We start from the raw sequence: 115,343 nt of genomic DNA, 5'->3' as shown, positions 1-115,343 counted from the left end.
GGCGCCACCGTGCCAGCCCGGTGAGAGTCCCATCGTGCACACGGACGATGGGAAAGTCGGTGTAGTAGCACGTCCAGGCGGTGTCCGCGTCGACGTTGAGCGCATAGCAGTCGCTGATCACGCCTAACGGGTTGTTCACGTGGTCAGGGAACCGCCAGTCGACCTCCAGATTCGGGGAGAAGCGTGCGAGCCCGCAGGTGTTGGAGGGAAGATATGGCGGGCGCGTACGCACCCCACGTACGTCCGATCAATGAGATGGTCCACGCCTTGCGCGACCAGGACTGGATGCCGCACGTCGCCCCTGGCATGGGGCAGTGGAGGCATGTGCCCTGTCGATCCTGAGGGAGCCGAGGCCCCAAGCCACGGAGGTGTCGGCTCCGGATTTCTGTGCGGGGAGCACGACGATCCGACAGCGGAGTTTCAGGTCCAGCTCTTCAAGGGGCGGGGATCGCGCCGGGAGATGTTATCCCCTGGAAAGCCTACCCCTGGTGCGTCAACCACTCGCCGGAGGCGGCCGAGCTTCAGGCCGACGTCGAGGTCCTGCAGCAACTGCTGGCTTGATGCCGAAGGTTGAGGTCGTGCTAATCCAAGTCAGCGAAGCCCAGGACAGGTAGCGCGCCGCCTGCTCAAGACGCACCCCGAATTTGTCCGTGAACGGAGTCTAAGGTGGTCAGCACTTACCACCAGGGACGATAGGCTCTCTTCGTGCGAGGCCCGGATGAGCGCGCCGCGCACAGCACAGAATTGACTCTTGCCAGACCGTCGGTGATGTGCTCCATGGAGTGAGCGAGCAGCTGTAGAACTCAGCCGTGCTAATCGGGCAAGGAGTCTAGGCGAAGGCCTACGATCATCGCCACGCCGCCAAGAACCCCGAGGATAAGCGCCATCTGCCAGTGTGTCGTCCTACCTCTTAGCCACGCTGGACCGGGCCCTAATCCCCTGGACACCGACACCGTCATGCCGCAGAACGGTATACCCGGCTGTCGTTGCTCAACTCCAGACGATGAAACCTTCAGGATCTGGCCTGACCTCGTGGCTGCCGGTGACATGATTCCTTCGTGGCCAACTCAGACGGTTCCGCACCCTTCCGGTTCAACGTCACTAAGACCTACCCGGCCCGGGGGCCATTGCAGCAGTACCGGGTGGACACCACGACCGCGTTCACTTGCTGCCGGTGCGGACAGGTCAAGAAGTCGAAACTGATCACGACGACCGGTGGAACCTGGGATCGGCTGCTGTGCAACGGCTGCTACGGACGGCTGCTGTCGATTTGGGAGATCAAATCTGGGTCTCTGGACGACACCGAGCGGTACGACGAGCTCCACCGGCTCCTGACGAGCCTGGTCGCCGAAGCGGAGATCGCACAGGCAGCGTCGCTCATCCGGGCACGCGATCAGCGCGCCGAGCAACTGTCCCGAGAAGCAATGGTCGTGCTGTCGACGGCGGAAGCGGTCGCCTCGAGCCTGGTGGCGGCTGCCACCGAACTCGACTGGTCGGCGGCCATCATTGGCCTGTGCAAGGCGGTGGAGATTGAAGCACTCAGACTCCTGGTTGTGCCGTTAAAGGCATCAGTCACTCAACTCGACCTGAGAAGCGACCTGTCCCACCGGGACATGCAAAGGGTCGCCCGGTTCTGCACCGGTCGAGGCACCCCGCCCGAACTGGGAACCCTCGCCCACTTCCTCACCGCCGCGAGCGACCCGCGGCGTGGTCTCGCCTCCAGTACGCTCCTCGCCTCGTTCCGTCTCCTCGTACGATCCTGGCCAGCTTCGGACTGGCTGTTTGCCCCAGACGGCTTCCCGGGATCGGTCACTGGCCTGACCCGGACCTTCCGCAACCCCGCCGCGCATACAGAACTGCTGGATCAGACCGCGTACCAGGAATGCAGCACCCTAGTCCAGGGTGAGGACGGAATCTTGTGGAAACTTCTCGTCGCCACCACCGGCTGATCGCTTGCCCATCCAATGGGGATTCGCCAAGGTGACCGTTGGCCATAAGGGCCGCGTGGAGCGCTACAGGAGTCGGAGCGTGGGTCGGATGTCGGGCATTCCGGGAGGAGTTCGCGAACATGATTGGGGTGTCAGTAGAGTTCGTGAGCGAGTTTGCGGATGGTGAGGCCGGTCTCTTGTTCGGCAAACTCGTGTGCCTGTCGGAGCATCACTGGCTGCTCTCCGGGAGGGTGAGCGACGGGCTCGGTAGCCAATCCTGGTTGGCGTCGGAGACGCGGAGGCGTTGGTAAGCGCAGCTGGTGGTGGCGGATCAAACCAAACTCTCTGCGATCGATGAGCTCGACGGTCACGGTCACGGTCACGGTCACGGTCGCGACGGACCGGCGCCGAGGCCCTTGGCCGTACGGGTGGCGCGCGGTCGATCGTGAAAGGATGGTTTGATCGCTGACTATGGGGCCTCGTGTGGTGGCAGTGGACATCGGATCGGTGAAGTCGCCTTCGAAGTTCGCATGGGCGGCGTTCGACGTTCCGATCCAGGACACGATCGCCGAAGGCAAAGACCCCAACAGTGTCGACGACGCGTGAGTACTGGCTCTGGCACACATTCCGTGAGGGGGCTGATCCGGTAGGTCACGGTCCGGGGGTTCTGGCCGGTAGCCGCCGTTGTGATCGCGGGCACCGCCGGTGTGTCGATCAAGGAACTGGTGACCGTGTTGTTTCCTCACCTGGCCCGCGTGTGCGTGGACCGAGTGATCCACTGCCGTGCCTCGGTGCGGATCATCGCTCGGACCATGACGCGCGAGGCCGTATGCCCCGGGTGTGGAACGAGGTCGAAGCGCAGGCACAGCCACTATGAGCGGCGGCTTGCCGACACCGCGGTCGGGCGGCAGGAAGTGCTGATTCATCTGCGGGTTCACCGGTTCCGGTGCGGCAATGGCACCTGCGGCAGTCAGACCTTCGCCGAGCAGGTTCCAGGCCTGACGGTCCGCTACGGCCGCCACAGCACCGGGGCCGGTGAAGCCATGCAGGCGATCGCACTGGCGCTGGGAGGCCGGGCCGGGGGCGCGCCTGGCCGGACGGCTGGCGGGCACGGTGAGCCGCATGACGCTGACCAGGGCGATCCGCAACCTGCCAGAACCCGCCACGGGAACACCCCGCGTCCTTGGTGTGGACGACTTCGCGCTGCGCCGCGGACGCGTCTACGGCTCGATTCTCATCGACATCACCACCGGTCGGCCGGTCGAGGTCCTGACCGACCGCACCGCCGACACGCTGGCGGCCTGGCTGCGGGCCCACCCTGGTGTCGAGATCGTCTGCCGGGACCGGGCCGGAGCCTATGCCGAAGGCATTGCCCGCGGTGCACCGGAGGCGATCCAGGTCGCCGACCGCTGGCATCTGTGGCGAAACCTCGGTGACGCCGTCGAACGGGCGGTGGCTCGGCATCGCCGTCACCTGCACGTTCTTAATGAGAAAGCACAGGTGTCCGAGGCATCGCCCGCCCGGCGGACGTCCCGGTTCCCCGAAGGCAGAAACGACCGGGTCGCTGTCCGCACCCGGCAGCGGCACACCGCCGTGCACGCCTTGCTGACTCAGGGCCGCACCATCATGCAGATCGCCGACGAGCTGCAGCTGAGCCGCAACACCATCCGCCGGTTCGCCCGGGCCGCCGATCCCGACCTGCTCCTGGTCCACGGCGGCACCGGCAAGCGCACCAAAGACCTCCAGGCCTACGACGCCTACCTGCGCACACGCTGGGATCAGGGCTGCACTAACGCCCAACGACTTCACGCAGAGCTACGTGAACGCGGATACAGCGGCGCCCTCATCACGGTCCGGCAATACCTCCAGCCCTGGCGGACCCGCCGGCCCGCACCGCAGGGTCCGCGTCCGCCGACGGTCCGCCAGGCCACCGCCTGGTTCCTGAGCAACCCCGCCCACCTGGACCCCGGCGACCAGCGCCGCCTCGACATCCTCTGCAACGCCAGCCCGCAGCTCGCGGTCCTGCGCGACCGCGTCCGCGAGTTCGCCGAGATGATGGTCCACCGCCAATGACAGCGGCTCGAGACATGGATGACCGACGTTGCCGGTGACGACCTGCCCGAACTGCGCTCCTTCGTGACCGGGCTGCGCCGGGACCAGGACGCCGTCGCCGCCGGGTTCACCCTGTCCTACAGCTCCGGCCCCGTCGAAGGCCACGTCAACCGCATCAAAATGATCAAGAGACAGATGTACGGCCACGCCAACCCCGACCTCCTGCGCAAACGCGTCCTCCTTGCCGACTGACACACTCCGCTTCACGGAATGTGTGCCAGAGCCAGTTTTCACGTGTCGCCGACACTCGGCGGCGGTCGAACACTGGCGACGATCGCGGGGCGTTTGGAGGAGGTTGTTGTGAGCCTGATGGAGATGAACGGCAGCGGTCTCCGGGGCACAGCCGACCTCTTCGGCGATCTCGGCGCGACGTCTGCCCTCGACGCGGCCGCAATGCGCAACTCGCGCGACAACATCGACACCGAGGCGCGCTGAGTGTTAATGACCAGCTCGGCGAGGAACTCAGCGCGCGCACTCATCGAAACCGTCCCCTCGTAGGCGGCGGCCTGTGCGCCGCCGGACGCGGGGCTGGAGCGTCCACCAGGCCCTGAGCGCCGGCCCGAGCCCGGGCTGTCAACTCGGGACCAACCTGCGGGTCGTGCAGGTGGCAACAGCGAGGCCGCCTCGTTGATCTCAGCCAGCCCATTCGGCAATTCTCTTTCGGCAACAGCGTGGGCGGGTAGGTCCGCAGCATGAGGAAGTCAACGAAGTCAGATCAGACCGCGAAGAGCCGGATGATGTCGAGGGCCGCCAAGGACCCCGGTAGCAAGACCGCCAAGACCGGCGCCGCCCAACGGGTGCAGTCGGCTGCCGACAAGAACGCCGCCACGGGGAGCAAGTTCGCCCGGAAGTGACGGGGGCTCTTTCGGCACGTGCTCTTGGTGGACGTCGACAGGCCCCGGTTGGCTAGGAGTGGCCGCCGGCCAGGAAGCCGTCAAAGTCTTGGCCGGCCGCACAGGACACGGTTTCGCGTATGTCGATCGCGGTCCCGCCGAGGCACTCCGGATCGGCCTCGCGGTGGGGCGTGCGCCGGGACGCATCTCTTCCGGCGCTCGACGGCGTGCCGGACCCTGTCCCAGGGAACAACGCCGACAGGCGGCCGACGACCCGGCCTGGCAAGCTGACTATCGCCGCTGGAGGCCACCGGTCGAACACGCCGTCGCCTGGCTCGTCCACCACGGCACCCGCCGCCTCCGCCACCGAGGCACCATCAAAGCCGACGCCTGGCTCCACACCCGAGCCGCCGCCCTCAACCTCCGCCGACTCATCAACCTCGGACTCACCCGAACCAACCACACCTGGCACCTTCCCAGCCAGCACATAACTGCGAGGGTTGTCCGGCCCACGGCTGGACAACCCTCACAAGATCTTCAGCAGTCTTCTAGGCAAGTTCTCAATGGGCCGGGGCGGCTTTCGCCGCCGCACTCCGCCCGCCCAGGACGACGCAATCACGATCATCGGCGTCTGTCTGAGCGCTTCGGGAATCTGCGAAGCGTACGGTGGCTCCCGAAACTGGCTCCCGAGACTACGAAGCGCTCATTGGAACACACGAGATCGCGCCGTGGGCGACGCTGTGACCTGCGGAAACTTGGGGTGGGCGATACTGGGTTCGAACCAGTGGCCTCTTCGGTGTGAACACAATCGATCAAGCCCGAGGAAAGCCGCCTCTCGATAAAGCCGCAGGTCAGACAGCATCCTTCGCTTCACCACAGCGCACTTCAGGGAAGATCAAGGACGTTGCGATCTCCCACAATTAACACCCCCGCTTGTCACGACCGCACTCACCCACGGTAGCTGAAGGGCCATGTACGTTCGATCAGGGCACCGGTCGGCCTGTTCGCTTCGCAACTCATCTGGGCGATTTCGGGGGGCTCTGGCCTGCGGCCCGCTCCGGCGCGCCACTCCCTGCATGCGCTCGCCACCTTCGACGAGGGCTCATCACGTCGCCTGCCAGGTGCCCAGGCTTGGTAGCTCGGCTTTGGCTACCCGGCCGACACCGATCTGAGCGACCAAAGGGTCAGTAGGAGTAGCCCGCGAACCTCCCCGGTATGCGTTTGCCATCCATGGCGGCCTTCGGACAGACGGCGCGCCAGGACTGCTCCACCCGATCAAGCTCTGCGGAGTTGAGCCCGGCCCAACGGCTGGTGAGCTGCCGGCCCCCCATCCGCAGCCGCAGGGTCGCGGTTCCCGCTCCCGGGCCGAGCAGCGACGGGTGGTCGGGATCGTGGTCGTGGCCCCGGTGGGTGATGTGCACCGTGTTCACCATGCGGGGATCGTGGTCGGTGGTCCGCCCGCTGACGCGGTGAACGCGGATACGGCGCAGGCCGTCGCCGACGACGGCCACCCGGACAAAACGACGCCGGTCCCGCAGCCAGTAGGCCGTGACCCAGGCCGCGTAGACCGATGCTCCGCAAAACGCCGCGACGGAGACGAACCATTCGTCGCCCAGCCAGAGCAGGCCACCGAAGCCAGCGAGGGCGGCCGCCGCCGCGACATGGCGGAGCCACCGCAGGCCCCAGCCGTTCCGCTCAGCGGCCTTCCACAGCAGATCATCCTCAAAACGCACAAGACCATCATCCGTCCGGACCCGGGCTTGGCGCTAGAGAGCTTCAATAGCTGGAGTTACTGATTTGCAGGTGGGTGTGGGCGAGGAGGCTGTTGCGTAGTGCGGGCCGGTGCTGGATGCGTTTCAGGCGGGTCTTGATCAGCTGCATGAGCTGGTCGATGGTGTGCTTGGTGAGGTTGGCCAGGGACCGTTTCAGGTGTGACCACACACCCTCGACGGGGTGTCGACGGTCAGCTTCACATCCGGGTCCAGGACCTGCAGGAGCGCTTCGAAGTCGCCGCTGAGGGCGGCGGCGCGGAACGCCTGGACGACCTCTTGGTGCTCGCGGCCCGGGCCCGCCGGACGGTCCGTGGCCTGGACCTTGCGGCGGGCGCGGCTGGCGATCATCTTGGTGGCGTCGGCGGGGCGAGGCCGACCGGATCGGCCAGCACGGCCTGCTCGTCCGGCGCGGGGTCGTCCGCGGGCGTCACCACGAGGTCCGCGTACTGCTGCCCGTAGGCGGCTTCGGGGTGGGCTTGGCGCGATCTCAGGACGTCCAAGCTGATGCGGCCGACCACGGTGGTCAGCCACCCCGCCAGGTTGGCGATCGTCGACTCGTCCTGGCGGACGAGACGCATCCAGGCTTCCTGAACCACGTCCTCGGCGTCGGCGTGGGAGCCCAGCACGCGGTACGCGACGGCGTGCAGCCGATCGCGCTGGGCTTCGAACGCCTCCGTCACGGGTCGGACGGGTGGGCGGTCACGGCAAAGGTAACAGGACCGGCCTGCCGGAGCGGTGGAGTTGCTCGGCAGTACGCGGCCGACGACGAGGGTGTGCGTCTCACCAGCGGTCGGCTTCCCAACACACGGCGTCGTCCCATCAAGGCACAGCCAACGCCCGACCGCTGCGGCCGTTGCCGCTCCCGATCACCGATGCAGGCGAGGTCGCCCGCTTGGGTGTCCGTCGACCCCCGGCACCGTGGTCAGAAAAGACCAGGGCTTGACCCTCTCTATACCCACGGCAAATCGGTTGCACCGAAGACTGGTCTGACCAGTCAGCAGCCTGCGCTCCATGGTGGCGGACCTCAGAGTCGCCTGAATACAGCTAGCCGAAACGTCTAACTGATGGAGAATGAGAAGAAAGAGCAGAAATCCGCCTGGTTCAGAGACCAGCGGGACTTCTGGTGGAATGATGACTTCATAGATCTCCTTGCCCAAAGATGGCGACTCGCTGATGCCGAGTCCCTGGCGGATATCGGCTGCGGCCTCGGGCATTGGTCACGGCTCCTCTTCCCGCACCTGAGATCTGGCGCTCGACTGCTTGGGGTCGATCGACAGGGAGAATGGTTACGGTGCGCCCGGGAGATCTTCAATGACGCCTACCCCGCTTCTGTGGCGGCAGGGCGAGTAGAGTTCCAACAGAGCGACGCCACCGCGCTCGCGGTTTGCAGCGACGCCTTCGACGTGGTCACTTGCCAAACCCTCCTGATGCATCTCGCCGAACCATTCGAGGGGTTGAACGAGATGATCAGAATCACCAGACCACGAGGTCTGGTCATCTGCGTTGAGCCCAGCAATCTATTCAACATGTTGTCTTTTGACTCATTCACCTCAGAAAACGACACGGAGACACTGGTCCAGGACTACGAGTTCTGGCTGCGTTTTCAGCGAGGCCGCATCGCGTTGGGCAAGGGGGACATCTCCCTTGGAGAGCTCCTACCAGGGATGTTCGCCCAGTCCGGCTTGACCGATATCCGCGTCCACCTGAGAGACAAAGCGTTCCCGCTCTATCCACCATACGCGGGCGCAGAGCAGAGTGCGACGTTGGAGCCAATACACGAGTGGGAAAAGAGCGAGACCGGGCCTTGGGATTACGATCAGGTCCGCCGATACTTTCTGGCCGGCGGGGGCGATGAGGCCACGCTGGCGGCCCAATTCTCAAGAATGCGTGAAGAAGCACAGCGCCAAAGCAGAGCCATCTCCGATGGCCGATATCATTCAGCGGGTGGAGCAACTGTATACATCGTGTCCGGGAGAAAACCTTGAGCTCGAAGTTGCCGTTGCTCTGATCGATCGCACGACCAGGCAGACCGGACATGACCTTCTTTAACTGATTTGTGGTCGAATGCCCTTCATCGCCCATCAGTGCGGCCAGTTCCGGAGGCCGTCAAGTGACCTGGGAGCAGCGCTTACCGCAGCCTCCACGACCGTCGCACTATCAGCGGCATTGACAACCTTGTCGAGCAAGAGTTCAGGACAGGCATGAGTGATATGGTAGAAGCATGAGTTCAGCTGCGGCGATCAATGGCACGTGGAAGATCAGTGTTGCGTCAGGAGTCGACCAAGTCCAGTTGACCCTTCGCGGAATGTTGTCCGGTGACCGCAGTTTCTCCAGCTCGTTGAACCTGCCTCTGGTCACGCTCCCAGGCCTGTCTCGGGAGGCGCTCACCTCGGAAGGCACGCAAATTGATTTCGAGCTCCCTCGTGACGCTGGAGTACTGGCGTTCAAGGGACAGGTAGGCCAGGGCCGGGGTGACGGCAGCTTTGCGTTGGAAGCCAGCGTGGAGTTCCTGGGAGGCATGCAAAGCCTGGGCTACGAGAATCTCACCGGCGAAAATCTCCTCACGATGGCAAGCCATGACGTCAACCTCGCCTTCGTGAAGGAACTCAGCGCGCTGGGCTATGAGCGGATCCCTGTCGCCCAGCTCGTGGAGATGCGAATCCACGGAGTCACCAGCGAGTTCGTCCGGGAACTGCAGGCACTCGGCTATGAGCGCCGACCCCTCGACCAGCTGATCGCCATGCATATCCACGGCGCGGGCCCAGACTTCATCCGCCAGTTCCGGGACCTGGGCTACGAGCAGATCCCCGCCACCCAGCTCCTGGAGATGCGAATCCACGGAGTCACCAGCGAGTTCGTCCGGGAACTGCAGGCGCCCGGCTATGAGCGCCGACCCCTCGACCAGCTGATCGCCATGCGCGTCCACGGCGCGGGCCCAGATCCCATCCCCGCACAGCGGCTCTGACCCGGGGAGACACTTGCTCCTTCCGTGATAGGCCGCGATAAGTATGTCCGACGAATCGACCAAGGACCATCCGAGCGCCAGCATCCAGATCTCGCTGCGGCGCGCAACGTTGGATATTGCGAAGGTGCTCCAGGAAAACGCTCGTGTCACCCGTGACGGGAGCATGTACTGGTGTCACCCAGGCCAACCCAGCCCATCCCTCCAGCCAGTTCTCGTCGGACCACACCTCTATGCCGGCACTACAGGGATCGCTTTGTTCTTCGCGGCCATGTGGAGCGTCTATGGCGACGACGGCTCACGTGATATCTCCCTTCGAACGATCGCTCCACTGCGAGACGACATCCACGAGATATCGACGGACGAAGATCGGGCACGACGGCTTCACCAGCCGATAGGCGGACTTACAGGCCTCGGTTCGATCATCTATGCGCTCGTCCGGATCGGCGACTTGTTGAGGGATGCGACAATTGTGGACGACGCGCAACTCGTGACCCCGCTGCTCACCCCAGACCGTATCGGGGCAGACGACAAACTCGACGTCATGGTGGGGAGCGCTGGGGCCGTGCTCGCGCTCCTTGCCCTCGACGACAAGCGACCGGGGAAGATCCTCCAAGGAGAGCCACCCATAGAACTCGCCTTGCGCTGCGCACGTCATCTTCTGCGGAACTCCGGATGGATGACCTCAGAAAGTCGAGGCGCGGAGGGGTTCTGCCACGGTAGGGCCGGGATCTACTCAGCTCTGGCGAAGCTCCACGAAAGGACTGGCCGACAAGAGCTTTGCACGGTTCTGCAGCGATACCTCTCCGTCGACCGTTCTCTCTGGGCTCCACTCGACGAGTGCCCGCGAGCACCACTCCTGGACAACCGTTCTCTACACTCTTGGTGCAAGGGAGGAGCTGGGATCGCACTCGGGCACATGGCGCTGAGCAAAATACAGCCCGACTCCCCTCGAATAAGCGAGGCCACCTCCTTGCTCGAAACCACGGCCGCGGCACCTCTATCCGAAACTGACGACCTCTGTTGCGGGAATTTCGGGCGCGTCGATGTCCTCATTCATGCCGCGAGTGTGCTCCAGGAGCCGACCTACCTGGATAAGGCCGTCAACCTCGCGAGAAGAGTGCTGGAGCGAGCACAGCGTCAGGGACGTTACTCACTGATACTCGGGCAACAGGCAGGCGTCGACCTGAGACTCTTTCCAGGCATCGCTGGGATCGGGTACTCGTTGGTTCGTCTCCAGGCGAGCAACAACATTCCGTGTGTAGTGGGAATGGAGTAGATTTATCGGGGCTGCTGGATAGAGCCGGCGTCGATGGCTCTTCTTTACGGGACTGTCCGGCCCTGCCTCGCCCTTTCCTTGAACCAGTGGGCTGTCAACGAAGCGCGACCTCTGTGCTCTGGCACACATTTCGGATGCTGTCCGCGGTCTTCGCCGGGTCATGGCGAATGCTCGATTCCCGTCTGCCGGCGTAGCTGCTGGAACGGTACGTTGTGAACCGTCGGGGATGACCCCAGTGGTGAACACTCGGCGAGGTGGGTGTTGTTGGTGCCGACGGTGGTCAGGACGTGTTGGCCTCGCCTCCGTCGCGGATGACGTGGCAAGCCCACCATCGCGAGGGCAGCTGCTCAAGCCTGGCCCGGTCTGGACCTGTCGGAGGGGGCGCGGAAGCGAGGCGATGCCGCAGCCCTTGCCGGTGCCGACCAGTCGCTCGGCGCAGTGGCGGCAGTTTGTGCGGGAGGGCATCCCCTGGAATTCGTCAAGGGTTGGGCGGAGTGTTCATTCGTCGGATCCCGGTCCGCCGCCGACGTCGACACCCCGAACAGCGGGGCGAGCTGCCGCATCGTCAGGTTAGTGCGCCAGTACGCCGCGACCAGCAGTGCCCGGTCCTCCAGCGGAAGGCTCCACGGCCGGGCCTTGCGGACGGCGTCCGCACCCTCGTGCCGCAGCACCGTCACCAGTTCGCCGAGCTGCCGCGGGCTCAGGCCGGCAAACGGGGCTGTCCAGGACGGCTCCGACGCCGCGATCACACCAGCATACGGAGATCATCTCCTGTGGCCCGGGAGCTCCGCGTGATGCCGCACAGAAATTGATGGTGCGGCACGGCTCTGGCATCAAGAATCACCGGATGCATGAAGTGAAGCTGTCCGACGGGATCATCACCCTGTCCCCCCTGCGCCTGGACGATGCGGAGGCGCACCTCGCGGGGGAGGACGAGCTACTCGTTCGCTGGCTCAACGGCGGCCCAGGCACGCGACAGGGCATCGAGGCGTACTTCCGGCACTGCCGGGAGCAGTGGGACACCGCCGGACCACTCCGCGCGTTCGGCATCCGGATGGGTCCCGACGAGGTGCTCGCGGGCACGATTGACTTGCGATTCGCAGGAGAAGGTCTGGCGCCCGGCCAGGTGAATATCGCCTACGGCCTCTATCCGTCCTGGCGGGGGCGTGGCCTGGCTACCCGCGCAGTCCTGTTGGCGTCCCAGTACGCGGCGAGTGAGGGCGGGGCGGAGGCGGTAATCCAAGTGGAGCCGCGGAATCCCGCATCTGCCGCAGTCGCGCAGCGGGCAGGGTTCACCCCCGGCAAGCCGGCACACAGCAGCGACGGCACACGCTTCGACTGGTACATCCGGAACCTGCACGCCGCCACCCGTTGACAACCAACAGGTACGGGACAGCCCTTAGGGGATGACGCCCTCCATGCCTAACCGGGGCGTGCGCGAGCAGCCGGTGTCAACGACGGCCGAATTCTGACCCCCTGGCGACGGGCGGGTTCCAGGGTGGTTTCGCATGATCGTCGCAACAGCGGTGGTTCATGATTGCAGACGTTCGGTGAACACAGCCGCCGGAGTGCGCCAGCCGAGGATCCGCCGTGGCCGGTGGTTGAGAAGGTGCTCGACGCGGGCCAGGTCGGCGACGGTGAAGCGACGCAGGTCGATGCCCTTGGGGAAGTACTGGCGCAGCAGGCCGTTGGTGTTCTCGTTGGTGCCGCGCAACCAGGGACTGGCCGGTCGGGCGAAGTAGACGCCGTCGCTGAAGTGCGGGGCGAGCAGGTCATGCCGGGCCATCTCCGAACCCTGGTCCCAGGTCAGGCTCAGCCGGGCCGACTCGGGCAGGGTGGCCAGCACTGGGGCAACGGCGTCGACGAAGGCCTCAGCGGCGTGGCCGGCCGGCAAGTGGACCAGGCGTACGAACCGGCTGGTGCGGTCGACCAACGTGCCGGTCGCCGACTGGCTCATCCGGCCAACGATCAAGTCGCCTTCCCAGTCCCCGATCCGGTGGCGCAGCTCGATCACCGGTGGGCGGGCGTCGATCGGCGCCGCGGGCGCGATGAAGCGAATCTGGCGCTGGTTGATGCGCCGTCGGCGCTTGCGCAGCGGGCGCCCGGTGCGCAACCGCTTGGTGGGCGTCCTGCTCAGGCCACCCTTCCCGCCGTAGTAGAGGGCCTGATAGATGGTCTCGTGGCACACGTGCCACCCTGGCTTGCCCGGGTGCTCGACCCGCAGCCAGGCGACGATCTGCTGCGGGCTCCAGTCCAGCTCCAGCTTCTGCTGCACCAGGGCGCGTAGCGCGTCATCGCCGACGAGCTTGCCGGCGCGTTCACGACGCGCTTTGGCTCGCGCGCGGGCATGTGCCAGGTCGGCGTCGTAGATGCCCTGGTCGTGCGGGCACATGTTGCGCTTCAGCTCCCGCGAGATCGTCGAGGGCGCCCGGTCCAGCCGCCGGGCGATCTCACGCACGCCAAGGCCACGTTCGTGCAGGGTGGCGATGCGCTGCCGCTCCAGCAGCGACAGGTACCGGGACGACCGGGACTCCTCGGCCACCCGCGCGGGCGGGATGCCACCCCGTTCGGCCCGCCACCGGTATCCGGTCTTACGACCGATGCCCACCTGGCGGCACGCCTCGACCGTCCCGACACCGGCGAGGACCAGTTTCCAGTACTCGTCCTCAAGCTCCAGTTGCCGCTTGCGGCCCCGTCTCCCCAACTCCACACCCCTTCACATACCAGGAGTGTTGCGACAAGTACTGGAACCCGCCCGTCGCCTGGGGGTCAGTATTCACGCGTCGTCGACAGCCGGAAGTAGCCAGGTCGAAAAGGATCGGATACATCCATAGGTGGGCACGACATAGACTACTGAGCACAATCCGTAGGTCTCAGCAGCCCATCGCGAATCAACCGCCGAACCAGGGTGAGCTTACTGTCCGAGCTTGCTGAGCCCGGCAGATCGCAGATGCGGAAGTGCTTGTGATCGCGTATGAACTCCAGGGCCGAAGAGATCACCTTCGGACCTTGAACGCGTTTCGGTCCAAAAATGATGGCGGAGGTTTCGCCCGAATTCTCTACCAGGCAGGCGAGACCCCGCCTCCTCTCGACCATCGAATTCGGCCCGATCTCCTGCATACCGGCCAGCACGGAAAAATGCCCGTCCGGTGGATACGTCCGTGCGCCGACGTGCTCTTCGACCAACGACCGAAGGGCTACATCGAAGGACAGACTCTCATTGAGCCGACCCAGCAGGCGCGCGAATATGGGCGCCATACTCTGCTGCGCCTCCCGGTCACCGATGAAACCGGGGGGAAGGTCTTGGCGAAGTTCCAAGTCCTCCAACGCAGCCAACTCCAGCGCTCGACTGAAGAAATCCACCCACGTGAGCGGATGGAAGGAAAGTGTCAGGTGCAACGAGAACTCATCTCCCGCAACGGCTTTGTGAAAGAAGCCGCGCGGGAGGTAGATGACATCGCCGGCCTGGAGAAGAGGCTTGTCGCGAAGCTCCAGTTCTTCCTCTGTCCATTTCATCTTCGTGACGTGCTGGAACGAACGTGGCGAATCCAGGGGCCGCTCGTAGATCGGCTCCCAGATGTGCCATTGCTTGGAACCCGCCACCTGAACGATCAGCGAGTCCAGCATATCTACGTGGGCCGTGAAACCCTGTGATCCAGGAGGCGTCAGGAAGAGGTTGAACCCGATTTCCATGTCAAGGGCTTCTTGCAGGCTGGCCGCAAGGAGCCCGAGCGGAGGCCAAACCTTCTCGACTCCGATCAACCGGATGGTGTCGCCGGACAGGTAGGCCTCGTAGAGGCGATCCTTGGAGAGTTCGGCGACCGAGGCCAGCGTCGCGCTACGTCCGCTACCAGGCGGTGGGATGATGTGAAGGATCTTTGAGGCTCGGTTTGCCGCCGTCATCAGGCAGGCGTCCAGGTCGGCGAGCGAGAACAGATCGCGAAAGTAGTCATGATCGTGCCGACGCAGGACCAGAGTCGACTTTCCCCAGTACTGGTCTATGAACTCCCGTCGTGTGACGGGGTAGATCAGGCTCTCGAGTCATCGACTTTTCGTTGCCCCATGATGGCCATGTCCTTTCTTAGGGCTCCAGGTGCCTGGGTCAGCCGCGGCGGTCTGGTTTGCAACGGGTGGAGCCATCCGACACGGTTCTCCCAGGATCAGGACCGACGGAATCCGAACGGGTTCGGCCAGGCGCAAGAGTCCATAGCCAATCCCGGCAAGCCCATCCATCATGCCGGGGGTCTCCACGTCCAGCGGCGTGCCGCAACGCCAGCCATGCTCTTCAATGGCGGCAAGAGACTTCGAGAGGCGTTCGGATAGTTGTGTTTCCCCTACCGTCGCCGGGAAGCACAGGCTGGCTTGCAGGATGAAATCGAGGGATCCCAGATCGCCATGGCAGAGGGAGTGATTCTTCCCGAACCCCTCTCTGCACGTCGTTTGCAGGGCGATCTCTAGATCCTCCCTCAGGACCTCGTTTCCGAGATGGGTCTGCATCCGCAGGCGGCTCATGCCAATCCCGCACGCGCCGTGGCACCAAGCAGTCATACCCTGAGAATTCGCCGCTCGGGAGGAACGCCTGAGATCTGCCCAGTTCCCCGAGGAGGATGAAAAGTGGCCACGCTCGAAAGCCACCGCTTGAAGCGCGGTCTGAGCATAGGCCTCGTCACCCGTGATCGCGAAGAGCTCCGTCAACGCCCAGGCGAACCCAGACGCGCCGTGCGAAAATCCGGTCAGCGGTCGAACAGGGAACAATTTTCCAAGCCAGCCAACGCCTCCGCCACACGGCTGTGCCCGGCTGACGAGGCGGTCACCGAGCTTTCGAGCGACATCGAGCGGCCGCCCGGCGCCCGTCATCTTGTGCAGAGTCAGAAGCGGAACGATCGCTCCTGCCGTCCCCTGGACGACATCCATGTGATCGTCGAGGTTCGCGAGTTCCTCCACGCGGGAAACCATGGCACCAGTCTCCGCTAACAGATGCTCACTCCCCCAAAGGTGAGAAAGATGTGTCCACAAGTAGATGAGCCCGCCCCAGCCATCAAATCCACCGACGGACTCCAACCTGGCGTGCCGATGTTTCATCTGGTTCCGGAGGGTCGCCAGTGCGCCCCTTGCGGTGGCTCCGTACTCGTCTCGGCCGGTCAACTCCTCCGCGTATGAGAGAAACAAGATAATTCCTGGCAATCCGCTGTACAGGTCCGTCTGCAGCGGATTCAATTGCCAGCCGCGACTCTCCCCGAACGTGAGCCCGATCCATGAAGCGCAGTCATGCCTCCATCGAGCAAGCTCGATGATGCGTTCGGCTACCGCAGATGCCTGGTCCAGAAGCAGCTTGCGATCGACCGGTCGAATACCGACAGGAGCCCTGTAGCTTCTGAAGACGGTCTCGTTATTGAGCGCCAGCGTGCTCATGGAGGCTTGGATGTACCACAGCTGTCGGTGAAGGTTCTCTTCGCCGAAGTGCGCCAGCCGATCACGGATCATGTCCCAACCCGAGCGGGTGAAGAACTGGTTGAGGCAGCGGCCATCGCTCGTCCGGAGATCCTGTGAGTCAACGCGGGTGGTGAAGTACGGAACCTCGCCGCGCCAAAGATCCTGGCGTTCGCCAGGCAACAGGCGGTGTGCGATGTGAGGGAACGCCGTTCGATCGATTCCGAACCAGAGGCGATCCAACAGGCGGTCACGGTCGAGGGCGTCGCTCAGGTAGTCGGGATGGTAACTCTGCTGCAGAATCTTGTTATAGAACTGGGTAGCCCGGAATACGACGCGCACCTCATCGTTGCGCATGGCGGACAGCGGCCCCTCAGGGGACAGGAGCTCCGTGCGATTCGCCTCGATGAGGCGGTACATGGACGTGAAGCCGGCTTCAATGTCCGCAACGAACTCGAAGGCGTTCAGAGGAGCCCCATCGAGTTGAGGTAGGTTCTGTCTCGCCGTCACCTCGCGCCGCTGGAAGGACAGCGCCACTTGATCCGTGCCGAGATGTTCCCACCGCGGAAGAAGCTCGATCGATAACTGCCCTTCTCTCGCGCCGAGGCCGCTGCGGTCGATCGTATGGCCGTCCTCGCCTTCCCGAAGAAATGGCAAAAGCATCGTGTTGACCACGGAGTTCTTCAGTTCGAACTCCGAGTAGGAGTCGTAAGAACTCTCCTGGGCTTGCCCGAAATCCGGACCGCAGAGGGTTTCGAGATCGATCGGAACCGGGTGCCCGCCCGCAGCGATCAGATTCTCGTGGTGGAAGTCATTGGCATTCAGCAGGTAGAGGACTGCCAGCAGTGACCCCTGACGCATGTAGAACTGGCAGACTTCTTCCCGGTTGCGGCAAGGAGCTTGGGAAACGAACTCGGACCAACCGTATACACCGCGGTCCAATATCCTAGGAGTTCGCAGCGCCGGCGCCCCTCTCTCATGGAGCCAGCTCAGCAACAGTGCGAAGTGCCGGTCGATCCGAAGCGACCGCGGCTTGTAGAGCAACCGCCCGGCCGAACCGAAGTACAAGACACATACTTCCCGGCCTCTACGGTGCAGGTCACCCAGCCCCGTTTCGATTCTGGTCAGTGGCCCGAGATCGCGGTTCGGCCAGAATGTTGCATGGATCCGTTCCCAGTCGGTGCACAGTCGTTCCAGCAGTTCAGTGGCGGCCTCTGTCCAGTCATCAACGGAATCGATCAGCATCCTCGCGAGCACCGGATACTGCCGCAGGAAGAGCAGTGCCTCGCCGGGGTCGCGTAGACACTCCAGGAAGCCCCGGAAACGCTCATGTGGATCTCTGCCCGTCAGGGTCCCTTGAAGTGTGGCGACACGCATATCGAGCACCACCGCCCGGCTGATCCGTTCATCGAGCCGAGAGGTCATCGCAGAAACCAGCTGCTCGATGATGGATCCCCACTGGATCTCCACGCCCGGCCACGCGTGCGAGAGCTCTTCGGCCTTGGCGTTCAACACGGTGTGCGCTCGAGCGATCAAGGAACCGACGACTGGCGGACCCTTGGAGAAGTCTCCTGGTGACTGGAAGGCACGTTCGATGTGGGTGAGCCAGGAAGGCACCTCTGGCAGGCGATGCTGGAGCGAAGCCATGGATTCACCTAGCAGTGCGGAGAAGGAGGCTTCATCCAGGTCATCGAGTGCAAGACGCTTAAGGAAGTAGTCTTCGCAACAGAAGGGAGACTGGGACTTCCATTGCCTTAAACGGCGTTGCGCCGTCACATGTCCTTCGGGGGTCGGGGATTCCGCCAACCGTGGGTCACGGCGGTTCCAACGCTCACCCAGCGTCAAAGCACGCCACCACGCTGCATCGAGCGATAAGGAATCCATGGACATGCGGCGCCCTAAGTATGAACCCGTGTGCCAACGTGGTCCTGTCGGTCGGTTCGGTCAGAGTGCCGGGGTGCCCCGACAGTCCTGGCCTCCATCCGATCCGGCTGACGATGCGTGGGCGCAGGTGGCGCCGTTGTCGCCACCTGCGGCTGTCTATGAGAAAGTGCTCCGGATGGGCCACGATCGCCATGGACCGCGGTCATCTGGGGCACTTTCTCCGTAGATGATCAGCAGGTGCAGATGACCATCAGGTGGGTCCTCTCCTCGGTGGCGTCGGTACCCGTGTACAGCATCTGCGTGCCGCCCTCCAGTCCGCTGCTGACGGACTCGAGGCTCTCGTCGCTGATGTCGCCGGCCCCGATCCCTCCGGTGACCACTACGGCCTGCTGGTCCGCGGGCTGGAGCGACTGGAAGTAGTCCTTGTCTTTGAGCGCTCGTGCGATTTCGAGCTGATCGAGCATGATCGGTCTCCTCTGTAGTGTTCACGACACCTGCTGCGCGATCCTGTCCAGGAATCCCAGGCGAGCCGCTAATGCGAACGAATCCAGCGTAGCACCGAAGCGGTTCCGGGAACAAAGGTCGGGATGACGTTCAGGTATTAGTTTTCCGATAAGTTGAATTGGATCTCCACTTCTTTCAAGTTTGATATTGCAGAACTTTAATCTCCCCGTGTTGCGCCCATGGCCATACCATCGTCCTGGCAGTATTTCCGTCCCGTCGTCGCTGTCGTGCGAGAGCGCGACTATTAGTCAGCGGCTGATCGAGGGGTACGGACTTACCGGTATTTACCAATTCTGGGTCTTCAGGGTCATTGGTATGGGTCTGGTGCAGAAAGTTTGAAGCGCCCCGGGTCGGGTGAAGGGCCGATGCGTTCTCATATCGCGAGACCGAGTAGCTGAAGGGCGTGGTCGGGGCGGTCCCGGTAGTGGTCGCAGGCTGCGGCGTGGTTGGTCCATCCGATGGCTTGCTGGAGGGCGATGACCAGGTTGCGGACGCTGGCCATCACGCGGGGTGCGGTGCCGGTGCGGACGCGAGAGGCGTCCTCGGCGAAAGTGACGTCGCGGACGTGGTGCAGGGCCTCCAGCCGCCAGTGGCCGCGGATGTGCGCGGCGGGCCGGGCGCGTTCGGCGGTCAGGCTGGTGACGGCGTACACGGTGGTGATCGTGGTCTTGCCGGTCACCTGATCGGTGCGGCGCCGCTTGACCTGGACCGCCTGGGCGGCGTGCGGGAACAGCAGCCCATCGACGGTGCAGACCTTCAGGCGGCGGATCTCGTCGCGGCCGTGGGCGTTGTCGCGGGTCGCATCGCCCAGCGGCACCTGGGACCAGGGCAGGCGTTTGAGCTGGCGGTGCAGGTACTTCTGGTTCCCCTTGACGATCATGATGTAGTCGGCGTTCTTGGTGGTGACCAGCCAGTCGGCGTGCTCGCGGACGGTGTGCAGCGCGTCGGCGGTGACGACGGCGCCGTGCAGGTTCAGCGGTTCCAGCAGGTCGGTGAAGCAGGTGGTCTCGCCGCTCTTGGCAGCGACCTGCCGCTGGCCGAGCACGATCCCGTCGTGCGTGGCGGCGGCCACCAGGTGCGGACGGCTGCCGTCGGTCCGGCGGGCCCCACGCACGGTCTTGCCGTCCACCGCCAGCCCTGGAGCCGGGCCCCGGCACTGGCCGGCACCGGCTGCATCGCCGCCGGTCAGTGCGGCCAGGTAGCTGCCCAGCGCGTCATCGAGCGCGTCGCCGTTCACCCCGGCCAGGACCCGGCCCAGTGTGGTGGCCACCGGCAGTACGGCTTCACCGTCACCGGTGAGCAGGAAGCCCGCGGTGGCCCACACCTGCGGATCCACCGCACGAGCGCGGCGGCAGATCTGCGCCAGCGACCGCGCCCCACCCAGCACCGCGACCACGCACAACACCAGCACCGGGCCGAGCCGGTAGCGGCGCCCCCGGCGATCGCGCTGGTCAGGCACCCGATCCAGCACCACCGCCAGAGCCGGCAGATCAAGCGCCTCCGGCGTATCGGCCCTGGGCACGTCCTGGCAGTGGCGCATGAGCGCGTCGAGCAGAGAAGATGGCATGAGAGCGCGGCTCCGTCGTGATCAACAGGTCTAGGCAACCTTGATCATCTGGAGTCGCGCTCGTTCGTTACGGCCTTCCCGCCCCACGCCACGCTCGCGAGCGCTGCAGGTCACCCACCGATCATCTCGCCATCCGAGAACGCATCAGCCCTGGTCCCCGCCCCCCAGACAGCCGCCAAATTCGCCACCCTCGTCCAAGACCCCGCGTAGGCGCCGTCGCCACCCACGGCATCGAACTACTCCGCGAACTGTTCGGCGGCGCCCGCACTCCCGGTGTCGACCTTGCCGTCGAAGCTCACGTCGGCGACATCCCTGAGAACACGGTCCGCACCGTGGCCCCCCCTACGTCAACCGCTTCATCGCAGAGCTGCCAAAGCTCTGAACCTGACCTCGACCGGTGCGGGTGGCGACATGTTCGTCGCAGTCGTTGGCATTGCGGGCCGTCACTGTGCTGACTGCCGAGCCTCGCGTGCAACTTCCCGGTTCCGTAGCGCCTCGTCCTGCCGGTCCTCATCGTGCATTTGCTCGAAGATGGTGGCGGCGTCGGTGTGGGCGGTGATGGCCTCCTCAAACCGCCGCACCTCCCCCAGCGCGACCCCCAAACTGTTCAACGCCACGCCTTCGCCGTACCGGTCGTCGAGGTCGTGGTAGATGGTGGCGGCGTGGTTGTGGGCGGTGATGGCCTCCTCGAATCCTGGGTGACGCCAAGGATCGTGGTCTGCTGCCGGTCAACGTCGCTGAAAAGCGCAAGGGACGTGGACGTAAGCGCGCCCGGAGGGCACACGGTGCCCGGGGCCCGGGGCCCGGAGAAGAAGTGGGCGTCGCCGCTCCAGGTGCTGCTCCTCGCGGAGCGATGCGGTCTGCTCTCGGGGCGGGAGGACGACTTCATCTTGATCGTCCTGACCGCTTACACCGGAATGCGGTGGGGTGAGGCGATGGGGCTGCAGCGCCCGTACTGTCGACTCGACCACATCCAGGTCGACTGGCAGCTAACGGGAGTACTCGGGCAAGCTGGAGATGGCACCGCCCAAAGACGACTCCTACAGGGCCATCGATCTGCCGCCATTCCTCGCAGGCTTCGTCTCACGGCAGGCTCAAAGGGCCGGCCGCTGCGCCTGCGCAGGACGACGCCCGGACTGCGGGGGCGCGGGTGAGTTCCTCTTCCTCGGTTCCGACGCGGGCCATCATCGGCGCAGCAACTACGCCCGGCGGGTGTTCCAACCCGCAGCACAGGGACGCTTCCCAGGGCAGCGCCAAGGGCCCGGCCAACCGGTCCTGGTGGACGCCACCTCCTGGCCGGAAACACCGCTGCCTCCGTGGCCGACGGCCCGAGCAGGCCAGCCGTTCCTTCCACCCCGAGGGCGCGGGATCAAGCCGATCCCACCCGAGATTCCGGTCGCGTCCTGGCTGCCGCTTCTGAAAGGGCTCACACCGCACGGTCTGCGGCATGGCCACAAGACCTGGATGGCAGAGGACGGCGTTCCCGAAGTCCTGCAGGCCGATCGGCTGGGCCACATCGTTCCGGGGATCCGAGGCGTCTACACGCACGTCTCCGACACCATGCGCGACGACCTGAAGGCCAATCTCCAACGGCGCTGGGAAACCGCCCTCGACGACCGAAAGGAGCTGGCACCAAGCTCGTCGCTGCCCATCCTGTCCGATCTTCCCGCTGCAAGGATGAAGAAGCAGGGAAGCGTGGTCTCTCTGAGAAGCGCCTGAGCCCAGAGGCACCTCGTGGCGCGGTGGTCCGCCGAGCGGGCCACCGCGTCTTGCGTTATGGAGAGTGACCGGCGAGGCCTTGGGTGAGTGAACACAGTTGGGGGTGGGGCAAGGTCACGCCCCAGATTTGCCCCAGTGCAGCAAGAAGGCCCTGCCGCGAGTGTGCGGGAGGGCCTGTGTCATGGGGGTGGGCGATACTGGTTCGAACCAGTGGCCTCTTCGGTGTGAAGCAAAGCAGGAAAGTCGATCTAGGTCGATCCGAGTCGAACGGGGAGCCTCTCACCTGCACAAACGCCCTGACTACGTCGCGCTGAGTCGATGGGAGCCTGACTGCGGTGGCTCCCGAAACTGGCTCCCGTGGGCTACCTGATTGCAGAAGAGGAACCCTGGTTCTTCCGCAAGCCGATCGTCCCTGGATGTCGCCCGACCCCTGCTGCCTGAACACCTCGAAACCGGCCGATCATGCCCTCCCGCGATCACCCCCGGCGATTGCGCAACACCGAGGACAGCAGCCAGATTGTGAAGCTTGCTGGGCAGCGCCCTCGAAGTCCACAGGATGGCGCGGGCGGAGAGACTGAAGTTCGACGCGGCGAATCGGTGGTGACCTGGACCCGATCTTGATGGGTTCGCAGGTGAAATCTCGATGAACGGCACGAGGCCCCGTGGTGGACGGTGGCGGGCCACCTCATTCTGTGTGGTCGGCGTCACAAGGCGCCCGTCGGAGAATCGAGGCGGTAAGGATCCGCAAAGCCCGGGGCCGTCTCACGCGCACGCCTCCGCTCAAGCCGCTCCCTCCTCGCCTCGCCTCGCCTCGCCTGAGAGCGAGCTTGCGCGTTCCGCCGCCTGCGCAGGAGTCCTGATTCCCATTGAACGGGAATCGCCCAAAGTGCTGCGTGCGACGTGGTCGCGCGTGATCCGGACCTGGGGTGGCGACAGCCCCCTGCCCGGCAATCGGGCAACCCCAGAGCCCGGACCATGAGCCCTTGACCCCCACACCGATGTGATCCTCAACGGTCCTTGGAAGAACAGCCTCACAGAATTCCTTCCATCCATTCTCGATAGACATTGGCCCACCCTATATTTTTGTTGTACTTTGCCACCAAAGTCCCGCCCGAAAAGGCATTTCCGCCCACATTTTCAATGGACGCGAGAGCTTTCACCTTGCCAAATCATTTCACGGTCGAATCGACCATCATCCATCGCAGCCTGCGCGGGATCAAGGTTGCCTTCACAGTCATGTTCGCATTCAAGCCACTGGAAGACCAGATCGATCGCTGTCGAACTAGTCTAGTTTCGCCATACCATCGGGATATGACCCGGCCGAACTCGTGGGCCCGTCGGAAACCGAAGGTGGGGATGATGCCCCGCTGCCGAAGCAGGAAGCGGTCGCGTTGATGGACGGCGCGGAGGCGATCGCCGACCGGGATCCGAGGATGCAATAACTCCTCACCAACCACGACGAGACCACCCACAAACATCAAAGTCAGCGGCCTGGCGTGGCCTCTTGGGCGACCGACCGTCGCGACTGGTCGTGAGTCTGTCGCCCGATCGTCCGTCGATGAATCACCCATCCCGCCCGTGGTCGCCGAGTGGCAGACGGGTTCGGCGGGCTTCTCAGCCGTCGTGGCCGGTCTCTGGGGTGAGCGCAGTGAGGAGGTCGGTGAGGGACCGGATCACGATGTCCGGTGGGCTGCCGTCCGGTTCGAACGCACCGCCTGAGCGGTCAATCCAGGCCGCGCGGAGCCCGGCCGACTCTGCGCCGATGATGTCGAAGGAGTTGCACGACACCAGGCGCACCCGCGATGGTGTCCGGTTGAGACGTATGGCCGCATGATGGTACGGGCGCGGGGACGGTTTGAACGCACGGACCTCGTCAACGCTGATGACCTCGGCGAAGTACCGTCGCAGTCCGGTGGCGTCTAGGATCGCGTCGAGCATCGCCGGCGCGCCGTTCGACAGGATGGCCAGGACGCGTCCCCGGTCGAGCAGCGCTTGCAGTGCCGGGGCGGCGTCAGGAAACGGTTCAAGGTCGTTATAGCGCGCGATCAGCGATTCCTTGTCATTGTTCTCCACCTTCTTGTCCAGCACGGCGAGGGCGTGGTCCAGCGCTTTGCGCGTGCACCAGCCGAAGTCCTCGTACCGGCCCATGGCGGTAAGACGGAAACTGATGTCGAGTTGCTTCTGGCGCCAGATCCTGGCGACTTCGGCCGCGTCGGCGGGTGGCATCCGTTCTTCCAAGTCCCTCGCGACCCCGATGGGATCGACAAGGGTTCCGTACACGTCGAAGACGAGCGCTTCAGAGCTCGGCAACTTGGTTCCCTTCTGTCAGTGTGCCGTGTCTCGGGCCAATGGCGACCACTTGTCTTCGCTGTGGAAGACCGCAAAGTTCTCCACCGGCTCGCGGGTCGTGCGCTGGGTGCATAGCACGTGCTCGGGATCGGCATATCCGAGCGCGAGGCCACACACGATGGTCTGGTCATCGGGGATCGACAGCCGGTCGCGTAGAACGGGATGGAAATGGAGCAGCGATGCCTGAGGGCATGTGTCCAGCCCGGCCCCGCGAGCGGCAAGCATCAGGGCTTGCAGGAACAGTCCTGCGTCAATGAGCGCACCGGCGAGTAGGTGCCGGCTGACCGTGACGACCAAGCCCACCGGAGCTCCGAAGAAGGTGTAGTTGCGGGCGTGGTAGGCGCCTCGCATTACCTTGTCGGCCCGACTGATCCCCAGAAGGTCTCCGTACAGCCATTCTCCGAAGCTATGCCGTCGCGTGCGGAAGGGCTCCGGCCAGGCATCGGGGGCGGGCTGGTACGGGTATTCCAGATCGGCTTCCGGAAGCCGCCGACCATTTTCGAATGCTTCGAGCAGCGCGCTTGTCAACCTGTGCTTGGCCGCCCCCATCAGAATGTGGACTCGCCAGGGCTGGCTGTTGGAGTTGCTCGCTGACATCGATGCGAGTGCGAGCAGCCGTTCGACCTCCTCCCGAGACACCGGAACCTGGCGGAAGGCCCGCACGGACCGGCGCGTGCGAAGCGCCTCTTCAACGGTTACCGCGGCTCGCGGTCGGGTGGGGGCGAGCGGTCTGGGCATCACGGGATCGTCGTTCCGTCCGGAACCGTTCTCATGCATCTGCGGGCGGGGTGATGTCGTAGGAGATGCGTCCTGCCGGCAGGTAGAAGAGCGCGATCAGGGCGCCGCCCTTCACCTCGGGATAGTGGTGACTGCCCGGGGCCGGTGCGGTCCACCCCGCGCCCGACCAGCCGAGCGGACCCGCCAGGCGGGCGCCGGCGTCGAGGGGTACTACGAGGTTGAGTTCTCCGTAGGGGTGCTGGTGGTACTGGCCGCGATAGGGCGGGACGCTGTTCATGTAGACGGCGGTGATGCTGAAGTAGTGGAGTTCCTCACTCGGCTCGGCGATCCGGCTGCGCCGGTAGTCGGGGCCGTCAACTTCGATGTTCGCCGCCCAGCCGGCCGCTACGCCGTCGGTCACCATTCCGGCCAGGTCGTCCCACAGGGGAGAACCCGGGCCGTAGGTCGTGTTGAGCCAGGATTCCAGGTCAGGGCCCGCAGTGCGGTTCCTGACCTCGGAGAGAAAGGGGATGCTGCGCTCAACCAGGGTGCTGGGACTCGATGTCATGACGTGTCCTTCTTACTTGGTGACGGGTAGGGAGCAGGCCCTTGGGCGGGCTGGTTTTCGTACGAGTGGTTCCCGCCCCTCAGACCGGTGCGGCGCCCTTTGACGCCTTGGACGTGCGCTCGGCCAGGTCGATGAGGCCGGCGAGCAACTCCCGCAGAAGGCCCTCGGTGATCTCGTCTCCGGTCATGGCGCCCCCGACGTCGAAACGCTCATGGGATCGGAAGAGCGTCACCTCAGGGTGGGCGACGACGGGAGCCTGGATGCGGTGGAGGATCTGGCGCAGGACGAGCTGAGCGCGGGCGGTGCCGAACTGTGACGGGGAGGCCCCGAGCACAGCGACGGGTTTGCCGCGCAGCGACGGGTCGTGGGCTGGGCGGGAGAGCCAGTCGAGGGCGTTCATCAGGGCGCCTGGGATCGAGGAGTTGTATTCGGGTGTGGCGATGACGACCCCGTCCGCTCGCCGCACGCGCCGGCACAGGTCCGCGATGGGTGCGGGTGCAGGGCCGTCCTCCAGGTCCTGGTCGAAGTGGGGTAGGGATCCCAGAGACTCGACGATGTCGAGGGTGACACCAGGCGGGGCCAGTTCCCGGAGAGCCCGGAGCAGGCCGGTGTTGTGCGATCGGCGCCGGAGGCTTCCGGAGATCGCGACGAAGGTCAGGTCAGGCATGCTCGTGTGCCCTTCGCTGTCGATGTGGGTGACGAAACGGTGCTCATAGTGTCCGATTGCCGCACAAGTGTTCGCGCGCTACGGTTGGGGTCTGACTACGGGACGGAATGGCACGATGGGACGCTTGGCGGAACGCGACAGTGAGGCACGACGGCAGCGGCGGATCGCCAACGCACCCAATGCGGCGGACTTCTCCGAGGCGTTGGCGCGCGGGCTGGCGGTGCTGTCGGCCTTCTCCGCCGAGAATCGGCGGCTGACCCAGGCCGACCTGGCCCGCGAGCTGGGCCTCTCCCGTGCGACGGTGCGGCGGGCCGTTCTCACCCTCGAGCACCTGGGCTATCTGGCGGCCGACGGCCGAGCCTACGAGCTCACACCCCGAATCCTGCGGCTCGCGTCCGGCTACCTGACGTCCAACATGACCAGCGCCGTCATGCAGCCCGTCTGCGACCGCATCTGTGCTCGGCTGCAGGAGGCGTGCTCGGTCGCGGTCCTCGACGAGGCGGACGCGGTGATGGTCGCCCGTTCCGTACCCAACCGCCTGATCCAGGTGGGAAGCGGGATCGGCTACCGGACGCCTGCGGCAGTCTCCTCGCTGGGCAAGGTTCTTCTTGCCTTCCTGCCTCCGGACGAAAGCGCGCGCGGACGAGCGGCGATCGAGGCGGCGGGTGGCTCGGTGGACGAGGAGACGCTCGACCGAATCCGCGAGGACGGCTACTGCTACGTGGCCAACGACGTCGATGCGGGCGCGCACTCCATCGCCGTCCCACTGCGCCGCTGGGACGACCGCGTCATCGCGGCCATCCACGTCGGCTGCAACATCGAGCGGTTCTCCGCGGAGGTCATGCGCGGCGAGGTCCTGTCGCTCCTGCGGGACGCCGCTGACGAACTGCACGCTCAGCTCCTCTGAACCGGGGCGGTGTGGATCGCCGCCGGTCGGGTCGCGGCGTCGTAGGCGGCCTGCGCGCCCCAGGCGCCCATACCGCTGTCCCTCGCCGGCTCGAAGAGCCGCCCGGGGCCGCCGCCCTGCCATTCGTTCACCCAGAGCAACCCGGCGGGGATCGTGCGGGCCGCGGTCACGTGGTCGGGGTTCCCGGTGTACACGGTCGCGGCAAGGCCGAAGCGTGAGCGCGAGGCGAGCTCCACCCCCTCTTTGAAGGAGTCGACGACCCGCACCGGGGCGACCGGGCCGAACGTCTCCTCGGTCATGACCGCCATCGAGTCGTCCACACCGGTCAGGACCGTGGCCGGGTAGAAGAAGCCCGGCCCGGCCGGCACCTCCCCGCCGATGCGGATCCTCGCCCCCTTGGCGGCGGCGTCGAGGACGTGCCCGTGGACCAGATCGCGCTGGCGCCGGTCGACCAGCGGCCCGAGGACCGTCGACGCGTCGCGCCCGTCGCCGTAGGTGTACCCGCGCGCGGCGTCCACCAGCGCGTCGACGAACCGGTCGGCGATGGCGCGGTGGACGTAGACGCGTTCCATCGAGGTGCAGATCTGGCCCGAATTGACGAAGGCGCCGTGCGCGACCGCCGCGGCCGCGCCGATCGGATCGGCGTCCGAGTCGATGATCACGGGGTCCTTGCCGCCGAGTTCCAGGATCGCGCGGTGCAGCCGGCGGCCGGCACCGGCGCCGACCGCCCGGCCCGCCGGGACGGATCCGGTGAAATGGACGAGGCCTATCCCGGGATGCTCGGCCAGGGGTGCACCCGCCCGCGCGTCTCCGAGAACGAGGTTCACGACTCCGTCCGGGAGCGAGAGCAGTTCGCACAGGCGGGCCGCCGACAGCGGCGAGCGCTCTGAGGGTTTGACGACCACGGTGTTGCCCGCGGCCAGCAGCGGTCCGATGATCGACAGCAGGGTGGCGACGGGGAAGTTCCAGGGCGTGATGACCGCCGCCACCCCCAGCGGATGCCGGACGATCTCGGTCGCGCCCCCGTCATGGGCGACTGAGGTCGCAAACGGGTAGTCCAGGGCGGCTTCGGCGTCGTTTCGCAGTGCCGCCGCGCCAGCCTCGACGAAGGAGCGGCCGAGTACGACCGGCTGCCCCATCTCCTGGCACTGGAGCCGCGCCAGTTCGTCCGCGTGGGCGCCGACGTCGTCGGCGTACGCGCCGATCCGCCGCACCCGTTCGGCGACGCCCAGCGCCCGCCACCCGGGTTGCGCCTTGGCCGCCGCGGCGACGGCGCGGTCCACGTCGTGCGGAGAGCCGCCAGGGAGGCAGGCGACGGTCTCTTCGGTGGCGGGGTCCACCAGGTCGAGAAGTGAGGGGTCGGCGGACGGGTTCCAGGCTCCACCGACCAGGTTGCGCAGTGTACGCATGGTCGTTCCCTTCTCGTCAGCCGATCCGGTCCGCCATCAGTTCGCCCGCCATGATCGCCACGAGGTTGGTGTTGGCGCGCGGCACGGTCGGCAGGATCGAGGCGTCCACGACGCGGAGCCCGTCCAGCCCGAGGACGCGACAGTCCGGGTCGACCACCGTGGCCGGGGCCGACGGGTCGCCCATGGCGCAGGTGCTGGTCGCGTGCTGGGCGTCGTAGGCGGTGGCGAGCAGGTAGCCGTCCAGTGCCGTGTCGTCATCGATGACCTTGAGCAGGTCTTCGTTGAGCCGGTCCGGAGAGTGGGCGGTGATCGGCGCGACGTCGTCACTGCGGGCCAGGTCGACGACGTGCCGTATGCCGGCTCGCAGCCGGGCGAGGTCGCGGGGGTCGGCGAGCATCCGCTCGTGCACTTCGGGTTGGACGGTCGGGTCGGGTGAGGCCAGCCGTACCGTCCCCCGGGAGTAGACCTGGTTGACCCAGACCCCGAAGGCGCCGGCGCCGAAACGCAGGTCGGCGAACTCCATCGCCAGCACGTTCTGGTTGCCGGATGAGAGCAGCATGTCGTTCGGCTGCCCCTCCGGATCGCCGCTGGAATACCGGACGCACACGTTGGTATGCCGGTCGTCGGGCGTGCGCACCGCCGACTCGGCGTTCAGCGGGATGCCGAAGAAGACCACAGGGTGGTCCTGGAGCCCCTGGCCGACCGGCAGGTCACGCAGCACCTCGATGCCTAGCGCTCGCAGGTCACCGGCCGGGCCTATGCCCGACCGCATCAGGATCGCCGGGCTGTGGACCGCTCCGGCGCTCAGCACGACGAGATCCGCGTATTCGCTGGTCGCGGTGCCGCCGGTGACGACGCGGACACCGACAGCCCGGCCGTCGGCGACGAGGATGCGATCCACGAGGGAGTCCCCCCGGACGGTCAGTCCAGTCCCTCTCCGGGCTGGTTCGAGGTAGGCGTCGTTCGTGGTGACCCGGCGCCCGCCGCGAGAGTTGATCGGGTAGGGCGAGAGCCCCGTCGCGCCGGGCGCGTTGACGTCCGGCGCCCAAGGGTGGCCCGCCGCGGTGGCCGCGCGGTGCAGCGCGGCGTCGACCGCGCCCCATTGGTCCTGGGGCGTCCGGTGGATGGGGATGGGGCCGCCGCGCCCGTGGTACCGCTCGTCGCCGAACTGCTCGTCGTCCTCCAGCCTGGCGAAGTAGGGCAGCACATCCCGCGGGGACCAGCCGGTACATCCGGCGCCGGCCCAGTCATCGAAGTCCTCCATCGGCGGCCGGATCGCGATCTGCCCGTTGACCGCAGAGCTGCCGCCGACACCGCGGCCCCGCCAGAAGGGCGCCGGGGCCTGCCGGTCGGTCCTGGTCGCATCGAGGCCCTGCCAGATGAGGAGTTCGGAGGCGGTGGGATCGAGGAGAGCACGCATCGGGTTCGGCGACCGCCACACCTCCGGCATCTCGGCAGCGGTGTAGTCCGGGCCGGCCTCCAGGAGCAGTACCCGCGCGCCCTTCTCGGCTGCCCGGGCGGCGAGCGGGGCCCCCGCCGAACCCGCCCCCACGACGATCAGATCCCAGCCGTTCCCGCTCACAGCACCCTCCATGTTCGATTAACGCACAGATGTTCGTCTTTCGTTCGAGCTCAACGCTACGACGTCCGGGCGGTCGACGCAACGCCCTGACGTGGCGGTTCCGCCGAAATCAACCATTGCCAGCACGCCTAGGTCGCTTTACGATGCCTCCACTAGCGAACATACGTGCGTTAATCGAACTTTGGAGTCGTGTCGATGCCCACACCGGACGTGCTGCGATCCCTCTCCGAGGCCATGCCGGATCTGGAGGCCGTCTATCGGGATCTGCATGCGCATCCCGAGCTCGCCTACGCCGAACACCGGACGGCGGCCATCGTTGCCGCCCGGCTTCAGATGGACGGGTTCGCGGTGACCGATGGGATCGGCGCCACCGGCGTGGTCGGCGTTCTACGCAACGGCGAAGGCCCCGCCGTCATGCTCCGCGCGGACATGGACGCTCTGCCGGTCAAGGAGCAGACGGGACTCGACTACGCGAGCACGGCGACCGCGACGGAAGATACGGGCGAGACCGTCCCGCTCATGCACGCATGCGGCCACGACGTCCACGTGACCTGCCTGCTGGGTGCAGCGCGGCTGCTGGCGGCGTCGGCCGGCCTCTGGTCCGGCACGCTCATCGCGGTGTTCCAACCCGCTGAGGAAGGGCGCGGCGGCGCCCAGCGCATGCTCACCGACGGTCTCTTCGAGATCACTGGGAAGCCCGACGTCGTGCTGGGCCAGCACGTCTTCCCCCACCCCGCCGGGACCGTGGGATATCGGAGCGGGCCGTTCCTGGCGGCCTCCGACGGCTTCGACGTGCGGTTGTACGGCAGGGGCGCGCATGGCTCCCGGCCGCAGTCCGGGGTGGACCCGGTGGTTCTGGCGGCCTCGACGGTGATGCGGCTCCAGACCATCGTCTCGCGTGAGGTGGCCGCAGACGAGCAGGCGGTGCTGACCGTCGGCGCTCTGCGCGCCGGGGCCAAGGCCAACATCATCGCCGACCACGCCGACCTCAGCCTCAGCATCCGCAGCTTCGACCGGGAGGTCAGCGCGCGCATGGTGTCCTCAGTGCGGCGCATCATCGAGGCCGAGTGCGCCGCTTCGGGCTCACCCCGGCCACCGCGGTTCGACGAGTTGGCCCGGTTCTCCCCCACGGTGAACGACCCGGTGGCGACCGAGCGGGTCGCCGGCGCCCTGCGGGCGCTGCTGGGAGACGACGCGGCCACCGAGATCGCGCCCATCATGGGCAGCGAGGACTTCGGCGAGTTCGGCGAGGCCGCCAGTGCCCCCTCGGTGTTCTGGTCGCTGGGCGGCACCGATCCCGAGGCATACGCCACCGCGTTGAAGGCGGGCACGGTGGACGAGGACATCCCGTCCAATCATTCCCCGCTCTTCGCGCCGATTGTGCAGCCCACGCTCACCACCGGGGTGAGCGCGCTGGTCGCCGCCGCCATGGAATGGCTGGGGACCTCCCATGGCTGACAGGCGGCCCCCGCCGCCACGGCGGGGCTTCACCAGCGACAACGCGTCCGGCGTGCATCCCGAGGTGCTGGCGAGGGTGGCAGAGGCCAACGTCGGCCACGCACCGAGCTACGGCGCGGACTCCTGGACCGCGTGCGCGCAAGACCTGCTCTCCGCGGAGTTCGGGGCTGGCAGCCAGACGTTCCTGGTTTTCAACGGTACGGGCGCAAACGTGTCCGCGCTCGCCGCGGCGCTGCGGCCCTACCAGGCGGTGATGTGCTCAGCCGACGCGCACCTGCACACCGACGAGTGCGGGGCACCGGCCCGCCTCACCGGAAGCACCGTGATCCCCGTGCCCGCAGAGCGCGGTCTGCTCACCCCCGAGCGGCTGGAAGCAGCCATGCCGCCCGTCGGCCGCGGCGAGCATCAGGTCGTCCCCGCGGTCCTGTCGCTCACCAACGCCTCCGAACTCGGCACGGTGTACCGGCCGGCCCAGGTGGCAGAGCTGGCTGCCTGGGCCCGCGAGCGGGGCCTGCTGGTGCACATGGACGGCGCCCGGCTGGCCAACGCGGCCGTGTCGGTGGGAAGCTCGCTCGCCGAGGTCAGCACAGCGGCGGGCGTCGACATCCTCTCGTTCGGTGGCACCAAGAACGGGCTGCTTTTCGGGGAGGCCGTCGTCTTCGCGGGGAGCGCCGGAGGAGTCGCCGCCGCGCAGCACTACTTGCACACCCGCAAGCAGGTGACGCAGTTGGCCTCGAAGATGCGCTTCCTGAGCGCGCAGTTCGTGGCCCTGCTCACCGACGGGCTGTGGCGTCGCAACGCCATGGCGGCCAATTCCGCCGCCTCCTACCTCGCCTTGAGCCTCAGCACCGTCCCGGGCGTCGAGGTCCTCCATCCGGTTCAGGCGAACGCGGTGTTCGCGAGGATGCCGCCGACCATGACGGCACGCCTAGCGGACGAATTCTCCTTCCACACCTGGGACGCGGCGGCCGGCACCGTTCGGTTCGTCTGTTCCTTCGACACCGAGACCACCGATATCGACCACTTCATCACCACGGCACGGACCTTGATGACCGCCTAGAGAAGGGCGCCACCATGACCACAACGAATGCGGACCCGGCGAGACCGGCAACGATCGCGGGCCAGCCGCGAGGACTGGTGACGCTAGTGGGAATCGGCCTCTGGGAGCGATTCTCCTTCTACGGCATGCAGGTCGTCCTTCTGTACTACCTGTTCTTCCCGGTGTCGGAAGGCGGGCTGGGCCTGTCCAAGGCAGAGGCCACGTCGGTCATCGGCGCGTACGGCGGCCTGGTCTACCTCTGCACGGTGATCGGCGGCTGGGTCGCCGACCGGCTCTTGGGCTCGGAGCGGACGCTCTTCTGCAGCGTCACGCTCATCATGCTCGGTCACGTCGCACTCGCCATCGTTCCGGGATTCGCCGGCGTCTGGATCGGGCTCGCCCTGCTCGTGGTGGGAAGCGGTGGCCAGATCGGCAACCTGACCTCCTCGCTCGGGCACCTGTACGGCGAAGGGGACCGGCGCCGCGACAACGGATTCCTGCTCTTCTACATGGGCCTCAACATCGGAGCCCTGGCGGGCCCCCTTCTGACCGGGCTCGCACGCACCCGCCTGGGATTCCACTACGGCTTCGGGATCGCGGCGATCGGCATGGCCATCGGCCTGGTCCTGCTCTACGGAGGACGTCGGCACCTGGCCCCACGCGGGCGTACCGTGCCGGACCAGCTGCCCCGGTCCGCGATGGTGAAGGCGGCCGCCGCAGCGGCCGGCGTCCTACTCCTCCTCGTGCTGGCAGCCGCGGTGGGTGCGCTGTCGATCCGTCATCTGGCGACCGCGATCACCGTCGTCGTGGTGGCGGTCATCGTCGGCTATTTCACGACCATGCTGTGCAGCGCGAAGGTATCGGCCGCGGAACGGCGCCGCGTGTACGGGCTCATCCCGATGTTCCTCATCAACTGCGTCTTCTGGGCGCTCTACCAGCAGCAGTTCACGGTCGTGCAGGTCTACGCGGCAACCCGCCTCGACCTCCACGTCCTCGGCTTTGCCATGCCGCCGGAGTTCTTCAGCTCAGCAGTGCCATTCTTCGTCATCCTCCTCACCCCGATTCTCGTGTCGCTGTGGGCCCGCGCCGGGTCCCACGAGCCGTCCACGCCGACGAAGTTCCTCGTCGGAGTCGTCCTGATCGGCCTGTCGTTCCTGCTCTTTCTCCCCATGGCCGGAAACGACGGCGCGGTCAACCCGCCGCTCGCGCTGGCCGGGATCCTCCTGGTCTTCACGCTGGCGGAACTCTTCGTGTCCCCCGTGCAATTGGCGCTGTCGACCCAACTCGCACCGAAGGCGTTCCAGACCCAGACAGTCGCCCTGCTGTTCTTGTCCACAGCGGCGGGATCGGCCGCCTCGGGCATGCTGGCAGGCTTCTATTCCCCCGCACGCGAGGGCGCCTACTTCTCCGTCCTCGGCCTCGCCTCGCTCGGGGCGGCCGCACTCTTCGCGATGACCATCCCCTGGATCAAATCCATGCTGAACGGCTCCCGGTGAATCGGCGAGCGCAGGCTCCGCAAGGCACAGAAGGAAGGAAACCAATGATCAAGCGTTACGACTCGCTGCCTATCGGCGGCGACTGGGTGGCCCCGACAACCCGTATGACGATCCGCGTCGTGTCACCGAACACCGAGGAGCCGATCGGCGAGGTGCCGGCCGCCGGGCCGGCCGACGCCGACGCCGCCGTGGCCGCCGCCCGCGCCGCGTTCCCCGCATGGCGGGACCTCAACCCCGCCGGGCGGGCCGCAACGCTGCGCCGCTTCGCCGACCTGATCGAAGCCCGCAAGGACCGGTTCGCCGAGCTCGTCTCTTCCCAGAACGGGATGCCGGTGGCGGTCGCATCCCAGTTGGAAGCCCTCTACCCGGCCCTCCTGCTGCGCTACTACGCCGATCTCGCCGAAGCGCAGCAGGAGGAGAACCGCCCAGGCATACTGGGCGGGAGCATCAAGGTACTCAGAGAACCCGTAGGGGTCGTCGCGGCGATCGTGCCGTGGAACTTCCCGCAGACGCTCGGCTTCATGAAGATCGCCCCCGCGCTGGCCGCTGGCTGCACCGTCGTCGTCAAGCCGTCCCCCGAGACCGTCTTGGACGCCTTCCTCCTGGCCCGAACAGCGATCGACGCCGGCCTGCCACCGGGCGTCCTCACCATCGTCCCCGGCGGCCGTGACCTCGGCGCCCATCTCGTCGCCCACCCGGGCGTCGACAAGGTCGCCTTCACCGGGTCCACCGCCGCCGGCCGAGAGATCGCCCAGACCTGCGGGCGGCTGCTGCGCCCGGTCACACTGGAGCTGGGCGGCAAATCGGCCGCGATCGTCCTGGACGATGCCGACCTGGATCTGGGCACCATCAGCGCCGACCTTTTCGTCGCCACCCTGGCAAACAATGGCCAGACCTGCTTCCTCGGAACCCGGGTGCTTGCGCCGCGGCACCGGTACACCGAGGTCGTGGACGTCTTCACCGAGTTCGCCCGCTCGATGAGCGTCGGCGACTCACTCGATCCAGGCACACAGATTGGGCCGATGGCCACAGCCCGCCAACGGGACCGCGTGGAATCCTGCATCGCCAAGGGCCGGGCCGAGGGCGGCCGCGTCACGACGGGCGGCGGCCGCCCCGCCGACCACGACCGCGGCTGGTTCGTCGACCCGACCGTGTTCGCCGACGTCGACAACGATGCCGCAATCAGCCGGGAGGAGATCTTCGGGCCGGTCCTCACCGTCATCCCCTACCGCGATGACGAGGATGCCGTGCGAATCGCCAACGACTCCGACTACGGCCTGGGCGGCACCGTCTGGTCTACCGACACCGACCGGGCACTGCGCCTGGCCCGCAGGGTCCGCACGGGAACGATCGGCATCAACAGGTACATGCCCGACCCGGCCGCGCCCTTCGGCGGCGTTAAGGCCAGCGGTATCGGCCGCGAACTCGGCCCTGAGGGCATGGCCGGCTACCAGCAACTCAAGTCCGTCTACTGCTGACAGAGTGACCGCCGCCCCGACCGGGCGAACACCGGCCAGACGACTACCGCGGCAGGAAGCTCGACACGGGACCGTCAGGTGCAGCACTGCCTGGCGGTCCTGGCGCCGTGCCAAGCGAACGCGATGGCAGCAGAACGCAGAAGGAGTTCACGCGGCCCGGTCAACCGCCTTGAATGAGTCCCGCCTGTGCTCCAGTGGGATCGGCGATGACGACGACGCGGCCCACCGGGCCCTCCATCGGCGGTGCCTCGACGGTACCTCCCAACTCGACGGCCCGGTCCGCAGAGGTATCGCAGTCGGTGACCGCGAAGTAAGGAGCCCAGGCGGGCGCGTCCCCGTATTGGAGGCGGTCTGCCTGGGACATGCCCGCGACATAGCGGTCACCGAGGCGGCACAAGGTGTATGCGCCGGAGCCGTGGTCCTCGGTGGTGAACGTCCAGCCGAACACGTCCGCGTAGAAGCGCTTCGCCGCTTCGACGTCCGGGCAGAGCAACTCGATCCACGCAAGCGTCCCGTGCTCTCCGCTCTTCAACGCGCCGCGCCAGATGTACGCCTGCCAGAGGCCGAACCCGGCGCCCAGCGGATCCGCGCACAGCGCCGCCCGGCCGAGATGGGCGTTGTCGTACGGGTCCGAGTAGGCACGCCCGCCCGCCCCCTCGACCGTACCGACGGCCGCATCGGTGTCGGTGACGCTGAAGAAACAGGTCCAGCCAGGTGCCTCAGTGTCGTCCTGGAGCTTCGTCATCCCCGCTGTCTCGACAGGGTCCGGCCCCATGGTGAAAGTGGTGCAGTCGCCGAGCCGTTCATAGGAGATCGTGTACGAATTCCAATTGAACAAACCTTCATAGAAGGCCGTCGACACCTCGTTATTCGGACTGTACAAGCCAGCCCAACAGGGCTCTCCTACCTCGTATGCCACTACCTCGTTCACGAGACCCCCCATACAAGAGACCTCCAGGCTATCGCCCAGGTAGTAATCGCCTTGTACATAGAAGGACTCCCCTTGACTAATTAGTGGCTGTTCCGTCCTGCGGTTTCTGCCTGGTTCGGGCAGGTGCCGCGCCAGGTGGGGGTGCTCTCGCCGGTGAGCGGCGGGTCATGAGTTCGGTCATCGCGATGTGGACCACGGCGGCATGCCCAGGTAGGTACGGATGACGTTGACGATGATCTGTCGCCGGGCAGAATTGTCCTGGTTGAGGCGTTCCAGGCGTACATGCCAGCCAGCCTTAGGGGTGCCTCGTCGCTGCCGAACGGGTCGGCGGCGTGGGGGCCGTAAACCTGGTCGAGGTGGTGGACGGTGTCGTGCACCGTCATGGCGTGCGTATACAACGAGATGACCATGTCCTCCAGGCCACCCGAAATCCGCCCCGCGCTGGGCACCGGCACCGGCACCGGCTGGAAACGAGCCCGCCTCGTCACGGGGCATCGCCAGCGGCACCGGCCCGACCCCGGTCTGCACCGCCTTGGCGATCTTGCCGTTGGATGAGTTGCCGGTGCCGTAGCCGTCGGTGTGGTGCTTGTCGTAGCCGAGATGGGCGGTCAGCTCGGCCTCGAAGCGTGCTCGAGCATGGCTTTGACCAGGTCGCCGAACAGGGACCCTTCAGCGGTCAGCCGCAGCCCTCAGGTCCGGTCACGGAACCGGGCCTGCAATTCGTCCAGCAGCCGGTCACCTCCCGGCTCCCGGATCGGATGACGCGCGGCTTCCTCCTCCGGCTCGTCCACCTCCGCCTGAGCTTCTCCCGGATCCACGGACAAGCTCCGCGCTACGGGGGAACCTCACGCCACGGTAGCCGGAAGATCGCTTATGGTAGTCGAGGTGGTGCCGTCGACATGGTCAATCACGGATATGACGAGTATTTTTCCGCCGAAGAAGTGGGTGTTCACCCACAGATCACTCGCTCCCCAGCAAGATCATTCTTTACCTGGGAGAGGCATCTCCAGGGGAACTGGGAGTGTTGAGCTGGGCTCTTGTGTGCGGCAGGTTGTGGTCATGCGTCGGCCTGCCTGGTCAGGTGGTGGGACACTCCAGTGCGGGAGGGGATCATAGGATTCGGTTTTCGTGTCGGTGTGCCCGGAATGAGTGTGCGAGTCTCGACCCGCGGGGTGCGCACTTCGGTCGGTCCCCGGGCCGCGCGGGTCAGTATGGGATCCGGTGGAACACACCTATCCAGTGGCATGGGCCCGTTCTACGCATCCACTTCCCTTAACGGCGGGCGGAAGCGAACAACGACGACACGGCGCGCACCGGCCCGCCGCTCCACAGCCCCGTCCGCGGCCCAGCTAGAGCGAGCCCGGCGCCAAGCCGAACGCGCTCAGCAGGCGGCAGAGCGGGACGCCGCGATCGCCCAACTGCAGGAACTGCGGCGCCAATCCACCAGCGTCCACCTGCAGGACTTTCCCAAGGCCGCACCTCCGGTCGTCCCCCTCCCCCGCAGCTCGGACTCGCGTGGGCGCGCGCGGAGGCGCTGGCGTTCCATCTGCAGGGCATCGGCTGGCTCGCGCGGACCGCACGCGCGGCCGCCAAACAAGCCACCGAGCAGGACGCCGCCGCCTACCTAGGCGCCGAGCAGGCCCGCCTGCAGCAACTGCACCAGCAACTGGCAGCCGAGGCGGCGCAATGGTGGAAGGCGCTGCTCTGCAACGATGAAGACATCGTGTGCGAGGCGGTGAACACCGCGTTCGCCGACAACCCCGCCGCCGGCTGCGCCGTCGGCGTCCAGGACGGGATCCTGTCGGTGGTGATACGCCAGCAGGACCTGGACTCCCTGCCCGACCAGACCCCCGGTATGACGTCCGCCGGCCGGCCCACATTGAAGAAGCTGACCCAGCGCGACCGGATGCTGTGGTGGCTGACCACCCTCGGCTCCAACATCATCGCCACCCTCAAAGAGGCCTTCGCCACCGCACCCGCCATCACCGCCATCGACCTGGCCGCCCTCACCCGCATCCCCGACACCCAGCGGCTCGGCATAATCGCCTACGGACGCTGGACCCGCCAGGCCGTGGAGAGCACCCCCTGGCGCCAGCCGCAAGACGCGCTGCACTTCCTGGACATCGGGCAGGAAGTGGCCTGCTCGATCACCACAACCGCGTCCGGCAATCTGTCCACCAAGGTCAAGCCCCTGGACACCGACAAGGTCGCAGGACTTCGCACCTTGTTGGCAAGCCTCCAGGACGACGCCGAACCCGCCACCGCGTCACTGGCGCGCATCGAGACCGGCATGGCCAACGCTCCCGTGCCGCCGCAACCGCCTGCAGCCGACCACTATCAGCTCACGCCCTTCGCGCAGGTGGAAGCAACAGACGGCACCATCACCGCCCCAGACGCGGCCCCCGATGCCGGCCGCACCGACCCCCCTGCCGCCTCTCCCGCAACCGCAGCCTTCAGTAACGCGCCCGTCCGTGTCGCAGCCGCTCGAGCCGCTTCCGCCGACGGCGCTGGTGCCGGGGCAGACGGTGGTGCTGCCAGAGACCGCTCACCAAGGGCTCCTGATCACCTTCGGCTTCACCGGTCCGGACGCCGACCTGACCCTACTGCTCATCGGCGAGAACGACCTCGTCGCCAGCGACGAGGACTTCGTGTTCTACAACCAGCCCACAGCCGCGGGCGGAGCCGCCCGCCTGCTCGGCAAAGACGCCACCGGCCCACAGGCCGTTGAACGAGCCGCGCTGCACCTGGCGGCCCTTCCATCCCACGTCCACCGCGTGGTGGTCTCGGTCAACATGGACGTCGACACCGGCCTCCCTGCGAAGCTCTAATTAACGCCTACCTCGAGACCAGTTGCGTCACCGGCGCCGCGTGGCACTTTCCCGTGAGAGCCGACCCGCACATCAAGGCCATGGTCATGGCCGAGTTCTACCGGCACACCGCCAATGGGGCCACTGTGTGGAAGCTCCGTGCCGTAGGCCAGGGATGGTCCGACGGTCTGGACGGATTGGCCCGCGCCTACGGCGTCCACGCACGCCACCAATCAGTCCCCTCTGCCACACAGCCAAGCGGTCGAGCGCCCGCTGGCGACGGTACCGCGGCAGCCCGAGAACGGTGGACAGGAGGCCGGTGCAGTTGCGGGCGTACCGCGCTGCGACCAGAACGTGAGCGTGCTTAGCGAGCCGGGGATCACGGGGTCTGGAAGGTTCGGGAAGCGCCGCGCCGGGCGCCATGGTGCGCCCCCGCCACCGATCGGCCGCCCATCGAGCCCAACGTCGCCACGATCGGGACAATAAGAGCCGACACGATGTTCAGGCTCGTGGTCTACCGGACCCCGATGACCTGGCCTCACCGCAGACCTTGACCAGCCCGAGATGACGCACTCAGGTTGATCGACCGTCTGTGTGAGCGCTTCGGGAAACTGCGAAGCGTACGGTGGCTCCCGAAACTGGCTCCCGAGACTACGAAGCGCTCATTGGAACACACGAGATCACGTCGTTGGCAACGCTCTGACCTGCGGAAACTTGGGGTGGGCGATACTGGGTTCGAACCAGTGGCCTCTTCGGTGTGAACACGATCAATCAAGCCCATGGAAGCCGCCTCTCAACAACACCGCAGCTCAGACAGCATCCTTTGCTCCTTCACAGCGCACCTCAGGGAAGATCAGGTCCGTTGCGATCTCCCACAATTAACACCCCATGCCAACGACCGCACTGACCCAAAGTAGCCGGAACGCCGCGCGGGTTCGATCAGTGCACCGGTCGGGTTGTTCGCCCAGCGCGGCGTTCTCCTCGGTGCGCTGCTTGCGGTGAGCCACCACCAGACTCACCAGGCCACCCAGCCCGGCCACGACCACGAAAGACAGCTCGCCAGATCGAACAGCACCGATGAGGTGATCCGCTTCTCACCTCTGAGGCCGTGCAGGTCTAGCAGCCCTACCCCGGCGTCGTCCCAGCAACGGCCACGGCTGAGGTGCAGGTGCAGCACATGATGAGCGTCGCCTTCGTCGTCGGGTTACTTGCAGTAGGCGGCGAGAGCGGCGGCTCGCTGTCCCCACCCGCGGTCAACTCGGGGCCGCCGGACATGGCCTGCAGGTTCGACCATTAGCGGTCGGGATCGGCCAGGGCGAAGGCCTGGTCGCCAAGTTCGCCGTCAAGGCGGCCGCGCCGTAGGGGTAGCTCCTGGAGGAGCCAATGCAGGCTCTCGCTCGAGGCGCCGATGAAGCTCATCGTCAGGTCGGCCACGCTGGCTGCAACCGGAGACCCGCCCTGGTGGCGATGGCGATCTGGGGTAATGGCCACGCTGGAATCGGCAGCGAAGAAGTCACACTTCCTGATCGCGTCCGTCTCACGGCTCGTTGCACCCTCGAGTGAATATGTCAAGACCGCTTCGCAGCGAGCTCCCAGAACTGGGCGATGGTCTCATCGCTAGAGTCACGGTCGCGCAGAGCTTCGACCGACGCCAGGAACTTGACCCGGAGGATCTGGGGACCGGAGGCGGGCAACGTCATCAGTTCCGCGACCCCCGACTGCTGGAGGATACGAATGAAGTCCGCCCATACGGCGTCACCGTATTCGTGCGGCCAGCGAATGTTGGTGGTGGCGGACTGGTAGCCGTGCTTCAAGACGAAGACAGTGTCGGCCCTCTGTGCGATCTTGTCCAGGAAATACGACGCCGCCTCTTCAAGTCGGCTCTCGGTCGCCGCGTCCTCCCTCAGCGGGACGGGAACGCCCAGCTTGTGCAGCTCACGTGCGACCTCGCTCGGCTTTTCGAGCAGCGCGTCCCGGTAAATCATCTGAGACACGACGCTGCCATCGAAGCTCTTCACCCCATCCAGCGATGCCTGGCCCTTGACCCACAACGTCTCAATGTAACACCTGTCTAGTCGCATGGCCCAGGTGCCCTGGGGCGGAAGGACCAGGGTCCCGAACTCGCACTCCACGAAACGGATGGAGTCGAGCTCGACTTCGGTCAGGTCGAGTCTTTCGAACGTCGCATTTCCGATCAGTGGTATGCCCAGTCGGCCGGTCCGCTGGACCAACCGCATCCACAGTTCTCCGATATTGGAGCGAAGCAGAGCAAGTTGCTCTGCCTGAACCGACGCCGAATTCACCTCGTCGGCCCTGATGATCAGGATCGCGGTCTGTTCCGCGGCGAGACGGACGATTCGCGCGACCGTGGCGACGCGCAGTTGGGCGCGGCGCAGCGTGCCCAACACCTGCTCGAACTGGCCCCGCCGCAGATACTGGAGGATCGCGTCGGCCAGGAAAAAGTCGTAGAACAGTTCATGCTGGAAGGAGAAGCGCCGGTCCGCCGCGGAGCCGCCGGTGACGGCGATCCCGCACAGGACTGAGAGCCGGTCGGTAAGGCCGCGCCGACTCTCGATGTCGGTGCTGCCAAGGCCCATCTCGACCGCGAACTGCAGGTCGTCCAAAGTAACCTCGCGTTCGCCCTTATCCGCCATCAGTTCGGCCAGATTCTCAAAGGCGATCCGGAGTTCTCCGGCGTCCAGCAGAGGGCGTTCCTGATCCCCCGGGGCGATGAGCTTCGCGGCCTCGCGAGCGAGGTACTGCTCGATGATCAGGTCCGGGAGCGGCCGGTCCCGGGGTGTGTCCTGCTGCGTCGCCTGCACAAAGACCCTGGCGAAGAATGGCAAACCTAGAAGCGACTGGTCCTCGTCACCGAGTGCGTCCCGTTCACTGGCTCCCAGCCCGTGTTGCTCAAGGAACTGGACGACTTGGGAGTCGGTCCAGCGCTGGATGAGCGCCACCCGGTGCTCCACGGCCAGGTTACGGTTGCTCTGCGTCTGCTGCAGGCTCGTTCGGTACTGCTGTAGGTAGTACGAGGAGCGGGCGGAGACGACGATGACACCGCGGCCCCCCATAGCTTCAATCCAGGTCCGCAGCGAGCCCAGCGCGTCACCATACCCGAGGCCGCCGAGTAGCTCGTCAAATCCGTCGATGAAAAGGGTGATGAGCCCGTTGCGGCACAGCGTGCGCACAGCGTCCTCATTGAGGTTGCGCGTCTCGCTAACGGCCGCCCCCACGACGGTCTGCAGGCTGCTGGATGCCTGGCCCGTCGACCTCACATAGAGGAACAGGGGAAGTCGATCCTGTGAATCCGTCCCGGCGTTCTCGGCCTCGACCTGCTTCGCTCGCCTCAATGCGGTGCTTAGCAGCGCGCGAGTCTTTCCGATCCCTGCCTCACCTGTCACGAAATAGATGCGGGTCCTGGAACCTCGCACCGCTGGACGCTCGTCCATTTCCTCCAGCAGGGCTCTAAAAGGAAGTGGTGGCCGCGCATCATGCGACAGTTGCAGGTCAGTTAGACGGATCATCGGCTCGATGAGGACCGGCGACGACCTGCGCGCCCATCCCAGCGTCGCCTGCTCTTCCTCGAGCAGGCGCTCTTCGAGGCTTTGCAATTGTTGCCGTATCCTCGTTGCGACGACCGGCCAGTTGGCCATGGCACGCAGGAAGTCAGGATAAGGAATCCAGCGCCCCGACTCCTCCTCCCATTCGCGCTGCTCACCGTACCCAATGCGGAAATTGTCGGATCGTTCCTCGGTTCCGGTGCCGGTCGCCCGCACCCAGATGATATTGACGATACCGCCTCGCTCATCGTGGTGCAGTTCATGATCTCTGTCCCGGAAGCCGTTGAGATCTGCCCGCAGATCTCCGATGAAATCCGGAAGGGTTCTGTCTTCTAGTTTTGGAACCATTGATTCATAGAGGGCGTACATAAGTTTTTCACCGCGGCCGTCCACTCGTACGCTCTGCTGGCCTCGGCGCACATAGACGGGCAACCGCCCGGTGAAATTCGAGAATATGCACCAGTTCCCCAACTTGTCGGCGCACACGAACGGCCACAGGTGCAGTCTGCTGTCAGTCCACTGTAGTTCGACGCGGTCCAGCCCGGCCTCACCCGCAGAGATCACGGTGGTGGCGTTACTCAGGAACTCCATGATGGCACGGGACGTCTCCGCCACAGCGGTACGAGCGCGCACGGTCCATGCCTCTCCGTTGGGGCCATCCGGGATGGCACCCCCATGGAAGACATGGTTCCGCAGCTGTTCGAGACCAGGCACTCCTGCCTCTCCGCTGCCATCTAGCACCACGTGCAGCGCGGATTCGATCAACCGGACGACTCGTTCGACTCCGGCACGGTCGGACCGATCGGGTATTTGCAGGATGGACAGCGCGGTCCTCAGATAGGAGACGTAAGCGCCGTAGCCGGGCGACCGCCCGAGCCTCACCTGATCAGGATCCCTGTTGCGAAGCGCAGCGGCCGTGCACATCGTGACGAAGCGAAGGTGGAAGTCCGACGCCGCGAGACACTCGTGAACCGTGTAGACGCCGTCCGCGCCGGACCGCAGGTAACTGCGCTCCAGCTGGGCGAACTGCTCGGCCGCTAATGTCCCTGTCACGAGCCCCCCTTAGCTCCAGCATTGGTCGCCGATCCGGGCGCCTGACGGCACACAGTCCCCAACCGTCTGTGCTCACATAGAGCACCGCACCACCCCAGGCGGTTAGGAAGAATGACTATATCGCGATATAGCCGATATGAGGGCTACTGTCTGCGGCACAGCCACCAAAGAGCTCAAGGGACACCCGAGCATCCGCTTGCGGGAGCCTCAACCACTCCAGCCGCACTTGGAGATCTCGGTCTGATCGAGGCCGGGACGTGAGACGGCCACCGCTGTGATCGTGTGGGTGTGTGTGAACCAGGGACTTCCACCCTGATCGTGGACACCGGTTGCTATGCGGCAGCGGTCAGCGTAGTTGATCGCTTCTCGTACTCTGTCGGGCTGAGATAGCCGAGAGCCGAGTGGCGGCGGTGGGTGTTGTAGAAGGCCAGCCAGCCAAAGACCGCCAGGCGGGCCTGGGTGATGGTGGACCAGCCGCCGGCGGGCAGAATCTCGCGTTTGAGGCTGGCGAAGAACGCCTCGGCCAGGGCGTTGTCGGCGCTGGAACCGACCGCGCCCATCGACTGGCGTATCCCGGCCGCCGCGCACGCGCCGGCGAACGCGGCTGATGCGTACTGCCCGCCGTGATCGGAGTTGAAGATCACGCCCGGGACCTCGCCGCCGCGGGTCCGCACCGCCGCGTTCAAAGCATCGACGACCAGTTCGGCGCGCATGTGCTCGGCCATCGAGTAGCCCACCACCCGGCGGGTGCCGATGTCGATCACAGTGGCCAGGAACATCCACCGGCCGGCGACCGGCAGATAGGTCACATCCCCGCACCAGCGCTCATCGGCCCGGCCGATGCTGAAGTCGCGGCGCAGCAGGTCCGGCACCGCCGCGGCAGCCCGAGCGGGCACCGTGGTGCGGTAGCGGCGTCGTTGGTGACGGCCGACGATGCCGTGTTCGCGCATCACCCGCTCCACCCGCTTGCGGTTGACCATCGTGCCCGCCTCCGCAGTTCGGCATGCACCCGCGGCGACCCGTAGACGCCGCCCGAAGCGGCATGCACGCCGCGGATCCGTCCGGCCAGCCGCGCATCGCCGGCGACCCGCGCAGCCCGCCCCGGAGCCGAGCCGCACCAGCGGTAATAGCCCGAACGTGACAGGCCCAGCACCCGGCACAGCCGCTGGACGCCGAACGCGCCGCGATGATCCACGGGCGAAGCCGAAGCGGCTCACCAGCTCGTCTCCTTGGCGAAATAGGCGGCCGCCTTGCGCAGGATCTCCCGTTCCAGCTTCAGCTCGGCGACCTCCTTGCGCAGCCGCGCCAGCTCGGCGTCCTTGGCCGTCTCGACCGCCGCGCCGGGCCGCTCGGCCTCCTCGGGGTCTTCATCATCGGTTCGCTCGGCTTAATCTTCCACGAGCGAAAATGGGAGAACACTCACGGAACGCGTATCGCGCAGCCGGTGATGATCGCTCTAGGGCTGGCGGTCGCCATGGCCATACCGTTGCTGCTGCTGCTCATCTGGGTCAAGTACGTATCCCAGCACGAATGAAATACCTGGTCAGGTGGACACTCCGGAGAAATCGATCGGTCGCCGCGAGTGCGCGATGAAGCCTCTGTCTCGTCCTGCCACACGGGGACGACTTTTTAGAATTACCGCGGTCGGCGATACGTCTCAGCGATACGCCACCCGTTGCCTTCCAAGCGGCGAGTCGCCTGCTCGGGCCGGATCGAGGGGTTAAGCCGAGTGCTCAGGTAAGGCGGGTCCCCCGAATCGCAGGGGGCCACAGTCTTCAGGGAAGTACTGTGAAGGGTCATCAGATCTGCCGCTGCCGTACCGCGAACGCTATTCAACTCTCTCACCTTATCCTTGCACTTGCCCTCCTCGCAGGCGGTAAAGCTGACCTGGTCTGATTTCAGCCAGGCGCGCAGGACCGGATCGCGGCCGTAGATCCCGTCGCCGGTCACCCAGTCCGGGAGCCGGCCCTCGGCGTGCAGGTCGGCCAGAATCTGCTGGCCCAGCTCGGGCTTGGTCGCGAACGCGATCTCCTCGGCGACCCCAGCTCGGGCCTCGGTCGGGGTCGGTGGCCCATTCGCGTGGAAGGTAGGGGCGGGCACCGACCAGCGCATGCCCCGCCTGGGTGGCGAAACTGCAGTACACGATGTTGATGGCGTTGGAGACCCGGCCCCGCGCAGCCAACGTACTGCCGCTTGGTCCCGAACGTCGCGGTGCTCTTCTTCTCCTGACCGGACTCGTCCAGAATCGCGACCGTGTCACCATCGTCCCGGCGCTCGCGGACGAAACCACGGACCGCCGCCATCGCGGCCATCGGGTCCCACTTCGCGCGTTCCAGCAGATGTTGCATCCTGCCCGGCGTCGCATCCCCCGCATGCTCAGCGATCGTTCAGCAGTTCTTGCGCGGCAGGTCGCTCACCAGCGCCACCACGTCTTCCTTGGCTGGACCCACGGCTCCCACCTGAAGATCAACGGACTGCTGTCCTACGTTACGGCCGGTGCTTGCCTGCTCAGATCACGTTCTACGACTGCCGTACTACGTCAGCGGGCCACCGAAGCGCCCCCGAGACCACTCAGCATCTGTCGGGCGTTGCGTATCGAGCTGCTGATGGCGTAACCATCGGGCAGTTGAGGGAACCTTGCCCGGCATTTGCCACGGAGATGCCGTCAAAACGGGGCTTCTTGAGAAAAAGAACGTCGGCTTGAACATCTCATGCCCGCGTCTTGATACCCCCTGTCACAAGGGATGCTGATTCACAGGAAGAAATCGCCACAATTCGCGTTCCTTGCACGGACGCAGATGCGCTTTGTCGGAGGGTGCCGCTCATAGTTGGGTCACGGTCTTGATCCGGTGAGGGCCGGATCGTCCCAGGCAGGGGGCCGTTCAGAGCTGGGGGCAACCATGGCAGACCCGACAATCATCAAGATCAGCGACATACTCGAGATGGGGCGGGCGGGGAAATTCGATGTCGTGTCGTTCGGCCGGGCCTTCGAGAAGGGCCCAGAGTGGGTGGCTGAGCTGCTCGACTCGATCGCACGGGGGCTCCCCGTCAGCGGGATGGTGTGGTCCAAGCCGCAGGACAACGCCTGGCCGGACATCGGCCGCTACCACGCGACCACGGAAGCAATGACCTACATCCTGGACGGGCAGCAGCGTTCGACCGCGACTTGTGCTGCGGCTGGTATCCGGCCCGGCTGCTTCCCCGAGTGGATCTGGGAGGCGCTCGGCGGGCCGGCTCTGCAGGCAGGGGTGGTGCTGGAGTCCACCCGGCGGCTGCCCATCCGCCCGTTGAGGAAGCGCCGGCATCCGCAGGTGGCACTCCGCGACCTGCTCGCCGACGATGCCGACATTCCGGAGCTGGTCATCGAGGCCGGGGTGAAGGAAGGCAGCCGGGAAGCCGCTGAATACGCCGCCAAGTTGGGGGACATGCGGCGCCAGATTCTGAACGCCGGCCTGCCGGTCAGCTGGCATTACGGTGATCTGGCCAGCGCCGCCGAGACCTACCGGCGGCTCAACAAGGACAACGGCCTGGCGGACTGGGAATTCCAGACGGTCGCACTGGAACTGGTGGTGCCAGGAGCCCGGCGCGACGTGCTGGACCCGCTGCGCTGGAAGGCGGCGAGCCGCGGCTTTTCCGCGGTGGTGACCGGCAAACTCCTCAACGAACTCATCCAGCGGCAGCTGCCCGCGCGGACCCGGCGCCTGAAGGTCGACAAGGCCGACCCCGCTGAGGTCGTCGCCGCGGTGACCCGCGCCCGGCATGCAGTCGAGGGTGTCATGGACCGCGCCGAGCGTTACGGGCTGGTCGACGCTTCGCTGATCTACATGCCCGCCGGGCTGCAACTGCTGATGCATCTGGCGGCCCGCTTCCCTGAGGCGCTGCAGGACGGGTTCGCGCGCCGGTGGCTGGTGCACGCTCTGGTCACCGACCGGTATCGCACCATCCAGGGGCTGGCTGAACAGGACCTGCGGGTGGTGCTGTCGGCCGCTAGCTACCAGGACGCCTGCCAGGCGCTGGCGGTGCGGATGGCCGCTGACCCCTGGCCGGGAGTGGCGGACGAGCGGCTTCAGTCGCGCGTGCGGGGCCGGTTCGGCACCGTGGCCACGCTGTATGCGCTCGCCTGCGGATGCCCGGCGGGATTGGGGGTGCAGGATCTATTGGAGCCGGAGGCGGTGTTCCCCTCGACTCCGATGACGCTGGTGCCGTTGTGGCGGGGCGAGCTCGAGCACTCTCTCGGCAACTATGTGCTGGCCACGGCGGCGACCGCTGAGGTGTTGCGTGAGCACGGCGGGTGGACGCCGGCCGCCTATGAGCAGCTACGGTGCGGCAACGACGCTCTAGACGCCCAGTGCCTGCCGGTCCCGGCCCGCGGGACGGCCGCGGCCGTTCCGGAGATCGTGGTCAAGGAACGCGAACGTGACCTGCTGCGCCGGCTGGAGGTGTTCATCCAGCAGATGACCCCGCTGCTCCCCCACGCCCACGGCCAGGAGGAGCAGGCATGACCACGACGCAGACGCGCGCTCCGCGAGTGCTGCTGAACGGCGGGGGCACCTCGGTCGCCCGGCAACTGGATGAGTGGTTGGAGCTGGGCGCTGGACACCTGCCCGGCGGAATCACGTTCGTCACCAGCTTCCTGACCTTTCGCGGGCTGATGCTGCTCACCCGCCGGATCCGGGCCCTGATCGAGCGCGGTCACCGGGTGCAGATCCTAATGGGCGTGGCGCCCGATGAATTCGTCTCGCTGTACCGGCTGGCCCGCATCGACGCCACCGGCCCGGAACCGGCCCAGGTCGCAGCGCTGAGCAGCCGAGTCGAGGACACGCTGCGGGCCGAGCTCGACCACATCCCGCTGGGCAAGGACCAGCTGCTGCGACTGCAGGACCTAGCCCGGCTGCTGGACGGCCCGCGGCTGCACTGCCGCCGCTACCAGCGCGGCTACCTGCACGCCAAGGCCGTCATCATCGACCACGACCGCGATCACAGCCACGACGTCCAGGCGATCGTGGGGTCTTCCAACTTCACCCGCGCAGGCTTCACCACCAACCGCGAGATCAACAGTGTCGTCGCCGCTCAGGACGCGCGCGCCATCGCCGCCACGGTGGCGCAGTGGTGGCAGCAGGCCGAGCCCTACGACCTGGCGCAACTGGTGTGGGACCGGTTCTTGGCCTACCCGCCAGCATTGGTATTCCTGCGGATGCTCCACGAGGTCCACGGCGATGAGGTCAATGCACCCCCCAGCCACCTGGGACTGCTGGACTACCAGCGCGACGGCGTGGCGAAGGTCAGAACGATCCTGCGCCGCTATCGCGGAGCGCTGATCGGCGACGCGGTCGGACTCGGCAAGACCTTCATCGCCGGAGAAGTGGCCCGGCTGGCCATCCAGAGCGGGGAGGGCCCGGTCAAGATCGTGGTTCCGACATCCCTGGTGGCCACCTGGCAGGACCGCCTCACCACCTGGGGCGTGAACTGCGAGTTGATTAGCTACCGCAGGCTGGTCAACCAGTACAAGAAGGTGGAGGACGAGGGGCACACCTGGCCGCCGTGCGGGCTGCTGATCGTGGACGAGGCGCACGCGCTCCGCAATCCGCTGACCAAGGGAATGCTCGCGGCTCGGTCCCTGCTGGAAGCCAACCCGCACGCACAGATCGTTCTGATCAGCGCGACCCCGGTCAACAACCACGAGGGCGACCTGATGGAGTTGCTGCTGCTCGCCGACCCGGAGCTGGAGCCGAATTGGATCCCGGAGGAGACCGACGGGGTGCGGCGCACCCACCGCAGCCTCGAAGGGCAACGCCTGTGGAAAGTTCTGCGCGAGGTGTCCCGCGGCAACGCCTCCCAGGCCGATCGAGGTTGGTTTTACGACGTCCTCGAACGCCGCATCCTGCGCCGGGATCGCATCTTCATCCGCCACGCCTATCCCGACAGCGACCTGTCGTTTCCCACGCTGGACCCCCAGCCTGTCTACTACCGCCTCACCGACCACGGCCGACGACTGCTGACCGAGGTCCTGGACTCCGTCGGCCCGGTGGGGCTGTCCGCAGAGCAGGCCGAAGAACTCGCTGAGCTGCGTGGCGAAGCCAAGCCGGGCCCGCAACTCACCTTCGCGGTCTACCAGCGGACGCGGTACCTGCTGGCCGACGACTCCCCCGCCCTGGACGGAGCGGCCACGGCATTGAGCCCGTTGCTGATCCGCTGGATCCGCCTCATGCTGTGCAAACGCCTGGAGTCCTCGGCAGCTGCCCTCTCCCACACCGTCGACTACGTCAAGGCCAAGACCCAGCAGGCATTGGCGGACCTAGACCAGGGCGTCGTCCGCCTTCCCTGCAAACCCGGTCTGCCGCGGCGCCGTAAAGACGTCATCTGGGCCCTCGGCGACGGCGACGCCATCGCCGACTTGATGCTGGAGCCCGGCAAGCCGGAGGACTACCAGGAACTGCCCGCCCACCTCTTCGACATCCCGACGATGCGCGCCGACCTCGACCATGACCTACGGTTGCTGACCCGGCTGGCCGACCTGGCGCACCGCGCCCGCCAAGAGGATCCCAAACGGTCCGCAGTCGCCAAACTGATCCTGCGTGCGCTGGCCGACCCACGCGGACCCAAAGTCGTGATCTTCGCCAGTGCCCGCGCCTCCACCCACGACCTGGGCATGTGGCTGGAGGCCCTGGTCGAAAAGGACGACCGGTTCGCCAAGCTACGCGGCCGCATCGTCAACACCGGTGTCTTCCCGCCACCCGACGACCCTGGGCGGACCGACGCGATGGCACGGTTCGCCCCCGACACCGCGCAAGCACCATCCCGCGACGGGACCATTCCGCCCAAGAGCGACGACTACGACGTACTGATCTGCACCGACATGCTCGCTGAGGGCGTGAATCTGCAGCAGGCTGCCTTCTGCATCAACTACGACCTGACCTGGAATCCCCAGCGGCTCGGGCAACGTATCGGCCGGCTGAGCCGTATCAACAGCGCCCACTCCAAGGTGACCTGCTGGACCATCCTGCCCGACACCGGGCTGGACCTGGTGCTGAGCCTCATGGACCGGCTGATCATGAAAGCCGAAACCGCCAAGGAGACCGTCGGGGTGCCCGACCCGCTGTTCCCCGACTGTCCCACCGGCAGCTACACCAGCCTGGGACGGTGGGCCAGGAACCCTGAGGAATTCCCCGATCTGCTGGACGGCCTGGTCGACGACGACCCGCTCCGCGACCACGGCTGGAACCTTGCCTGGCTGGGCAACGCCCAACGCCTATCAGCGGTCAGACAGGCCATCACCGGCCTGCCCCGAGGCGCCGGCGCCGTCCACCCGGACACCTTCACCAATCCAGGGGTGGTGTACTGCTTCTCGATCACCGACGCTTCCGGCAGACGTGCGGGCGCGGCGTTTGCGCACGTGTACGCCGGCGCACGACACGGCGCAACCGTCCTGGACACCGCCCACTGCCTGCGCCACGCCCGCCTAGACCCGACCGACTGGATCACTTCCGTCGATGCTGCTGGCAAGCCACCAGCGCACACCGACTACCCGCCGATGCCCGACACCCACCTGGCGCTTGTCGGTGACCTACTCGACCATGCCCGCGCTGCCATCGCAGACGCACGCGGCATCCCGGCCGCGCTCGCTGCCGAGCGAATCCAGCTCATCACCTGGATGGTCTTGCCGGCCGCCCGTCCCGCCCGGACGCGCCGGTGACCGGCCACAGCCCGTGGGATCCTCGCCAGCGGTCTGTCGGGCTGCCGTCGCGCTACCAACCACAAACTCGGCCCACACCCACCAAGGCGCAGACCGCGGGGCTGTGTCGAGTCCTCCACATCCACCTAGGCCGGCTCGCCCGCCGTCACCGCGGCACCGACGCAGGGCGCCTTGCTGAGGCATTGATCGCACCGGGAGGACTCCTCGACCGGCTCCACGCCGCCACCTCGAACGCTGCCATCGCCCCGCACGGGCTCGAACAAGCCTGGGGCCTGGTGGCCGCCACCCTGACGGTGGAAGCCGAGACCCTGGCCCGCTTGTGGCCCGATGGTCCCGAGCACGACCTCACCCCGATGACACGAACCTCACCGGCGCAGGAATAGCACATCGCCGCAGATCACGGACTGACTGGGATGCGCGCGCATGGCCCACGAAGTAGCAGAAATCAGTGATGTAGGTGGTTCTCGCCACGGGCCAGGCGACGGTTGCGCCTACATCGGTTCTGACGTCGATCAGGGACTAAGCCCCCGACAGAGGAAATCTTTAGTAGAGCTCTGCCGGCGCGCTGGCCTGGGAACAGCCCGACCCCGAGGTGTCCCACCGCGGCCACACGCCCCCGCCAACTCCCGACAGGATGACGTCTGCGGCACCACCGACTTTTACGGAGAGTGACCTATCGACGGTGGGATCTGGTGACCTCATTCGGGCGGGAGAGAGATGATCTCCCAGATTCCTCCCAGTTGAACGCACTGGGCCTCCTGTCAGGCCGTGGAGCGCCCGTGGTGCAGGGGGTTGGCGCCAACAGCGGCTTTGCCCTGACTTCCAAGTTCCGGGGTAAGAGATGTCCACGCGCAGCGGGTGAGCAATACACGGACGCCCCCGTTATCAGCCCAGGTCAAGCTGGTGGCAAGCTCCTGGGCGTCTGCGGGCATGGCGGGCCGGGTGGCCGGCAGAGCGCATGTCTCGCCAGCACGACGAGTGACCAGCCTCTAGCCGAACCAACTGACCACATTCGAACCGGGGCATGATCCGTACCCCAGATCTGCCCCATGAGTCTCATCACGCGCGGCCCGAATCACTGGCGGACGGCTGACCTGCGGTGATGCCTCGATGAACGTGTGACCACTTCGGCAGACCCGAACAGCAACAAGAGGCCTGCTCTCTTCGAGAGCAAGCCTCTGAGCTGGGGAAACGTGGGCGATACTGGGTTCGAACCAGTGGCCTCTTCGGTGTGAACGAAGCGCTCTCCCACTGAGCTAATCGCCCCTGCGGAACGCGTGTTCCGACGTCGGAAACTCTAGCGCATCTGCGGGGGTGGTCGCGCGCCGGTTTGCGGGGGGCGGGGCTTGGGTCAGCTCCAGAAGGTGGGGTCTTCGATGTTCCAGGGGAGGGTGGCGCCGTAGACGGCCAGGTAGGCGGTCAGGGCGGCTGCCAGGGCGGCGGCGGCGAGGGCGCCGAGGATGGTGTTGCGGCGGCGGGCGCGGGGGTCGAGGGCCTTCTTCTTGGCTCGGTCGGCGGCGGTCCTGGCGCGGTGGAGGGCGCGCTGGGCCCAGGCGAACTCGGTGGCGAGGATGGCGAGGCCGATGACGATGCCGAGGAGGCCGGGGCCGGGGGTCACCATCATGATCAGGCCGCCGGCGAGGACGGCGGCGCCGGTGAGGAAGACGCCGGCGCGCCAGGCGGTGTTGAGGAGCGGGTTGCGCCGGATGCGGGCGCGGAAGCGGTGGGAGAGGCGCGGTTCCGAGGGCGGGGCGTCCTTTTCATGATTTATTGCCACGGTTTTACTCTAAGCCAGCGGATGGGCGCTCGGGAGGCCGCGAGGGTGGGCGGATCGGGCCGCGGGGCAGGCGGGGCGGCACGAAGGAATCTTGCGAATGATCCGCTTTTGCCCAGGTCAGACGCGGGTTTTGCTATGGTGAGATGGATCACAAACGCCGGGGACGCCGGAATGTTCGGCCGAGTTCAGGCAGTTAGGCGTCATAGATCGCGGGGATGTCGGTGGGAAGGAGTACCGCCACCGAGGCACCCCGTGAGCCAGCGGGACCGACGTAAGAGGGAATGGCCATGAACAGCAGTACCACCGTCTCAGCAGAGCTGGGCCTTCGTCTCGTCGTCCCCGACCGCACGACCGTCCCTCTGCTGGCCGGGCTGGAGTACGCGGCCGACGACCCGTACGCGATCCGGATGGCCTTCTACGTGGGCGACGACGAGCCGGTCGAGTGGATCTTCGCTCGGGAGCTGCTCACCGTCGGCATCGTGCGCAAGGTCGGGAACGGGGACGTGGAGGTCTGGCCCGGCGAGGACGACGGCACGCTCAACATCGCGCTGTCCTCCCCGTTCGGGGACGCGCTGTTCGAGGTGCCGCTCTCCCCTCTCGCCGACTTCCTCCACCGGACGTACCAGGCGGTGCCCGCCGGCGAGGAGAGCGAGTTCATCGACATCGACGCCGAGCTGGAGAACCTGCTCTGGCCGTCCTAGGCCGTGTTTTGTGGATCGTGGTTGAGCCAGCGGATGAGGCTGGCGATGGTGACGACGGCGCGGTAGTGGGCGGCGAGCTTGTCGTAGCGGGTGGCCAGGCCGCGGAAGCGTTTGAGCTGGTTGAAGCAGCGTTCGACGACGTTGCGGCGGCGGTAGCGGTCCGGGTCGAAGCCGCAGCGGCGGTGCCCGCGCCGGGCGCGGGCGGCGAGCTGGTCGCTGCGTTCGGGAATGGTGTGCGGGATGCGCCGCTGCCGCAGATAGTCGCGGATGATGCCGGTGGAGTAGCCCTTGTCGGCGATCAGGTGCCCGGGCCGGGTGCGCGGACGGCCCGGCCCGGTCCGGCTGATCGCGATCGCTTCGACGACCTCGATCAGCCGGGTGCAGTCGTTGACGTTGTCGGCGGTCACGGTGAACGCCAGCGGCAGGCCGCGCCCGTCGCAGGCCAGGTGGATCTTGGTGGTCAGTCCGCCGCAACGGCTCAATCCCCGCCCAGGCCGCATCGGTCAACTCATGTCGCCGCACCATGGCCATCATCAAGCCACAAACCAAAGATCCAGATCCGCAAAACAGGCCCTAGCCGGACAGGCGGGCGATGTGGCGCATCTTGTTCATGGCGTCCAGGGCGGCGACCTTGTAGGACTCGGCCAGGGTGGGGTAGTTGAAGACGGCGTTGACCAGGTAGTCGATCGTGCCGCCGCAGCCCATGACCGTCTGGCCGATGTGGACGAGCTCGGTGGCGCCGGTGCCGAAGACGTGGACGCCGAGGAGGCGCCGGTCCTCCGGTGAGACGAGGAGTTTCAGCATCCCGTAGGAGTCCCCGATGATCTGGCCGCGGGCCAGTTCGCGGTAGCGGGACACGCCCACCTCGAAGGGGACCTTGGCCTCGGTCAGGGCGTCCTCGGTGAGGCCGACGAAGCTGATCTCGGGGATGGTGTAGATGCCGATGGGCTGGGTCTCGTGGATCTGCGAGACGGGCTCGTCGCAGGCGTGGTGGGCGGCGAGGCGGCCCTGCTCCATCGAGGTGGCCGCGAGGGACGGGAACCCGATCACGTCCCCGACGGCGTAGATGTGCGGGACCTCGGTGCGGTAGTGCTCGTCGACCTTGATCCGGCCGCGGTGGTCGGCGGTGAGGCCCGCGGCCTCCAGGCACAGGTCGCCGGTCATGCCGTGGCGTCCGGCGGAGTACATGACGGTGTCGGCGGGGATCCGCTTGCCGCTCTCCAGGACGGTGATCGCGCCGTGCGCCATCCGCTCGACGGACGCGACGCTCTCGCGGAACCGGAAGGTGACGGCCAGGTCGCGCAGGTGGTACTTGAGCGCCTCAACGATCTCCAGGTCGCAGAACTCCAGCATGCGCTCGCGGCGCTCGACGACGGTGACCTTGGTTCCGAGCGCGGCGAACATGGAGGCGTACTCGATGCCGATCACGCCGGCGCCGACGACGACCATGGTCTCGGGGATGCGGTCCATGTGGATGATGCCGTCGGAGTCGATGATCGTCCGGTCGTCGAAGTCGACGGTCTCGGGCCGGGCGGGACGGGTGCCCGTCGCGATCACGATGCGGTCGGCGGTGAGCTTCTGCTCGCGGTCGCCGGCCGCGCTGACGGCGATCGTGTCGGGTTCCAGGAAGCGGCCGGTGCCGGGCAGCACGGTGACGCGGTTGCGGGCGAGCTGGCTGCGGACGACGTCGGTCTCGCGGCCGATGACGTGCTGGGTGCGCATCCCGAGGTCGGCGACGGTGATCTCGTCCTTGACCCGGTAGCTCTGCCCGTACAGCTCGCGCTGGTTGAGGCCGGTCAGGTAGAGGACGGCCTCGCGGAGCGTCTTGGATGGGATCGTTCCGGTGTTGATGCAGACGCCGCCCATCATGTCGCGGCGGTCGACGATGCCGACCTTGCGGCCGAGCTTGGCGGCGGCGATGGCCGCGCGCTGCCCGCCGGGTCCCGAGCCGAGGACGAGGAGATCGAAGTCGCTCACTCCGCCAGTGTGACGCCTGGCGGTCCGCCCGATAAGGGCTTCAGGGAACGATTCCCCCGGCCCGTACGGCTTCACCCCGGGTTCAGACCGCTGAGGCGTTCGCACGCCGACCACACCGCCTGCTGCCCCCGCGCGTCGGACGGCCAGGCCGCGCGGCGCGCCCTGGCGTCGACATACGCACTGGTGACGCCCTCCATCCCCGGGCTGGACGCCAGGTGGACGCTGGAGCAGGGGCCCCAGCAGCCTGATCAGCGGGGCGGCGGGCCGGTAGAGGTAGGGGAACGCGCGCAGGGGCGTGGCCCGGTTCCCCGGGGTGTAGGCGTGGCCGGGGTAGGCCACGTTGACGGTCACCTCCCCGTCCAGGTGGGAGGCGAACCGGTGGCTCATCGCCATGAGGGCCGTCTTGGCGTGGTTGGAGTGCGCGAACTTCCACCCGAGGTACTTCTTCTCCCCTTGCAGGTTGCCGGGATCGATCGTCCCGCCGGTCAGGTTGACCACGCGCGCCGCGCCCGCCGCGCGCAGCATAGGCAGGAGCAGGCAGGTGAGGGCGTACGGCGCGAGGACGTTGACGGCGAACGTGGCCTCGACGCCGTCCCGCGTGAGCCACCGCTCGGCGTTCATGCCCCCGGCGTTGTTGACCAGGACGTCGAGGCGGTCGTAGCGCTCGGCGACGTGCTCGGCGAAACGCGACGAGCTGCGCGATCGGATCAGCGCCGCGCTGAGGGAAGGACCCGGCGGCCCCCTCGACGCCTTCGCCGCCGACCTGCTCACCGCCGCCGCGCTGGACGCGGCCGCCCGCGAGTGGCTGCGCTCTGACGGCTCCGCCGACCGCGCCGCCCTCATCGGCCAGGCGTCCACCCTGCTGGCGCCCCGTCTCTGAGATGGCCGCCTCTTGGCCCCGTCACGCCGTCGGTGGGCGCGGTCGGGCTTCGCCCTCACGGTTCCCGGCGCCCTCGTCCGGACGGCGGCGAAGGATCATCGCTCCCGGGGTGCGGTGAGGTCTTCGGCGAGCGTGTCCAGGCCCGCCTTGATGCGGTCGAGGGGCATGCCGCGCGTCCGGCGCTGGTAGAGGAACAGGTTCGCGGCGAGGGGGGCGAGGAGGGCGTCGGCCAGGTAGGCGGCGTCGGCGCCGGGGCGGATCTCGCGGAGCAGCATCGCCAGATGCCGGTGGTAGAGCATGTAGGAGCCCTCGCGGAAGCGGGCCTCGGGCGGGTCGGCCTCGGCCATCAGCAGCAGGTCCGCCTGGGCCTCGGTGCGGTCGGCCAGGGCGTGCAGGAAGGCGCGGACGCGCTCGGCGGGGGCCGCGCCCGGGCCGAGCGGCGGGGGCCCCTGGATGAACGCGGCCTGGAAGTCGCGCTCGAGGTCGTCGATCACGGCGTAGACGAGCCGGGCCCGGTCTCCGAACCGGCGGTACACGGTGCCGACGCCGACCCCGGCGGCCCGCGCGACCTCGTCCATGGAGACGGCCTCGGGCCCGCGGGTCGCGATCATCTCCGCGGCCGCGCGCAGGATGCGGCGGCGGTTGTGCGTCGCGTCCGCGCGCTCGGAGGGCGGCCGCCCCACCACGGGCAGCTCCCGCATCCAGCCCCCTCTCGGCACGGCACACCAGCCTAACGGGTTTGTATCCGGAATATTCTCCGGTTAAGCTCCACTAAGTGGAAGTTTCTCCGGTTAGGGAGTTGAGATGACGGTGGAGCTGACGGGACGGGCCGCGCTGGTGACGGGCGGCGGGCGCGGCATCGGGGCGGCGATCGCGCGGCGGCTGGCGCGGGACGGCGCCGACGTCGCGGTGACCTACGTGCGGGCCCCGGAACGGGCCCGCGCCGTCGTCCGCGACATCGAGGCGGCGGGCGGGCGCGGGCTGGCGATCGCCGCCGACGCGGCCGACCCCGCGGCCGTCGTCGCGGCGGTCGACCGGGCGGCGGCGGAACTGGGCAGGCTCGACATCCTGGTCAACAACGCCGGGATCGCCCCCTACGGGCCGCTGGAGGACGTGTCGGCCGACGAGCTCGACCGGACCCTGGCGATCCACGTCCGGGCGGCCTTCGTCGCGGCGCAGGCGGCGTCCCGGCATCTCGGGCCGGGCGGGCGGGTCATCAACATCGGCAGCAGCCTCGCCGAGCGCGTCCCCTACGCCGGGTGGACGCTGTACGCCATGAGCAAGTCGGCGCTCACGGGCCTCACCCGGGGCCTGGCCCGCGATCTCGGGCCGCGCGGGATCACCGCGAACGTGGTGCAGCCGGGCTCGACCGACACGGAGATGAACCCCGCCGACTCACCCGACGCCGAGTTCGAGCGCGGGTTCACGGCCCTCGGGCGGTACGGGCGCGCCGAGGAGATCGCCGCGATGGTCGCGCATCTGGCGGGCCCGGGCGGGGACTATGTCACGGGTGCGGCGATCGCCGTGGACGGGGGGTATGCAGCCTGATGGCCTGGGTTTTCCTGCTGATCGCGGGGTTGACGGAGCTGGTGTGGGCGACGGCGCTGAAGCAGTCGGACGGCCTGACTAAGCTCTGGCCGACCGTCATCGGCCTGTCGGTCGCGCTGCTCAGCGTCGTGGTGCTGTCGTTGTCGCTGCGAACCCTGCCGGTCGGGACGGCGTACGCGGTGTTCGTCGGGCTGGGGGCGCTCGGCGTCGCGGTGGTCGGCATGATCGCGTTCGGGGAGAGCGCGTCGCCGGCCCGGCTGGCGTTCCTCGGCCTGATCGTCGTCGGCGTGGTCGGTCTGCAGGTGCTGGAGAGCTCTTAGCGGCGCGGAGATCGGGCAGAGTGGGGGCATGGCGAGGGAGATGCTGGGGATCGACATCGGCGGGTCGGGGATCAAGGGCGCGCCGGTCGACCTGTCGGACGGGACGTTCACCCGGGAGCGGTTCCGGGTGGACACGCCGCAGCCGTCGAAGCCCAAGGCGGTCGCGAAGGTGCTCGCGCAGGTCGTGGAGCATTTCGGGTGGGACGGCCCGGTCGGGGTCACCTATCCCGGCGTGGTGGTCGACGGCGTGACGATGTCGGCGGCGAACGTGTCCGGGCGGTGGATCGGGCTGGAGGCGCGAGCGCTGATCGCGGACGCGACCGGGCGGGAGGTCACGCTGCTCAACGACGCGGACGCGGCGGGGATCGCCGAGATGCGGCTCGGCGCGGGCCGCGGGCGGCGCGGGACGGTCGTCGTGCTCACGCTGGGGACGGGGATCGGCAGCGCGCTGTTCACCGACGGCGTCCTCGTCCCGAACACCGAGTTCGGCCACCTCCAGATCGACGGCGAGGACGCCGAGGTCCGCGCGGCGGCGAAGGCGCGGGAGGAGGAGGACCTCAGCTGGAAGAAGTGGGCGAAGCGGCTGAGCGTGTACATGGCCCACCTGGAGGCGCTGATCTCCCCCTCGCTGATCATCGTGGGGGGCGGGGTGAGCAAGAAGTCCGAGCACTTCCTTCCGCTGATCAAGGGGGTCCGGGCGGAGATCGTCCCGGCGCGGCTGGTGAACAACGCGGGCATCGTGGGGGCGGCCATGGCGGCCGAGGCCGCTCATGACGCAGCGGCCGAGGCCGCTCATGACACTGCGACGGAGTCGGCGCGGGCTCTGGAGGCCGCGCGTTAGGGCGTCCGGAAACGGACGGTCGCGATCTCCCAGGGGCGCAGTGCCAGCGTGGTCGTCCCGTCGTGCACGTCGAGCGGGATGCCGGGGCGTCCGCGCAGGTCGACGCGGGTCGCCTCGGTGAAGTCGCCCCGCAGGACGGCCGTGGTGGGCCGCGCGGACTGGGCGACCATCCGGGTCTCGGTCCAGCCGTCGCGGAGGCGGAGGGAGGTCATCGCCACGCCGTCGCCCGTGATCGAGAGGCCCTCCCGGGAGGCCGGGAGGGGCGTGGCCGCCCGTCCGTAACCGGCGGCGGTGAGCAGGTCATGGCGGTATGCCTCCGCGGCCTGCAGGACATCGGTTCCGGGCGCCGCACCGGAGTACGGCATGATCGCGAAGCCGACCGCGCGCTCGCCCCGGCACTGGGCCTGCGGTGTGGGAAGCTGCGGCCCGGCGGGCTGGTCGCGGTAGGCGTTGCGGTCCCGCGACAGGTAGCCGATCGAGCGCAGCAGGGTGAGCGCCAGCTCCCGTCCGCCGAGCACCTCGTACTCGGTGACGTGCTCCAGCAGGACGGCGAGGCCGCCCGCGGCGACGAACCCGGACGCGGGGAAGGTCGGCACCGGCCGCTCTCCGAAGCCGCCCTCCGCCGAGGGCCCGCGCTCGACGATCGCGAACTGCCCCTCGGCGAAGGACGAGCCGGCCTGGCGCGGCAGCGACATGTGCAGCCGGACGCGGTGGTCGTCGCACCGGTTGTCGAACGCGACGCGCAGCCGCAGGAAGGGCTCGCCGGCGCGCAGTTCCGCGCGGGTGGTGACGGTCACGTCCTCTTCGGCGTCGGACCGGGCGTCGCGGGTGAGGTCTCCGGAGGCGGGCCACCGGTAGCTCCGGACGATGTCGAGCGCGGCGACGAGCGGCCCGTCCCAGACGGGCCGGACGTCCACCGCCAGGGGGTCGCCGACGATGCGGTCCTCGGAGGGCGGCGCGTGGTTGTAGGAGTCGCCGAGGTCGCCGCCGTCCACGACGCGGCCGACCCCTTCGACGACGTGGCCGGACGGGGTGCGCAGCTGGAGCGTGCCGTCCTCCCGGACCTCGGCGCGCAGCAGCCCGTTGTCCAGGACGTTCCCCTCGGCCCTCACCGGGCCTTCCGCGGCGTCGCCCGGCGCGGCGGGCCGGACGGCGGTGAGCCCCAGGGCGGGCACGTCGACCAGCGCGGCGACCGTGCGGCGCGGATCGGCCAGGATCCGGACGCGCCAGTCCCCGTCGGCGTCGCGCAGGGCGTCCCGCACCTCGCCGATGTCGAACCGGACGTCGGCGCGGGAGGTCACGTGGAAGGTGAGCGTGCGGTCCTCCCTGGACACCGTCCAGTCGCGGATCTCCTGCCCGAACAGGACCCGCCCGTACACCCGCTCCAGAAGTATCGGCAGTTCGGAGGCCGGGTGGACGGCGTCGTCCAGGACGGTGGGCGCGACGTCGAGCGTCTGGACGGGGACGGGCCGCCCGTCCCCCGTCTCCAGCCCGGGTTCCCCTTCGCAGGGGATGTCCAGGGTGACGAGGCCGGTTCGCGGGGCGGGGGTCGGGTTGAACACCAGGTGCGAGCCGAGCGGCACCGTCGCGGCGCGTTCGGCGGTGACCAGGTCGCAGACCGCGCGGCCGAGCTGCTCGGCCTCCGCCATGCGGGCCGCGACCTGCTCGGCGGTCTCGTCGCTGCCGCATCCTGTGACCGAGTCGTGGCAGCTCACCTCGATGAGGCGGCGCCACGCCAGGTCGAGGAACCGCTGGGCGTCGCCGGTGTACCAGAGGGCCGTCAGCGGTTCGGCGTACCGCTCCACGAGCCGCTCGGCGCGTCCCATCAGCTGCTTGAGCCGGACGCGGGCCGACAGCACGCCCGGCAGGATGTTGGCGCGGGCGTGCGACCGCAGCTCCCCCCGGACGTGGGGCAGGCCGTCCACGGACGGCGTCTCGCCCGCGAAGTACCCGGCGAGCGTGTCGAGCCGCATCGGGAGCCCGGCGGAGGCGACCCGGTCGGCGAGGTCGGGGGCGGGCGCGGTGTGGTCGGCCCCGTACATGGCCAGCAGCGGCCCGCCGGCCGGGTACCAGCGGCCCATCGCCTCCGCGAACCCGGCGACGCGGCCGGGCAGCAGGGACGCGCCGTCCTCGAACTCCTCGAACATCGACGCGGCGTTGCCGTAGCCGCCCTCGGGGAGGTACTGGGTGCGGATCGCGGTGCCGTCCGGCGCCTCCCAGGCGAACGCGCGGGTGCGGACCCGGTCCGGGACGCCGCGCCACACGCAGGCGTGCTCGATGCCCGCGAGCTTGAGGATCTGCGGTGTCTGGGCGCAGTGCCCGAACTGGTCGGGCAGGTAGCCGACCATCATCGCGGCGCCCAGCTCCTCCGCGCGCCGCAGCCCGAGCTCCAGGTTGCGGACGATGTTCTCCCCCGAGCACAGGAACTCGTCGTGCAGGATCTGCCAGGGCCCGACGGCCAGCCGGCCCTCGCGGACGAGCGCGGCCAGCCGCTCGCGCCGCTCGGGGCGGATCTCCAGGTAGTCGTCGACGGCGGCCATCTGCCCGTCCAGCGTGAAGTGCCAGCGCGGGTCGGCCTCCATCCCTTCGATGACGCCGTCCAGCAGCGACACCAGGCGGAGCCGGAAGCGCTGGAACGGCAGGTACCACTCGCGGTCCCAGTGGGTGTGCGGCACGACGACGATCTGCGAGTCCCCGGTCCGGCCTTCTACCCGCACAGTGCGATCACCTCGTTCTCGTGGGTCTCCAGTCGGTGCATGCCCGCCCCGCCGGCCGGCATCCGGACGCGGTCGCCCCGGACGGCGGTCCGCCGCCCGTCCGGGGCGACCAGCACGGTCCCGTCCGCGCCGAGGGCGACGAGCTCGCCGGCGACGCGCAGCAGCACCGGCGCGTCCAGGCCGGCGGACACGGCCGTCCGGCCCGCCGCGAGCCCGCCGAGGACGTCCGTTCCCTCGGCGAGGACCCAGGTCACGGGCTCGCCGAGGCTCTTCTCCTGCGCCGGATCGTGGAAGTCGCTGCCGCCGAGCGGGACGACGCTCTGCGGCCGCCACACCTGCGCCCAGGCCAGCGGGGCGCCCCAGCGGCGGTCCCACCAGGACGAATGCCAGATCTCGGCGAAGCGGGGCCGGTGCTCGGCGGGCAGCGGGCGGCGCCAGGCGCAGTCGCCGCTGAGCGGGTGGTTGATCGACATGAGCCCGCCGCGGGCGGCGGCGGAGGCGGCCCAGTCGGCGCTCGGCGCGCGGAAGTCGATCCAGCCGGTGTCGCCGAAGACGTTCGCGTGGCCGAGGTCGGTGGTGACCTCCTGGCCGGGCAGCAGCAGGATCCCGGCGTGCGCGCCGGCGGCGGGCAGCTCGGGGTGGTGGCTGACGGTGTTGTGGTCGGTCACCGCGAGGTAGTCCAGGCCGCGGGAGGCCGCGAGGCACGCCAGCTCGTGGACGGTGAGCGTGCCGTCGCTGTGGACGGTGTGGGAGTGCAGGTCACCGGCGAGCCAGCGCATCCCTTCCGGGGCGGGGAGTTCCGGGCGGGACGGACGCGGCGGATGTGGAGGCGGAGATTCGTCCGGCCGCCTTGGGCTCCGCCCAGAGGTGGTGACGGTGACCTCGTACGGGACGCCGTCCGGTGGGATCCGGTGCAGCCCGAGCCAGACGTGCCAGAGGCCCGGCTCCGGCTCGCCGGGGAGGTACCCGGGCGTCGCCCAGTCGGCGCCTATCGTGAACCGGCGGCGCGCCCCGCCGGACCAGCCGCGGAATCCGCCGGGCCCATGGCAGCCCAGGTCGATCACGCCGCCGTCGAAGGAGAGCTCCACCGTGACGGACGCCGTGCCCCGCGGGACCTCGAAGGGGAGTTCGCGCAGCCCCTGCTCCAGACGGTCTTCAAGAGTCCACCGTCCGCTGTGCACGGTCATCCGCTCCTCCCTCCTCGGTCAGGGACGCCGCCGGCCGTCCGGCCCGGTCGCCGCCGCCCGTCACCAGCTCGCCGTCGCGGTAGAGCAGGACGCGCCCCGGACGCGGCGACGCCCACCCTTCGGCGGAGAGCCGGGGTTCGCGGCCCTCCCCCACGACGACTCGCACCGTCTCGCCGCCGACGTCCAGGGTCACGAGGGAGGACGCGCCGAGGTTCTCCACGACGGACACCCTCCCGCCGAACGCCCCGTCCACCGGTTCGGCGCTGAACTCCATGTACTCGGGACGTACCCCGCAGACGACCTCCTGCCCGTCCGGCACGAGGCCGCGCGCCTCCTCCGGGACGGGGATCTCGGTCCCGCCGACCGCGACGGCCCCGCCGCGGACCGTGCCGGGCAGCAGGTTCATCGGCGTCGAGCCGATGAACGAGGCCGTGAACAGGTTCGCCGGGCGCCGGAACACCTCCGCGGGCGTGCCGATCTGCCGGATCCGCCCCGCCTCCATGACGGCGATCCGGTCGGCGAGCGCCAGGGCCTCCGCCTGGTCGTGCGTGACGAACACCGACGTGAACGCGAGGCGCTGCTGGAACCTCTTCAGGAACGTGCGGGCCTCCAGGCGGAGCCGCGCGTCCAGGTTGGACAGCGGCTCGTCCAGCAGGAGGACCCGCGGGTCGGCCACCACGGCGCGGGCCAGCGCGACCCGCTGCTGCTGGCCGCCGGACAGCTCCCCGGGGCGCCGCCGCTCCAGCCCCTGGAGGCCGAGCTCGCGCGCGGCCTCGGCCGCCCGCCCGTGCCGGACGGCGCGGCTCTGCTTCCTGACGCGCAGCGGGTAGGCGATGTTGTCCACGACGGTCATGTGCGGGAACAGCGCGTAGTCCTGGAACACCATGCCGACGTCGCGCCGCCCCGGCTGGAGCCGCGTCACGTCTTCGTCGCCGAGGCGGATCGTCCCGCCTGTTGCCGCCTCCAGGCCGGCGACCGTGCGCAGCAGCGTCGTCTTCCCGCAGCCGGACGGGCCGAGCAGCGCGAAGAACTCGCCCGCGCCGACGTCGAGGTCGAGCGCGTCCAGGGCCCGCACACCGCCCGGGTACACCTTCGTCAGCCGCCGGATCGTGATGGACGCCATCAGCGCTTGATCCCTCCGTGGAAGCGGAACCCGTACCGGCGGCTGACGAACAGGTACATGAGCACGACCGGCAGGGAGTACAGCAGCGAGAACGTGGAGATCAGCGGCAGGTCCGGCTGGCCGCCCTCGGTGTAGAACGTGTACATGATCACCGAGGCGGGGGCCTTGTCCGGGTTCCGCAGGAGCAGGAACGGCATGAGGAAGTCGCCCCACACCTGCGCGACCGTCCAGACCGTCACGGTGGCGAGCCCGGGGCGGATGACCGGGACGACCACGTGCCGCAGGACCTGGAGCGGGGAGGCGCCGAACACCCGCGCGGCCTCCTCGTAGGACGTGGGCGTGGCGTCGGTGAAGTCCTTCAGCAGGAAGATCGCCGCCGGCAGCAGCCCGCCGGTCAGCACCAGGACCACGCCGAGCCGCGAGTCGATCAGGTGCAGGTTGAAGGCCAGCAGGAACACCGGCACCATCGCGGCCGTCCCGGTGATGATCGACGACAGCAGGAGCAGGACGTACAGCAGCAGGTCCCGGCCCGGGACCCGGACCCGGCTCAGCGCGTAGGCGGCCAGGGACGCGGTCGTGACGACCAGCGCGGCCGTCCCGGCGGCCAGCAGCACCGAGTTGCGCAGCGACGCGAGCGCGTAGGGGTTGTCCAGCAGGATCCGGAAGTTGTGCAGGGTGAACTCGGGCAGCGACGCCGCGATGCCCGGGTTCGCGTCGAAGGGCGCGAAGGCCAGCCAGAGCAGCGGCAGCGCGAAGAACCCGAGGACGGCGGAGACGAACACGGCCAGCCCCATCCGGCGCAGCAGCTCGCGCACCGTGCCGTTCACGCGGCCGCCCCCTCCGCCGCGCCGGCCTTCACCGCGCCGGCCTCCGCGCCGGGGGCGCGGCCGCGGTCGCGCAGTGCCCGCAGGTAGACCAGCGCGATCACCAGGTTGACCAGGATCATGATCAGCGAGATGGCGGCGCCGAACCCGAGCCGGCCGTCCCCGAGCGCCGTCCGGTACACGTACACCGACATGATCTCCGAGCGCCCGTCCGGGCCGCCCGCGGTGATCAGGAAGGGGGTGAAGTCGTTGAACGTCCACAGGCTGACCAGCAGCAGGCTCGTCAGCAGGTGGCCCCTGATGCGCGGGAGCACCGCGTCGCGGAGCGTCTGCCACGTGGAGGCGCCCGCGAGCCGGGCCGTCTCCAGATGGGACGGTGGAACGTTCCCGATCGCCGCTCCGTAGAGCATCATCGAGAACGCCGTGCCGCGCCAGACGTTGAACACGACGACGCACGCCATCGGGTGGTCGAGCAGCCACGCCGTGCCCGGTGTGCCGAGCACGGCGTTGAGGGTCCCGCCGTCGCGGTCGAGCAGCGCGATCCACAGGAACGCGATGACCGAGGACGGCAGGATCCAGGCCAGCAGCACCAGGCCCTCGACCAGCCGCCTGAGCAGGCCCGTGCGGTCGCGCATCACCCACGCGATCGAGAAGCCGAGCGCGGTCTGCCCGATCACCGCCGACCCCAGGACGAACTGGAGCGTCAGCCACAGCGACCGGTGGAAGTCGCCGTCGCCGAGCACCGTCCGGTAGTTGCCGGCCCCGACGAACCGCGGCTCGCTGGCGGCGACGCCCGTGAGCCGGTAGTCGGTCGTGCCCAGGTAGAGCGTCCAGAGCGCGGGGAACACCAGGAACACCGCGACCAGGACCAGCGCGGGCGCGACGAAGGCGGCGGCGCGTCCCCGTCCCAGCCCGGCCGCGTCGTCCTCGGAGAACGCGGCCGGGGACGCGACGTCAGCGCGGGGTGACGTGGGAGGCGCCACCGACGATCCCCTCCAGCTTCTTGCCGTACTCGGCGGCGGCCTGGTCGGGGCTCTTGCCCGACACCACGCTCGCCGTGGCCTCCTGCAAGGCCGTCGACACCTGCGGGTAGGCCGAGAGGCCGGGACGGTAGGACGTGACGGGCAGCACCTTCTCCGACACGAACGTCAGGAACGGGTCGCCCGCGAGGATCTCCTTGTTCACGTCCGTCCGGGACGTGATCTCGGGGGTGCCGGCCGTCCGCGCCTTGACCATCTCCGGGGAGTTCATGAAGGCCAGCAGCTCGAAGGCCTGCTGCGGGTACCGGGTGTTGGGATTGAGGACGGTCACCGAGCCGCCCGACATGCTCACGAACGACTGCCCGCGCACGCCGCGGCCCTGGGAGACGGCGGGGATCAGCGCGTAGCCGACGTCCTGGTCGCGGCCGGCCATCTTCGCCACGCCGGTCTTCGGGTTGAGGACGTCCCGCCAGAAGTAGTCGCCCTCGAACAGGATCCCGATCTTGCCGGCGGCGAACTCCTCGAACGACTTGTCGCGCCCCTTGGCCTCCTGCTGGAGCTTCGGGTCGCCGAGGCCCTCGCGGCCGTAGACCTGCGCGTACAGGCCGAGGACCTGCTTGAGCGCCTGGCCGTCGCCCGTCCACCTGCCGTCCGCCCAGATCTCGGCGCCCGCCCCGGCCAGCAGCGGGAGCGCCCCCTGCATGCTGGTGGCCTCCCCCATCGCGGTGCCCGCGTTGAGCTGGATCGGGGTCACGCCGGGGACCTTCTTCAGCGCCCGCCCCGCCGCGACGATCTCCTGCCAGCTCTTCGGCTGCCAGTCGGCGGGCAGCCCGGCCCTCGCGAACAGCTTCTTGTTGAAGAAGATGAGGCGGCCGTCGGTCCCGGGCGGGACGCCGTACCGCTCGTCCTCGAACATCGCCAGCCGCTGGACCGACCCGGGGATCTGGGACCAGCCGTCCCAGGCGCCGGCGGGGGCGCCGACCGCCTCCGAGAGCGGCAGGATGTAGCCGGCCTGCGCGAACTCACCGACCCAGATGCCGTCGATGTCCATGATGTCGGCGCCGGAGCGCGACTTCAGGTCGAGCGCCAGCTTGGTCTTGTACACCTCGTCGTCCACGCCCTGGCCGCGGAACGTCACCTTCGCGGTGACGCCCTTGGCCTTCTGCGCCGCGACGAACTTCGGGATCACCGTTCTGGTGAGCCACACGGCCTCTTCGGTGTTCTTGCCGCCCTCGATGGCGTTGCGGGTGATCGTCAGGGAGAAGCTCTTGGCGTCCTTGCCCCGGTCGGGGTCCGTCGAGGACCCGCCGCCGCACCCGGCGAGCGCCGCGCCCGCCATCGCGAGCGCGGCCGCCGCGCCGATCCGCCTCCTGGAGAAGCCCCTGCTGGAGAAGACCATGGGTGACCTCCTACAAGCGTCACCACATAACGTGAACGAAGAATTCGATCACGTAAAGAGCCGGAGATCGTTTTTCTGGCTCAGGGGTCCATCAGCTCGGCGGACCGTGCCGCGAACGCCTCCACGGCCTTCGCCGTGATCGGGCCCGGGGCCGCCGGGAGGACCGTCCCGTCCACCGCCCGGATCGGCTGGACGTCGCGGGTCGTGGAGGTCAGGAACGCCTCGTCCGCGCGGTACAGGTCCTCCAGCGCGACGTCCTCCTCCTCGCCGCCGCACCACTCCAGCGTGAGCGCGCGCGTCACCCCGGCCAGGCAGCCGGACGCCAGCGGCGGCGTGATCAGCCGGCCCCCGAGCACGACGAAGATGTTGCTGCCCGTCCCCTCGCACAGGTTCCCGGCGGTGTTGCCGAAGATCGCCTCGCCGCCGCCGCGCTCCTTGGCGTAGGCCAGCGCCAGGGCGTTCTCCGCGTAGGAGGTGGTCTTGAGGCCGGACAGCGCGCCCCGCTCGTTGCGCGGCCACGGCACGACCGTCACGTCCGCCGTCGCCGGGAACGGATCCTGCGGGCCGGCGATGATCGACACGGTCGGGCCCTCGTCGCCGCGCGCGGAGCCGAGCGGGCCCGGGCCGCTCGTGTAGGTGATGCGGATCCGGGCCAGCGGCCACTTCGGCGCGGCCGCGAGCACCTCCAGCGTGCCCTGCGCGAGGGCGTCGTGGTCGGGCTCGGGCAGGCCGAGGCCCGCCGCCGAACGGGCCAGCCGCCGCAGATGCCGGGTCAGCGCGAACGGCTCCCCGTTCGTCGCCTTCACGGTCTCGAAGATCCCGTCCCCGACGAGCATGCCGTGGTCGAAGACCGACACCGTCGCCCGCTCAGGGTCGAGCAGTTCCCCGTTCAGCCAGATCCTGGCCTGCTCCGTCACCGGAAGCCACCTCCAATAGCCGAGCCGCCTTCAGCTCGGTCTCGCGCCACTCGCGAAGCGGATCGGACCCCCACGTGATGCCGGCGCCGGTGCCGAACCGCAGCAGGCCGTCCTGCGCCCAGAACGTCCGGATGCCCACGGCGAGGGCGCCGCGCCGGGAGTCCGCGTCCACCCAGCCGACGGCCCCACAGTACGGCCCCCGGGGGACGGGTTCGAGCTCTTCCAGCAGCCTCAGCGCGCTCGACTTCGGGGCGCCCGTCACCGAACCGGGAGGAAACGTCGCGGCGATCAGCTCCGGCCAGCCTCCCCCCGCCAGGCGCGCCCGGACGGCCGACACCAGGTGGACGAGCCCCGGATGCTCCTCCAGCGCGCACAGCTCCGGCACGCTCACCGAACCCGTCTCCGCCACCCGCCCGAGGTCGTTGCGGACCAGGTCGACGATCATCACGTTCTCGGCGCGGTCCTTGGGCAGCAGGTCCTCCGCCGTCCGGCCGGTCCCCTTGATCGGACGTGACTCGACCACCCGCCCGTCCCGCCGCAGGTACAACTCCGGCGAGGCCGACGCCACCTCCAGACCAGGCAACTTCAGCGTCATCGCGTACGGCGCGGGATGGCGCTCGGCGAGCCTCGCCCCCAGCCCGGCGATGCCGGCGCCGCCGGGCAACTCCGCGGAGAGCACCCGGCAGAGATTCGCCTGATAGACCACACCGGCCGCGATCGCGCCGCGGATGCGCTCGACGCCCGCGACATAGGCGGCCTCGTCCAGCGAACTCGTCCACTCCCCCGGGCCGGTCCACGGACCCCCCGGATGCGGCGCGGGCCTGACCGTCTCGAACCGGGCGCATGTGACCTTCCCCTCATAGGTCACCACGACCGCCCACCAGCCGCGCGAATCCAGCGCCCCGAGATCGGAGGTCACATCCGCGAGCCCGGTCGCCAGCAGCCCCCCGGCATAGGCGAAACTCACCCGAGCACGCACCCGAACGAATCGGCCAGACCCGCCAGCCCGGCCTCGGTCACCACAAGCGCCCGCCGCGTCCTGCCCCGCTCGAACCAGCCCAGCTCGATCATCCGGCTGGTCAGCGCCTCCCCCAGAGCCCCGTTCAGGTGCGGCCGCCGCTCCGTCCAGTCGAGGCAGTGCCAGGCGAACCGACGCCGCGCCCCCCGCAGCGCCGCCAGATCCAGGCCCAGCGCCCCGAGACGCTCCTCGCCCTTCTCCGTCACCTCGTAGGCGTCGCCGTCCGCGGCCTCGATCAGGCCGCCGTCCACCAGCGCCGCGAACAACGTCACCCCGGCAAGCCCGGCCAGATGGTCGTAACACGTCCGCGCCTCGTGCAGGCGCCGCGCCTCCCGCGACTGCCGCAGGCCGTTCACCCGCACCGGCGGGCTGATCCGCGACAGCGCCTCGATCACCTGGGCCACGTCACGGCCCCGCAACCGGTAGTACCGGTGCCGCCCCTGCTTCACGACCGTCACGAACCCGCCGTCCAGCAGACGCGACAGGTGCGCGCTCGCCGTCTGGGCGCTCACCCCCGCCGTCCTCGCCAACTCCCCCGCCGCGAGCGGACGCCCGTCCAGCAGCGCCGTCAGCATCGCGGCCCGCGCCCGGTCCGCCAGCAGAGCCGCCACCGGCGCGAAGTCCACACCCACGACCTGTTCCGAGCCCATGCCACCGAGCCTAGGCGACCCACCCTTCGACCAGCGACGAAGCATCCCCGCCCCGCCCCGCCCCGCAAACCGGTTCGCGTCACCGCCCCGGACGCGCTAATGTTTTCCCCGTCGCCGCAGGGCGCAAGCGGAAGTGGCTCAGGGGTAGAGCATCACCTTGCCAAGGTGAGGGTCGCGGGTTCAAATCCCGTCTTCCGCTCTGAGGGGCCTTTCAGGCTATGACCAGAAGGTCTCCTTCTGGTGGAGTGGCCGAGAGGCGAGGCAACGGCCTGCAAAGCCGTGTACACGGGTTCAAATCCCGTCTCCACCTCAACCCGTCCCTCTCCGGAGGACACGGACCCGGGCGATTAGCTCAGTGGGAGAGCGCTACCTTGACACGGTAGAGGCCACTGGTTCAATCCCAGTATCGCCCACGAGTCGGGCTACCTTGGTCGGCGCCTTCGGCGCCTTCCCCGGTGGCCCGCAATGCTTTTCTGGGGGGCGACCCCCAGACCCCCGAGTCGGGCCGTCGTGGTCGGTGCCTTTGGCACCTTCCCGGTGGCCCGCAATGCTTTTCTGGGGGGCGACCCCCAGACCCCCGATGTGGGGGACTCCGTCCCCCACGCCCCCTGAGTGCGGGCCGGGGCTGCGTTCGTGCCTTTGAGGTCGTCGTTCGGCTCGGGCACTTCTCTCTTCGGCGATCTCGCCGAGCGCACTCGTCTCTGACGGTTCTGCCTGCCTGCATATTCTTCGGCCCACTCTTTCGACCTCGGTTGCGGGTGGCCTCCTCTTCCTCGCCGTGTCCTGACTTGCGGCCGTCTCCTAGAGGGTCATGGTCCGGGCTTCTCCTCCCTCGCTGCCCCCGGCCGGGCCTGAAGACGTTCGCTGCCTTGAACGCGCCGACCTGGTCCTCTTGACGCTCGCGCGGGCATCAGCGGCGCGTGTCTGTGCTGATTTGCGTCCGGCTCAGCAGCGCCGGCGCGCCTGCCCACACCGGCGCAGGCGCGATCTCAGGTGGGGCTCCTGGTGAGGCGCTGTTGGTGGCTGCGACGCACTGTGGCTGTGATGCAGTCCCCTCGGGTGAGGTGGCGTGTTGACGTTAGGCAGGTAGATGCCTGCATAATGAGGGCGTGGATTCTGGAGGGATGGATTCGGTCTTCAAGGCGTTGGCCGATCCCACGCGGCGGCTTCTGCTCGACCGGTTGCGGGAGCAGAACGGGCAGACGCTGCGTGAGCTGTGCGAGCGGCTGGACATGGCGCGGCAGTCGGCGACGCAGCATCTCGACATCCTGGTGGGCGCCGGGCTCGTGACCGTCGTCAGGCGGGGGCGCGAGCGGGTCCACTACCTCAATCCGGCGCCGATCCACGAGATCGAGGAGCGCTGGATCTCCGAGTTCGACAGGCCCCGCCTGCAAGTGCTCAGCGCCATCAAGGCCCAGGCAGAGGAGTACGCCATGACCGGCGAACCGACGACCGTCCCGACCTATGTCTATGTCACCTACATCCGCGCGAGCGCCGAGCAGGTGTGGCGCGCCCTGACCGACGCGGACCTGACGGCGCGGTACTGGGGGCACGAGAACATCTCGGACTGGCGGCCGGGCTCGCCCTGGGAGCACCGGCGCTCCGACGGGTCAGGGGTGGTCGACGGCGTCGGCCGGGTGCTGGTGGCCGAACCGCCGACCCGCCTGGCCATCACCTTCGAGGACTCCCCCGGCGTCGAGCCGACCAGGGAAGCGTCGGTCGTCACCTTCCTCGTCGAGCCGCACCACGACATCGTCCGGCTCACCGTGACCCACGAGAACCTTCCCAACGAGGAGATGCTCAACGGCATCTCGCAGGGGTGGCCGGCCGTCGTGGCCAACCTCAAGTCGCTGCTGGAGACCGGCGACGTCCTCCCGCAGGTGCCGTGGGAGATGGCCGGTACGCAGGCCTGACGAGAAGGAGGACATCATGGACACCGCTCCGCTGCGGGACGCCTACCGTGCTCTGCTCGACGCCGCCGCCGCGGCCGACTCCGATGCCGTCCCGCCGCCGGGCGAATGGAACCTGGAGCAGATCCTGGCGCACGTCAGCATCGTCAGCGCCGTCACGATCAGCGCCGTCTCCGCCGTCGCCTCGGCCGCGATCGCGACCTACGACAACCGCATGGCCCAGGAGGCCTGGACCATCGAGCGCGTCATCGCGCAGGCCGGCGGCGGCGCGGGGCTCCGGGACCGCATCGCGTCCCAGGCGGACGCTCTCTGCGCGCTCGGGCCCATGCTCGACGACGCCGAACTCGACATCCTGGTGCCCACCCGGCTCGTGTCGAACGGCGACCTCCTGGTCGACCAGCCCGTGCCCCTGCGCGCCCTCCTCGGCGGTCTCGCGGAGACGGAGCTGCCCGGCCACACCCGGCAGATCCTTGCCCTGGAGCCGTGACTACGGCGCCGTGCCGGCGCGGGCGTGGATGCCGAGGACGTGGGCGAACAGGGCGGGAGCCCGTGAGCCGCCCACCGTGTCCGGGAGGACGTCGGGGGTCAGCGTCCATTCCGCGCCCACCCACGAATCGCCGATGGAGCCCTCGCTGGAGGGCAGGTCGTTGCAGGACTGCCGGACGCGCATGGTGCGCACCGACTCCGCCGCGGGCGTGTCGGTCTCGACCAGGAGCACCGGGACCCCGACCAGGGGGCCGTCCTCGACCAGGCACAGGAGGTGATGGGCCTCCTCGCCGTCGAGCGCGGCGCCGGCGTCCATGACGACGACCATGCGCAGCGGCGGTCCCGCGGCCGGGCCGTCGTCGCCGCCGATGCGGCGCAGGTCGACCAGGTCGAGGAGGCGGCGGAGGCGTTCGGCGGCCGCCGGGCCCGTCGCCACGCCGCCGCCGAGCAGGCGGGCCGTGGTGGACGGGTCGAACCCGTGCAGCCAGCCGGCGCCCGACAGGCCCGCGGCGTCGATCACCTCAAGGCCGGCGAGCCCGGGCGGGACGGCCGCCAGGAACCGCGTCACCAGCGACCACGCGTAGGCGGCTGAGTCGCCCGGCATGGTCCCCCGCGAGATCCACACGGCGCGCCGCAGCGGCAGCCGGAGGATGAGCGGCACCTGCAGGGCGGGCAGCTCGGCGGTGGACAGGCGGCCCAGCAGCATGCCCTCGGCCAGGTCGGCACGGGGCTGCCAGGTGAGCCACGCCGGCGCGTCGAAGGGCGCGGCCTCCGGGGTGACCTGCGGCTCCACCCGGGCCAGTTCCTCGCGGAGCTGCGCCGCGTCGGCGCGGAGCCGCTGGTCGGCCGCCTCCATGAGCCGCTGGAAGCCGCCGGGCGGCTTGCGCCCCGCGATCTCCTCGTTGCGCAGGACGAGCGCGTGCTCGGTGGAGGAGTGGAACGCCGCCAGGGACCGGCTGGCGTCCTCCCAGACGAGCCAGCACCGCTCGACGTAGCCGACCTCCGACGCCGGAGGCGGGGCCGGCGGTCGCGAATCCGCGGGCGGCGGGCTCGCGGGCGGCGGGACCGAGGGTGAGGGGACCGGCGGGGGCGGGCCCACGGCGGGGGCCGGCTCGGGCTCGCCCGGGTCGTCCACCTCGATGCCGTGCGCTTCGAGCAGCTCGGCCAGGCCTCCGGCGTAGCCCTGGCCGACGGCCCGGACCTTCCAGCGGCCGTCGCGGCGGTAGAGCTCCAGCCCGATGATCGCCCTCTCCGGGCCCAGACCCGGGACGGTGAACTCGACGAGCGGGTCGCCCGTCGAGGAGGTCAGGGCGAGCCGGGGCGGCGGCATCGTGCCGAAGGTCGTCGCGCCGGTCAGGCTGACCGCGATCAGCACCGCCGCGGCATCGGCGGGGACCGCGTCCAGGTCGACCTCGACGCGCTGGCGGCCGTCGCCGGACCAGCGCACGCCGGGCGCCTCGGGCGCGTTGTAGAACACCAGGTCGGCGTCGGAGCGCGCCCGCAGGCCGGGACCCACGAGCAGGGCGCTCACGTCGACGGGGACGGCGCAGGACGCGGTGGCGGTCACGCGCCGGGCGGGCAGCGGTGCGTTGGCGCCGGGCGACAGTTCGGCCATGGGCGGTCAGGCGAGACCGGTGATCGTGGGCAGCATGTCCTGGAAGGTGCGGCCGTGGCAGGGCTCGCCGATCGCGTTCATCTTCCAGGTCTCGCCGTGCCGGTAGAGGCGGGCCATCACCATGGCGGTGTGGGCGCCGCCGCCGGTCAGCGTGTAGCGGGCCAGCTCGCCGCCGTCGATCTCGTTGACGAGGCGGCAGAAGGCGTTCTCCACCTCGTTGAACGTCTGCCCGTTGAAGGAGCTGACGGTGAACACCAGCGAGGTCACGTGCACGGGCAGCCGGGCCAGGTCGACGATGACGGACTCGTCGTCGCCGTCGCCCGCCCCGGTGAGGTTGTCGCCGGTGTGCCGGACCGAGCCGTCGTCGCTGACCAGCTTGCCGAAGTAGACGACGTCGGCGAGGTTTCCGTCGGCGAAGAGCACGCAGGAGGCGTCGAGGTCGATCTCCCGTTCCCGGGAGCCGAAGAAGCCCTTCTTCTTCACCGCGTCCCAGCCGAGTCCCATCCGGACCATGCTGAGCGCACCGCCGGGCTTCTCCAGCGATATCCGCTGGCCCTTCACCATTGAGACGGTCACGGCCGTCGCCTCCTCGCTGTTTCTGAAGGCACCCCGAACATGGTGCGGGCACAGCCTTTCAGCCGATCCGCTCCTTGTCATCCGGTTCACGACTCAGGTGTCGCAGGCGATGCCGTCACCGTCACGGTCCAGGTCGTAGATGTCGCTGCCCACCACGCGGACGGGGCCCGCCACGTAGCCGGGGCCGTCGCCGCTGCCGCCCGCGCAGTCGACGTCGCCGGCGATCGGCACGCACGCGCCGGTGTAGTTGGGGTCGCACCGCCGTGCCTGCTTCGTGCCCACCGCGATGACGCGGGTGACCGCGCGCCTGGTGACCACCGCGCGGATCAGTTTCCGATCCGTCTCCACGCCATTGGCGACGGTGACCTCATAGATGAGGGTCCTGAGTCCGGCGGCCCCGCGAGTGCGCACCTTGGTCGCGCCTTTGGCGAGGGACGCGTCGTTCACCTTTCTCGTCCTGAACGGGATCTTCCGCGTTTCCGTGACCGTGCGTTTCACCGCCGTCGGAGTGGCCGGAGAGCTCGCGCTCGCACCGGTGGACGGGGACGTGTTCGCCACGGCTTTCGACGGACCCGCCTCGACCGGGGCCTTTTCCGTCCCGCAGGCGCCGAGCGGCACGAGCGCGGCGGACGCCAGCACAACAAGAATGGCGCGCCTCATGAATTCCCCCCATATGTAGGAGGAAATCGTCCGCCCGTCCGTTAATCCGCGTCAATGGCATCGGCGAAGAATCCCGGGCCGGATCCGGCCCGGGATTCTTCGCCGATGCCGTCAACCGATCCGGGCCCCGAAGACCTGGAGGGCCTCGGTGACGGGCTGGAAGAAGGTGACGCCGCCGGTCCGGCAGTCGCCGGAGCCTCCGGAGGTGAGGCCGAGCGCGGTGCCGCCGGCGAACAGGGGGCCTCCGCTGTCGCCCGGCTCCGCGCACACCGTCGTCTGGATCATGCCGGTGACCGTTCCCTCCGCGAAGTTCACGGTGGCGCCCGTAGCGGTGACGCTGCCGGAGTGGACGCCGGTCGTGCTGCCGCTGCGGAACACGCGCTGGCCGACCACGGCCTCGCCGGCCTCGGTGATCGGCTGCGCCCGGCCGTTGTAGAGGTCGACCGCGCTCTGGCCCGCGGCGCCCTGCTCGGTCTCGACGAGCGCGAAGTCGTTGCCGGGGAAGTCGCTGTCCACCGTCGTTCCGAGCGTCTCGGCGCCCTGCTGGTCGGCGGCCCAGGTCCGCACCTCGTTGCCGCAGTGCCCGGCGGTGAGGAAGAAGTCCTGCCCGCCGCGCTCGACGTTGAAGCCGAGCGAGCAGCGCGCCCCCTGGCCGAAGATCGCGTCGCCGCCGAGGGCGAGCGTGTGCAGGCTGCCCGGGATGCGGACCATCCGGACCGCCGCCCCCATCCGGCGCGCGGTGCGCTGGACGGCGGCCATCCGCGCGCCGGTGACCGTGTCGTCCGTCCACACCGTGACCTTGGACGTCGCGGGATCCACGGCCCATCCGGTGCCGGGGATGTCCGAGAACGCGCTGCGCAGGGCGCCGGTCACTCTCCTGAGGGCCGCCGGGCTGCGCTCCGCCATCTTCGGGACGGCCCCCGCGGCGCGTACCGCAGCGGCGTCGGTGGCGTTCGTGACCGTGACGACGGGGCGTCCCGACGGGTCGACGTAGGCGCCGGTCGTGCGGTCGCCGAGACGGCCGGCGATCCGGGCGGCCTTCGCGGCTGCCTGCCCGGTGGCGGGCCGCCCGGCGCGGGCGTCGCCCGCGAGCCTGGCCTCCTGGCCGCCGGACCGTCCCTCGGCGTGCACGACGTACAGCGAGCCGGCCAGGAGCCCGGCGGATCCGGCCGCCACCGCGGTCGTCGCGACCGCGGTGCGCAGCCGACTGTTCCTCACGCTCTTCCGGCGCCTCATGAACCCTCCCGGTTCCGGGGTGTCGATCTACGCGTGGGGATACGCGCCCCGGCGGGACGGAGTTCAACGCGGCCCGGATTCCGTCCGGCATGCCGCCGGGCCGGGGGGCGCGTCCGCTCCCCCGGCCCGGCGGGGCATGATCAGCCGCCCAGGCGGACGGCGCCGCTCGCCGTTCCTCCCTTCGCCGCCTCGAAGGCCACCGTGAGGGTGCCGGTCGCGCCCGGCACGGTCACGGTGGTGGTGCCCGCGCCGCGGATCCGGACCTCCTTGGTGCCGAGCAGCTTGCCGTCCCACACGTGGACGTGCGCGGTGCCCGGCCCGGTCGCCAGGAGCCTGACGGTGGTCGAGCCGCCGGAGACCGCCGGCCGTCCCACGATCTTCGCCGTGTCCGAGCGCGGCGCCGCGGGACCGGCGGCGAGCGGGACGCCCGTGCGCACGGCCTGGATGATCGACTCAGGCGCGTTCACCGACCGCGTCGCGTCGGTCGGCATGACCGGCGGCGGGGGCGTGGTCGGCATGCCCGAGGGCGGGGTGTGGCCGGGCAGGGACACCAGGCCCCACCGGTACGGGTCGCCCTGGACGCCGTTCCAGGTCGACCAGCCGATCCGGGTCTGCCCGGTCTTGTCCTGGGTGTCGGAGTCGTAGACGAAGACGTTCAGGCCCATGCGCCGCGGGTCCACCGCGGTCGGCAGCGCGGTGAACGGGATCTCCGCCTCGACGACGTACCCGTCGTAGGGGTCGGCGACCGTCGAGGCGACCCGCATGCCGGGCGCGGTCTCCTCGCCGGGGCCCTGGCGCGCGTCAGCGTCGCGTTCGAAGCACGGCTTCCCGTCCGACATCTTCGGGAAGATGCCGGTCTTGAACGTGGTGGAGGTGTTCTCGGAGTCGCCGCGCGGGTCGATCCCGATCTCGACCGAGTCGGTGCGCCAGTGCCGCTTGCAGTCGTCGGCGCCGAGCACCGTGCCCTGCTTGTCGTCGCGGACCTTGACCAGCACGTGCAGCGCCTTGTCGGTCCAGGTGACCTTGCCGGTGGCCGAGCAGTCGTCGGCGGACTCGCAGGCCGTCCCCTCCCAGCGCCGGGACAGGTTCAGCTCGGGCCCCGGGTACTCGCCGGGCGACTCCTTGCCGTCGACCGCGGGCGCGGTGGACGCCTTCGGCAGTTCGGCCGTCGGGACCAGTTCCAGGGCGCCGTTCTGCACGTCGGCGTCGCCCGAGGAGGAGGTCGTGGTGATGGTCAGGTCGTAGTCGCCGTCGGTCCCGCCCTGGTTGGAGGTGGGCAGCGACGTGTCGGTGTTGGTGACGGTGAAGGTGGCCGAGCCCGTCTTGCCCGCGTCGAGGGAGTAGGGCTTGGACGCGGCGTCGGCGGTGAAGCCCGCGGGCAGGGTCAGCCTGACCGTGCCGGACTGCGCCGAGGCGGTCGTGTTGGACAGGTCCACGCGCACCTGCCGGGACGCGCCGGACGCCAGCGTGAGCACCCGCTTCACCTGCCCCGTCAGTGCGGGGACGCCCGTCCTGCCCGCCCAGGTGTCGAAGTCCGAGACGCGGGGCAGCGGTTCCAGGACGCCGGTGACGGCGGGCTGGACCTCCACGGACGTGGCCGTCTGGCCGGTGGCCGAGCCGCCGGCCAGCGTCGCCGAGAGCTGCGCGCGCCCGGCCTTGACGCCGGCCGGGGGCGTGACGGTGAAGGTCGCGGTGCGCTCGGCTCCGCCGACCGTCCCCAGGTCACCGGAACCTGTCACGTTCCAACCCGTGGGGACCGCGAGCGACGCCTTCGCCGCCCGGAGCCGCTCGGGCGAGCTCGCGTGCGCGGTCACCTTGAAGGCGCGTCCCGCGGTCACGCCGAACGCGTCCGTCGTCAGCCAGAACCGGCTGCCGAGCGGGAGGCCGCCCTTCGCGGGCACCACCGCGCCTTCGAGCATCGCGGACGGGTCGGTGTTGCCGAGCGTGAACGGGACCCGGCTGTGGATCTGCCGGAAGTAGTCGCAGCCGATCTGGGCCGGATCGGACGGGACGTCCGGGAACCCGCCCCAGCCCTGGCTGACGTACGTCCGCTGGGCCTCGCGCTCGACCTGCGCCCACGTCTTGCCGCCGTTGCGGGCGGACGCGCGTCCTCCCCACACCCCGTAGGCGAGCGACGCCGCGGCGGACGGCGTCCCCTTGGCGGCGCAGCCGGAGCCGACGGGCCCCGACGCGCCGCCGGTCTGGAACAGGCGTCCCGGCGCCCAGGTGCTCAGCCCCTCGCCGCCGAGCTGCGCGGGGTAGGCCTTCGGGTCGGCGGCGGCGAAGTAGGCCTCGGTCGCGAGCCGCGCGGCCTGCTGGTGGTTGCCGTGCTGGCCCGGAAGCGGGGCGGGGACCATGGTGACGATCACCTTCGGCCGCGTCTCGCGGACGAGCCGGACGACCTTCTCCAGGGTCTTGTCGTGGTCCCAGGTCTCGGCGGTGAGCGGCGTGCTCACCGTGTAGTAGAAGTCGACCTTGTCCAGGTAGTGGATGTCGTTGACGCCGGCCTTGCCGACGGCGCGCCGCTCCTCGTTCTCGCGGAGCAGCCCGAGTGCCGGGCCCTCCTCGGTGCCGGAGGCGTTGCCGCCGCCCTCGCCGCGGGTGACGGTGAGGACGCCGATCTTCGCCTTGTCGTACTCGTTCCACTGTCCGAGCGTCGACAGTGCGCCGGCCTCGTCGTCGGGGTGCGCCCCGACGAACAGGACGTCGAGCCGGCCGTCGGCGGAACCGGACCCGCCCGGGCCGGCCGCCTGCGCGGGCGGGCCCGCGAAGGCGACGGACATGGCCGCGAGCGCGGCGGACAGGACTGCGGGTAGGGCGAGTCTTCGCATGAACTCTCCTGTTCTTTCCCTACTCCTTGACGGCCCCCGAGAGCATTCCTGCGATGAACTGGCGCTGCAGGAAGACATAAACGATCACGATGGGCGCGGCGATGATCAGCGCGCCCGCCATGAGCAGTGAGTAGTCGGTCTTGTGGGTGCCCTGGAAGAAGGACAGCCCGAGCGGCGCGGTGCGCAGCCCCTCGTCCGAGTTGACGATCACCAGCGGGAGCAGGAACTCGTTCCAGGTCCACATGGTGGTCAGCAGCACCATGGTGAGGATGGCCGGGCGGCCGACCGGCACGAGCACGCGCCACAGCGTCGTCCAGCCGGACGCTCCGTCGAGGCGCGCCGCCTCCAGCAGCGACCGGGGGACGCTGCGGAAGTAGGCGCGCATCCAGAACGTGCCGAACGCCACCGACATGGCCACCTGCGGGAGGATGAGCCCGGCGTAGGTGTTGTCGAGCCCGGCCGACCTCAGGTCGAAGTACAGCGGGACGACGATGGCCTCGGTCGGGATCGTCAGCCCGGCCACGAACACCAGGAACAGCACGCCGGAGCCGCGGAACCGCATGGTGCCGAGCGCGTAGCCCGCCATGATCGACAGCACCGCGGCCGTGACGACGGTGACGACGGTGACGATGACGCTGTTGCGCAGGTAGGTGGCGAAATGGCCCTCGCGCCAGGCCGTGCCGAACGTGGACAGGTCCGCGTGCGGCAGCTGGAGGGCCTGCGCGACGACCCCGACCATCGGGAACACCGCGATGACCGAGAAGACGACGAGGATCGCGTGGTTGACGAACCGTTCCGCCCGGACGTTCATGCGTCCTTCCCTTCCACGAGCCGCCGGACGCCGGCCGTGACGGCGAACGCCAGCACCGCCAGCGTGACGCCGATCGCGCAGCCGAGGCCGACCTCGCCGGTGTTGAACGTGCGGTTGTAGACCTCGTAGGCGGGGACCTTCGTCGCGTCGCCCGGCCCTCCGGCGGTGGCCATGTAGATGAGGTCGAAGTTGCGGATCGCCATGATGGTCGTCAGCGTGAGCGCCACCGCCAGCTCGCGCCGCAGCCCGGGCAGGGTGACGGCGAAGAACTCGCGGACGGCCCCGGCGCCGTCGATCCGCGCGGCCTCGTACAGCTCCCGCGGGATCTTCTGCACCCCGGCGAGGAACAGCACCATCGCCAGGCCGATCCCCACCCACGTCCCGACGGCCCCGACCGCGGGCAGGGCGAAGGTGAAGTCGCCGAACCAGCCGCGCCGCCAGTCCGGCAGGCCGACGGCGTGCAGCCAGCCGAGGACCGTGTTGACCGGCCCGTCCGCGGAGTACACCCACTGCCATGCCACGGCCACCGCCACCATCGCGACGACCTGCGGCAGGAACAGCACCGTCCGGAAGAACGTCAGGCCGCGGACCTTCGTCCGCGACATGGCCGCGACCAGCACGAACGCGATGCAGCACGGCAGCACCGAGTAGAACAGGATGAGGACGAGCAGGTGCCCGAACGCGCCGCGCAGCGACGGGTCGGTCCATGTGGCGGTGTAGTTGGAGAACCCCGCCCACGTCGCCTCGCCCAGGCCGTCCCAGTGGTAGAGGGAGAACTGCGCCCCCCGCGCCAGCGGCCACAGCAGGAACGCGCCGTAGACCAGCAGGGCGGGCAGGGCGTAGAGCCAGCCGATCCGGCCGGGCTCCCCGGGGGCCCCGGAGAGGGCGCGTCCCTGCCGCCGTGCCGCGCGCGGGGCCGATGCCTCGCGCCTGGACTTGGGGGTCTTACGCCGCGCGACGGTCGTCATGTGCGGGCTCCTTGGTCGTGCGTCCGGCGCCGTCCCGCTCCCCGGCCGCGCCGCAGGCGAGGCGCGGCCGGGGGCGGGTAAGGCCGATCCCTACTTCTTCTTCTGGAAGGCGGAGTAGTCGTCCTGGGCCGCCTTCATGACCTCGTCGGCCGGCTTGCGCCCGGCGACGAGCTCCTGCAGCGGACCGCCGAACGCGTCGGCGAAGGTCGGCGTCGCGTAGTCGAGGTACGGGGTGATGCCGTCGTTCTTGCTCAGCTCGCCCCACGCCGTCGCGACCTCCTTCAGCAGCGGCCCGGCCGGCTGCTTGGAGGGCGCGGCGAGCGCCGGCAGGTTGCCGGTCTCGACCGAGACGTCCATCGCCTCCGGGGAGGTGATGAAGTTGATGTAGGCGGCGGCGACGTCCGGGTTCTTGCTCTTGGACGTGATCGACCAGGGCAGGCTCTCGCCGCCCATCGTCGCCGACGGCGACCCGGCCTGCGCCGGGGGCGGCAGCATGAAGCCGACCTTGTCCTTCATCTTGTCGTTGAGCTCGGAGGCCCACCAGGTGCCGCCGAACATGAACACGCCGTCGCCCTTGGCGAAGTTGACGGGGGTGTCGTCCCACTTGACGGCGTTGGCGTCCTTGGTGAAGTAGCCCTTCTTCGACCAGTCGCCGAGCTTCTGCGCCGCCTGGACGTTCGGGGCGTCCGTCCAGGAGCCGCCGCTGCCGAACACGAGCTTGCGGACGGCCTCCTTGTCGGCGACGCCGTCCTGGAGGATGCCGTACAGCTGCATCGCGGGCAGCTTCTCCAGGTTGCCGAACGCGATCGGGACCTCGCCCTTGCCCTTGGCCGTGGCGAGGGCCTGGTCGAACTCCGCCCAGCTCTTCGGCGGCTGGACGCCGAGCTTGGCGAGCTTCTCCTTGTTGTAGTAGAGCCCGACGATCTCGCCGTTCAGCGAGACGCCGTACAGGTTGCCGGACCCGATGAGCTTGCCGTCCTGGGTGACGCTGTTCAGGTCGGTCAGGCCCTTGGGGTAGCGCTTGCGCCACCCGTAGACCTGGTCGTAGGAGTCGAGCGGGAGGAGCATCCCGGCCTTGACGTACTGCGCCATGGACGCGTAGCCCTGGTTGGCCTCGACGACGTCGGGCGGGCTGCCGCCCGACAGCGCGAGCCGGAGCGTCTTCTGCAGGTCGCTGAACGACCGCGACACCCGCTTGATCTTCACGTTGGGGTACTTGGCCTCGAAGCGCTTGTTCAGCTCCTCGATCTGCTTCTTCTGCCCGCCCTGGACCTCCTGGTCCCAGACGGTGAGGGTCACGTTCCCGGCCTTGGCCACGTCGGTGCTCACCGCGGCGGGCGCCTTGCTCTCCGGCTTGTCGCCGGACGAGCCCGGGGCGCACGCCGCCGCGAGCAGGGTCGCGAGGGCCGCGGCCGCCGCGGCCGCTCCTCGCCTCGTCAGTGTCGGCATTGCTACGGCTCCCTATTGCTTTCTGTCCTGCTGCGTCCGCGTCGGTCGGGGACGGCGCGCTAGTGGTCGGCCCGGAGGGTGGGTTCGGCCCGGACGACCGTGTCGGTCGCCGAGTCGGGGATGAAGTCGACGACGAAGGCGTACGGTTCGAGGGCGGACTCGGGCACCTCGCCGGACTCGCCGAACGCGGCGATCTCCCCCCAGCACGGTGCGCCGAGCGAGCCGCTGCGGTGCCGGACCGACAGGCCCGCGCACAGGTTGGCGAACCGCAGCCGCTCCGCGAGCGGGAGGCCGGCGAGCGTCCCGAACAGGAACCCGGCGCCGAACACGTCGCCCGCTCCGGTCGCGTCGAGCGGCCGCACCGGCAGGGCGTCGGTCTCGGCGACCTCGCCGGTCGCCGAGTCGATCGCGATGGCGCCCGCGCCGCCGCGCTTGACGACGACGACCGGGACCCGCCCGGAAAGGGCGCGGGCCGCGTCCTCCGGGGTGGTCGTGCGGGTGTAGGCCATGGCCTCGACGGCGTTGGGCAGGAACACGTCCACGTGCTCCAGCCGGTCGAGGACCTCGCTGGACCACGTCTCGGTGGCGTCCCAGCCGATGTCGGCGAACACCGCGGCGCCCGCCCGGCGCATCTCCTTCGCCCAGCCCGGCACCGGATGCTCGATGTCGACGAAGCAGGCGCGCGCGGCCGGCGGCGGGGAGCCGAGCACCGCCTCCGCGTCGCCCGTCTCGCCGGGATCGAGGTCCGGCAGGGGCCTGGCGTAGGTGACCATGCTGCGGTCGGAGTCGTAGGCGAGCGACACCGTGACCGGGGTGGGCCAGCCCTTGATGCGGCGGGAGTGCCCGAGGTCGATGCCCTCCTGCTCGGCGAGCGTCCGCCACAGGTAGGAGCCGAACATGTCGTCGCCGAACGGGGCCGCGAGCCCGACCCGCAGGCCGAGCCGGCTCATCGCCACCGCGATGTTGGCGGCGCCGCCGGGCGCCGAGCCGAGCCCCTCGGTGAACATCTCGGTCCCGGGCGGCGGCAGCCCCGGCAGCCCGGTGAAGATCATGTCCATGAAGACCTGGCCGCTCAGGAAGACGTCCAGCCCGGGCGCCGGGCCGGGGTCGTCCCCGCCGCGCAGCAGCTCGCCCGCCGGGACGCGCTCGGTGCACGGGTCGGCCAGGGAGGGCTCGGGCGGCTGCCCGGGGGCCGCGGCCTCGCCGGTCGCGGGACGGTCCACGGGCGGGCTCCCGTCCAGGATTTCCACTGTCATGACGACTCCTCACGGGAGAAGACGGCGGCGACCTCGGGGATCCGGTCGATGTAGCCGTCGAGCAGCTGCCGGCCGATCCGCGCCGAGTCGACCAGGGGGTGCAGGGCGAAGGCCTTGGCGGCCTCGGTCCGCGAACCGGTCACGGCCGCGCCGACGGTCAGCCGCTCGACGGCCTTGACCTGCTGCATGAGCCCGGCCTGGTGGAGGTCGGGCTGGTCGAGGGGAAGCGGGTGCACGCCGCGGGCGTCGACGGTGACGGGCACCTCGACGACCGCGTCCGGGGGCAGCGCGGTGACGGTCTCACCGTTCCGCACGTTGAGGATCATGCTGGCGGGCTCGTCGCGGCTGATCGCGGCCATCACGTTCAGCGCGACCCTGGCGTAGCCCTCCTCGGCGGGGTCGATGCCGGAGTGGTCGTCGAGCGCCTCGCCGGTCCGGGCGCCCTTCATCTCGGCCATGTAGCTCGCGCTGCGGGAGGCGACCGTCTCGCGCCACAGCTCCATGGCCGCGCCGCCGGACGCCGCCGCGATCCGCTCGTAGAACGCCTCCTGCTGCTTGAGCAGGAACTCGCCGCGCGTCTGCGGCGCGTCCAGGGTGGCGCGGACCGCCTCCCGGTTGAAGTAGTAGTAGTACAGGTACTCGTTGGGGATGAGGCCGAGGTCGCGCAGCCATTCGCGGCCGAAGACGACGCCCTCCTCCAGGTTCCCGAGCAGGTCGTCGTCGGCCAGCAGGCGGGGCAGGACGTCCTCGCCGTCGTGCAGGACGCGGCGCATCCAGCCGAGGTGGTTCAGGCCGACGTAGTCGAGCCGGATCCGGTCCGGGTCCAGGCCGAGCGCGGCGGCCACCCGCATGCCGAGGCCGGACGGGGTGTCGCAGATCCCGAGCACCCGGTCGCCGAGGACGCCCTGCATCGCCTCGGTGATCATCCCGGCGGGGTTGGTGAAGTTGATGACGTAGGCGTCCGGCGCGAGCGCCTTCACGCGATGCGCGATGTCGAGCATCACGGGGATGGTGCGCAGCCCGTAGGCGATGCCGCCGGGGCCGGTGGTCTCCTGGCCGAGCACGTTCAGGTCCAGCGCCACGCGCTCGTCGCACACCCGCCCCCGCAGGCCGCCCACCCGGACGGCGGCGAAGACGAAGTCGGCGCCTTCCAGCGCCTCGTCGAGCCCGGTGCTGGTGAAGACGCGCGGCGCGTCCTCGGCTCCGCCGGCGAGGGCCGCGAGGACCTCCGCCATCCCCGCCAGCCGGCCGGCGTCGGAGTCCTGCAGCCAGACCTCCTCGATGCGCGGGGAGCCTGGGTCGCGCAGCAGGGCCTGGTACACGTAGGGCACCCGGAACCCGCCACCGCCGAGAATGGCCAGCTTCATGCGATGTACACCTTTCCGCCCGCCTCCCGGCAGACCTCCAGAGTCCGGGGGTCGGCCCCGGCCGTCGTGACCAGTGCGTCGACGCGGTCGAGCGAGCACACCCGCAGCGAGCCGGTGCCGGGGAACTTCGCCTCGGAGGCGACCAGCACCACCCGGTCCGCCGATTCCAGCATCGCCTGCTTGATCGGCGTCTCGACCTCCATGTCGTCCATGACGTGGCCGTCGGGCCGCACCCCGGTGCAGCTCAGGAACACCAGGTCGGCACGGACCTGGCGGAGCGCGGTCTCGGTGAGCGAGCCGACGAGCGAGAGGTAGTTGCGCCGCACGACGCCGCCGAGCAGGCACAGCCGGACGGCGTCGTCGTCGCGCAGTTCGTCCAGCACGGCCAGGTTGGCGGTGATGACGGTGACGGGACGCCCGCGCAGGTGCCGGGCGAGGAGCCGGGTGCTGGTGCCGATGTCGAGGACCACGACCATGTCGTCCTCCACCAGCTCCGCCGCCCGTTCCGCGACCGCCGCCTTCTCGGCGCTGTCGTGCTCGGCCGACGCCGCGAACGAGATCTCCGGCGCCGCCGGGCGCGGGGAGAGCGCCGCTCCCCCGTAGGTGCGCAGCAGCTCGCCGTTGCGGTCGAGCACGTCGAGGTCGCGGCGGATCGTGGACTCGCTGACCTGGAGGGTCTCGGCCAGCTCCCGCACGGAGGCGGCGCCCTTGGCACGCAGGGACGACACGATCTGCGCCCGTCGGATGCTCGATGTCACGCGGTGGAACGTAACACCGCTGCTCGACATCCGTCATCACCCCGGCGGAAACCTGCGCGAAGTCCGTCATTCACTTCTCTGACGTGCGCGGATCCGGTCAGGGGCCCAGTGAAGTCAGCGGTCGCTGTCGAGGGCCCGGAACGTTCCACAGGCACCGGGGCCGGAGCGTCCGGGGCGGCGCGCCGGTTGTCAGGACCCAGGGTCAAACCGAGACAAAAAGGGCTCTTGACCGGTGCATAATTTCGACCTTAAATCATGATGTGAAATAACGCGCGTGCTCTGAGGGCCCCCGCTCACCCCCCACGCGAAGGAGATGCGCATGCATCCCGTCCCACCCCGAGAGCCGTCCAGGAGAGCCTGGCCGGCCGCCGTCTTCACCCTGCTGCTCGCCGTCGCGCTCGCCGTTCCCGCACCGGCCGGACGTGCCGCAGCGGCGGCCTGCGGCTCGTCGGACGCGGCGCTGAACCGGCCCGCGACCGCCTCTTCCACCGAGAACGCGTCCTTCCCCGCCTCCGCCGCCGTCGACGGCGATCCCGCGACCCGCTGGTCGAGCGCCTTCGGCGATCCGCAATGGCTCCAGGTCGACCTCGGCACCGTCCAGGACGTCTGCCAGATCGTCCTCGCCTGGGAGAGCGCCTACGCCACGGCCTTCCAGATCGAGGTATCCGACAACGCCACCGGCTGGACCTCGATCTACTCCACCGCGAACGGCACCGGCGGAACCCAGACGGTCAATGTCGCCGGCAAGGGCCGCTACGTCCGCGTGTACGGCACGGCCCGCGCCACGCAGTGGGGATACTCGCTGTTCGGGCTTGCCGTGCACACCGGCTCCGGCGACGGCACGCTCCCCGGCGGGGGCGACCTCGGGCCCAACGTCCTGGTGTTCGACCCGTCCATGAGCGCGTCCGACGTCCAGAGCCGGATCGACGCGGTCTTCCGCGAGCAGGAGAGCAACCAGTTCGGGACGGCCCGGTACGCGCTGCTGTTCAAGCCGGGCGGCTACAACGTCAACGCCCGCATCGGCTTCTACACCTCCATCGCCGGCCTCGGCCGCGATCCCGACGACGTCACCGTCAACGGCGGCGTCACCGTGGACGCGGGCTGGTTCGGCGGCAACGCCACGCAGAACTTCTGGCGGTCCGCCGAGAACCTGTCGATCACGCCGTCCGGCGGGTCGGACCGGTGGGCGGTGGCGCAGGCCGCGCCGTTCCGGCGCATCCACGTGCGCGGCGACCTGAACCTCGCCCCCACCGGCTACGGGTGGGCCAGCGGCGGCTACATCGCCGACTCCAAGGTGGACGGACAGGTGCAGCCGTACTCGCAGCAGCAGTGGCTGACGCGCGACAGCCGGATCGGCGGCAACCTCAACGGCGTGTGGAACATGGTGTTCTCCGGCGTCGAGGGGGCGCCCGCCCAGAGCTTCCCGAACCCGCCCTACACCACCCTGAACACCAGCCCCGTGACCAGGGAGAAGCCCTACCTGTACGTCGACGCGTCCGGGGCGTACAGCGTCTTCGTCCCGGCGCTGCGGCGCGACTCGCGCGGGACGACCTGGGCAGGCGGCTCCACGCCCGGCTCGTCCATCCCGCTGTCGCGGTTCTACGTGGCCAGGCCGGGCGACTCGGCCGCCACCATCAACGCCGCGCTGGGGCAGGGCCTCAACCTGCTGCTCACCCCCGGCGTCTACCACCTGGGGCAGACGATCAACGTCACGCGTCCGGACACGGTGGTGCTCGGCATCGGGTACCCGACCCTCGTCCCCGACAGCGGCGCGGCGGCGATGAGCGTGGCCGACGTCGACGGCGTCAGGCTGGCCGGGATGCTGTTCGACGCCGGGACGGCCGAATCGCCGGTGCTGCTCCGGCTCGGCCCCGACGGCGCGGGCGCCGACCACTCCAGCGACCCCGCCTCGGTGCAGGACGTCTTCTTCAGGATCGGCGGCGCCGGGCCGGGGAAGGCGGCCACGAGCCTGGTGGTGAACAGCGACGACGCCCTGCTCGACCACATCTGGGCGTGGCGCGCCGACCACGGGAGCGGCGTCGGCTGGACGGTCAACACCGCCGCCAACGGCGTGGTCGTCAACGGCGACGACGTCACCGCCTACGGGCTGTTCGTCGAGCACTACCAGAAGTACCAGCTCGTCTGGAACGGCGAGCGCGGCAGAACGGTCTTCTTCCAGAACGAGATGCCGTACGACCCGCCGAACCAGTCCGCCTGGCGGAGCGACTCCCCCGGCGGCTACGCCGCCTACAAGGTCGCGGACTCCGTCACCGCGCACGAGGGCTGGGGGCTTGGCAGCTACTGCTACTTCAACGTCGACCCGTCGATCGTGGCGGCGCGCGGCTTCGAGGTCCCGGACCGGCCGGGCGTGCGGTTCCACGACCTGCTCACGGTCTCGCTGGGCGGCAACGGGGTCATCCGGCACGTCGTCAACGACACGGGCCCGGAGGCGTCCGGCGCCGGCACGGTCCCGGCCAACGTGGTCGCTTATCCCTGATCCGCTCTGACACTGCGGGCCCGCCTCCGAGCGGCCCGCAGTGTCAGAGGTGGTGGACGAGGTCGGGCAGCATCTCCGGGCCCGCCGGGCCCCGCAGCGCGAAGACGAACAGGGTGACCGGCGCGTCGGCACCGTAGGCGGCGACCGCGCGGTGCGTGCCGTCCAGGAGCAGCCTCCGGCCGGACTCCGCGCGCAGCACCGGAAGGACGAGCTGGACGGGCTCGGTCTGGGCGCGGAAAAGCGTCCCGAAGTCGTCGAGCTTCCGCCGCCGGTCGCGCTCCCAAAGGACCGTGCCGCGCGCGGCGTCACGAACGCGCAGCGGCTCCGCCCCGGGGTCGCGCCACTCCGCCTGGCGGCCGCCGGGACCGGCGTACCAGACGGTGAACAGGTCGCCGAGCACGTCGCGCGAGGAGCCGAAGTACTCCTCGACGGCGAACCCGGACTCGCCGTCCAGCGTGAGCTGGGCCCTGATGTGGGTGGTCAGGAAGGTGTCCGCGAATTCGGTGACGTTGATGGTTCCTCCCAGGCGTCGTCACAGGCGCCGCCGGATGCGGTCGGCGCGTTCTCTGAGCTCGGTGGCCTCGTCCGGGCGGCCGGAGAGTTCGGCCAGGCCGGTGAGGAGCGGGATCAGCCTGGGGTGCTCCGGCCCGTACCGCTCCTCGTAGATGCGCCGCGCTCTGACCAGGGCGCCTGCGGCGGCGTCCGCGTCGCCCATCGCGGCGAGGACGGGCCCGTGCCTGGCGAGCACCTCGGCGACGTAGGGATGGCCGGGACCGTAGAGGCGCTCGTACAGCTCGCGGCCCCTCCGCAGGATCGCGTCCGCGGTGCCGGTCTCGCCCAGGCGGGCGAGCGCCGTCGCGTGCAGGGTTTCGGCGGCGACCGTCGTGGGATGCTCGCCCAGGCTCTCCCGGAACGCCCGGGCGACGCGCCGCAGCAGCCGCTCGGCGGCGGCGTGGTCGCCCAGCGCGCACAGCGCGGTGGCCTCGGCCCTGTGCTGCTCCATGATCTCGAAGTGCTCGTCGCCGTAGCCGCGCGCCAGGTTCGCGGCGGCTCCGGCGGCGCGGCGGGCCTCCCCCAGCTCGGAGAACTCGATCAGCAGGCGGCACCGCCACACCAGGAACGGGAAGAGCGCCGGATCGTCGGGGCCCGCCGTCTCCGCCCGGACGCGCAGAGCCGTGTCCATGGCCGTCCGGGCGGCGGCGAGGTCCGCGAGCCTGTACAGCAGGACGCCCTGGCGGAGCTTCGTCTCCGCCCACTGGGGGCTGCCGCGTCCGTACGCGCGTTCACGCAGCGCCAGGGCCGTTTCCAACGGCTCGCGCGCCTCGGCGTAGCCGGCTCGTTCGATCAGGTAGGACCCGGCGCGGTGGAGCAGGTCGCCGAGCGCTCTCTCCGTCCTGGACGGCGGGCGGTCTTCCCCGTCGCCCTGCTCCCGATGGCGGGCCTGGACGGCCAGGACGTGGGGCAGGAGCTCCGCGCACGTCCCCCACCGGCCGCTGTCCGCGACGTCGCGGGGGAACCGCCGTTCGAGCAGCGCCACGGCGGCCTCCAGCCACTCTTCGGCGGATTCGGTGTCCAGCCGGACGGCGGTCTGCACGAGGCGGTGGACGTGCAGCCGACCCGCCTCCGCGGTGACCAGGGAGTACCGCGCCAGCCGCTGCACGGCCAGGTCGTGCTCGACGAGGTCGTCCGCCAGGTGCGCCAGCCCGCCGGGCAGCGGCACCGCCGGGTCGAGCAGGTCGCGGGGGATCCCGACGGGGGCGAGCATCGCCCACAGGCGCATCAGATCGAGCGCCGCCGGCAGCTGCTCCCCCGCCCGGGCGAGCAGCAGGTTCCAGGTCATGGACACGGGCTGGACCCGGTCGTCGGGCCGGAAGCGCGACAGCACCCGGCCGAGCGAGTCGTCCAGCAGCCGCCGGTAGGTGCGCAGCGGCACGGCGGCCTGCCGGCAGTAGGCCGCGGCGTGCGCGAGGGCGAGCGGCAGACCGCCGAGCACCCGGGCGATCTCGCGGGCCGCCTCGGGGTCGTCGTCGCCGGTCCCCTCGCGCAGGAACCGCTCCGCCGTCGCGGGTGCCATGGGACGCACCTCGACGCGGCCGCCGGGATCGATCAGCCCGCCCCAGTCCGACCGCGCGGAGGTGAACACGACATGCCCGGCGCGGCCGGCGGGCCAGTGCTGGACCGGGCTCCCTCCGGCGCCGGGCGCGGCGTCGGCGTCGGCGTTGTCGTAGACCAGCAGCCAGCGGTCGTCGCCGCGCAGCGTCCGCCACAGTTCGGCGACGACCCGGTCCGCGTCGGGCTGCTCGCGGACGCCGAGCGCCGCCGCCAGCCCGAGCAGCCCGTGCCGCAGTTCGACCGCGCTCTCGGCGTTCAGCCACCACACGATGTCGTAGCACCCGCCGTAGCGGTGGGCGTACTCCGCGGCCAGGGCCGTCTTCCCCACGCCGCCGAGGCCCCACAGGGCGACGGCGGTCGCGCCGTCGGGCGCGTGCCCGCGGGTCAGGGCGGCCCGCACGCGGCGCGTCAGCTCGTCGCGGTCGACGAAGCCCGGGTCGGGCGGAGGGAGGTTGCTGACGCGGGGGCCGTCGCCGGGGAAGCGCACCCCGTGCCGGGAGGGGCGCCGGTCCGGTCCGGGAGCCGGGGCGGCGGCGTCGAGGGCGCCGCGGGCGGCGAGCCCGCGGACGATGACCGCGCACGCCGCGCTCTCCGCCATGCCTTCGATGTCGATGGCGTCCGCCTCCGCGTCGCCCGCGCAGGAGTCGACCCGGACCTCGATCCGTCGTGCGCCGTCCCGGCCGTCACTCCGGGACTCGTCCCCGCGCTGGGCGATCTCGCTCGTGGAGGAATGAACGACCAGTTCCCAGGTCTCCCCGGCTGGAGCAGCGGGCGGCGAACCCCACGGGCGCATCTCGACATGCGCGGGAGTGGCGAGGGAGACGGCGGCAGCCACCCACTCCGCGTACGCCGAGTCGGCCGGATGGTAGGACACCGCCACCGTGCGCCGGGGCGGGGCGGGTTCGCCGGGCTCCCTGGCCGGTGGCAGCCGCCGCGTCCGTTCGTGCAGGAGCCCAAGGTACGTGCCGCCGCCCGTGACGAGGGAGCTGAACAAGCCGAGCGCGAGGGGACCCGCTCCTGCGGACGGCGGGACCTGGGCGGCGAATCCGGCATAGGTGCCGAGGCCGACGGTCAGCCCCGCCGCGGCCGGGACCCGATGCACGGCCAGGGAACGGGGCCGCCCCCACAGGCGCCGCCGTCTCGCCGGTCGGTCTCGCAAGCTCGCTCCCGTCCGCCTGGCCGGCCGTGGCGCCGTCTCCCGAAGCGCCCGGCAGGGCACGTCCATGAGACGCGGCAGGGACAGGGATCGGTTTTTCGGTCCCCCCGATACCCGGGGACGCGAAATGATCGGCCAGGTCGACCGCCGGGCGGCGCTAGCGGCGGGACCGCCAGGGCCCCTCCGAAACGACGCGGCGGCGCGACCGGTGGTCCGGTCACGAATTGCCCTTCCATGCTCAGACCCGAAGGATGAGCATGGTTTCCGAACGGAAACGCGCACGCGGAGACAGAGAAGGACGAGGGGCGGGCAGCGGGTCGTGAAACGGATCGTGGCGGTTCTCGCCGGACTGGTGGTCCTGTCGGCGGTGGCGGGCGCCGGGCCCACGACCGCCGTGGCCGGCAGCGTGCGGGTGCGGCCGGGCGACGACTGGACGCTGCCGGGCTGGGTCCGTCCGTCGGCGAACTCGGGGCTGTTCTCCGAGACGGCCGCCCCGCGGTTCGGCGTCGGCACGCGCAGCCTGGACCTGAGCTGGCGCCAGCTCCAGCCGGACGGCCCGGGAACGCTGGACACCCGCACCGCGGGCTCCGCCCAGGACATGGACTTCCCGCCGCTGAGCCGGCAACTGGCGGACCGGCGGCCCTTCTGGGTCCGCATCTTCGCCAGCGGGTCGCGGTGGGCGCCCGAATGGGTGGCGGACCAGTGCGGCGTGGAGCCGCTCGGCCCCGACTACGACGGGCAGTACCACCTGCCCCTCTGGGACGAGTGCGTTTGGGGCCGGCTGCTCGCGCTCTACCAGCGGGTCTTCGTGGACGAGGGCCTGCGCGCCGACCCGCGGCTGAAGCTCGTCTACGTCCCCGGCGCGTTCACTTGGGCGGAGTACGACTACGACCTGATCAGCAAGGCGGCGGAACAGGGGCTGACGTTCGAGAAGTACCGGTCGTGGTACCGGCACGCCTGGCGGGATCTGACCGCCGTCTTCGGGCCGTACAGCGGCAAGCTCGTGTTCACCGGCGAGGACTACCCGTGGGGTCCGTGGGGTTCGAGGACGGACCTGTTCGCCAGGCAGGCCGTCGACGCGGGGCTCGGCATCCGGACCGGCATCACCGAGGTGTTCAACTTCCATCTGAGCGAGGCGCCGTCCTACGGGAGCCGCGTCGAGCCCGACGGGCACCTGACGGTGGACGAGTCCCTGCCTCTCCATGACGGGCGGCATGTCGCCGCCACAGAGAACGAGTGCTTCAACGACTGCGGCTACCACACGGGCGAGCCGTACTACGCCGTCCGCCAGTCGAACCTCAAGGCGCTGCAACTGCGGACGAACTGGGTCTACGTGGTCCCGGGCCCTTCCTACATGAAGGAGTATCCGCAGCACTGGAGATGGGTGCGGTTGAGCATCGGCAAGACCGCCTCCGATTCGCCTGACGCGTGGGCCGCACTGCGCGACGCCGAGGACACGTATTGGAAGGACACGACGGGGCCTTTCACCGCTGCCCGCCGGTGGCCCGGGCGCCCGTGGGTGCGCAACCTCGAACGCTGGCTCGTGCAGCGGGACGTTGCTCCCGACGGAAGGGCCCGCCGCTCCACCGCCGACGTCCACAGCGGCGTCCTCGGGCCGGAGAACGGCACCGCCTACGAGGGACTGCGCACCGACCGGGCGCAGGGGCAGACGTCCCTGTACTTCGACCTCGACGACCGGTTCCTGCGCGGGCGGCTCCGGCCGGTGCAGATCAAGGTGACGTACCGGGACGCCGGCAGGGGCGACTGGTGGATCGAGCACCGGGGCGGGCGCTCGCCGGCGGTGCGCCGCACGGGCGACGGCGCGTGGAAGACCGCGACGTTCCGGCTCCCCCGGCCCGCGTTCGCCAACCGCCTCCCCGGCGGCACCGACTTCCGGATCGCGACGGGCGCGGGCGACGACCTGGACGTGCGCTTCGTCCGCGTGGTGCGGCTGCAACCACCCGACCGTTCATGATGTTTTCTGCTCTTTAGTCTTCACTTTCGAGCACAAGTGAGCATAAGGTCCCGGAAGGATCGGACTTCGGGAGGGCTCATGGCCGGGAACCGCATCATGACCGAGATCTCCGCGCAGCCGGAGTGCTGGCGGCGGGCCGCCGGGCTGGCCGACGGGCTGCGCGACGCGCTGCCGGCCCGCGGGGAGCGGGTGGCGGTCGTCGGATGCGGCACCTCCCTGTACATGGCGCAGGCGTACGCGGCGCTGCGGGAGGGGGCCGGGCACGGGGAGACCGACGCCTTCGCCGCCTCGGAGATGCCGTACGGCCGCCGCTACGACCGGGTGCTGGCGCTCACGAGGTCCGGGACGACGACCGAGGTCCTCGCCGTCCTGGACCGGCTCGGCGGCTCGGTCCCGACAACGGCGATCACCGCCGACCCGGACACGCCGGTGGCCGGCAGCGCCGACCGGCTGGTCGTGCTCGACTTCGCCGACGAGGAGTCGGTCGTGCAGACCCGGTTCGCCACCACCCTGCTGGCGCTGCTGCGCGCGCACCTCGGCGAGGACCTGGGGGCCGCGATCGCCGCCGCCGAGGCCGCGGTGGCCGACCCGCTCCCGCCCGGGCTGCTGGAGGTCGAGCAGATCACCTTCCTCGGCCGCGGATGGACGGTCGGCCTCGCGCAGGAGGCCGCCCTGAAGATGCGCGAGGCGGCGTGCTTCTGGACCGAGGCCTACCCCGCGATGGAGTACCGGCACGGGCCGATCAGCATCACCGGCCCCGGCCGGGCGGTGTGGATGCTCGGCGGGCTCCCGGACGGCCTCGGCGAGGAGGTGGCCGCGACCGGCGGGCTGCTGCGCGCCGCCGGCGCCGACCCCCTCGCCGAACTGGTCCGGGTGCAGCGACTCGCGGTCGCGCGGGCGGACGCGGCGGGCCTGGACCCCGAGCGCCCCCGGCACCTCACCCGCTCGGTCGTCCTGGACGCCGCGCCCGGCGGCCCGGCGGCATGATCCTCACGGTCACGCTGAACGCCGCCCTCGACGACACCTACGAGGTGCCGCAGGCGCGGCTCGGAGCGGTCCACCGGGTCGCCGCGGTGCACTCGCGGCCCGGTGGCAAGGGCGTCAACGTGGCCCGGGTGCTGCACGCCCTCGGGCACGAGGTCGTGGCCTCCGGCCTGGCCGGAGGCGCCGCGGGGCGGCGCATCGAGGAGGGGCTCGGCTCCCTCGGCGTGCCCGCGGCGTTCACTCCGGTCGCCGCGGAGTCGCGCCGGACGGTCACCGTCGTCGGCGCCGAGGCCACGATGTTCTGCGAGCCGGGCCCGCAGGTGACCGGCGCGGAGTGGGCCGCGTTCCTGGCCGCGTTCGAGTCCCTGGCCCGGGACGCCGCCGTGGTCGTGCTGTCGGGGAGCCTGCCGCCGGGCGTCCCCCCGGACGCCTACGCGCGGCTCGCCCGCACGGCACCCGGCCCGGTGATCCTGGACGCCGACGGGGAGGCGCTGCGCCTCGGGCTCGCCGGGCGCCCCGGCGTCGTGAAGCCGAACGCCGAGGAGCTCGCCCGCGCGAGCGGCACCGGCGACACGGCCGCGGGGATCCGCGCGCTGCGCGAGGCGGGCGCGGGCGCGGTGGTCGCCTCGCTCGGCGCCGGCGGCGTCCTCGCCGCGACCCCGGACGGCGTCCTGCGCGCCGCGCTCGACCGTCCTCTCCAGGGCAACCCGACGGGCGCGGGGGACGCGCTCGTGGCGGGGCTGGCGGCGGGCCTCGCCGCCGGCCTGCCCTGGCCGGACCGGCTCCGCCGCGCCGTCGCGCTGGCGGCCTGCGCGGTCCGCTCCCCCGTCGCGGGCGAGATCGACCCCGCCGGGCTTCCCGCGCTGCTGCCCCGTGTCACCCTCCGGACCGAGGAGAACCATGCCGCTCGCCCCCATGAGTGACGTCATCGCCGGACCGGACGCGCGGGGCCGCGGGCTGGGGGCGTTCAACGTGATCCAGCTGGAGCACGCCGAGGCGATCGTCGCCGGGGCGGAGCGGGCGGGCGCGCCCGTGGTCCTGCAGATCAGCGAGAACTGCGTCGCCTACCACGGCGCGCTCGGCCCGATCGGGCGGGCCGTGCTGGCGCTCGGCCGCGCCGCGTCCGTCCCGGTCGTCGTCCACCTGGACCACGCCACCTCGCCGGACCTCGTCCGCGAGGCGGTCGCCCTCGGGTTCGGGTCGGTGATGTTCGACGCGTCCGCCCTCCCGCACGAGGCGAACGTGGCGAGCACCGCCGACGTCGCCGCCCGCTGCCGGGCCGAGGGGGTGTGGGTCGAGGCGGAGCTCGGCGAGATCGGCGGGAAGGACGGCGTGCACGCGCCGCACGCCCGCACCGACCCGGACGAGGCCGCCGGGTACGTGGCCGCCACGGGCGTGGACGCCCTGGCGGTCGCGGTCGGCACGTCCCACGCGATGCTGACCCGCGACACCGTCCTCGATCTCGCGCTCATCGCCCGGCTGCGCGCGGCGGTGCCCGTCCCGCTGGTCCTGCACGGGTCCTCCGGGGTGCCCGACGACGGGCTCGCCGCCGCCGTCGAGCACGGCATGACCAAGATCAACGTCGCGACGCAGCTGAACAAGGTGTTCACCGCCGCCGTCCGGGACCGGCTGGCCGCCGATCCCGGACTGGTCGACCCGCGCCGCTACGTCTCCGCCGGCCGCGACGCGGTGGCCGCCGAGGTCGCCCGCCTGCTGCACGTCATCCGCGCGGGCCGCCGACGCGGTAGGTGACGTGGGTGACCAGGGGCGTCCGGGCCACGCCGACCGGCTCCAGCGCCAGGTCGCCGACGCCCTCGAACAGGCGCTCGCCCTCCCCGAGGACGACGGGGGCGATGTGGAGGCGGAGTTCCTCGATCCGGCCCGCCGCGAGGTACTGGTTCACGGTGCTCGCCCCACCGGCGATCGAGACGTCCCTGTCCCCCGCCGCGTCCCGCGCCTGGGCCAATGCCGACTCGATCCCGTCGGTGACGAAGTGGAACGTCGTGCCGCCCTTCATCACGATGCTCTCGCGCGGGTGGTGCGTCAGCACGAAGACCGGCGCGTGGTAGGGCGGCTCCTCGCCCCACCAGCCCGTCCAGTCCGGGTTCCACGCCGGGCCGCGGTCGGGGCCGAACATGTGGCGCCCCATGATGTAGGCCCCGGCCGAGGTGATCTTCGCGATCTCCTCGGCGTTGGCCTCCTGCTCCTCGAACATCCACCGGTGCAGCCGCTCGCCGCCGTCGCCGAGCGGCTCCTCCAGGCGCTGGTTCGGACCCGCCGCGAACCCGTCGACCGAGATCCCGATGTCACAGGTGACCTTGCTCATTGCGGTGCCTCCTTGGCGGCGCCCCTGCGGCGCCTTTCACCAGTGGATCGGACCCACTGCCGCGTTCTCGACATCCCGGACTCCCGGAGATGAGATTTTTTTGAACCCGCGGCCGTGGCGTGGACGTGCTGTGGGGTGTCGCATACGCGGCGGGGGGCCGAACCTGGGAGGACGACCTGACCACCGACAGCCGCCTGGAGCGGATCACAGACGAGGACGTGCCCGCCGCCGCCCCCGAGGCCGGTGAGCGCTCGCGACGGCGGCGCGTCGCGGCGCGGGCGGTGACCGGCGCGGCGTTCCTGCTCGTGCTGGTCGCGCTGGTCGCGCCGGCCGAGTTCGCCCTCCTGGCCCCGGGGGCGTTCGTGCGCGTCCCGATCGAGGGCGTGGCCGGTGTCGCGCTGGTCCTCGTGCTGCCGGCCGGGGCGAGGCGGTACGCGGCGGGGGCCGCCGGGGCGGTGCTCGGGCTGCTGCTCGTGCTGAAGGTGCTGGACATCGGGTTCGACGCGGTGCTCGTCCGGCCGTTCGACCTGGTGCTGGACTGGCCGCTGCTGGGGCCGGCCGTGGAGTTCGTCAAGGAGTCGTCCGGGCAGGCGGGGGCGGTCGCGGCCGTCGTGCTGGCGGTGGCGCTGGCGGTCGGCGTGGTCGTCCTGACGACGCTGTCGACGCTGCGCCTGAGCGGCGTGGCGGTCCGGCACAGGAGGCCGGCGTCCTGGGCCGCCGGCGTGCTGGGAACGGTCTGGCTCGCCTGCGCCGTGCTCGGGGCGCAGTTCGTCCACGGGGTGCCGGTGGCGTCCAGGAGCGCGGCGGTCCTCGCCTACGACCACGCGCGCCAGGTCAGGACGAGCCTGAACGACCGCGAGGAGTTCGCCAGGGCCGCCGCCGTGGACAGGTTCCGCGACACGCCGCCCGACAAGCTTCTGACCGGGCTGCGCGGCAAGGACGTCGTCCTGGCGTTCGTGGAGAGTTACGGGCGGTCGGCCGTGGAGAGCCCGCAGTACGCGCCGCAGGTCGGCGCCGTCCTCGACCAGGGGACGCGGCGGCTCCGCGAGGCGGGGTTCTCCGCGCGCAGCGGCTGGCTCACGTCCTCGACGGCGGGCGGCGGCAGCTGGCTCGCGCACGCCACGCTGCTGTCGGGCCTGTGGGTGAACAACCAGCAGCGGTACCGCGCCCTGGTGAACAGCGACCGGCTGACGCTGAACGGGGCGTTCCACCGCGCGGACTCCCGGACCGTCGCGCTCATGCCGGCGATCACGCGGGCCTGGCCGGAGGCGTCCTTCTACGGCTACGACAAGGTCTACGACGACCGGAACCTCGGCTACCGAGGCCCGCGCTTCAGCTTCGCCACGATGCCCGACCAGTACACCCTGTCGACGCTCCAGCGCACCGAACTGGCGAAGGAGGACCGGGCGCCGGTGATGGCGGAGACGGCGCTGGTGTCCAGCCACGCCCCGTGGGCGTCCGTCCCGCGGCTCGTCCCGTGGGAGCAGGTCGGCGACGGGTCGATCTTCGACGGGATGGGCAAGGGATACGACGCGCCGTGGCCGGCGCCCGGCCGCATCCGCGCCGAGTACCGCGCGTCGATCGAGTACACGCTGAACACGCTCGTCTCCTACCTGGAGACCTACGGCGGCAAGGACACCGTGCTGGTCTTCCTCGGCGACCACCAGCCCGCGCCGCTCATCACCGGGCCGGGCGCGAGCCGGGACGTCCCGATCACCATCGTGGCGAAGGACGGCGCCGTCCTGGACAGGATCTCCGGATGGGGCTGGCAGGACGGCCTGCGTCCCGGCAGGGATACTCCCGTCTGGCCGATGAGCGCGTTCCGCGACAGATTCTTGACCGCCTTCGGAGGCTGAACGGAGATCGGGGGGACGCTCCCCGGGAAGGGATGGCGGCGTGACCTCGCTGTCCGCGGAGCCCGGACGGCCCGCGGCGCCTTCGGCCGAGGAGGCGCCGGGCCGGTTCCGCGCGCTGCGCCGCCGCTGGCTGCTCGCGGCGGTCGTCTCGGTGCTGCTGGCCCAGATGGGCGCCGCGATGGCGACCACGGCCGTGCAGCAGAGCCCGACCGTCGACGAGCCCGTCTACATCAGCACGGGCGTGGTCTACCTCCGCGAGCACGACCTGCGCCACAACGCCGAGCACCCGCCGCTCGGCAAGCTCCTCATCGGGGCGGGGGCGGTGCTCGCCGGGCCGCACCTGCGCACCTCCTTCACCGGCAGCGACTACAGGCTCGGGAGGCAGTTCCTGTACCGGTGGGGCAACGACCCCAAGCGGGTGCTGCTCGCGGGGCGGCTGCCCGTCATCGCGCTGACGCTGCTGTTCGGGCTGGTCGTCTTCGCGTTCGCCCGCGACCTCGCCGGCCCGGCCGGGGGGCTCACGGCACTGACCCTGTACGCCTTCTCCCCCGACGTCATCGCGCACGGGTCGCTGGCCACGCTGGACGTCCCCACGGCCGGCCTGCTGCTGACGTCGGTGTGGCTGCTCTGGCGCGCGAGGCGCAGGCCGCGGCTCTACCTGCCGCTCGCCGGGGCGGCGCTCGGCGCGGCCGTGGCGACGAAGATGAGCGCGCTGCCCGCGCTGCCGGTGCTCCTCGTCCTGGCGGCGGTGTCGGTCCGGACGTCCCGTCCGCCGCGCCGTCCCGTGGCGACCGCCGTGCTGTCGGCGGCGGGCGTCGGCGTCCTGGCCGTCGCGGTGGTGTGGGCGAGCTACCTCGCCGTGGATCCGCGCCTGCGCTGGGCCGCGCCCGCCGACCTGCCGTCCGCCGGCGGGATGCGCGGACTCGCCGCCGGCTGGCTGCCGTTCCCCCGGCCCTTCCAGGACGGGATGCGCGCGCAGTTCGGTTTCGAGGACATGCGGTGGACCGGTTTCCTGTTCGGTGACGTCTACCACGGCTCCCGCTGGTACTACCTGCCGGCCGCGCTGCTGGTGAAGACGCCGCTGGGGATGCTCGGTCTGTGGGCGGCGGGCATCGCCGCGACGGCGGCGCTGCCCCGGCTGCGTCCGGCGGCGCCGTACCTCTTCGCGCCCACGGCCGTCCTGCTGGCGGTGGCGATGACCGGGTCCCGCGACCTCGGCGTCCGCTACGCCATCTTCGTCCCGGTCTTCCTGGCGGTGGCGGCGGGCGGCGCGGTCCTCGTCCCGTGGCGGTGGGCCAAGGCCGCGACGGTCGCGCTGCTGTTGCTCGTCGCGGTCAGCTCGCTGCGCGCCTTCCCCTACTACCTGCCGTACTCCAACGAGGCGTTCGGCGGCCCGTCCAAGACCCACCTGCGCCTGCACGACTCCAACGCCGACTGGGGCCAGGACCTCGGGCGGCTCGCCGATCGGCTCCGGGAGCGGTATCCAGGCGAGCCGGTCTGGCTGGTCTTCAAGGGCAGCGGCGTCCCGTCCGCCTACGGCATCCGCGCGCGCGACCCGCTCACCGCGCCGCCCGGCGAGGTGCGCGGGCTGCTGGTCGTCTCCGACAGCTGGCTCGTCAAGAACGACCCGCGGCTGACGCCGCTGATCCGCACCAGCGAGCCGATCGACGAGGTCGGGCACTCGGTCACCATCTTCCGCCGGCCCGCTCTGCGCCCGTAGCGCCCTCCCGGGGCTCTGAGGGGCCGCGGGTCAGCGGCGGTGGGTGTGGGCGCGGGACCAGAGCGCCGTCCAGCCGCCGTGCGCCAGCCAGGACGCCGGGACGCGGAGTCCGTGCTCGGCGATCTCGTCCCAGAACACGGCGGTGTCGGCGCCCAGCTCGCGGGCGGCGGGCAGGGCGCGCTGCCAGGGGCCCTCCTCGTCCTCCAGCGTCGTGGCGGGGTAGCCGGGGACGGTGGTGGTGCGCGGCGGCGTCACGGGGACGAGGCCGGTGGCCGGCGCGGCACAGGTGGTGGCGACCGCCAGCGCGCACAGCGGCTGCGCGGCCGTCGGCTTGGCGAAGGCGCGGGCGATGACCGGGTCGTCCTGGAGGGCGAGCGCCCCGATCGCACGGCGGACGCGGCGCGCCACCAGGTCGAGGGAGTACGCGTCGGCGACGGCGGGGAGCTTGACGAGCCTGCGCAGCGTCTTCGGCAGCGGCGGCTCGCCGAGCAGCAGCGGGAGCTGGTCGTAGCGGTCGCGCAGCGCCGGGTCGAGGGCGTCGAGCGCGGAGCGCAGGGGGCGGTGGCCGGAGGCCGTCCAGAGCCGGACCAGATCGGTGGCGCCCTCGTCCAGGGCGCGGCCGACGGCGCCGGTGAGCTGCGGGCCGCCGAAGCGGCGCAGCCGGGCGAGCGCAGCGTCCGGCCCGGTCCCGGCCACGGCGGCGAGGACGTCGAGCGCCTCCGGGGCGGCCCGCGCCCACGAGCGGACCGCGAGCTCGCCGAGGGCTGGACCGGCCTCCTCGACGAGGCGGGGCGCGGCGCGCCGCCTCGCCGGCCGGGACGGCGGGAGCTCCTCCGGCGCCTGCGGGGCCTCGTCCTCGACGGCGCCCGGGATCGCGGCGACCCACGCGCGGAAGCGCTGTTCGAGGGTCTCGTCCGGCGGGTCGTTGAACCTCGCCGCGATCTCGCTGACGCGCCAGCCCCGGGACGCGGGACGCAGCGGCATCAGCTCCGCGTTCGCGACCAGCAGGCCGTCGGCGTCGTAGAGGCCCGCGAGGCCGCTGCGGCCTGCCCTGGCCTCCTCGACGTAGGCCGGTCCCGCGATGCAGTTGCCCATGTAGTCCGCCCATTCGGCGACGTCCCGGGCACTGCGGCCGATCTTGAGCCGGAGGCGGGTCCCGGGGACGGCCGCGCCGTCCAGGGCGGCGAGCGGCGCGGGGACGGCGAAGTCGCCGGTGAGGGCCTCGGCGATCGCGGTCGCCGACGCCAGGCCCGCGGTGAGGGCCGCCCACGTGCGGGGCGCCCGGGGCGGGACGCCGCCGAGCGCGACCAGCTGCGCCGCGCCGGAGACGGCGCCCATGAGCGAGTCGAGGCGCGGGGTCAGCGGCTCGACGACCGGCGGCGGGTCGTGGACGAACCAGGGATCGCGGGTGCCCGGGGCGGGCTGGGCCCGCTCGTGCCCGTGCAACCGGGCGAGGGCGTCGATCAGGTCGACGTACCAGAGCAGGTCGGCGGCGGTCTCCACGGTCGCCGGGTCCTGCTCGGGGGTGAGCCTGCGGCGCAGCGGTTCGGTGTCGCCCAGCATCGGCCCGCTCCACGGCAGGATGCCGTCCCACTCGGCGGGAGGACGGTCGTAGCCTGCCACCTGCCGCCAGCTTTCCAGGCTGGGTGACCACTCGCGCAGCAGGGCGTCGTGGGTCCCGACCATGTCGCCCATCACCCGTCCGACGTCCTCGACGATGACGAGCGCGAAGTCGCGGGCGCAGGCCAGCCGCGGTCTGACATAGGCGGCGAACTTGGCGTCCATCGGCCGGGCGGCGTCCAGCCTGCGCGCGAGGTCGCGGACGTAGGCGCCGGGGCGCGTGGGGAGGCCGGTCAGCCCCGGCACGCGCCGTGCCGCCTTCCCGGCGGCCCAGTCGGGCATCAGGGCCGCGGCCGCGCGCAGTACCGGGGCCGACCGCCCAAGGCCGTCCTCCAGGCCGTGGTCGGCGACCGCAGCGGCGGTCCGGAGCAGCGCGGTGGCGGCGATCGCGTCCGCGAAGACGCGCTGGAGGCGCTCGTGCCAGTACCAGCGGCCGGGGGTCCAGCGTGCGATGTCGGCGAGCGAGGGATGCTCGTCCGCCAGGTCCATGCGCACCTGCCACAGGACGTGCTCGTCGTCGTCGTGGCGGCGGCGCTTGCGCAGGTCGGCGACCCGGTCGCGGCGGCTCTGCGTCGCCAGCCGCGCCTCCCGGCGGGCCAGCCCGGTCCGGTGCTCGGCGACCCGCTCCCACAGGTCCAGGATCAGCGCGAGCCTGCGGGGCGCGGGCACCGCCCCGAGCACCTGCCGCAGGTACCCCGCGAGCACGGACGGCGATCCGCCGGGGGTGAGGTCGACGCCTTCGGGCGCCTCCAGGGCGAGCACCTGTTCGAGCTGCTCGGGTCCGAGGACGTCGCTGGCCGCGGACGCCAGGTGCAGCGCCGCCCAGCGACCCTCCTCGGCCGCCCGCCCGGCGGCCGCGCCGACCCGCCTGGTGACCGCGGGCCCGAAGAGCGCGACGAGCACCCCGGCCCGCTCGCCGAGGCGGTGCGCGCCGTGGAGGCCGACCGCCCGCAGCGCGGCCAGGACCGCGTCCCGCTGGTCCCCGCGCGCCCCTTCCAGCCGCGCGGAGCGGAACCCGGCGCCGAGATCGACACCCGCTCCCGCCGCGACGGCGCCCCCGTCGGCGACGAGCAGCGACAGTTCCCGGACGGCGTTCGCCGCGTCCTCCGCCGGCGCCTCCTCGGGGCCGAGAGCGACGGGCGTCCCCGGGTGCGCGTCCGCCCCGTCCAGCAGCCTCCGCGGTCCGGAGGGGCGGGCGATCCAGGCATGGCGCCCGGACGCCACCACACCCCCAGAAAACCGGATCTTCATTCGCCCCATCATCCTCCGGGGGCCCGCACCGGCCAACGGATTTCCCCGCATCCGGCGGCCCGTGTGGTTCCCTGTGGTCATGTACGACGTGATCATCGCGGGCGGCGGGCACAACGGCCTGGTCGCGGCCGCCTACCTGGCGCGCGCCGGCAGGCGGGTGCTGGTGCTGGAACGGCTCGGGCACTTCGGCGGGCTGGCGGTCTCCGCGCGCGTCTTCCCCGGCGTGGACGCGCGGCTCTCGCGGTACTCCTACCTGGTGAGCCTGCTGCCGTCGCGGATCGTCCGGGACCTCGGCCTGCGCGTCGAGCTGCGCGGACGGCGGTTCGCCTCGTACACGCCGGTCGGCGACGGCGGCCTGCTGATCGACAACGGGGACCCCGCGCGGACGGCCGCCTCCCTCAGGGGCGACGCCGGCGCCTGGCGGAGGTTCTACGCGATGGCCGGGCACGTCGCCGAGCGCGTCGCGCCGACCCTGCTGGAGCCGCTGCGCGACCGCGCCGAGCTCCGGGACGCGGTGGACGACCGGGAGGCGTGGCGCGACCTGTTCGAGCGGCCCGTCGGGGACGTCGTGGACGAGCGCTTCACCGACGACACCGTGCGCGGCGTCGTCCTCACCGACGCGCTGATCGGCACGTTCGCCGACACCTCCGATCCCTCCCTGCTGGCCAACCGGTGCTTCCTCTACCACGTCGTCGGGAACGGGACCGGCGACTGGAACGTGCCCGTCGGCGGCATGGGCGCGGTGACCGGGGCCCTGGCCGACGCCGCCCGCGCGGCCGGGGCCGAGCTGCGCTCCGGCATGGAGGTCCTGCACGTCGACCCGGCCGGGGAGGTGACCTTCCGGGACGCCGACGGCGCCGAGCACGCCGTCTCGGCCAGGTGGGTGCTGGTCAACATGCCGCGGGAGGGTTCGGCCGAGGGGTCGCAGCTCAAGGTGAACATGATGCTCTCGCGGCTGCCCCGGCTGCGCGACCCGTCCGTCCGGCCGGAGGAGGCGTTCGCGGGCACCTTCCACATCAACGAGGGCCGGAGGCAGCTCGACACGGCCTACCGCGAGGCCCGCGACGGCCGCATCCCGTCCGTCCCGCCCGCCGAGGTGTACTGCCATTCGCTGACCGACCCGTCGATTCTCGGGCCGGAGCTGCGGGAGGCCGGGGCGCACACCCTGACGCTGTTCGGCCTGCACATGCCGGCGCGGCTGTTCCGGGCGGACCCCGAAGGCTCGCGCGCGGCGGCGCTGCGCGCGACGCTCGCGTCCTTCGACACGGTGCTCGCCGAACCGATCGAGGACTGCCTCCTGCGCACCCCGGACGGCACGCCGTGCCTGGAGGCCAAGACGCCCGTCGACCTGGAGAACGCGGTCGGCCTCCCGGGCGGCCACATCTTCCACCGCGACCTGTCGTGGCCGTTCGCGGAGGAGGCCGGGGAACGCGGGCGGTGGGGCGTCGAGACCGAGCACCCTCGCGTGCTGGTGTGCGGGGCGGGCGCCAGACGGGGCGGAGGCGTCAGCGGGATCCCGGGCCACAACGCTGCCCGCGCCGTGCTGGACGCCGGCTAGGAGCGCCCGCAGGCGCGGTGAAGGGCCGCGACCGCCGCGGCAGGGTCGTAGGCCGGCAGCACGGCGGCCAGGTGACCGTCCGGCCGGACGATGTGCACCGTGTCCGGGCCCGCCCGCAGGGCCGTCCGCAGCACCCCGTCGGTGTCGATGGATTCCAGGGCGTGGATCTCGTGGGGGACGTCGGTCGGCAGCCTCTCAGCGCGCCCGCCCTGGGTGAGGACCACGAACCGCCTGCCGAACAGGCGGCGCAGCCGGGTCGGTTCCCCGTCCACGACGCACGGCCCGTCGGGGCAGAGGACGCCCGGCAGCGGCGGGCGGACGGCGCCGGGACCGCGCGGGAAGTCCTCCACCGGCCCGGCCGGGGTCGTCAGCGGCGAGTCCAGGTACCAGAACGGTTCGGCGAGCCTGCCCGAGTCGATGATCGCGCGGGGGTCCGGGTGCGTCCGGGCGGCCTCCAGGGACTCCAGCCGCCGGGCCCTCTGCCGCGGGGTCCGCGGGACGAGGAACTCCATCGTGCGCGTGGTCACCCGCAGGTTCTCCCCGGCGGCGGCCCGGCGCTCGGCGTCGTAGCTGCGCAGCAGCGCGGGCGGGGCCCAGCCGTGCCGGACGAACGCGAGCTTCCAGGCGAGGTTCTCGGCGTCCTGCACGCCGGAGTTCAGGCCGCGGGCGCCGAACGGCGCGTAGACGTGGGCGGCGTCCCCGGCCAGGAACGCGCGGCCGGACGCGAACGCCGCCGCGACCCGCTCGTGGAACCGGTACACGGTGGCCCACACGATCTCGTACGGGACGTCCCCGGTGATCCGGCGGATGCGGGCGTCCAGCGCGCCCGACCTGCGCTCGGCGTCGAGGTCGTGGTCGGCGGGCACCTGCCAGTCGATGCGCCACGTCCGGTCCGGGCACTGGTGGACCAGGACCTGGCGCCCGGGGTTCCACTCGGGGTCGAAGAAGAACCGCCGCTCGCTCGGGAACGGCAGGTCCGCCCGGATGTCGCAGATGAGGAACCGGTCGGTGAAGGTGCGGCCGGGGAAGCCGATGCCGAGCAGCTCCCGGACGGCGCTGTGCCCGCCGTCCGCGCCGACCAGATGGGTGCCGCGCACGGTTTCCCCGGCGGCGCCGCCGGAGCGGGCCTCGACGCCGTCGCCGTCCTGGCCCACACCGGTGACGCGATGCCCGTACCGGACCTCCACCAGCGGTTCCGCCGCGGCCAGCTCCCGCAGCCGCGCCTCGACCTCCGCCTGGGAGATGTTGATCCAGGGCGGCACGGCACTGCGCCCCGCGTCGGGGAAGGTGACGGCGAACAGCTCGTCCCCGCGGTGGTAGGTGCGGCCGGTCGTCCACGTCACGCCGCGGGCGATCATCGCTTCGGCGCACCCGACCCGGTCGAGCACGTCGAGGACGTCCCGCTGGAAGCAGATCGCCCGGGACCCGGACAGGTCGCGGCGGGCGGCGGCCTCCAGCACCACGCACGGCACGCCATGCCGCGCCAGCAGCAGCGCCGTGACCAGGCCGACGGGTCCCGCGCCCACGACGAGGACCGGTTCGCTGTCCCTCACGCGTCCACCCGATCACGTCGCGGCGTTCCCGGCCACCTCCCGGGCGCGCTCGGCGGCCCGTTCGATCGTCCGGTCGGCGACCTCCCGGTCCTGCCAGCCGCGCACGTCGGTGCCCTTACCGGGCTCCAGGCTCTTGTAGATGTCGAAGAAGTGCGCGATCTCGTCGAGGGTGTGCTCGTGGACGTCCCGCAGGTCGCGGATCTCGGCGTAGCGGACGTCCCCGGCCGCCACGGTGAGAATCTTGGCGTCGGGGACGCCCCCGTCGAGCATCCAGAACACCCCGATGCTGCGCACCCTGATCACGCACCCGGGGAAGGTCGGCTCCTCCAGCAGCACCATCGCGTCCAGCGGGTCGCCGTCCTCCGCGCACGTGTCCGGGATGTACCCGTAGTCCGCCGGGTACTGCGTCGAGGTGAACAGCATCCGGTCGAGCCGGATGCGGCCGAGCCGGTGGTCCATCTCGTACTTGTTGCGCGATCCCCGGGGAATCTCGACGATCATGTCGATCTCCATGAATCCCTCCCCCATGGGGAGCACTACCCACGAGTCGCCCCGCCACGTCAGTGGGCGGCGGCGTTCCAGTCGGGGCCGGCGCCGATGGCGACCTCCAGGCCGACCGCGAGCGGGTAGGCCGTCGTCATCCCGGTGCGGACGATCTCCCGCACCGCGCCGGACTCGCCGGGCGCCACCTCCAGGACGATCTCGTCGTGGACCTGGAGCAGCAGGCGGCTGGCCAGCCCCGCGGCGGTGAGCGCCTCGTCCACCCGCAGCATCGCGATCTTGACGATGTCCGCGGCGGAGCCCTGGACCGGGGCGTTGAGCGCCATCCGCTCGGCCGTCTCGCGCCGCCGCCGGTCGTCGCTGTTCAGGTGGGGCAGGTAGCGGCGGCGGCCGAGGATCGTGCGGGTGTAGCCGGTGGCCCGGGCCTCGGCGACGACGTGGTCGAGGTAGTCGCGGACGCCGCCGAGCCGCTCGAAGTAGGCGTCCATCAGCGGGCGCGCCTCGGCCACCGGGATGCCGAGCTGCCTGGCCAGGCCGAACGCCGACAGCCCGTAGGCCAGCCCGTACGACATCGCCTTGATCTTGCGGCGCATGTCCGGGGTGACGTCCTGCGGGCGGGCGCCGAAGACCCGCGCGGCCATCGTGGTGTGCAGGTCCTCGCCGGACTCGAACGCCGCAAGGAGCGTGGGGTCCTGCGAGAGGTGCGCCATGACGCGCAGTTCGAGCTGCCCGTAGTCGGCCGTCATCAGCGACTCGTAGCCCTCGCCGGGGGTGAACGCGCGGCGGATGCGCCGCCCCTCCTCCGTCCGGACGGGGATGACCTGCAGGTTGGGGTCGGCGGAGCTGAGCCGGCCGGTCGCGGCGACGGTCTGCTGGAAGTCGGTGTGGATGCGGCCGTCGGCGCCGATCTCCCGGATGAGCCCGGTGACCGTGGAGCGCAGCCGCGCCTGGTCGCGGTGGCGCAGCAGGACCTGCGGCAGGCCGTTGTCGGTCCGGGTGGCGAGCCAGGTCAGCGCGTCCACGTCGGTGGAGTACCCCGACTTGATCTTCTTGGTCCTGGGCAGGTCGAGCTCGCCGAACAGCACCTCCTGGAGCTGCTTGGTCGAGGCGGGGTTGAAGCGACGCCCGGCGATCCGCGCGGCCTCGTCGGCGGCGCGCTCCATCCCCTCGGAGAAGTACCGCTCCAGCTCGCGCAGCAGCTCCGCGTCGACGTGCACGCCGGCGCGCTCGGCGCGGGCGAGCAGGCGCGAGAGCGGCAGCTCGACGTCCCGCAGGACCTCGTCCATGCCCGTGGACGCCAGGTCGGCGGCGAACACGCCGGCGAGGTCGAGGACGGTGCGGGCGGCCGCCATCAGCCCGGCCGCGCCCTCGGCGGACGGGCGGCGCCCGAGGTGGCGGCCCGCGAGGTCGGCGATCCCGTAGGCGGCCAGCCCCGGGAGCAGGAGGTAGGCGGCCATCGCGGTGTCGGTGGCGACCCCTTCGAGCCGCCAGCCGCGCTCGCCGAACACGCGCAGCAGCGACTTCACGTCGTGCAGCGCCTTGGGCCGGCCGGGGTCGGCCAGCCAGGCGGCGAAGGCCCGTTCGTCCCCGGCGGTGAGGCCGGACGGCTCGAACGACGCCGCGTCCCCGTCGCCGGTGGCCAGCGCGATCCGTTCGACGTCTCCCGCGCCGCGCGTCCAGGTGTGGTCGGCCGCCAGCCCGGTCAGGCCGGTGGCGTGCGTCCCCAGCCAGCCGGCCAGCTCGCCGGGCCCGAGCTCCCGCCCCTGGACGGGCTCCGGCGCGGCGTCGGGCGGAGGGCGCCCGCCGCCCGGGTCCGCCGCGAACAGGCGCTGCCTGATGCTGGCGTTGCGGAACTCCAGCTCGTCGAGCAGGGAGGTGAAGGCCGCCAGGTCGTACGGGCGCCGCCGCAGGTCGGCGGGCCCCACCGGGAGGTCCAGGTCGCGGACGAGCTCGGTCAGCCGCCGGTTCAGCGCGACGGTCCCGGCGGCGGCGCGCAGCTTCTCCCCCGCCTTGCCCTTGACCTCGCCGGCGTGCTCCAGCAGGGCGTCGAGCGACCCGTAGTCGCGGACCCACCTGGCGGCGGTCTTCTCCCCGATGCCGGGGATGCTCGGCAGGTTGTCGGACGGGTCGCCGCGCAGCGCCGCGAAGTCGGGGTACTGCGCCGGGGTCAGCCCGTACCGCTCCCGCACCGCGCCGGGCGTGTACCGGATCATCTCCGACGCCGTCCGGTAGAAGTACAGGACGGTGACGTCGTCGCTGACGAGCTGGAGCACGTCCCGGTCGCCGGTGACGATCAGGACGTCCATGCCGTCCGCCTCCGCCGCCGTCGCCAGGGTCGCGATGACGTCGTCGGCCTCGTAGCCGGGCGCCCGCAGCACCGGCACGCTCATCGCGGCGAGCAGCCGGTCCAGGACCGGAAGCTGGCTGCCGAACTCGCTCGGCGACCGCGACCGGGTGGCCTTGTACTCGGGGAACGCCTCGGTGCGGAACGTCTGCCGGGAGACGTCGAACGCGACGGCCGCGTGCGTGGGGCGCTCGTCCCGCAGCACGTTGGCGAGCATGTTCGCGAAGCCGTACACGACGTTGGTCGGCTGCCCCGAGGTGGTGGTGAAATTCTCGACCGGCAGCGCGTAGAACGCCCGGTAGGCCAGTGAGTGGCCGTCCAGGAGCAGCAGGCGTGGCCGGTCCGTCATGTGTCACATCCTGGCACCCGGGGGATGGGCATGAAACCGGCGGCGGAGGTGTTGGGAGCGGCATGACCAAGATCGAACTCGGACGGCTCGGGATCTGGCTCCCCTGGCCCCAGCTGAGCCCGGACCTGGCCCGGGACGTGGAGGAACTCGGCTACGGCACGGTCTGGATCGGGGGCTCGCCGGCCGACCCGGACATCGCCGGGCGGCTCCTGGCCGCGACCGGCCGCATCGTGGTCGCCACCGGCATCGTGAACATGTGGAGCACGCCGGCCGAGGAGGCCGCCGCGGCCTACCACCGGCTGAACGACGCGCACGGCGGCCGGTTCCTGCTGGGCGCCGGCATCGGCCACCGGGAGCGGAACGAGGGGTACCGCAGCCCGTACGAGACGATCGTGGACTACCTCGACCGGCTGGACGCCGGGAACGTCCCCGTGGAAGGCCGGGTCCTCGCCGCGCTGGGGCCGCGGGTGCTGCGGCTGGCGGCCGAGCGCGCCGCGGGCGCCCACCCGTACCTGACCACGCCCGAGCACACCCGGTCGGCGCGGGAGATCCTGGGGGCGGGCCCGCTGCTGGCGCCGGAGCAGAAGGTCGTGCTCGACCCCGATCCGGTGCGCGCCCGCGCGATCGCCAGGGAGACCCTGGCCCGCTACCTCGCCCTGCGCAACTACGTCGCCAGCTTCGAGCGGCTGGGGTTCACCGCCGACGACTTCGCGGGCGGCGGCAGCGACGCGCTCGTGGACGCGCTGGTCGCGCACGGCGACGCGGCGGCGGTCGCCGCGCGGCTGGAGGCCCACCTGGAGGCCGGGGCCGACAACGTCGCCGTCCAGGTGCTGACCGAGCCCGGCGGCGATCCCCGTCCCGCCCTGCGGTCGATCGCCGAGGCCCTGCTCTGACCGAGGCACTGCTCTGACCGAGACGCCGCTCTGGCCGGCCTCGCGCAGGCCGGGCGGACATGGCGAGGGACGCGCCCGGGGCCGGGCGCGTCCCTCGGTGTGACGGGTCCTACCGGGTCGCGTGGTTGCCGACGACGTCCGGCGTGACCCGCTTCCTGGGCTGCGCCTGCCTGCGGGCGAGCTCGTTCCCGTTGACCGTCAGGGTGCTGTGCGCGAACAGCTCGGTGACCGCGGCGGTGCCGTCGATCATCTGGTCGAAGCCCTTCAGGTTCACGTTGTCGTACCGGTCGCAGGCCTGGTGGTAGCACGGGTCGTAGGCGAGGCCCGCGGTGCCGCCGTACCGCTTCGCCTGCTCGGGGGTCTTGATGCCCTCGGCGCCGGTGAACAGGCCGCCGGCGGGGATGCCGACGCTGATGAACGCGTCGTAGTCCGAGCGTCCGTTGAACGGCGTCGGGTCGGTGGGCAGCTTCCGCTTGCCGAAGTAGTCGACGAACGCCTTCTCGATCGCGCCGGACCCGGCGGGGGCCTCGACGTTGTTCTCGCCCGCGCTGTTGTCGCCGTCGTAGACGAAGTTCACGTAGTTGGGCGAGGCGAGCATGTCGAAGTCGAGCATCAGCGCGACCTTGTCACGCTCGGCCTGCGGGAGGTTGTCGACGTAGTACTGGGAGCCGAGCAGGCCCTCCTCCTCGGCGCCCCAGAAGGCGAACCGCACCTTGTTGCGGACCTTGGATCCGAGCTTGTTGATCTGCTTGGCCATCTCCAGCAGCGTCGCCGTGCCCGAGCCGTCGTCGTTGATGCCGGGCCCTGCGGTGACGCTGTCGTTGTGCGCGCCCACCACCACAACGTTGTCGGCCCTGCCGCGCCTGGTGTCGGCGATGACGTTCGCGGCCTGGCGCTTCTCGTTCAGGGTGTCGGTCCTGACCCGGAGCGTGACGCCGCCGTTCTGCGCCTGCTGGACGAGGGCCTTGCCGACCGCGTTCGTCGGGCCGACCACCGGCAGGCCGTAGGGCGTGGTCAGCGTCCCCCCGACCGGGCCCGGCTGGCCGGGCAGCTGGTAGATGACGACGGCGGCCGCGCCGGCGGCGACGGCGTTGTCGGTCTTCAGGGAGAAGAAGCAGCCGCCGCGCTGGATCAGCGCGATGTGGCCCTTCGGGAACCCGGCGAAGTCGCCCGCCTCGCATCCGCTGCCGTCGCCGGTCGCCGCCGGGTCGACGGGCGTGGCGGGGGCGGTGACGTCGCCCGACCCGGAGTACTGGAGCGTCTCGAAGTCGCCGTGCGGCGCGAACGTCTTCGGCTCGGGCGCGGTCTCGGCGAGAACCGGTTCTGACAGCTCCTGCCAGAAGTCGAACTCGAAGTTCTGGACCACCGGCGCGTATCCGGCCCGCTTGAGCTGGTCCGCGATGTACTTGATGGTGATCTTGTTGCCGGGCAGTCCCGCGGCCCGGTTGCCGCCGTTGGCGTCCGAGATCTTCTGCAGGTTCAGCTGGTGGTGCCGCACGTCGCTCAGCTTGACGAGCGCGGCCAGCTTGGACTGGGCCGGGCCGGCGGCGTGGGCGGGCGCCGCGGCCACGGTGGTGGCGGCGAGCGACAGCCCGGCGAGGACGGCTAGCGCGGCTCTGCGCATGCTCGGTCTCCGTTGATGGGGGGACAAAGTAAAGCGAAGCTTGACACCTGTCATTTCTCGCAACAAGACACGACTCAGCATCAAAACGGCCAATATTGGCCTCGTTCTTCACCGGGTTAACACGGTTGACACGCCACCGCCGATTACCCCTCGGCACCCTTCCCCGCGCTCCGCCGACGCGTTCGACAAGGCCCCGAATGCCATTCCATTACAAGATCAATTATCGAACCCCAACCTCTGACCTGCAATGACGTCCGATAAAGGCGGGCCTGGCGCGGCCGGACGCGCCGCGCCGGCGCGGCGTCCGGAGATCGCCGCGCACCCGCCCGGAAGGCGCGAGTTCACGCGGCGCACGCGAGAGGTCACAAGTCGCCGCAGGTGAAGCCTCTGGTCCCCGGCAAATCGAACTAAGTAAGCTCCCGTCCCGCCAGGTCGGTCGGGGACGGCCGGTTCGAAGACGATCAGGAGTGTGGGCCGGTGACGAAGCCCGAGCAGCTTCATGGCTCCCATGAGCGGCCGCGCACGCGGCCGGTCGGACGGCGGATCGCGATGCTCCTCGCCATCCCGCTCACCGCTCTCGTCTCGCTGTGGGTGTTCTCGGCCGGGACGACGCTGTCCGCCGCGCTGCAGCGGTCGGAGTTCACGCGGATGTACAAGGACGTCGGGCTGCCGGCCGGCGCCGTCATCGGGGCGCTCCAGCGCGAGCGCGCCGCCGCCGTGGCCGTCCTGACGGCGCGGACCGCCGCCGACAGGCGGGCCTACGAGGACCTCGCGAGCAAGACCGACGCCGCCGTGGCGGCCTTCCGCTCGGCGGCCTTCAAGCCCCGCCTCAAGGACGCGATGGGCCCCGAGCTCTGGGAGCGCATGGAGGCGCTGGACGACAGCCTCGACCAGCTCGAACCGCTGCGGGCCCAGATCACCCAGCACGCGGCCAGCACCGTGCAGGCCATCGACGCCTACAGCGGCTTCTCCGACTCGACGTTCCGGCTGCTGACGACCTTCATCAGCGTCAACGACACGAAGGTGTACCGGCAGAGCGCCGGGATCACCCACTTCTCGTGGGCGAGCGACTTCATGCTGCGCGAGGACGCCCTGATGTCCGCGGCCGGCGCGCGCCGGCTGACCGCGGCCGAGCGCATGGCCTTCTCGGGCTGGGCCGGCAACCGCGAGCAGTTCTTCTCGCTCGCCCGCGTGGAGGTGACCGGCGCGCTGTCCCGGGTCGTGGAGCAGCTCGCCACGTCGTCCGCCTACGGCACCTTCACCCTGATCGAGACCCAGATCCGCTGGCAGGGTCTCAATCCCGGCGTCCGGCAGTGGCGGACGGCCACGCAGGAGCTGACCCCGCTGTGGTTCACCTCCTCCTCCCGCCTCGGCGACGTCCTGAACGACGACGTCGTCGAGCCGGCCGGACACCGGATCATGCTGCGCTTCTTCCTGGCCTGCGTCGTGGGCCTGCTGATCGTGGCCGCCTCGGTGACGCTCTCGGTGCTGTTCGCCCGGCGGCTCGCGCGGGAGCTGCGGGACCTGCAGGCGTTCGCGCAGCGGCTCGCGCACGAGCGGCTGCCCGCGGTCGTGGCCCGGCTGCGGCGCGGCGAGAAGGTCGACGTCGACGCCGAGGCGCCGCGGCCGGAGCGGGGGCGGACGAGGGAGATCGCCCGGGTGGCCGACGCGTTCGACGCCGTCCAGCGCACGGCGGTCGGCACCGCGGTCGGCGAGGCCGAGCTGCGCGCCAGCATCAACCGCGTCTTCATCAACCTGTCGTGGCGCAGCCAGTCGCTGCTGCACCGGCAGCTGCGGCTCCTCGACCAGATGGAGCGGCGCGCCTCCAGCCCCGAGGAGCTCGACGACCTGTTCCGCCTCGACCACCTGACCACCCGTATGCGGCGGCACGCCGAGGGCCTGGTCATCCTGTCGGGGTCGCCGACCGTCCGCGCCTGGGACCACCCGGTCGCCGCCGAGGACGTGGTGCGCGCCGCGATCGCCGAGGTGGAGGACTACACGCGGGTGGAGGTGACCGGCGCGTCCTCGGCCGCGGTCGGCGGCGACGTCGTCGCCGACGTCATCCACCTGCTGGCGGAGCTGATCGAGAACGCGGCGTCGTTCTCCCCGCCGGCCACGGAGGTCACCGTCAAGGTCGAGACCGTCGCCAACGGGCTGGCCGTCGAGGTCGTCGACCGGGGCGTCGGCCTGGATCCCGACGAGCTGGAGGACCTGAACCGGCGGCTCGCCAGCGCCGTCGAGTTCGACCTGGTCGACACCGAGAGGCTCGGCCTGTTCGTCGTCGCGCGGCTCGCCGCCCGGCACGGCATCCAGGTCTCGCTCCTGCCGTCCCCGTACGGGGGCACGACCGCGATCGTCCTCGTCCCGCACGCGCTGGTCGTCCTCGACGACGACTGGCACATGGCGCGCGGCCACGCCCCCGGGACGCCGCAGCCGGTCGGGTCGGCCGCGAGCGCGGGCCAGGCACGGCTCGGCCGCCCGTCGCGCCCGGCGCTGCCCGGGCGGGTCGTCCGGGAGCGGCCGTCCGGCGAGCCC

Annotated in this window: 90 protein-coding genes, 4 tRNA genes and 5 pseudogenes; 42 read left to right on the top strand and 57 right to left on the bottom strand. The window is 70.1% G+C overall.

Annotated features, from left to right (window positions below):
• The first annotated feature begins 1,058 nt into the window (after window positions 1-1,058).
• From ABD944_RS25865 to ABD944_RS42540, 7 genes and pseudogenes are all read left to right on the top strand, one after another.
• Window positions 1,059-1,949 (top strand): hypothetical protein, encoded by an 891-nt coding sequence (locus tag ABD944_RS25865; protein WP_345180749.1) that lies wholly within the window; start codon window positions 1,059-1,061, stop codon window positions 1,947-1,949.
• 791 nt (window positions 1,950-2,740) lie between these two features.
• Window positions 2,741-2,869: pseudogene (locus tag ABD944_RS42545) on the top strand (transposase family protein); the annotation flags it as partial.
• Window positions 2,870-3,050: 181 nt separating this feature from the next.
• On the top strand, window positions 3,051-4,001 hold the full coding sequence (locus ABD944_RS25860; RefSeq protein WP_345180747.1) for a transposase: 951 nt from the start codon (window positions 3,051-3,053) through the stop codon (window positions 3,999-4,001).
• Between the two features lie 15 nt (window positions 4,002-4,016).
• A pseudogene (locus ABD944_RS25855) lies at window positions 4,017-4,232 on the top strand (transposase); the annotation flags it as partial.
• Between the two features lie 108 nt (window positions 4,233-4,340).
• Window positions 4,341-4,475 (top strand): hypothetical protein, encoded by a 135-nt coding sequence (locus tag ABD944_RS25850; RefSeq protein ID WP_345180745.1) that lies wholly within the window; start codon window positions 4,341-4,343, stop codon window positions 4,473-4,475.
• A gap of 257 nt (window positions 4,476-4,732) precedes the next feature.
• A complete protein-coding gene (locus ABD944_RS25845; protein WP_345180743.1) occupies window positions 4,733-4,894 on the top strand; it encodes a hypothetical protein in 162 nt (53 codons plus the stop codon).
• 58 nt (window positions 4,895-4,952) lie between these two features.
• Entirely contained in the window at window positions 4,953-5,675 is a 723-nt protein-coding gene (locus ABD944_RS42540; protein ID WP_425550318.1) for a transposase, read from the top strand.
• A gap of 382 nt (window positions 5,676-6,057) precedes the next feature.
• Here the strand turns inward: ABD944_RS42540 and ABD944_RS25840 are convergent, their stop codons facing one another.
• The 3 genes from ABD944_RS25840 to ABD944_RS25830 all read right to left on the bottom strand — a co-directional run bounded on the left by ABD944_RS25840 (window position 6,058) and on the right by ABD944_RS25830 (window position 7,325).
• Entirely contained in the window at window positions 6,058-6,606 is a 549-nt protein-coding gene (locus ABD944_RS25840; protein WP_345180741.1) for a hypothetical protein, read from the bottom strand.
• A 192-nt stretch (window positions 6,607-6,798) separates the two neighbouring features.
• Window positions 6,799-6,993: a hypothetical protein gene (locus ABD944_RS25835; RefSeq protein ID WP_345180739.1), complete on the bottom strand. Its 195-nt coding sequence runs from the start codon at window positions 6,991-6,993 to the stop codon at window positions 6,799-6,801.
• On the bottom strand, window positions 6,990-7,325 hold the full coding sequence (locus ABD944_RS25830; protein ID WP_345180737.1) for a sigma factor: 336 nt from the start codon (window positions 7,323-7,325) through the stop codon (window positions 6,990-6,992). Before ABD944_RS25830 ends, ABD944_RS25835 begins: the two co-directional genes overlap by 4 nt.
• 384 nt (window positions 7,326-7,709) lie before the next feature.
• Between ABD944_RS25830 and ABD944_RS25825 the strand changes: the two genes are divergently transcribed.
• The 3 genes from ABD944_RS25825 (at window position 7,710) to ABD944_RS25815 (ending at window position 10,886) form a co-directional block, all read left to right on the top strand.
• Window positions 7,710-8,630, top strand: a complete 921-nt coding sequence (locus tag ABD944_RS25825; protein WP_345180735.1) for a class I SAM-dependent methyltransferase — start codon at window positions 7,710-7,712, stop codon at window positions 8,628-8,630.
• A gap of 236 nt (window positions 8,631-8,866) precedes the next feature.
• Complete coding sequence (locus tag ABD944_RS25820) at window positions 8,867-9,610, top strand: hypothetical protein (protein WP_345180733.1); 744 nt, start codon at window positions 8,867-8,869, stop codon at window positions 9,608-9,610.
• A gap of 43 nt (window positions 9,611-9,653) precedes the next feature.
• On the top strand, window positions 9,654-10,886 hold the full coding sequence (locus tag ABD944_RS25815) for a lanthionine synthetase LanC family protein (RefSeq protein WP_345180731.1): 1,233 nt from the start codon (window positions 9,654-9,656) through the stop codon (window positions 10,884-10,886).
• A 512-nt stretch (window positions 10,887-11,398) separates the two neighbouring features.
• Here ABD944_RS25815 and ABD944_RS25810 read toward each other — a convergent pair.
• Window positions 11,399-11,635, bottom strand: a pseudogene (locus tag ABD944_RS25810) (helix-turn-helix domain-containing protein); the annotation flags it as partial.
• Window positions 11,636-11,733: 98 nt separating this feature from the next.
• Here ABD944_RS25810 and ABD944_RS25805 point away from each other — a divergent pair.
• Window positions 11,734-12,261, top strand: a complete 528-nt coding sequence (locus ABD944_RS25805; RefSeq protein ID WP_345180729.1) for a GNAT family N-acetyltransferase — start codon at window positions 11,734-11,736, stop codon at window positions 12,259-12,261.
• Window positions 12,262-12,417: 156 nt separating this feature from the next.
• Here ABD944_RS25805 and ABD944_RS25800 read toward each other — a convergent pair whose 3' ends face one another.
• From ABD944_RS25800 to ABD944_RS25775, 6 genes are all read right to left on the bottom strand, one after another.
• Complete coding sequence (locus tag ABD944_RS25800) at window positions 12,418-13,590, bottom strand: IS30 family transposase (RefSeq protein WP_425550320.1); 1,173 nt, start codon at window positions 13,588-13,590, stop codon at window positions 12,418-12,420.
• A gap of 146 nt (window positions 13,591-13,736) precedes the next feature.
• The gene (locus ABD944_RS25795; RefSeq protein ID WP_345180725.1) at window positions 13,737-14,789 is read right to left on the bottom strand and encodes a JmjC domain-containing protein; all 1,053 of its coding nucleotides are present in this window, start codon (window positions 14,787-14,789) and stop codon (window positions 13,737-13,739) included.
• Window positions 14,790-14,927: 138 nt separating this feature from the next.
• Window positions 14,928-18,206 (bottom strand): type 2 lanthipeptide synthetase LanM family protein, encoded by a 3,279-nt coding sequence (locus tag ABD944_RS25790; protein ID WP_345180723.1) that lies wholly within the window; start codon window positions 18,204-18,206, stop codon window positions 14,928-14,930.
• Between the two features lie 224 nt (window positions 18,207-18,430).
• Window positions 18,431-18,664, bottom strand: a complete 234-nt coding sequence (locus ABD944_RS25785) for a hypothetical protein (RefSeq protein ID WP_345180721.1) — start codon at window positions 18,662-18,664, stop codon at window positions 18,431-18,433.
• Window positions 18,665-19,077: 413 nt separating this feature from the next.
• Entirely contained in the window at window positions 19,078-20,271 is a 1,194-nt protein-coding gene (locus ABD944_RS25780; RefSeq protein WP_345180719.1) for an ISAs1 family transposase, read from the bottom strand.
• Between the two features lie 443 nt (window positions 20,272-20,714).
• Entirely contained in the window at window positions 20,715-20,888 is a 174-nt protein-coding gene (locus ABD944_RS25775; protein WP_345180717.1) for a hypothetical protein, read from the bottom strand.
• 661 nt (window positions 20,889-21,549) lie between these two features.
• Here ABD944_RS25775 and ABD944_RS25770 point away from each other — a divergent pair.
• Window positions 21,550-21,990, top strand: coding sequence for a site-specific integrase (locus ABD944_RS25770; protein WP_345180715.1), 441 nt, complete (start codon window positions 21,550-21,552; stop codon window positions 21,988-21,990).
• Window positions 21,991-23,604: 1,614 nt separating this feature from the next.
• Here the strand turns inward: ABD944_RS25770 and ABD944_RS25765 are convergent.
• The 4 genes from ABD944_RS25765 to ABD944_RS25750 form a co-directional block, all read right to left on the bottom strand.
• The gene (locus tag ABD944_RS25765) at window positions 23,605-24,300 is read right to left on the bottom strand and encodes a haloacid dehalogenase type II (protein ID WP_345180713.1); all 696 of its coding nucleotides are present in this window, start codon (window positions 24,298-24,300) and stop codon (window positions 23,605-23,607) included.
• Window positions 24,301-24,315: 15 nt separating this feature from the next.
• Window positions 24,316-25,077 carry a nitroreductase gene (locus ABD944_RS25760; protein ID WP_345180710.1) on the bottom strand — a complete coding sequence of 254 codons (762 nt, stop codon included), beginning with the start codon at window positions 25,075-25,077 and terminating at the stop codon, window positions 24,316-24,318.
• A gap of 31 nt (window positions 25,078-25,108) precedes the next feature.
• On the bottom strand, window positions 25,109-25,624 hold the full coding sequence (locus ABD944_RS25755; protein ID WP_345180708.1) for a DUF4863 family protein: 516 nt from the start codon (window positions 25,622-25,624) through the stop codon (window positions 25,109-25,111).
• 79 nt (window positions 25,625-25,703) lie between these two features.
• Window positions 25,704-26,291 carry an NADPH-dependent FMN reductase gene (locus ABD944_RS25750; RefSeq protein WP_345180706.1) on the bottom strand — a complete coding sequence of 196 codons (588 nt, stop codon included), beginning with the start codon at window positions 26,289-26,291 and terminating at the stop codon, window positions 25,704-25,706.
• 124 nt (window positions 26,292-26,415) lie between these two features.
• Between ABD944_RS25750 and ABD944_RS25745 the strand changes: the two genes are divergently transcribed.
• Complete coding sequence (locus tag ABD944_RS25745; protein ID WP_339153656.1) at window positions 26,416-27,198, top strand: IclR family transcriptional regulator domain-containing protein; 783 nt, start codon at window positions 26,416-26,418, stop codon at window positions 27,196-27,198.
• On the opposite strand, the gene ABD944_RS25740 is transcribed toward ABD944_RS25745, so the two are convergent.
• On the bottom strand, window positions 27,186-28,607 hold the full coding sequence (locus ABD944_RS25740; protein ID WP_345180703.1) for an aldehyde dehydrogenase family protein: 1,422 nt from the start codon (window positions 28,605-28,607) through the stop codon (window positions 27,186-27,188). The genes ABD944_RS25745 and ABD944_RS25740 overlap by 13 nt on opposite strands.
• Before the next feature lie 16 nt (window positions 28,608-28,623).
• On the bottom strand, window positions 28,624-30,189 hold the full coding sequence (locus ABD944_RS25735; protein WP_345180701.1) for a GMC family oxidoreductase: 1,566 nt from the start codon (window positions 30,187-30,189) through the stop codon (window positions 28,624-28,626).
• 195 nt (window positions 30,190-30,384) lie between these two features.
• Here ABD944_RS25735 and ABD944_RS25730 point away from each other — a divergent pair, with 195 nt between their 5' ends.
• From ABD944_RS25730 to ABD944_RS25715, 4 genes are read left to right on the top strand one after another with little or no spacing between them, the layout of a single operon-like run.
• Entirely contained in the window at window positions 30,385-31,647 is a 1,263-nt protein-coding gene (locus ABD944_RS25730) for an amidohydrolase (protein ID WP_345180699.1), read from the top strand.
• Window positions 31,640-32,707: a threonine aldolase family protein gene (locus ABD944_RS25725; protein WP_345180696.1), complete on the top strand. Its 1,068-nt coding sequence runs from the start codon at window positions 31,640-31,642 to the stop codon at window positions 32,705-32,707. The genes ABD944_RS25730 and ABD944_RS25725 overlap by 8 nt, the downstream gene beginning before the upstream one ends.
• Before the next feature lie 14 nt (window positions 32,708-32,721).
• Complete coding sequence (locus ABD944_RS25720) at window positions 32,722-34,182, top strand: peptide MFS transporter (RefSeq protein ID WP_345180694.1); 1,461 nt, start codon at window positions 32,722-32,724, stop codon at window positions 34,180-34,182.
• A 44-nt stretch (window positions 34,183-34,226) separates the two neighbouring features.
• A complete protein-coding gene (locus ABD944_RS25715) occupies window positions 34,227-35,660 on the top strand; it encodes an aldehyde dehydrogenase (protein ID WP_345180692.1) in 1,434 nt (477 codons plus the stop codon).
• A 160-nt stretch (window positions 35,661-35,820) separates the two neighbouring features.
• Here ABD944_RS25715 and ABD944_RS25710 read toward each other — a convergent pair whose 3' ends face one another.
• Entirely contained in the window at window positions 35,821-36,522 is a 702-nt protein-coding gene (locus tag ABD944_RS25710; RefSeq protein ID WP_345180689.1) for a VOC family protein, read from the bottom strand.
• Between the two features lie 246 nt (window positions 36,523-36,768).
• A complete protein-coding gene (locus ABD944_RS42535) occupies window positions 36,769-37,203 on the bottom strand; it encodes a transposase (protein WP_378189983.1) in 435 nt (144 codons plus the stop codon).
• Between the two features lie 1,793 nt (window positions 37,204-38,996).
• On the opposite strand from ABD944_RS42535, the gene ABD944_RS42530 reads away from it, so the two are divergent.
• The gene (locus tag ABD944_RS42530; RefSeq protein ID WP_378189856.1) at window positions 38,997-39,419 is read left to right on the top strand and encodes a TerD family protein; all 423 of its coding nucleotides are present in this window, start codon (window positions 38,997-38,999) and stop codon (window positions 39,417-39,419) included.
• 80 nt (window positions 39,420-39,499) lie between these two features.
• On the top strand, window positions 39,500-39,766 hold the full coding sequence (locus tag ABD944_RS42525) for a TerD family protein (RefSeq protein ID WP_378189986.1): 267 nt from the start codon (window positions 39,500-39,502) through the stop codon (window positions 39,764-39,766).
• A gap of 925 nt (window positions 39,767-40,691) precedes the next feature.
• Here the strand turns inward: ABD944_RS42525 and ABD944_RS25700 are convergent.
• The 4 genes from ABD944_RS25700 to ABD944_RS42520 form a co-directional block, all read right to left on the bottom strand.
• Window positions 40,692-40,832 (bottom strand): hypothetical protein, encoded by a 141-nt coding sequence (locus tag ABD944_RS25700; RefSeq protein WP_345180685.1) that lies wholly within the window; start codon window positions 40,830-40,832, stop codon window positions 40,692-40,694.
• Between the two features lie 134 nt (window positions 40,833-40,966).
• Window positions 40,967-44,014, bottom strand: a complete 3,048-nt coding sequence (locus tag ABD944_RS25695; protein ID WP_345180682.1) for an NACHT domain-containing protein — start codon at window positions 44,012-44,014, stop codon at window positions 40,967-40,969.
• A gap of 332 nt (window positions 44,015-44,346) precedes the next feature.
• Window positions 44,347-44,994 (bottom strand): IS3 family transposase, encoded by a 648-nt coding sequence (locus ABD944_RS25690; RefSeq protein ID WP_345180680.1) that lies wholly within the window; start codon window positions 44,992-44,994, stop codon window positions 44,347-44,349.
• The gene (locus ABD944_RS42520; protein ID WP_425550319.1) at window positions 44,964-45,167 is read right to left on the bottom strand and encodes an IS3 family transposase; all 204 of its coding nucleotides are present in this window, start codon (window positions 45,165-45,167) and stop codon (window positions 44,964-44,966) included. The genes ABD944_RS25690 and ABD944_RS42520 overlap by 31 nt, the downstream gene beginning before the upstream one ends.
• 33 nt (window positions 45,168-45,200) lie before the next feature.
• Here ABD944_RS42520 and ABD944_RS25685 point away from each other — a divergent pair, with 33 nt between their 5' ends.
• Window positions 45,201-45,548, top strand: a complete 348-nt coding sequence (locus ABD944_RS25685; protein ID WP_345180677.1) for a hypothetical protein — start codon at window positions 45,201-45,203, stop codon at window positions 45,546-45,548.
• Between the two features lie 101 nt (window positions 45,549-45,649).
• Here ABD944_RS25685 and ABD944_RS25680 read toward each other — a convergent pair whose 3' ends face one another.
• A complete protein-coding gene (locus tag ABD944_RS25680) occupies window positions 45,650-46,126 on the bottom strand; it encodes a hypothetical protein (protein ID WP_345180782.1) in 477 nt (158 codons plus the stop codon).
• A 113-nt stretch (window positions 46,127-46,239) separates the two neighbouring features.
• Window positions 46,240-46,362 (bottom strand): annotated as a pseudogene (locus ABD944_RS42515) (IS701-like element ISCARN75 family transposase); the annotation flags it as partial.
• A gap of 552 nt (window positions 46,363-46,914) precedes the next feature.
• On the opposite strand from ABD944_RS42515, the gene ABD944_RS25670 reads away from it, so the two are divergent.
• The 3 genes from ABD944_RS25670 (at window position 46,915) to ABD944_RS25660 (ending at window position 52,090) form a co-directional block, all read left to right on the top strand.
• Window positions 46,915-48,516: a DUF262 domain-containing protein gene (locus ABD944_RS25670; RefSeq protein WP_345180675.1), complete on the top strand. Its 1,602-nt coding sequence runs from the start codon at window positions 46,915-46,917 to the stop codon at window positions 48,514-48,516.
• On the top strand, window positions 48,513-51,707 hold the full coding sequence (locus ABD944_RS25665; RefSeq protein WP_345180673.1) for a helicase-related protein: 3,195 nt from the start codon (window positions 48,513-48,515) through the stop codon (window positions 51,705-51,707). Before ABD944_RS25670 ends, ABD944_RS25665 begins: the two co-directional genes overlap by 4 nt.
• A 182-nt stretch (window positions 51,708-51,889) precedes the next feature.
• Window positions 51,890-52,090: a hypothetical protein gene (locus tag ABD944_RS25660; protein ID WP_345180670.1), complete on the top strand. Its 201-nt coding sequence runs from the start codon at window positions 51,890-51,892 to the stop codon at window positions 52,088-52,090.
• A gap of 811 nt (window positions 52,091-52,901) precedes the next feature.
• Here the strand turns inward: ABD944_RS25660 and ABD944_RS25655 are convergent.
• Both ABD944_RS25655 and ABD944_RS25650 read right to left on the bottom strand, forming a co-directional pair.
• Window positions 52,902-52,973, bottom strand: a tRNA-Val gene (locus tag ABD944_RS25655).
• A gap of 85 nt (window positions 52,974-53,058) precedes the next feature.
• Complete coding sequence (locus ABD944_RS25650; RefSeq protein ID WP_345180668.1) at window positions 53,059-53,484, bottom strand: TIGR02611 family protein; 426 nt, start codon at window positions 53,482-53,484, stop codon at window positions 53,059-53,061.
• 287 nt (window positions 53,485-53,771) lie between these two features.
• On the opposite strand from ABD944_RS25650, the gene ABD944_RS25645 reads away from it, so the two are divergent.
• On the top strand, window positions 53,772-54,185 hold the full coding sequence (locus tag ABD944_RS25645) for an SsgA family sporulation/cell division regulator (RefSeq protein WP_345180665.1): 414 nt from the start codon (window positions 53,772-53,774) through the stop codon (window positions 54,183-54,185).
• Here ABD944_RS25645 and ABD944_RS25640 read toward each other — a convergent pair.
• The 3 genes and pseudogenes from ABD944_RS25640 to ABD944_RS25630 form a co-directional block, all read right to left on the bottom strand.
• Window positions 54,182-54,679 (bottom strand): annotated as a pseudogene (locus tag ABD944_RS25640) (IS5 family transposase); the annotation flags it as partial. The gene ABD944_RS25645 and the pseudogene ABD944_RS25640 overlap by 4 nt on opposite strands.
• A 79-nt stretch (window positions 54,680-54,758) precedes the next feature.
• Window positions 54,759-57,005 carry a Si-specific NAD(P)(+) transhydrogenase gene (gene sthA / locus ABD944_RS25635; protein WP_345180662.1) on the bottom strand — a complete coding sequence of 749 codons (2,247 nt, stop codon included), beginning with the start codon at window positions 57,003-57,005 and terminating at the stop codon, window positions 54,759-54,761.
• Between the two features lie 132 nt (window positions 57,006-57,137).
• Window positions 57,138-57,761, bottom strand: coding sequence for a TetR/AcrR family transcriptional regulator (locus ABD944_RS25630; protein WP_345180660.1), 624 nt, complete (start codon window positions 57,759-57,761; stop codon window positions 57,138-57,140).
• Window positions 57,762-57,846: 85 nt separating this feature from the next.
• On the opposite strand from ABD944_RS25630, the gene ABD944_RS25625 reads away from it, so the two are divergent.
• Genes ABD944_RS25625 through ppgK form a run of 3 tightly spaced genes read left to right on the top strand, consistent with a single transcriptional unit; the run spans window position 57,847 to window position 59,751 of the window.
• Window positions 57,847-58,590, top strand: coding sequence for an SDR family oxidoreductase (locus ABD944_RS25625; protein WP_345180656.1), 744 nt, complete (start codon window positions 57,847-57,849; stop codon window positions 58,588-58,590).
• A complete protein-coding gene (locus ABD944_RS25620) occupies window positions 58,590-58,910 on the top strand; it encodes a DMT family transporter (RefSeq protein ID WP_345180653.1) in 321 nt (106 codons plus the stop codon). Before ABD944_RS25625 ends, ABD944_RS25620 begins: the two co-directional genes overlap by 1 nt.
• A 28-nt stretch (window positions 58,911-58,938) precedes the next feature.
• Window positions 58,939-59,751, top strand: coding sequence for a polyphosphate--glucose phosphotransferase (gene ppgK / locus ABD944_RS25615; RefSeq protein ID WP_345180650.1), 813 nt, complete (start codon window positions 58,939-58,941; stop codon window positions 59,749-59,751).
• On the opposite strand, the gene ABD944_RS25610 is transcribed toward ppgK, so the two are convergent.
• From ABD944_RS25610 to ABD944_RS25570, 9 genes are all read right to left on the bottom strand, one after another.
• Window positions 59,748-62,468, bottom strand: a complete 2,721-nt coding sequence (locus ABD944_RS25610) for a glycoside hydrolase family 38 N-terminal domain-containing protein (protein WP_345180647.1) — start codon at window positions 62,466-62,468, stop codon at window positions 59,748-59,750. The two genes, ppgK and ABD944_RS25610, sit on opposite strands and share 4 nt — an antisense overlap.
• On the bottom strand, window positions 62,459-63,655 hold the full coding sequence (locus ABD944_RS25605) for a CehA/McbA family metallohydrolase (RefSeq protein WP_345180645.1): 1,197 nt from the start codon (window positions 63,653-63,655) through the stop codon (window positions 62,459-62,461). The genes ABD944_RS25610 and ABD944_RS25605 overlap by 10 nt, the downstream gene beginning before the upstream one ends.
• Complete coding sequence (locus ABD944_RS25600; protein WP_345180643.1) at window positions 63,624-64,778, bottom strand: ABC transporter ATP-binding protein; 1,155 nt, start codon at window positions 64,776-64,778, stop codon at window positions 63,624-63,626. The genes ABD944_RS25605 and ABD944_RS25600 overlap by 32 nt, the downstream gene beginning before the upstream one ends.
• On the bottom strand, window positions 64,778-65,605 hold the full coding sequence (locus ABD944_RS25595) for a carbohydrate ABC transporter permease (protein ID WP_345180641.1): 828 nt from the start codon (window positions 65,603-65,605) through the stop codon (window positions 64,778-64,780). The genes ABD944_RS25600 and ABD944_RS25595 overlap by 1 nt, the downstream gene beginning before the upstream one ends.
• Window positions 65,602-66,585 carry a carbohydrate ABC transporter permease gene (locus ABD944_RS25590; RefSeq protein ID WP_345180639.1) on the bottom strand — a complete coding sequence of 328 codons (984 nt, stop codon included), beginning with the start codon at window positions 66,583-66,585 and terminating at the stop codon, window positions 65,602-65,604. The genes ABD944_RS25595 and ABD944_RS25590 overlap by 4 nt, the downstream gene beginning before the upstream one ends.
• Window positions 66,557-67,981, bottom strand: coding sequence for an extracellular solute-binding protein (locus ABD944_RS25585; RefSeq protein WP_345180637.1), 1,425 nt, complete (start codon window positions 67,979-67,981; stop codon window positions 66,557-66,559). Before ABD944_RS25585 ends, ABD944_RS25590 begins: the two co-directional genes overlap by 29 nt.
• An 80-nt stretch (window positions 67,982-68,061) precedes the next feature.
• Entirely contained in the window at window positions 68,062-68,898 is an 837-nt protein-coding gene (locus ABD944_RS25580; RefSeq protein WP_345180635.1) for an aminotransferase class IV, read from the bottom strand.
• The gene (locus tag ABD944_RS25575; protein ID WP_345180633.1) at window positions 68,849-69,865 is read right to left on the bottom strand and encodes a chorismate-binding protein; all 1,017 of its coding nucleotides are present in this window, start codon (window positions 69,863-69,865) and stop codon (window positions 68,849-68,851) included. The genes ABD944_RS25580 and ABD944_RS25575 overlap by 50 nt, the downstream gene beginning before the upstream one ends.
• Window positions 69,862-70,566 carry an ArsR/SmtB family transcription factor gene (locus ABD944_RS25570; protein WP_345180631.1) on the bottom strand — a complete coding sequence of 235 codons (705 nt, stop codon included), beginning with the start codon at window positions 70,564-70,566 and terminating at the stop codon, window positions 69,862-69,864. The genes ABD944_RS25575 and ABD944_RS25570 overlap by 4 nt, the downstream gene beginning before the upstream one ends.
• 127 nt (window positions 70,567-70,693) lie before the next feature.
• Between ABD944_RS25570 and ABD944_RS25565 the strand changes: the two genes are divergently transcribed.
• From ABD944_RS25565 to ABD944_RS25545, 5 genes are all read left to right on the top strand, one after another.
• Window positions 70,694-70,765, top strand: a tRNA-Gly gene (locus tag ABD944_RS25565).
• A gap of 40 nt (window positions 70,766-70,805) precedes the next feature.
• Window positions 70,806-70,876 (top strand) — tRNA-Cys (locus tag ABD944_RS25560).
• Window positions 70,877-70,907: 31 nt separating this feature from the next.
• Window positions 70,908-70,979, top strand: a tRNA-Val gene (locus ABD944_RS25555).
• Window positions 70,980-71,690: 711 nt separating this feature from the next.
• Window positions 71,691-72,479, top strand: a complete 789-nt coding sequence (locus tag ABD944_RS25550) for an ArsR/SmtB family transcription factor (RefSeq protein ID WP_345180629.1) — start codon at window positions 71,691-71,693, stop codon at window positions 72,477-72,479.
• Window positions 72,480-72,495: 16 nt separating this feature from the next.
• A complete protein-coding gene (locus tag ABD944_RS25545) occupies window positions 72,496-72,963 on the top strand; it encodes a DinB family protein (protein ID WP_345180627.1) in 468 nt (155 codons plus the stop codon).
• On the opposite strand, the gene ABD944_RS25540 is transcribed toward ABD944_RS25545, so the two are convergent.
• The 11 genes from ABD944_RS25540 to ABD944_RS25490 form a co-directional block, all read right to left on the bottom strand.
• Complete coding sequence (locus ABD944_RS25540; protein ID WP_345180625.1) at window positions 72,964-74,577, bottom strand: TerD family protein; 1,614 nt, start codon at window positions 74,575-74,577, stop codon at window positions 72,964-72,966.
• A gap of 6 nt (window positions 74,578-74,583) precedes the next feature.
• Window positions 74,584-75,153, bottom strand: coding sequence for a TerD family protein (locus ABD944_RS25535; protein ID WP_345180622.1), 570 nt, complete (start codon window positions 75,151-75,153; stop codon window positions 74,584-74,586).
• Between the two features lie 93 nt (window positions 75,154-75,246).
• The gene (locus ABD944_RS25530) at window positions 75,247-75,813 is read right to left on the bottom strand and encodes a G5 domain-containing protein (protein WP_345180620.1); all 567 of its coding nucleotides are present in this window, start codon (window positions 75,811-75,813) and stop codon (window positions 75,247-75,249) included.
• A gap of 111 nt (window positions 75,814-75,924) precedes the next feature.
• The gene (locus ABD944_RS25525) at window positions 75,925-77,031 is read right to left on the bottom strand and encodes a S1 family peptidase (RefSeq protein ID WP_345180618.1); all 1,107 of its coding nucleotides are present in this window, start codon (window positions 77,029-77,031) and stop codon (window positions 75,925-75,927) included.
• A gap of 158 nt (window positions 77,032-77,189) precedes the next feature.
• Window positions 77,190-79,880 (bottom strand): sugar-binding protein, encoded by a 2,691-nt coding sequence (locus ABD944_RS25520; RefSeq protein WP_345180616.1) that lies wholly within the window; start codon window positions 79,878-79,880, stop codon window positions 77,190-77,192.
• A 19-nt stretch (window positions 79,881-79,899) separates the two neighbouring features.
• Window positions 79,900-80,691 carry a carbohydrate ABC transporter permease gene (locus tag ABD944_RS25515; RefSeq protein ID WP_345180614.1) on the bottom strand — a complete coding sequence of 264 codons (792 nt, stop codon included), beginning with the start codon at window positions 80,689-80,691 and terminating at the stop codon, window positions 79,900-79,902.
• Complete coding sequence (locus ABD944_RS25510) at window positions 80,688-81,659, bottom strand: carbohydrate ABC transporter permease (protein WP_345180612.1); 972 nt, start codon at window positions 81,657-81,659, stop codon at window positions 80,688-80,690. Before ABD944_RS25510 ends, ABD944_RS25515 begins: the two co-directional genes overlap by 4 nt.
• Before the next feature lie 90 nt (window positions 81,660-81,749).
• Entirely contained in the window at window positions 81,750-83,108 is a 1,359-nt protein-coding gene (locus ABD944_RS25505; RefSeq protein ID WP_345180609.1) for an extracellular solute-binding protein, read from the bottom strand.
• Window positions 83,109-83,167: 59 nt separating this feature from the next.
• Window positions 83,168-84,364 carry a carbohydrate kinase family protein gene (locus ABD944_RS25500; protein WP_345180607.1) on the bottom strand — a complete coding sequence of 399 codons (1,197 nt, stop codon included), beginning with the start codon at window positions 84,362-84,364 and terminating at the stop codon, window positions 83,168-83,170.
• Window positions 84,361-85,731, bottom strand: a complete 1,371-nt coding sequence (locus tag ABD944_RS25495) for a 6-phospho-beta-glucosidase (RefSeq protein ID WP_345180605.1) — start codon at window positions 85,729-85,731, stop codon at window positions 84,361-84,363. Before ABD944_RS25495 ends, ABD944_RS25500 begins: the two co-directional genes overlap by 4 nt.
• Complete coding sequence (locus ABD944_RS25490) at window positions 85,728-86,489, bottom strand: DeoR/GlpR family DNA-binding transcription regulator (RefSeq protein ID WP_345180603.1); 762 nt, start codon at window positions 86,487-86,489, stop codon at window positions 85,728-85,730. The genes ABD944_RS25495 and ABD944_RS25490 overlap by 4 nt, the downstream gene beginning before the upstream one ends.
• Window positions 86,490-86,808: 319 nt before the next feature.
• Between ABD944_RS25490 and ABD944_RS25485 the strand changes: the two genes are divergently transcribed.
• Window positions 86,809-88,986, top strand: coding sequence for a discoidin domain-containing protein (locus ABD944_RS25485; protein WP_345180601.1), 2,178 nt, complete (start codon window positions 86,809-86,811; stop codon window positions 88,984-88,986).
• A 43-nt stretch (window positions 88,987-89,029) separates the two neighbouring features.
• On the opposite strand, the gene ABD944_RS25480 is transcribed toward ABD944_RS25485, so the two are convergent.
• Entirely contained in the window at window positions 89,030-89,386 is a 357-nt protein-coding gene (locus ABD944_RS25480; protein WP_345180598.1) for a hypothetical protein, read from the bottom strand.
• 132 nt (window positions 89,387-89,518) lie between these two features.
• Complete coding sequence (locus ABD944_RS25475) at window positions 89,519-92,200, bottom strand: tetratricopeptide repeat protein (protein ID WP_345180596.1); 2,682 nt, start codon at window positions 92,198-92,200, stop codon at window positions 89,519-89,521.
• A 373-nt stretch (window positions 92,201-92,573) separates the two neighbouring features.
• On the opposite strand from ABD944_RS25475, the gene ABD944_RS25470 reads away from it, so the two are divergent.
• From ABD944_RS25470 to ABD944_RS25455, 4 genes are all read left to right on the top strand, one after another.
• Window positions 92,574-94,229 (top strand): hypothetical protein, encoded by a 1,656-nt coding sequence (locus ABD944_RS25470; RefSeq protein ID WP_345180594.1) that lies wholly within the window; start codon window positions 92,574-92,576, stop codon window positions 94,227-94,229.
• A 78-nt stretch (window positions 94,230-94,307) separates the two neighbouring features.
• Entirely contained in the window at window positions 94,308-95,216 is a 909-nt protein-coding gene (locus tag ABD944_RS25465; protein WP_345180592.1) for an SIS domain-containing protein, read from the top strand.
• On the top strand, window positions 95,213-96,136 hold the full coding sequence (locus ABD944_RS25460) for a 1-phosphofructokinase family hexose kinase (protein WP_345180590.1): 924 nt from the start codon (window positions 95,213-95,215) through the stop codon (window positions 96,134-96,136). Before ABD944_RS25465 ends, ABD944_RS25460 begins: the two co-directional genes overlap by 4 nt.
• Window positions 96,129-96,965, top strand: a complete 837-nt coding sequence (locus ABD944_RS25455) for a class II fructose-bisphosphate aldolase (RefSeq protein ID WP_345180588.1) — start codon at window positions 96,129-96,131, stop codon at window positions 96,963-96,965. The genes ABD944_RS25460 and ABD944_RS25455 overlap by 8 nt, the downstream gene beginning before the upstream one ends.
• Here ABD944_RS25455 and ABD944_RS25450 read toward each other — a convergent pair.
• Window positions 96,934-97,539, bottom strand: coding sequence for a dihydrofolate reductase family protein (locus ABD944_RS25450; RefSeq protein WP_345180586.1), 606 nt, complete (start codon window positions 97,537-97,539; stop codon window positions 96,934-96,936). The genes ABD944_RS25455 and ABD944_RS25450 overlap by 32 nt on opposite strands.
• Before the next feature lie 125 nt (window positions 97,540-97,664).
• Here ABD944_RS25450 and ABD944_RS25445 point away from each other — a divergent pair, with 125 nt between their 5' ends.
• Window positions 97,665-99,395, top strand: coding sequence for an alkaline phosphatase family protein (locus tag ABD944_RS25445; RefSeq protein WP_345180584.1), 1,731 nt, complete (start codon window positions 97,665-97,667; stop codon window positions 99,393-99,395).
• A 40-nt stretch (window positions 99,396-99,435) separates the two neighbouring features.
• Entirely contained in the window at window positions 99,436-101,115 is a 1,680-nt protein-coding gene (locus ABD944_RS25440) for an ArnT family glycosyltransferase (protein WP_345180582.1), read from the top strand.
• 30 nt (window positions 101,116-101,145) lie between these two features.
• On the opposite strand, the gene ABD944_RS25435 is transcribed toward ABD944_RS25440, so the two are convergent.
• On the bottom strand, window positions 101,146-103,986 hold the full coding sequence (locus ABD944_RS25435) for a hypothetical protein (RefSeq protein ID WP_345180579.1): 2,841 nt from the start codon (window positions 103,984-103,986) through the stop codon (window positions 101,146-101,148).
• A gap of 79 nt (window positions 103,987-104,065) precedes the next feature.
• Between ABD944_RS25435 and ABD944_RS25430 the strand changes: the two genes are divergently transcribed.
• On the top strand, window positions 104,066-105,544 hold the full coding sequence (locus tag ABD944_RS25430) for a phytoene desaturase family protein (protein ID WP_345180575.1): 1,479 nt from the start codon (window positions 104,066-104,068) through the stop codon (window positions 105,542-105,544).
• Here ABD944_RS25430 and ABD944_RS25425 read toward each other — a convergent pair.
• From ABD944_RS25425 to polA, 3 genes are read right to left on the bottom strand one after another with little or no spacing between them, the layout of a single operon-like run.
• Entirely contained in the window at window positions 105,541-107,097 is a 1,557-nt protein-coding gene (locus ABD944_RS25425) for an FAD-dependent monooxygenase (protein ID WP_378189893.1), read from the bottom strand. The genes ABD944_RS25430 and ABD944_RS25425 overlap by 4 nt on opposite strands.
• 12 nt (window positions 107,098-107,109) lie before the next feature.
• The gene (locus tag ABD944_RS25420; RefSeq protein WP_345180572.1) at window positions 107,110-107,610 is read right to left on the bottom strand and encodes an inorganic diphosphatase; all 501 of its coding nucleotides are present in this window, start codon (window positions 107,608-107,610) and stop codon (window positions 107,110-107,112) included.
• 47 nt (window positions 107,611-107,657) lie between these two features.
• The gene (polA, locus tag ABD944_RS25415) at window positions 107,658-110,291 is read right to left on the bottom strand and encodes a DNA polymerase I (protein ID WP_345180568.1); all 2,634 of its coding nucleotides are present in this window, start codon (window positions 110,289-110,291) and stop codon (window positions 107,658-107,660) included.
• Between the two features lie 62 nt (window positions 110,292-110,353).
• Here polA and ABD944_RS25410 point away from each other — a divergent pair, with 62 nt between their 5' ends.
• A complete protein-coding gene (locus ABD944_RS25410; RefSeq protein WP_345180564.1) occupies window positions 110,354-111,184 on the top strand; it encodes an LLM class F420-dependent oxidoreductase in 831 nt (276 codons plus the stop codon).
• Window positions 111,185-111,293: 109 nt separating this feature from the next.
• On the opposite strand, the gene ABD944_RS25405 is transcribed toward ABD944_RS25410, so the two are convergent.
• On the bottom strand, window positions 111,294-112,808 hold the full coding sequence (locus ABD944_RS25405; protein WP_345180562.1) for a M28 family metallopeptidase: 1,515 nt from the start codon (window positions 112,806-112,808) through the stop codon (window positions 111,294-111,296).
• A gap of 477 nt (window positions 112,809-113,285) precedes the next feature.
• Here ABD944_RS25405 and ABD944_RS25400 point away from each other — a divergent pair.
• The coding region (locus tag ABD944_RS25400) for a sensor histidine kinase (protein WP_345180559.1) at window positions 113,286-115,343 on the top strand (2,058 nt) is incomplete at its 3' end.

This window comes from Actinomadura verrucosospora, assembly GCF_039540335.1.
GTDB classification, from domain to species: Bacteria; Actinomycetota; Actinomycetes; order Streptosporangiales; family Streptosporangiaceae; genus Spirillospora; species Spirillospora verrucosospora.
The sequence above is the reverse complement of the archived record's forward strand: the minus strand, read 5'-3'. Positions and strand labels throughout refer to the sequence as shown.

Bases quoted from the DNA above. Each gene is read 5' to 3' on its own strand.
- ABD944_RS25860 (WP_345180747.1), top strand. From the start codon at position 3,051: ATGACGCTGACCAGGGCGATCCGCAACCTGCCAGAACCCGCCACGGGA.
- ABD944_RS25845 (WP_345180743.1), top strand. From the start codon at position 4,733: ATGAGGAAGTCAACGAAGTCAGATCAGACCGCGAAGAGCCGGATGATG.
- ABD944_RS25835 (WP_345180739.1), bottom strand. From the start codon at position 6,993: ATGATCGCCAGCCGCGCCCGCCGCAAGGTCCAGGCCACGGACCGTCCG.
- ABD944_RS25825 (WP_345180735.1), top strand. From the start codon at position 7,710: ATGGAGAATGAGAAGAAAGAGCAGAAATCCGCCTGGTTCAGAGACCAG.
- ABD944_RS25820 (WP_345180733.1), top strand. From the start codon at position 8,867: ATGAGTTCAGCTGCGGCGATCAATGGCACGTGGAAGATCAGTGTTGCG.
- ABD944_RS25815 (WP_345180731.1), top strand. From the start codon at position 9,654: ATGTCCGACGAATCGACCAAGGACCATCCGAGCGCCAGCATCCAGATC.
- ABD944_RS25805 (WP_345180729.1), top strand. From the start codon at position 11,734: ATGCATGAAGTGAAGCTGTCCGACGGGATCATCACCCTGTCCCCCCTG.
- ABD944_RS25795 (WP_345180725.1), bottom strand. From the start codon at position 14,789: ATGACGGCGGCAAACCGAGCCTCAAAGATCCTTCACATCATCCCACCG.
- ABD944_RS25790 (WP_345180723.1), bottom strand. From the start codon at position 18,206: ATGTCCATGGATTCCTTATCGCTCGATGCAGCGTGGTGGCGTGCTTTG.
- ABD944_RS25785 (WP_345180721.1), bottom strand. From the start codon at position 18,664: ATGCTCGATCAGCTCGAAATCGCACGAGCGCTCAAAGACAAGGACTAC.
- ABD944_RS25780 (WP_345180719.1), bottom strand. From the start codon at position 20,271: ATGCCATCTTCTCTGCTCGACGCGCTCATGCGCCACTGCCAGGACGTG.
- ABD944_RS25760 (WP_345180710.1), bottom strand. From the start codon at position 25,077: ATGCCCAGACCGCTCGCCCCCACCCGACCGCGAGCCGCGGTAACCGTT.
- ABD944_RS25755 (WP_345180708.1), bottom strand. From the start codon at position 25,624: ATGACATCGAGTCCCAGCACCCTGGTTGAGCGCAGCATCCCCTTTCTC.
- ABD944_RS25750 (WP_345180706.1), bottom strand. From the start codon at position 26,291: ATGCCTGACCTGACCTTCGTCGCGATCTCCGGAAGCCTCCGGCGCCGA.
- ABD944_RS25740 (WP_345180703.1), bottom strand. From the start codon at position 28,607: ATGCGTACACTGCGCAACCTGGTCGGTGGAGCCTGGAACCCGTCCGCC.
- ABD944_RS25730 (WP_345180699.1), top strand. From the start codon at position 30,385: ATGCCCACACCGGACGTGCTGCGATCCCTCTCCGAGGCCATGCCGGAT.
- ABD944_RS25725 (WP_345180696.1), top strand. From the start codon at position 31,640: ATGGCTGACAGGCGGCCCCCGCCGCCACGGCGGGGCTTCACCAGCGAC.
- ABD944_RS25720 (WP_345180694.1), top strand. From the start codon at position 32,722: ATGACCACAACGAATGCGGACCCGGCGAGACCGGCAACGATCGCGGGC.
- ABD944_RS25715 (WP_345180692.1), top strand. From the start codon at position 34,227: ATGATCAAGCGTTACGACTCGCTGCCTATCGGCGGCGACTGGGTGGCC.
- ABD944_RS42530 (WP_378189856.1), top strand. From the start codon at position 38,997: ATGCCGGCCGCACCGACCCCCCTGCCGCCTCTCCCGCAACCGCAGCCT.
- ABD944_RS42525 (WP_378189986.1), top strand. From the start codon at position 39,500: ATGGTCATGGCCGAGTTCTACCGGCACACCGCCAATGGGGCCACTGTG.
- ABD944_RS25690 (WP_345180680.1), bottom strand. From the start codon at position 44,994: ATGGTCAACCGCAAGCGGGTGGAGCGGGTGATGCGCGAACACGGCATC.
- ABD944_RS25685 (WP_345180677.1), top strand. From the start codon at position 45,201: ATGATCCACGGGCGAAGCCGAAGCGGCTCACCAGCTCGTCTCCTTGGC.
- ABD944_RS25680 (WP_345180782.1), bottom strand. From the start codon at position 46,126: ATGCGCTGGTCGGTGCCCGCCCCTACCTTCCACGCGAATGGGCCACCG.
- ABD944_RS25670 (WP_345180675.1), top strand. From the start codon at position 46,915: ATGGCAGACCCGACAATCATCAAGATCAGCGACATACTCGAGATGGGG.
- ABD944_RS25665 (WP_345180673.1), top strand. From the start codon at position 48,513: ATGACCACGACGCAGACGCGCGCTCCGCGAGTGCTGCTGAACGGCGGG.
- ABD944_RS25645 (WP_345180665.1), top strand. From the start codon at position 53,772: ATGAACAGCAGTACCACCGTCTCAGCAGAGCTGGGCCTTCGTCTCGTC.
- sthA (WP_345180662.1), bottom strand. From the start codon at position 57,005: ATGAGGGCGGCGCGGTCGGCGGAGCCGTCAGAGCGCAGCCACTCGCGG.
- ABD944_RS25625 (WP_345180656.1), top strand. From the start codon at position 57,847: ATGACGGTGGAGCTGACGGGACGGGCCGCGCTGGTGACGGGCGGCGGG.
- ABD944_RS25620 (WP_345180653.1), top strand. From the start codon at position 58,590: ATGGCCTGGGTTTTCCTGCTGATCGCGGGGTTGACGGAGCTGGTGTGG.
- ppgK (WP_345180650.1), top strand. From the start codon at position 58,939: ATGGCGAGGGAGATGCTGGGGATCGACATCGGCGGGTCGGGGATCAAG.
- ABD944_RS25605 (WP_345180645.1), bottom strand. From the start codon at position 63,655: ATGACCGTGCACAGCGGACGGTGGACTCTTGAAGACCGTCTGGAGCAG.
- ABD944_RS25600 (WP_345180643.1), bottom strand. From the start codon at position 64,778: ATGGCGTCCATCACGATCCGGCGGCTGACGAAGGTGTACCCGGGCGGT.
- ABD944_RS25585 (WP_345180637.1), bottom strand. From the start codon at position 67,981: ATGGTCTTCTCCAGCAGGGGCTTCTCCAGGAGGCGGATCGGCGCGGCG.
- ABD944_RS25570 (WP_345180631.1), bottom strand. From the start codon at position 70,566: ATGGGCTCGGAACAGGTCGTGGGTGTGGACTTCGCGCCGGTGGCGGCT.
- ABD944_RS25550 (WP_345180629.1), top strand. From the start codon at position 71,691: ATGGATTCGGTCTTCAAGGCGTTGGCCGATCCCACGCGGCGGCTTCTG.
- ABD944_RS25545 (WP_345180627.1), top strand. From the start codon at position 72,496: ATGGACACCGCTCCGCTGCGGGACGCCTACCGTGCTCTGCTCGACGCC.
- ABD944_RS25540 (WP_345180625.1), bottom strand. From the start codon at position 74,577: ATGGCCGAACTGTCGCCCGGCGCCAACGCACCGCTGCCCGCCCGGCGC.
- ABD944_RS25530 (WP_345180620.1), bottom strand. From the start codon at position 75,813: ATGAGGCGCGCCATTCTTGTTGTGCTGGCGTCCGCCGCGCTCGTGCCG.
- ABD944_RS25520 (WP_345180616.1), bottom strand. From the start codon at position 79,880: ATGCGAAGACTCGCCCTACCCGCAGTCCTGTCCGCCGCGCTCGCGGCC.
- ABD944_RS25515 (WP_345180614.1), bottom strand. From the start codon at position 80,691: ATGAACGTCCGGGCGGAACGGTTCGTCAACCACGCGATCCTCGTCGTC.
- ABD944_RS25510 (WP_345180612.1), bottom strand. From the start codon at position 81,659: ATGACGACCGTCGCGCGGCGTAAGACCCCCAAGTCCAGGCGCGAGGCA.
- ABD944_RS25505 (WP_345180609.1), bottom strand. From the start codon at position 83,108: ATGCCGACACTGACGAGGCGAGGAGCGGCCGCGGCGGCCGCGGCCCTC.
- ABD944_RS25500 (WP_345180607.1), bottom strand. From the start codon at position 84,364: ATGACAGTGGAAATCCTGGACGGGAGCCCGCCCGTGGACCGTCCCGCG.
- ABD944_RS25495 (WP_345180605.1), bottom strand. From the start codon at position 85,731: ATGAAGCTGGCCATTCTCGGCGGTGGCGGGTTCCGGGTGCCCTACGTG.
- ABD944_RS25485 (WP_345180601.1), top strand. From the start codon at position 86,809: ATGCATCCCGTCCCACCCCGAGAGCCGTCCAGGAGAGCCTGGCCGGCC.
- ABD944_RS25465 (WP_345180592.1), top strand. From the start codon at position 94,308: ATGGCCGGGAACCGCATCATGACCGAGATCTCCGCGCAGCCGGAGTGC.
- ABD944_RS25460 (WP_345180590.1), top strand. From the start codon at position 95,213: ATGATCCTCACGGTCACGCTGAACGCCGCCCTCGACGACACCTACGAG.
- ABD944_RS25455 (WP_345180588.1), top strand. From the start codon at position 96,129: ATGAGTGACGTCATCGCCGGACCGGACGCGCGGGGCCGCGGGCTGGGG.
- ABD944_RS25450 (WP_345180586.1), bottom strand. From the start codon at position 97,539: ATGAGCAAGGTCACCTGTGACATCGGGATCTCGGTCGACGGGTTCGCG.
- ABD944_RS25435 (WP_345180579.1), bottom strand. From the start codon at position 103,986: ATGAAGATCCGGTTTTCTGGGGGTGTGGTGGCGTCCGGGCGCCATGCC.
- ABD944_RS25430 (WP_345180575.1), top strand. From the start codon at position 104,066: ATGTACGACGTGATCATCGCGGGCGGCGGGCACAACGGCCTGGTCGCG.
- ABD944_RS25420 (WP_345180572.1), bottom strand. From the start codon at position 107,610: ATGGAGATCGACATGATCGTCGAGATTCCCCGGGGATCGCGCAACAAG.
- polA (WP_345180568.1), bottom strand. From the start codon at position 110,291: ATGACGGACCGGCCACGCCTGCTGCTCCTGGACGGCCACTCACTGGCC.
- ABD944_RS25410 (WP_345180564.1), top strand. From the start codon at position 110,354: ATGACCAAGATCGAACTCGGACGGCTCGGGATCTGGCTCCCCTGGCCC.
- ABD944_RS25405 (WP_345180562.1), bottom strand. From the start codon at position 112,808: ATGCGCAGAGCCGCGCTAGCCGTCCTCGCCGGGCTGTCGCTCGCCGCC.